Annotated in this window: 95 protein-coding genes and 3 pseudogenes (1 of these 98 cut by a window edge); 47 read left to right on the forward strand and 51 right to left on the reverse strand. The window is 66.5% G+C overall.

Annotated elements, in window-relative coordinates:
• Positions 1 to 134: 134 nt before the first annotated feature.
• Both DMX10_RS05840 and DMX10_RS05845 read right to left on the reverse strand, forming a co-directional pair.
• Positions 135 to 1,502, reverse strand: a complete 1,368-nt coding sequence (locus DMX10_RS05840) for a DUF1329 domain-containing protein (RefSeq protein WP_111260205.1) — start codon at positions 1,500 to 1,502, stop codon at positions 135 to 137.
• A gap of 12 nt (positions 1,503 to 1,514) precedes the next feature.
• Positions 1,515 to 3,368, reverse strand: coding sequence for a DUF1302 domain-containing protein (locus tag DMX10_RS05845; RefSeq protein ID WP_111260206.1), 1,854 nt, complete (start codon positions 3,366 to 3,368; stop codon positions 1,515 to 1,517).
• A gap of 308 nt (positions 3,369 to 3,676) precedes the next feature.
• Here DMX10_RS05845 and DMX10_RS05850 point away from each other — a divergent pair, with 308 nt between their 5' ends.
• Positions 3,677 to 4,639, forward strand: coding sequence for a LysR family transcriptional regulator (locus tag DMX10_RS05850; RefSeq protein ID WP_111260207.1), 963 nt, complete (start codon positions 3,677 to 3,679; stop codon positions 4,637 to 4,639).
• Here the strand turns inward: DMX10_RS05850 and DMX10_RS05855 are convergent.
• From DMX10_RS05855 to DMX10_RS05870, 4 genes are all read right to left on the reverse strand, one after another.
• A complete protein-coding gene (locus DMX10_RS05855) occupies positions 4,603 to 5,901 on the reverse strand; it encodes an MFS transporter (RefSeq protein WP_111260208.1) in 1,299 nt (432 codons plus the stop codon). The genes DMX10_RS05850 and DMX10_RS05855 overlap by 37 nt on opposite strands.
• 161 nt (positions 5,902 to 6,062) lie before the next feature.
• The gene (locus tag DMX10_RS05860) at positions 6,063 to 7,226 is read right to left on the reverse strand and encodes an acyl-CoA dehydrogenase family protein (RefSeq protein ID WP_111260209.1); all 1,164 of its coding nucleotides are present in this window, start codon (positions 7,224 to 7,226) and stop codon (positions 6,063 to 6,065) included.
• Positions 7,227 to 7,239: 13 nt separating this feature from the next.
• Positions 7,240 to 8,787 (reverse strand): AMP-binding protein, encoded by a 1,548-nt coding sequence (locus tag DMX10_RS05865; protein WP_111260210.1) that lies wholly within the window; start codon positions 8,785 to 8,787, stop codon positions 7,240 to 7,242.
• Between the two features lie 390 nt (positions 8,788 to 9,177).
• Entirely contained in the window at positions 9,178 to 9,813 is a 636-nt protein-coding gene (locus DMX10_RS05870) for a TetR family transcriptional regulator (protein ID WP_111260211.1), read from the reverse strand.
• Between the two features lie 95 nt (positions 9,814 to 9,908).
• Between DMX10_RS05870 and DMX10_RS05875 the strand changes: the two genes are divergently transcribed.
• Positions 9,909 to 10,577, forward strand: a complete 669-nt coding sequence (locus DMX10_RS05875) for an O-methyltransferase (RefSeq protein WP_111260212.1) — start codon at positions 9,909 to 9,911, stop codon at positions 10,575 to 10,577.
• Here the strand turns inward: DMX10_RS05875 and rimI are convergent.
• The 4 genes from rimI to DMX10_RS05890 form a co-directional block, all read right to left on the reverse strand.
• Complete coding sequence (gene rimI / locus DMX10_RS05880; protein ID WP_111260213.1) at positions 10,520 to 11,677, reverse strand: ribosomal protein S18-alanine N-acetyltransferase; 1,158 nt, start codon at positions 11,675 to 11,677, stop codon at positions 10,520 to 10,522. The two genes, DMX10_RS05875 and rimI, sit on opposite strands and share 58 nt — an antisense overlap.
• A gap of 23 nt (positions 11,678 to 11,700) precedes the next feature.
• Positions 11,701 to 11,847 (reverse strand): hypothetical protein, encoded by a 147-nt coding sequence (locus DMX10_RS32755; protein WP_158545579.1) that lies wholly within the window; start codon positions 11,845 to 11,847, stop codon positions 11,701 to 11,703.
• A 69-nt stretch (positions 11,848 to 11,916) separates the two neighbouring features.
• A complete protein-coding gene (locus DMX10_RS05885) occupies positions 11,917 to 12,861 on the reverse strand; it encodes a magnesium transporter CorA family protein (protein ID WP_111260214.1) in 945 nt (314 codons plus the stop codon).
• Positions 12,862 to 12,874: 13 nt separating this feature from the next.
• Positions 12,875 to 14,455, reverse strand: coding sequence for a RimK family protein (locus tag DMX10_RS05890; protein ID WP_111260215.1), 1,581 nt, complete (start codon positions 14,453 to 14,455; stop codon positions 12,875 to 12,877).
• 411 nt (positions 14,456 to 14,866) lie between these two features.
• On the opposite strand from DMX10_RS05890, the gene DMX10_RS05895 reads away from it, so the two are divergent.
• Genes DMX10_RS05895 through DMX10_RS05905 form a run of 3 tightly spaced genes read left to right on the forward strand, consistent with a single transcriptional unit; the run spans position 14,867 to position 18,733 of the window.
• On the forward strand, positions 14,867 to 16,405 hold the full coding sequence (locus tag DMX10_RS05895; RefSeq protein WP_111260216.1) for a DUF1302 domain-containing protein: 1,539 nt from the start codon (positions 14,867 to 14,869) through the stop codon (positions 16,403 to 16,405).
• Positions 16,406 to 16,439: 34 nt separating this feature from the next.
• Positions 16,440 to 17,822: a DUF1329 domain-containing protein gene (locus tag DMX10_RS05900; protein ID WP_111260217.1), complete on the forward strand. Its 1,383-nt coding sequence runs from the start codon at positions 16,440 to 16,442 to the stop codon at positions 17,820 to 17,822.
• 20 nt (positions 17,823 to 17,842) lie between these two features.
• Positions 17,843 to 18,733: a tyrosine-protein phosphatase gene (locus DMX10_RS05905; RefSeq protein ID WP_158545580.1), complete on the forward strand. Its 891-nt coding sequence runs from the start codon at positions 17,843 to 17,845 to the stop codon at positions 18,731 to 18,733.
• Between the two features lie 72 nt (positions 18,734 to 18,805).
• On the opposite strand, the gene DMX10_RS05910 is transcribed toward DMX10_RS05905, so the two are convergent.
• The gene (locus DMX10_RS05910; RefSeq protein ID WP_111260219.1) at positions 18,806 to 19,195 is read right to left on the reverse strand and encodes a hypothetical protein; all 390 of its coding nucleotides are present in this window, start codon (positions 19,193 to 19,195) and stop codon (positions 18,806 to 18,808) included.
• Positions 19,196 to 19,543: 348 nt separating this feature from the next.
• Between DMX10_RS05910 and DMX10_RS05915 the strand changes: the two genes are divergently transcribed.
• Positions 19,544 to 20,215: a DUF3313 domain-containing protein gene (locus tag DMX10_RS05915; RefSeq protein ID WP_111260220.1), complete on the forward strand. Its 672-nt coding sequence runs from the start codon at positions 19,544 to 19,546 to the stop codon at positions 20,213 to 20,215.
• A gap of 289 nt (positions 20,216 to 20,504) precedes the next feature.
• Here the strand turns inward: DMX10_RS05915 and DMX10_RS05920 are convergent, their stop codons facing one another.
• From DMX10_RS05920 to rlmE, 3 genes are all read right to left on the reverse strand, one after another.
• Positions 20,505 to 20,858, reverse strand: a complete 354-nt coding sequence (locus tag DMX10_RS05920) for a VOC family protein (RefSeq protein WP_111260221.1) — start codon at positions 20,856 to 20,858, stop codon at positions 20,505 to 20,507.
• A 65-nt stretch (positions 20,859 to 20,923) separates the two neighbouring features.
• Positions 20,924 to 21,808: an aromatic amino acid DMT transporter YddG gene (gene yddG / locus DMX10_RS05925; protein WP_111260222.1), complete on the reverse strand. Its 885-nt coding sequence runs from the start codon at positions 21,806 to 21,808 to the stop codon at positions 20,924 to 20,926.
• A 147-nt stretch (positions 21,809 to 21,955) separates the two neighbouring features.
• Positions 21,956 to 22,576, reverse strand: a complete 621-nt coding sequence (rlmE, locus tag DMX10_RS05930) for a 23S rRNA (uridine(2552)-2'-O)-methyltransferase RlmE (protein WP_111260223.1) — start codon at positions 22,574 to 22,576, stop codon at positions 21,956 to 21,958.
• A 270-nt stretch (positions 22,577 to 22,846) separates the two neighbouring features.
• Between rlmE and DMX10_RS05935 the strand changes: the two genes are divergently transcribed.
• Both DMX10_RS05935 and DMX10_RS05940 read left to right on the forward strand, forming a co-directional pair.
• Complete coding sequence (locus tag DMX10_RS05935; RefSeq protein WP_111260224.1) at positions 22,847 to 24,466, forward strand: NAD(P)/FAD-dependent oxidoreductase; 1,620 nt, start codon at positions 22,847 to 22,849, stop codon at positions 24,464 to 24,466.
• Between the two features lie 11 nt (positions 24,467 to 24,477).
• Positions 24,478 to 25,203, forward strand: a complete 726-nt coding sequence (locus tag DMX10_RS05940; RefSeq protein ID WP_111260225.1) for an RNA methyltransferase — start codon at positions 24,478 to 24,480, stop codon at positions 25,201 to 25,203.
• 49 nt (positions 25,204 to 25,252) lie between these two features.
• Here DMX10_RS05940 and DMX10_RS05945 read toward each other — a convergent pair whose 3' ends face one another.
• Together DMX10_RS05945 and DMX10_RS05950 are read right to left on the reverse strand one after the other, a co-directional pair.
• Positions 25,253 to 26,257 carry an acetoacetate decarboxylase (ADC) gene (locus DMX10_RS05945; RefSeq protein ID WP_111260226.1) on the reverse strand — a complete coding sequence of 335 codons (1,005 nt, stop codon included), beginning with the start codon at positions 26,255 to 26,257 and terminating at the stop codon, positions 25,253 to 25,255.
• A 239-nt stretch (positions 26,258 to 26,496) separates the two neighbouring features.
• Positions 26,497 to 27,000: a GNAT family N-acetyltransferase gene (locus DMX10_RS05950; protein WP_111260227.1), complete on the reverse strand. Its 504-nt coding sequence runs from the start codon at positions 26,998 to 27,000 to the stop codon at positions 26,497 to 26,499.
• A gap of 444 nt (positions 27,001 to 27,444) precedes the next feature.
• On the opposite strand from DMX10_RS05950, the gene DMX10_RS05955 reads away from it, so the two are divergent.
• The 6 genes from DMX10_RS05955 to DMX10_RS05980 all read left to right on the forward strand — a co-directional run bounded on the left by DMX10_RS05955 (position 27,445) and on the right by DMX10_RS05980 (position 33,920).
• Positions 27,445 to 28,368 (forward strand): LysR family transcriptional regulator, encoded by a 924-nt coding sequence (locus DMX10_RS05955; protein ID WP_111260228.1) that lies wholly within the window; start codon positions 27,445 to 27,447, stop codon positions 28,366 to 28,368.
• Positions 28,365 to 29,255, forward strand: a complete 891-nt coding sequence (locus DMX10_RS05960; RefSeq protein WP_111260229.1) for a LysR family transcriptional regulator — start codon at positions 28,365 to 28,367, stop codon at positions 29,253 to 29,255. Before DMX10_RS05955 ends, DMX10_RS05960 begins: the two co-directional genes overlap by 4 nt.
• Before the next feature lie 269 nt (positions 29,256 to 29,524).
• Positions 29,525 to 30,154: a glutathione S-transferase family protein gene (locus tag DMX10_RS05965; RefSeq protein WP_111260230.1), complete on the forward strand. Its 630-nt coding sequence runs from the start codon at positions 29,525 to 29,527 to the stop codon at positions 30,152 to 30,154.
• 49 nt (positions 30,155 to 30,203) lie between these two features.
• The gene (locus DMX10_RS05970) at positions 30,204 to 32,264 is read left to right on the forward strand and encodes a pyridoxamine 5'-phosphate oxidase family protein (RefSeq protein WP_111260231.1); all 2,061 of its coding nucleotides are present in this window, start codon (positions 30,204 to 30,206) and stop codon (positions 32,262 to 32,264) included.
• 14 nt (positions 32,265 to 32,278) lie between these two features.
• Positions 32,279 to 32,479 (forward strand): hypothetical protein, encoded by a 201-nt coding sequence (locus tag DMX10_RS05975; protein ID WP_111260232.1) that lies wholly within the window; start codon positions 32,279 to 32,281, stop codon positions 32,477 to 32,479.
• Between the two features lie 223 nt (positions 32,480 to 32,702).
• Complete coding sequence (locus tag DMX10_RS05980; RefSeq protein WP_111260233.1) at positions 32,703 to 33,920, forward strand: MFS transporter; 1,218 nt, start codon at positions 32,703 to 32,705, stop codon at positions 33,918 to 33,920.
• Positions 33,921 to 33,927: 7 nt separating this feature from the next.
• On the opposite strand, the gene DMX10_RS05985 is transcribed toward DMX10_RS05980, so the two are convergent.
• Complete coding sequence (locus DMX10_RS05985) at positions 33,928 to 34,389, reverse strand: isoprenylcysteine carboxylmethyltransferase family protein (protein WP_111260234.1); 462 nt, start codon at positions 34,387 to 34,389, stop codon at positions 33,928 to 33,930.
• Between the two features lie 153 nt (positions 34,390 to 34,542).
• Between DMX10_RS05985 and DMX10_RS05990 the strand changes: the two genes are divergently transcribed.
• The 6 genes from DMX10_RS05990 to DMX10_RS06015 all read left to right on the forward strand — a co-directional run bounded on the left by DMX10_RS05990 (position 34,543) and on the right by DMX10_RS06015 (position 40,321).
• Positions 34,543 to 34,746 (forward strand): hypothetical protein, encoded by a 204-nt coding sequence (locus DMX10_RS05990; protein WP_111260235.1) that lies wholly within the window; start codon positions 34,543 to 34,545, stop codon positions 34,744 to 34,746.
• Positions 34,747 to 35,345: 599 nt separating this feature from the next.
• Entirely contained in the window at positions 35,346 to 35,897 is a 552-nt protein-coding gene (gene msuE, locus DMX10_RS05995) for an FMN reductase (protein ID WP_111260236.1), read from the forward strand.
• A 25-nt stretch (positions 35,898 to 35,922) separates the two neighbouring features.
• Entirely contained in the window at positions 35,923 to 37,017 is a 1,095-nt protein-coding gene (sfnG, locus tag DMX10_RS06000; protein ID WP_111260237.1) for a dimethylsulfone monooxygenase SfnG, read from the forward strand.
• Positions 37,018 to 37,243: 226 nt separating this feature from the next.
• A complete protein-coding gene (locus DMX10_RS06005) occupies positions 37,244 to 38,389 on the forward strand; it encodes a hypothetical protein (RefSeq protein ID WP_111260238.1) in 1,146 nt (381 codons plus the stop codon).
• Between the two features lie 643 nt (positions 38,390 to 39,032).
• The gene (locus DMX10_RS06010; protein ID WP_111260239.1) at positions 39,033 to 39,662 is read left to right on the forward strand and encodes a LysE family translocator; all 630 of its coding nucleotides are present in this window, start codon (positions 39,033 to 39,035) and stop codon (positions 39,660 to 39,662) included.
• Positions 39,663 to 40,003: 341 nt separating this feature from the next.
• Positions 40,004 to 40,321 carry a hypothetical protein gene (locus DMX10_RS06015; RefSeq protein ID WP_111260240.1) on the forward strand — a complete coding sequence of 106 codons (318 nt, stop codon included), beginning with the start codon at positions 40,004 to 40,006 and terminating at the stop codon, positions 40,319 to 40,321.
• 14 nt (positions 40,322 to 40,335) lie between these two features.
• On the opposite strand, the gene DMX10_RS06020 is transcribed toward DMX10_RS06015, so the two are convergent.
• On the reverse strand, positions 40,336 to 40,782 hold the full coding sequence (locus DMX10_RS06020) for an HIT family protein (protein WP_111260241.1): 447 nt from the start codon (positions 40,780 to 40,782) through the stop codon (positions 40,336 to 40,338).
• Positions 40,783 to 41,348: 566 nt separating this feature from the next.
• Between DMX10_RS06020 and DMX10_RS06035 the strand changes: the two genes are divergently transcribed.
• From DMX10_RS06035 to DMX10_RS06050, 4 genes and pseudogenes are all read left to right on the forward strand, one after another.
• Positions 41,349 to 41,564, forward strand: a complete 216-nt coding sequence (locus tag DMX10_RS06035) for a DUF3079 domain-containing protein (RefSeq protein ID WP_111260319.1) — start codon at positions 41,349 to 41,351, stop codon at positions 41,562 to 41,564.
• 153 nt (positions 41,565 to 41,717) lie between these two features.
• Positions 41,718 to 42,570, forward strand: a pseudogene (locus DMX10_RS06040) (EamA family transporter).
• 139 nt (positions 42,571 to 42,709) lie between these two features.
• On the forward strand, positions 42,710 to 43,474 hold the full coding sequence (locus DMX10_RS06045) for a CHAD domain-containing protein (protein WP_111260243.1): 765 nt from the start codon (positions 42,710 to 42,712) through the stop codon (positions 43,472 to 43,474).
• Between the two features lie 156 nt (positions 43,475 to 43,630).
• On the forward strand, positions 43,631 to 44,992 hold the full coding sequence (locus tag DMX10_RS06050) for a CSLREA domain-containing protein (RefSeq protein WP_111260244.1): 1,362 nt from the start codon (positions 43,631 to 43,633) through the stop codon (positions 44,990 to 44,992).
• A 49-nt stretch (positions 44,993 to 45,041) separates the two neighbouring features.
• Here the strand turns inward: DMX10_RS06050 and DMX10_RS06055 are convergent, their stop codons facing one another.
• On the reverse strand, positions 45,042 to 46,214 hold the full coding sequence (locus DMX10_RS06055; RefSeq protein WP_111260245.1) for a hydroxymethylglutaryl-CoA reductase: 1,173 nt from the start codon (positions 46,212 to 46,214) through the stop codon (positions 45,042 to 45,044).
• A 369-nt stretch (positions 46,215 to 46,583) separates the two neighbouring features.
• Between DMX10_RS06055 and metE the strand changes: the two genes are divergently transcribed.
• Entirely contained in the window at positions 46,584 to 48,887 is a 2,304-nt protein-coding gene (gene metE, locus DMX10_RS06060; protein WP_111260246.1) for a 5-methyltetrahydropteroyltriglutamate--homocysteine S-methyltransferase, read from the forward strand.
• A 566-nt stretch (positions 48,888 to 49,453) separates the two neighbouring features.
• A complete protein-coding gene (locus DMX10_RS06070) occupies positions 49,454 to 51,529 on the forward strand; it encodes a phosphocholine-specific phospholipase C (protein ID WP_111260247.1) in 2,076 nt (691 codons plus the stop codon).
• A 272-nt stretch (positions 51,530 to 51,801) separates the two neighbouring features.
• Here the strand turns inward: DMX10_RS06070 and DMX10_RS06075 are convergent, their stop codons facing one another.
• The 3 genes from DMX10_RS06075 to DMX10_RS06085 form a co-directional block, all read right to left on the reverse strand.
• Positions 51,802 to 52,359, reverse strand: coding sequence for a hypothetical protein (locus DMX10_RS06075; protein WP_111260248.1), 558 nt, complete (start codon positions 52,357 to 52,359; stop codon positions 51,802 to 51,804).
• Positions 52,360 to 52,386: 27 nt separating this feature from the next.
• Positions 52,387 to 52,989 carry a hypothetical protein gene (locus tag DMX10_RS06080; protein WP_111260249.1) on the reverse strand — a complete coding sequence of 201 codons (603 nt, stop codon included), beginning with the start codon at positions 52,987 to 52,989 and terminating at the stop codon, positions 52,387 to 52,389.
• Between the two features lie 197 nt (positions 52,990 to 53,186).
• Positions 53,187 to 53,915 carry a Crp/Fnr family transcriptional regulator gene (locus DMX10_RS06085; protein WP_021220183.1) on the reverse strand — a complete coding sequence of 243 codons (729 nt, stop codon included), beginning with the start codon at positions 53,913 to 53,915 and terminating at the stop codon, positions 53,187 to 53,189.
• 170 nt (positions 53,916 to 54,085) lie between these two features.
• Between DMX10_RS06085 and DMX10_RS06090 the strand changes: the two genes are divergently transcribed.
• Positions 54,086 to 54,403, forward strand: a complete 318-nt coding sequence (locus tag DMX10_RS06090) for a DUF3509 domain-containing protein (RefSeq protein ID WP_111260250.1) — start codon at positions 54,086 to 54,088, stop codon at positions 54,401 to 54,403.
• Positions 54,404 to 54,415: 12 nt separating this feature from the next.
• On the opposite strand, the gene DMX10_RS32760 is transcribed toward DMX10_RS06090, so the two are convergent.
• Entirely contained in the window at positions 54,416 to 54,574 is a 159-nt protein-coding gene (locus tag DMX10_RS32760; protein WP_158545581.1) for a hypothetical protein, read from the reverse strand.
• A 120-nt stretch (positions 54,575 to 54,694) separates the two neighbouring features.
• Positions 54,695 to 55,027, reverse strand: coding sequence for a hypothetical protein (locus tag DMX10_RS06100; RefSeq protein WP_111260252.1), 333 nt, complete (start codon positions 55,025 to 55,027; stop codon positions 54,695 to 54,697).
• 369 nt (positions 55,028 to 55,396) lie between these two features.
• On the opposite strand from DMX10_RS06100, the gene DMX10_RS06105 reads away from it, so the two are divergent.
• Complete coding sequence (locus DMX10_RS06105) at positions 55,397 to 55,627, forward strand: hypothetical protein (RefSeq protein WP_111260253.1); 231 nt, start codon at positions 55,397 to 55,399, stop codon at positions 55,625 to 55,627.
• A 308-nt stretch (positions 55,628 to 55,935) separates the two neighbouring features.
• Here DMX10_RS06105 and DMX10_RS06110 read toward each other — a convergent pair whose 3' ends face one another.
• Positions 55,936 to 64,557, reverse strand: a complete 8,622-nt coding sequence (locus tag DMX10_RS06110; RefSeq protein ID WP_111260254.1) for a glycoside hydrolase family 94 protein — start codon at positions 64,555 to 64,557, stop codon at positions 55,936 to 55,938.
• A 351-nt stretch (positions 64,558 to 64,908) separates the two neighbouring features.
• On the opposite strand from DMX10_RS06110, the gene DMX10_RS06115 reads away from it, so the two are divergent.
• Entirely contained in the window at positions 64,909 to 65,364 is a 456-nt protein-coding gene (locus DMX10_RS06115) for a GNAT family N-acetyltransferase (protein ID WP_111260255.1), read from the forward strand.
• A gap of 54 nt (positions 65,365 to 65,418) precedes the next feature.
• Positions 65,419 to 66,117 carry a phytanoyl-CoA dioxygenase family protein gene (locus DMX10_RS06120; protein WP_111260256.1) on the forward strand — a complete coding sequence of 233 codons (699 nt, stop codon included), beginning with the start codon at positions 65,419 to 65,421 and terminating at the stop codon, positions 66,115 to 66,117.
• Here the strand turns inward: DMX10_RS06120 and arsH are convergent.
• The 7 genes from arsH to DMX10_RS06155 form a co-directional block, all read right to left on the reverse strand.
• Entirely contained in the window at positions 66,085 to 66,783 is a 699-nt protein-coding gene (arsH, locus tag DMX10_RS06125; RefSeq protein ID WP_111260257.1) for an arsenical resistance protein ArsH, read from the reverse strand. The two genes, DMX10_RS06120 and arsH, sit on opposite strands and share 33 nt — an antisense overlap.
• Before the next feature lie 13 nt (positions 66,784 to 66,796).
• Positions 66,797 to 67,264: an arsenate reductase ArsC gene (locus tag DMX10_RS06130; protein ID WP_111260258.1), complete on the reverse strand. Its 468-nt coding sequence runs from the start codon at positions 67,262 to 67,264 to the stop codon at positions 66,797 to 66,799.
• Positions 67,265 to 67,280: 16 nt separating this feature from the next.
• A complete protein-coding gene (locus DMX10_RS06135; RefSeq protein ID WP_111260259.1) occupies positions 67,281 to 68,564 on the reverse strand; it encodes an arsenic transporter in 1,284 nt (427 codons plus the stop codon).
• A 20-nt stretch (positions 68,565 to 68,584) separates the two neighbouring features.
• Positions 68,585 to 68,926 carry a metalloregulator ArsR/SmtB family transcription factor gene (locus DMX10_RS06140; RefSeq protein WP_111260260.1) on the reverse strand — a complete coding sequence of 114 codons (342 nt, stop codon included), beginning with the start codon at positions 68,924 to 68,926 and terminating at the stop codon, positions 68,585 to 68,587.
• A gap of 123 nt (positions 68,927 to 69,049) precedes the next feature.
• Entirely contained in the window at positions 69,050 to 69,979 is a 930-nt protein-coding gene (locus DMX10_RS06145; RefSeq protein ID WP_111260261.1) for a MurR/RpiR family transcriptional regulator, read from the reverse strand.
• A 70-nt stretch (positions 69,980 to 70,049) separates the two neighbouring features.
• Positions 70,050 to 71,162 carry a succinylglutamate desuccinylase/aspartoacylase family protein gene (locus DMX10_RS06150; protein WP_111260262.1) on the reverse strand — a complete coding sequence of 371 codons (1,113 nt, stop codon included), beginning with the start codon at positions 71,160 to 71,162 and terminating at the stop codon, positions 70,050 to 70,052.
• A 69-nt stretch (positions 71,163 to 71,231) separates the two neighbouring features.
• Positions 71,232 to 72,005 carry an ABC transporter substrate-binding protein gene (locus tag DMX10_RS06155; protein ID WP_111260263.1) on the reverse strand — a complete coding sequence of 258 codons (774 nt, stop codon included), beginning with the start codon at positions 72,003 to 72,005 and terminating at the stop codon, positions 71,232 to 71,234.
• Between the two features lie 433 nt (positions 72,006 to 72,438).
• On the opposite strand from DMX10_RS06155, the gene DMX10_RS06160 reads away from it, so the two are divergent.
• The 5 genes from DMX10_RS06160 to DMX10_RS06180 all read left to right on the forward strand — a co-directional run bounded on the left by DMX10_RS06160 (position 72,439) and on the right by DMX10_RS06180 (position 78,916).
• Entirely contained in the window at positions 72,439 to 74,205 is a 1,767-nt protein-coding gene (locus DMX10_RS06160; protein WP_236205543.1) for a cyanophycinase, read from the forward strand.
• A gap of 85 nt (positions 74,206 to 74,290) precedes the next feature.
• On the forward strand, positions 74,291 to 74,617 hold the full coding sequence (locus DMX10_RS06165) for a hypothetical protein (protein WP_111260265.1): 327 nt from the start codon (positions 74,291 to 74,293) through the stop codon (positions 74,615 to 74,617).
• Positions 74,618 to 74,682: 65 nt separating this feature from the next.
• Positions 74,683 to 75,978 (forward strand): OprD family porin, encoded by a 1,296-nt coding sequence (locus tag DMX10_RS06170; protein WP_111260266.1) that lies wholly within the window; start codon positions 74,683 to 74,685, stop codon positions 75,976 to 75,978.
• 305 nt (positions 75,979 to 76,283) lie between these two features.
• Positions 76,284 to 77,546, forward strand: coding sequence for a cyanophycinase (locus DMX10_RS06175; protein WP_111260267.1), 1,263 nt, complete (start codon positions 76,284 to 76,286; stop codon positions 77,544 to 77,546).
• Between the two features lie 305 nt (positions 77,547 to 77,851).
• A complete protein-coding gene (locus DMX10_RS06180) occupies positions 77,852 to 78,916 on the forward strand; it encodes a hypothetical protein (protein WP_111260268.1) in 1,065 nt (354 codons plus the stop codon).
• Here DMX10_RS06180 and DMX10_RS06185 read toward each other — a convergent pair.
• Positions 78,885 to 79,658 (reverse strand): alpha/beta hydrolase, encoded by a 774-nt coding sequence (locus DMX10_RS06185; protein ID WP_111260269.1) that lies wholly within the window; start codon positions 79,656 to 79,658, stop codon positions 78,885 to 78,887. The two genes, DMX10_RS06180 and DMX10_RS06185, sit on opposite strands and share 32 nt — an antisense overlap.
• An 86-nt stretch (positions 79,659 to 79,744) precedes the next feature.
• Here DMX10_RS06185 and DMX10_RS06190 point away from each other — a divergent pair, with 86 nt between their 5' ends.
• Positions 79,745 to 81,184 (forward strand): HD domain-containing phosphohydrolase, encoded by a 1,440-nt coding sequence (locus DMX10_RS06190; RefSeq protein ID WP_111260270.1) that lies wholly within the window; start codon positions 79,745 to 79,747, stop codon positions 81,182 to 81,184.
• A 323-nt stretch (positions 81,185 to 81,507) separates the two neighbouring features.
• Positions 81,508 to 82,296 (forward strand): EAL domain-containing protein, encoded by a 789-nt coding sequence (locus DMX10_RS06195; RefSeq protein WP_111260271.1) that lies wholly within the window; start codon positions 81,508 to 81,510, stop codon positions 82,294 to 82,296.
• A 75-nt stretch (positions 82,297 to 82,371) separates the two neighbouring features.
• Here DMX10_RS06195 and DMX10_RS06200 read toward each other — a convergent pair whose 3' ends face one another.
• Positions 82,372 to 84,819 carry a YbcC family protein gene (locus DMX10_RS06200; RefSeq protein WP_111260272.1) on the reverse strand — a complete coding sequence of 816 codons (2,448 nt, stop codon included), beginning with the start codon at positions 84,817 to 84,819 and terminating at the stop codon, positions 82,372 to 82,374.
• A complete protein-coding gene (locus tag DMX10_RS06205) occupies positions 84,816 to 86,342 on the reverse strand; it encodes an NADH-quinone oxidoreductase subunit L (protein WP_111260273.1) in 1,527 nt (508 codons plus the stop codon). Before DMX10_RS06205 ends, DMX10_RS06200 begins: the two co-directional genes overlap by 4 nt.
• Positions 86,343 to 86,444: 102 nt before the next feature.
• Here DMX10_RS06205 and DMX10_RS06210 point away from each other — a divergent pair, with 102 nt between their 5' ends.
• Complete coding sequence (locus DMX10_RS06210; protein ID WP_111260274.1) at positions 86,445 to 87,335, forward strand: LysR family transcriptional regulator; 891 nt, start codon at positions 86,445 to 86,447, stop codon at positions 87,333 to 87,335.
• Between the two features lie 89 nt (positions 87,336 to 87,424).
• Here the strand turns inward: DMX10_RS06210 and DMX10_RS33540 are convergent.
• A pseudogene (locus DMX10_RS33540) lies at positions 87,425 to 87,793 on the reverse strand (methyl-accepting chemotaxis protein); the annotation flags it as partial.
• Positions 87,794 to 87,967: 174 nt separating this feature from the next.
• Positions 87,968 to 88,807, reverse strand: a pseudogene (locus DMX10_RS33545) (PAS domain-containing protein); the annotation flags it as partial.
• 373 nt (positions 88,808 to 89,180) lie between these two features.
• On the opposite strand from DMX10_RS33545, the gene DMX10_RS06220 reads away from it, so the two are divergent.
• Positions 89,181 to 90,401, forward strand: coding sequence for an HD-GYP domain-containing protein (locus tag DMX10_RS06220; RefSeq protein ID WP_111260276.1), 1,221 nt, complete (start codon positions 89,181 to 89,183; stop codon positions 90,399 to 90,401).
• A 139-nt stretch (positions 90,402 to 90,540) separates the two neighbouring features.
• Here DMX10_RS06220 and DMX10_RS06225 read toward each other — a convergent pair whose 3' ends face one another.
• Complete coding sequence (locus tag DMX10_RS06225; RefSeq protein ID WP_236208011.1) at positions 90,541 to 91,506, reverse strand: GlxA family transcriptional regulator; 966 nt, start codon at positions 91,504 to 91,506, stop codon at positions 90,541 to 90,543.
• 90 nt (positions 91,507 to 91,596) lie between these two features.
• On the opposite strand from DMX10_RS06225, the gene DMX10_RS06230 reads away from it, so the two are divergent.
• Together DMX10_RS06230 and DMX10_RS06235 are read left to right on the forward strand one after the other, a co-directional pair.
• Complete coding sequence (locus DMX10_RS06230; protein ID WP_111260277.1) at positions 91,597 to 92,382, forward strand: MBL fold metallo-hydrolase; 786 nt, start codon at positions 91,597 to 91,599, stop codon at positions 92,380 to 92,382.
• A 208-nt stretch (positions 92,383 to 92,590) separates the two neighbouring features.
• Positions 92,591 to 93,565, forward strand: coding sequence for a LysR family transcriptional regulator (locus DMX10_RS06235; RefSeq protein WP_111260278.1), 975 nt, complete (start codon positions 92,591 to 92,593; stop codon positions 93,563 to 93,565).
• Here DMX10_RS06235 and DMX10_RS06240 read toward each other — a convergent pair.
• On the reverse strand, positions 93,562 to 94,038 hold the full coding sequence (locus DMX10_RS06240; RefSeq protein WP_111260279.1) for a Rid family hydrolase: 477 nt from the start codon (positions 94,036 to 94,038) through the stop codon (positions 93,562 to 93,564). The genes DMX10_RS06235 and DMX10_RS06240 overlap by 4 nt on opposite strands.
• Before the next feature lie 273 nt (positions 94,039 to 94,311).
• Between DMX10_RS06240 and DMX10_RS06245 the strand changes: the two genes are divergently transcribed.
• From DMX10_RS06245 to DMX10_RS32365, 3 genes are all read left to right on the forward strand, one after another.
• Entirely contained in the window at positions 94,312 to 94,998 is a 687-nt protein-coding gene (locus DMX10_RS06245) for a hydrolase (protein ID WP_111260280.1), read from the forward strand.
• Positions 94,999 to 95,108: 110 nt separating this feature from the next.
• On the forward strand, positions 95,109 to 95,627 hold the full coding sequence (locus DMX10_RS06250) for an AraC family transcriptional regulator (protein WP_111260281.1): 519 nt from the start codon (positions 95,109 to 95,111) through the stop codon (positions 95,625 to 95,627).
• Between the two features lie 267 nt (positions 95,628 to 95,894).
• Entirely contained in the window at positions 95,895 to 96,953 is a 1,059-nt protein-coding gene (locus tag DMX10_RS32365) for a hypothetical protein (RefSeq protein ID WP_146602992.1), read from the forward strand.
• A gap of 321 nt (positions 96,954 to 97,274) precedes the next feature.
• Here the strand turns inward: DMX10_RS32365 and DMX10_RS06255 are convergent, their stop codons facing one another.
• The 3 genes from DMX10_RS06255 to DMX10_RS06265 are packed head-to-tail and all read right to left on the reverse strand — an operon-like array spanning position 97,275 to position 98,353.
• Positions 97,275 to 97,778: a hypothetical protein gene (locus DMX10_RS06255; RefSeq protein ID WP_111260282.1), complete on the reverse strand. Its 504-nt coding sequence runs from the start codon at positions 97,776 to 97,778 to the stop codon at positions 97,275 to 97,277.
• Between the two features lie 40 nt (positions 97,779 to 97,818).
• Positions 97,819 to 98,088, reverse strand: coding sequence for a helix-turn-helix domain-containing protein (locus tag DMX10_RS06260; RefSeq protein ID WP_111260283.1), 270 nt, complete (start codon positions 98,086 to 98,088; stop codon positions 97,819 to 97,821).
• Between the two features lie 19 nt (positions 98,089 to 98,107).
• Positions 98,108 to 98,353, reverse strand: coding sequence for a helix-turn-helix domain-containing protein (locus tag DMX10_RS06265; RefSeq protein WP_111260284.1), 246 nt, complete (start codon positions 98,351 to 98,353; stop codon positions 98,108 to 98,110).
• Between the two features lie 80 nt (positions 98,354 to 98,433).
• Here DMX10_RS06265 and DMX10_RS06270 point away from each other — a divergent pair, with 80 nt between their 5' ends.
• Positions 98,434 to 99,252: a LuxR C-terminal-related transcriptional regulator gene (locus tag DMX10_RS06270; protein WP_111260285.1), complete on the forward strand. Its 819-nt coding sequence runs from the start codon at positions 98,434 to 98,436 to the stop codon at positions 99,250 to 99,252.
• A gap of 52 nt (positions 99,253 to 99,304) precedes the next feature.
• Here DMX10_RS06270 and DMX10_RS06275 read toward each other — a convergent pair whose 3' ends face one another.
• Complete coding sequence (locus DMX10_RS06275; protein ID WP_111260286.1) at positions 99,305 to 100,558, reverse strand: sodium:proton antiporter; 1,254 nt, start codon at positions 100,556 to 100,558, stop codon at positions 99,305 to 99,307.
• 431 nt (positions 100,559 to 100,989) lie between these two features.
• On the opposite strand from DMX10_RS06275, the gene DMX10_RS06280 reads away from it, so the two are divergent.
• A complete protein-coding gene (locus DMX10_RS06280) occupies positions 100,990 to 102,129 on the forward strand; it encodes a mechanosensitive ion channel family protein (protein WP_111260287.1) in 1,140 nt (379 codons plus the stop codon).
• 25 nt (positions 102,130 to 102,154) lie between these two features.
• On the opposite strand, the gene DMX10_RS06285 is transcribed toward DMX10_RS06280, so the two are convergent.
• Positions 102,155 to 102,562 (reverse strand): DUF1330 domain-containing protein, encoded by a 408-nt coding sequence (locus DMX10_RS06285; RefSeq protein WP_111260288.1) that lies wholly within the window; start codon positions 102,560 to 102,562, stop codon positions 102,155 to 102,157.
• A gap of 199 nt (positions 102,563 to 102,761) precedes the next feature.
• On the opposite strand from DMX10_RS06285, the gene DMX10_RS06290 reads away from it, so the two are divergent.
• Positions 102,762 to 104,735: a choline BCCT transporter BetT gene (locus DMX10_RS06290; RefSeq protein WP_111260289.1), complete on the forward strand. Its 1,974-nt coding sequence runs from the start codon at positions 102,762 to 102,764 to the stop codon at positions 104,733 to 104,735.
• A 104-nt stretch (positions 104,736 to 104,839) separates the two neighbouring features.
• Here DMX10_RS06290 and DMX10_RS06295 read toward each other — a convergent pair whose 3' ends face one another.
• The 7 genes from DMX10_RS06295 to DMX10_RS06325 all read right to left on the reverse strand — a co-directional run.
• A complete protein-coding gene (locus DMX10_RS06295) occupies positions 104,840 to 107,410 on the reverse strand; it encodes an EAL domain-containing protein (RefSeq protein WP_111260290.1) in 2,571 nt (856 codons plus the stop codon).
• A 309-nt stretch (positions 107,411 to 107,719) separates the two neighbouring features.
• Positions 107,720 to 109,102, reverse strand: a complete 1,383-nt coding sequence (gene chrA, locus DMX10_RS06300) for a chromate efflux transporter (protein ID WP_111260291.1) — start codon at positions 109,100 to 109,102, stop codon at positions 107,720 to 107,722.
• A 723-nt stretch (positions 109,103 to 109,825) separates the two neighbouring features.
• Positions 109,826 to 110,629 carry a polyphosphate kinase 2 gene (gene ppk2 / locus DMX10_RS06305; RefSeq protein WP_111260292.1) on the reverse strand — a complete coding sequence of 268 codons (804 nt, stop codon included), beginning with the start codon at positions 110,627 to 110,629 and terminating at the stop codon, positions 109,826 to 109,828.
• Positions 110,630 to 110,639: 10 nt separating this feature from the next.
• The gene (locus tag DMX10_RS06310) at positions 110,640 to 111,599 is read right to left on the reverse strand and encodes an HlyD family secretion protein (RefSeq protein WP_111260293.1); all 960 of its coding nucleotides are present in this window, start codon (positions 111,597 to 111,599) and stop codon (positions 110,640 to 110,642) included.
• 3 nt (positions 111,600 to 111,602) lie between these two features.
• Complete coding sequence (locus tag DMX10_RS06315; RefSeq protein WP_111260294.1) at positions 111,603 to 111,983, reverse strand: DUF3302 domain-containing protein; 381 nt, start codon at positions 111,981 to 111,983, stop codon at positions 111,603 to 111,605.
• Positions 111,984 to 112,753: 770 nt separating this feature from the next.
• A complete protein-coding gene (locus DMX10_RS06320; protein ID WP_111260295.1) occupies positions 112,754 to 113,116 on the reverse strand; it encodes a DUF5064 family protein in 363 nt (120 codons plus the stop codon).
• A 106-nt stretch (positions 113,117 to 113,222) separates the two neighbouring features.
• On the reverse strand, positions 113,223 to 113,239 hold the end of the coding sequence (locus DMX10_RS06325) for a membrane integrity-associated transporter subunit PqiC (RefSeq protein ID WP_111260296.1). 532 nt of this gene lie beyond the right edge of the window; the window shows 17 of its 549 coding nt (coding positions 533-549); its start codon lies off the right edge, out of view; it ends in the stop codon at positions 113,223 to 113,225.

Raw genomic sequence — 113,239 nt, forward strand, 5'->3', positions numbered from 1 at the left:
GGCCAGGGTGAAGCGGGGGTCGGGCTCGTCGCCGCCCAGCAGGGCGCGCGACAGGGGTTGGCGGGGGCGGGGTTGGTTCATGGTGGCCTGCACGGTGGAGCCGCCGCGCCCGAGGGCCGGCGGCGTGGGTGGGATCAGCGCAGGCCCTTGCTGCGCAGCGCGCCCGGCGAGTAGTCGGAGGCGCTGGCCTGGTAGCTGAAGTCGAACGGCTTGCGCTGCTCGCCGGTCAGTCCCGAGGCGAGGTAGCGGCCGTTGTTGAGGTCGTAGGTCACCTCCATCGCGGCCACCACCGATTGCCCGGTGGGGTGGTAGAAACCGTGGGCCTCGCCGACCCGCCATAGCTCGCCACGGCTGTCGTAGTGGTCGGCCTCGAGGATGGCCCAGGTGTCCTCGTCGATGAAGTAGTGGCGCTTGCTGTAGATGTGACGCTGGCCCGGCTTGAGGGTGGCGACCACCTCCCAGACGCGGTGCAGTTCGTAGCGGGTGGCGTCCGGGTTGACGTGCCCCGGCTGGATCAGCGTGTCGTAGGGCCTCTCGGGCGAGGCCAGGCGGTAGGCGTTGTAGGGCACGTAGAGGGTCTTCTTGCCCACCAGCTTCCAGTCGTAGCGGTCCGGCGCGCCGTTGAACATGTCGCGGCTGTCGGCGGTGCGCAGGCCGGCGGTGGTGGGGCCGGCGGTGTCGTAGGCGATGCTCGGCGCGCGGCGCACGCGGCGCTGGCCGGCGCTGTAGACCCAGGACAGGCGCGGCTCGGCCACCTGGTCGAGGGTCTCGTGCACCAGCACCACCTCGCCGACCATGCGCGAGGGCGCGGTGAGCTTGTGGCTGTAGTAGTAGAGGATGTTGCGCGCCTGGTCCGGCGCGAGGCCCGTGATCGCGTCACGCCGGGTGAAGTACTGCTGGGTGGTCATCACCGTGTAGGCACCGTCCTTCTGGGGCGCGGCGCTGTCGGAGACGACGCTGAAGCTGCGGTTGCGGTTGCGCGTGATGTGGTTCCACAGCACTTCCAGGCCGTCCCCGGGGATGGGGAAGGCGATCACGCCGGCGAAGCCTTCGATGCCGTTGCCATTGTTCACCAGGTGCGCGTGGGTGGCGTTGCGCGCGGCGGCGTCGCGCACCTCATCGCTCACCGGCACCGAGCGGTGGGTGGGGTAGACCGGCAGGCGGAAGCTCTCGGGGAAGTGCTTGAGCAGGGCGATCTGCCCGGGGCTGAGCTGGTCCTGGTACTGGGTGTAGTTGCCGGCATCGATGGTGAACAGCGGCTTCTCGCCGGCGTAGGGGTCGCTGGGCGTGCCGTTGCTCGCCAGCGGCGGGTTGGCGGCGGCGCCGTCCCAGGCGGGGATGCGGCCGTCGGCGCTGGCGCCGCGTTCGGCGCCGATGGGGGTGAGCTCGCCCTGCAGGCGGGCCGCGTCTGCGGCCGTGACGGCGGCGCCGGCGTGGCCGGCCAGGAGGAGGGCGCAGAGCAGGGCGCCGCCATGGGTCAGGCAGTGGTGGGTGGGTTTCATGCTGGACTCCGCTTAGAAGTTGACGCCGACGCTGATGGACAGGTAGTCGCGGTCGCCGCGTGTGCCGTAGTCGCCGTCGATGTAGTCGGTGTACGCCAGGCTGGCGTTGTAGGTGTTGTTCAGCGAGGCATCGAGGCCGACGCTGATGGCCTTGGAACCTTCGCTGAAGGCCGAGCCCTCGCCGGGGCCGTTGCCGTCCACGTCGTGCTGCCAGGACAGGTTGGGGCGCAGGTCGATGCCGGCCACCGCGTTGGGGTAGCTCAGCGCTGCGCGCATCCGGTAGCCCCACGAGAAGCGCGTGAGGTAGCCCTTGTCGTTGCAGTGCTGTGGCGTGCGCGAGGTCGACAGGCACACGGCGTTGTTGGCCAGCACGCCGCTGCCGAAGGTGCCGCTGCGGCCGTAGCGCGGGCCGTAGGTGCCTTCCAGGCCGCCGACCCAGGTGGCGCCGGCTTCGCCCACCACTACCAGTTGGTCCGCCCCCAGGATCTGGGCGAAGGAGTGGGTGGCGGTGACCTGGGCCTGGGTCACTTCCTTGCGGCGGTAGCCGTCGAACAGCGCGCCGTTCTGTGCCGCGCGGGTGCCGTCGGCGATCAGTGGCGAGCGCGAGGCGTTGTTCAGCAGCGACTGGATGATGTCGGTGCCGTTGAGCTGGATCGGCATGTTCGGCCGGTAGCTGATCTCGCCCTGCAGCGCGGTGCCGGTGGCCAGGTTGGTGGAGAACGACAGGCCGTAGAGGCGGATGTCTTCCGGGTACTGCGCGCTGTATTGCGAGGTGCCCATGCGCAGCGCGCCGGCCAGCGTCTGCCCGGTGTTGCCGGCGAGGAAGGCCGCGCAGTTGGCCAGCGGCACGCCGAGGTTGGCGCACAGCTGCGGCGCGAAGGCGGTGTTGGTGAAGTAGGGGCTGCTGAAGGTGCCCATGTAGGGCAGGCGGCTGTGGTAGTTGGCGAGGTAGGCGCCGAACTCGGTGTCCAGGGCGGCGGCGAACCAGCGCAGGGACAGGCCCCACTGGCCGCTGTTGCGGGCGTCCTGGTCCTGGGCCCGGGGGATGCGGATGCCTTCCTCGGTGAGGTTCACGCCGAAGGGCGTCAGGCCGGCCACCGCCGACGCGTTGCCGGTGAGGTTGGCGCCGACGTCGAGGCCGTTGCAGCCGTCGGCGAGGAAGTCGTTGCTGGAGAAGAAGGTGCCGCAGTTGTCCAGCTGGGTCTGTTCCCAGTCGAGCTGGTAGAAGACGTCGCCGGAGAGGGAGTCGGTGAGGTTCTGCGAGAGGTAGAACATGTTCACCGGCACCAGGCCCTCCTTCACCTCGGAACCCGGGCGGCGCAGCGCCGAGAGGTTGAAGGGGTTGATCACGTTGAGGCCGCCCTGGATGAAGGTGCTCTCGCCCCAGTTCACCACCTGCTTGCCGAGGCGCGCGGAGCCCGGCTGCTCGGCGATGGCGTAGTTGTAGTAGAGGAAGGCGTCGAGCAGCTCGGCGCCGGCGGTCTTCGCCGAGCGCTTGCGGTTGTCGTCCTCGACGTTCTTGAAGCGCTGGTTCTGGTCGCGCAGCACGGTGTCGTACCAGTAGCTGCCGCGCAGGAAGAGGCCGACGTCGCCGTGGCGCAGCTCCAGGTCGTGGCTGCCCTTGAAGATGCCGGAGAAGGCGTCGCCGGAACGGAAGTTGCGCCGGCCGTCATCGCCGGTGGCGCTCTGCAGCTGTTTCGGGTCGGGGTTGGCGGTGGAGAGGCTGGTGCCGATGGACAGCGAGGAATCGAGCTGGCCTTCGAGGTCGCCGAACTGGAAATCGACGGCCATGGCGTTGCCGATCATGCAACTCAGGAGGGTCAGCAGGTAAGGCGGTTTGATGATGCCGTGCAACGTGGATCTCATCACTCATTATCCTCTTTGTTGTCGAGTGAACAGTCGGTTTCACGCGCAGGGACAATAAGTTCCGAAGTTGTTCAGGCAATAAGGACCCCGGCCCGTTTATAACGAACCCATCCTAATTCGGCGGTGGGGTTGTTCGAACTTCAAGAGGGGTCGAAACAACGGTTCTTATTGTTATGCGCGGGCGTTCAAGTGTATTGGCTACTCCCTTCGTCCTTATGTTTCGGCGATACTAGGTGCCCTCGAAAAGGCCCACAAATAGTGTCTTCGGATAGTTGCCATAACGCTTCGGCATACCCAGTGAGAACCGCATGACCCTCAAACAGCTGCGCTACCTGATCGCCATCGCCGAAGCCGGGAGCTTCTCCGCTGCCGCACGCCGGGCCTACATCGCCCAGCCGGCGCTGAGCCGCCAGATCGGCCTGCTGGAAAGCGAGCTGGAGCTGCAGTTGCTGGAGCGCCAGCACGACGGCGTGGCGCTCACCGACGCCGGGCGCCAGCTCTACGAGGTGGCGCGCTCGGTGGTGCAGAAGCTGGATTCGGTGAAGGACGAACTGACGTCAACGCGGGGCGATCCCAAGGGCCATGTGTCCATCTCCATCCCGGCGACGGCCTCGGCGCTGCTGTTGCCGGAGATCATTTCCCGGGCGGCGGAGAAATTCCCCAGCATCGCCCTGACGGTGTGCGACGGGCTGACCCGCGAGGGCGGCCAGGCCATCGAGCTGGGCAAGGTGGATTTCGGCGTGCTGCCCAATGCCGAGGAACTGCAGCACGTGGCCGCCGAGCCGATCTTCGTCGAGGACCTCTACTGGGTGGGGCACGGCGAGGGGGCGGAGGCGCCCATCAGCCTCGCCGAGGCGGGTGCCACGCGCCTGGTGATGGCGCCCCGGGCGCTGCACCTGCGGCGGCGCATCGAGCAGGCGGCGATGGAGGCGGGGGTGGTGCTGAACGTGGCCTACGAGCAACAGTCGACGCCGGGCATCGCCAGCCTGGTGCGCAGCGGACTGGCTGCGACCATCAGCAACTGGCCGCCGCTGCTGGAGCTGTTCCAGCCGACCACGGCGCGGCTGATCGTCGAGCCGCGCATCACCCGCACCGTGTCCATCGCCTATTCGGTGCACCGGCCGCTGTCCTTCGCGGCCTCCTGCATGCGTGACCTGGTGCGTTCGCTGCTGGTGGAGGCGGTGACCAGCGGACGTTGGCGCGGCGCCCTGATCGAGCGCGGCGCCGAGGGCGATCAGGCCCGCGAGCAGGCGGCCGACGTCTCTTCCTGAGCCAGGCGCTCCCGCGAGCGCTGCGGGTTCATGGTCACCAGGCCGACCAGGCCCGCCACCACCAGCACCGCGCCACAGACCAGGAAACCCTGGGCATAGCCCTGCGGATGGGCGGCGCCGGCGCCGCTCACCAGCAGGCCGGTGACCACCGGCGCCGAGAGACCCGCCAGCGAGGCCACGGCGTTGCCGATGGCAAGGATGCCGCCGCGCTGGCTGGCCGGGGTGAACTCGGCGAGCATCGCCGGCCCCACCGAATACATCACCAGGGCCAGGCCGCCGCTGAGGGTCAGGTTGACGATGCGCACCGCGACCGGCAGCTCCAGCATCAGCGAGGCGGAGAACAGCCCGCCGGCGATCAGGCAGCCCGAGACGAAGGCGCCACGCGCCAGGCGCGAGGGCAGGCCGCGGCGCAGCAGGCGCTGGGACACCCAGGCCATGAACAGGCTGAGCGGGGTGGTGACCACCACGAAGAGCACGAACATGTGCCCGGTGCGCAGCGGGTCCATGCCCAGGCCGACCTGCAGGTAGCTGGGCACCCAGGTCAGGGTCAGGGCCAGCGACCAGTTGGCGGCGAAATGGCAGAGGTAGTTGCCCAGCACGCTGGGGTCGCCGAGCAGGCGGCGGTAGGGCAGGCGGTGGGCGTCGGGCGTCGCCAGCTGGCCACGGCGCAGGGAGTCGAGCGTGCCTTCGCGGCCCAGCAGCAGCCACAGCCCGCACCACACCAGGCCGATCACGGCGAGCACGGCGAAGTTGGTGCGCCAGCCGTAGTGCAGGCTGACCCAGGGGATCATCGCGCCGGCCACCAGCAGGCCCATGGCGCTGCCGGAGTGCAGCAGGGCCACCGGCAGGCTGCGGCGGTCATCGGGGAACCATTTGTACAGGGCGTGGGTGGCCACGGGGGACGCGGGGCCCTCGCCGATGCCGAGCAGCACGCGGCAGGCGACGATCATCCACAGCGAGCTGGCCATCAGCATGGGCAGCTGGATCAGCGCCCAGAACAGGCCCATGCCCAGGAGCAGGGTGCGGGTCGGGCGGCGGTTGGCGAGGAAGCCGCCGACCACCGCAGAGGCGGCGAAGAGCCAGTGCAGGGCGCCGCCGATCAGGCCGAACTCGGTGGGTGACAGGCCCAGTTCCTCGGTCATGGGCACGGCGACCAGGCCGATGACGACCTTGTCGAGGAAGTTGACCAGCATCATGAAGGCCAGCAGGAAGGCGATCGTCCAGGCGGGGCCGGGGCGGAAGGCAGTGTCTTCTCGGGTCATGGGGACTCTCGTTGTTCTTGTTCTGGAAGGCCCGTCCGGCTTCCCTGGCGGACGGGGCTGCGACGGCCCGGGGCCGTGCAGGGCGGAAAACGCGCAAGGGCGCAGCCCACGGGGGCGGCCGGATTCGTGGCCGACGCGCCCCCGGGAGTGCGCGTCGGGGCTCAGCCCGGCATCAGGATGCCCTTGGCGATGGTGTTGCGCTGGATCTCGCTGGTGCCGGTGAGGATGCGCATCATGCGGCTGGCGCGGAACAGCCACTCGACGGGATGCCCCTTGATCAGCCCCGCGCCGCCATGCACCTGCACGGCCTTGTCGATGATGCGGAAGGCGGTCTCCGAGGCGTACAGCTTGCACATCGGCGCCTGCACCTTGATGTCGCCGCCGGCATCGTTGCTGGCCGCCGTGGCGTACATCATGGCCCGCGCGGCATAGAGCTCGGTGGCCATGTCGGCGAGCATGTGGTTGACCGCCTGGAACATGGCGATGGGCTGGCCGAACTGTTTGCGAGTGCGGGCGTGGTCCAGCGACAGCTGCAAGGCCAGGCCGGCCATGCCGAGCATGGTGGGGCAGTGCAGCAGGCGGTTGAGGGTGATGCGACCCATGGCCAGCCTGAAGCCTTCGCCCTCGCCGCCGATGCGGTTGGCCACCGGCACGCGCACATCCTCCAGGACGATGTCGCCATGGGCGCCGCCGCCGGACATCACCGCATAGTCGCTGTCCACGCGCACGCCGGGCGCGGCGAGGTCGACGAAGAACGCCGAGATGCCCTGCGGGCCACGGCCGGGGCCGGTGACCGCGAGCAGTACGGCGAGGTCGGCATAGGAGGCACCGGAGATGTAGCGCTTGGCACCGCGCAGCACGTAGTGATCGCCCTCCAGGCGCGCCTCGGTGGTGATGGCGGTGGCGTCGGAGCCGGCCTCGGCCTCGGTGAGGGCGAAGCACACGGCCTTCTCGGCGCGGCAGACCGGGCGCAGGAAGGCCTCGACCTGGTGCTCGCTGGCCACGCGGAACAGGTGGCCGATGCGCGGCGGCCCGGAGAGCTCGCCCAGCACGTGGGGGGCCAGGGGCGAGCCGGTGAGCACCGCCGCTTCCTTGACCGCGCACAGCTCGGCGACGTTGAGCCCGGCACCGCCCAGGGCTTCGGGCAGCATCACGTTGTAGAAGCCCAGTTCGCAGGAGCGGCGCCAGATGTCGCGCAGCAGTGGCCGGGGCACCGGCTCGCCCCAGAGGATGCCTTCGCGCTCGGCGAGCGGGGCCAGCTCGTCACGGACGAAGGCCTGGACGCCGGCGATGATGCGCGCGGCCTTTTCGCTTGGTTCGATCATTGCGTGTCTCCCGTCAGATCCGTCGTTCGCTGTTCTGCCAGTACGCTTCGCGGATCAGGCGGCGCACGACCTTGCCGTTGGGGTTCTTCGGCAGTTCCGGGACGAAGTCCACCGCGCGCGGCTTCTTGAAGCCGGCCAGGGAGCGTCCGCAGTGTTCGATGACCTGTTCGGCGCTGAGGCTCTCGCCGGGCTTGAGCACGATCACCGCGCGCACCGCCTCGCCCCATTGCTCGTCGGGCACGCCGACCACCGCCGCCTCGAACACCTGGGGCAGGGTGTAGAGCGCCTGCTCCACTTCGGTGGGGTAGATGTTGAAGCCGCCGGAAATGATCATTTCCTTCTTGCGGTCGACGATGAAGACGTAGCCGCGCTCATCCACCCGGGCCAGGTCGCCGGTGAGGTAGTAGCCGTCGCGCATCACCTCGGCGGTGAGCTCCGGTGCCTGCCAGTAGCCCTGCATGATGTCCGGGCCCTTGACCACGATCTCGCCGATCTCGCCGGGGCGCACGTCCTCGAAATCCTCGTTGACCACGCGCAGGTCGGTCTCGAAGTAGCAGCGACCGCAGGAGGCCAGGCGGCTGTGGTCGTCGCCCTCGATCAGGTGGTCGCGCTCGGTCAGCACCGTGACCAGCGAGCAGGTCTCGCCGGCGCCGTAGCCCTGGGCGAGGATCGGCCCGAACAGGGCGATGGCGCGCCTGACCAGGGCCGGTGCCATGGGCGCGGCGCCGTACATCACCAGGCGCAGGCTGGAAAGGTCGAAGCGCTCGACGCCGGGGACGTTGACCAGGCGGTTGATCATCGCCGGCACCAGGAACAGGCGCGTCACCCGCTCGCGCTGGATGGTCTCCAGCAGCAACTGGTCGTCGTAGCGCTCCAGCAGCAGGTTGCAGGCGCCCACCGCCAGCAGCGGCATGATCTGCATGCCGCTGGCATGGGTGATGGGGCCGACGTGGGCCATCACGTCACCCGGCGCGGCGCGGCGGGTGGGGCTGGCGATGCTCTTGCGGATCAGCGCCTTGCGGTTGCCGAAGGAGAGCATCGCGGCCTTGAGCACGCCGGAGCTGCCGGAGGTGTAGTGCAGCACCGCCAGGGCGTCGTCGGCCGGGTCGCAATGCACCGGGGTCTCGCTGCCGCGCTCCAGCACGCTGGCGTAGTCGGCGTCGCCGGCGACATCGTCCAGCGAGACGATCAGGCGCAGGCGCGGCAGCTCGCCACGGCGGGCATGCAGCGCGGCGGCGAAGCGTCCGTCGGCGATCACCGCCTGGCTGTGGGAGTCGTCGAGCACCTGGATGATCTCGTCCAGGGAGAGGCGGGCGTTGATCGGCACCTTGACCATGCCGGCCTTGTAGAAGGCCACCTCGGCCTCCACCAGCTCGACGCGGTTGAGCGCCAGGATCGCCACGTGCGCACCCTCGGCCAGGCCGAGGGCCAGGAGGCCGGAAGCCAGGCGGTTGGTGCGGCGTTCGAGCTGGGCGAAAGTGACGCGTTGCCGGCTGTCGATCAGCGCTTCGTGGTCGGGCCAGTACAGCGCACTGCGGCTGATGATCTTTCCTAAATTCACCTTATTGTTCTCATCGGCAGGAAACGTGCGCCGATGCTATCCAAGCGAACTCTCGCGCCACCAATACAACAGTACGATGCAGGCCATATCGATATGGAATAGGCACTGTGGAAGTTGCAGTCGGGGCAATGTTCCCTGGGCAATTCGCGCAGCGGGCGTGGCAACTTCGAGTGCATGTACGGGCGCGACCGGTCGAGGGGCGGAAGTTGCCTGTCCGGTACTTGCAAGTTGGACTTCGGCCCAGCGTCCGGTGCCCATCGGCTCATCCGGAAGTGCACCGCATGCTCGTGCATGGCGTGGGCTGCGTGCCGGGGGCCGACACCGCCTGGTGGATGCGAAGAGCGGCATCCACCCGACGCAGCGCTCATGCCCGCAGCGCCGCCATTTCCCCTATCCCCGCGCAGCGGCCGCTTGCAGGTAGGCGCTGAACATGTCGGCCATGGCGTCGGCGTAGCGTTCGATCTCCTCCTGCGTGCGCGGGCGCTCGGAGAATTGCTTGCCGACGGAGCCGAGGGTGGTGGTGATCAGTTCGCTGGCCAGGGTCCGGGTGGCGTCCGGGGCGGCAGGCAGTACCTCCTCCATGAAGGTTTCGAAGATGCGCCCGGCCGCGGCCTTGGCTTCCCGGGCCTCGGGGGCGTCGCAATAGAGCGGGGCGGCGTCGTCGAGGGCGATGCGCATGTCGGCTTCCTCGCATTCGGAGCGGAGGAAGGCGTGGACCAGGGTGCGCAGGCGCGTCAGCGGCGGGGTGGCGAGGTCTTCGAGGATGCTGCGCAGCAGTTCGCTGGTCTGGCGCCACTCGTCGCTCTGCAGGCGGAACAGGATGGCCGCCTTGTTGGGGAAGTACTGGTACAGCGAGCCGACGCTGACGCCGGCGCGCTCGGCCACCCGCGCCGTGGTGAAGCGCTGCGCGCCCTCCTTGGCCAGAACCTGAATAGCGGCCTGCAGGATGGTGGCGACCAGCTCGGTGGAACGGGCCTGCTGGGGTTGCTTGCGCGAGGAGATACGCGGGTTCTGGCGTTCGGTCATGGCGGGGCCTGGCAATGCGAATAGTAAGACCTGACGGATTGATCGCATTCTATTCCGGCGCCGACGCTGCGCTCAACGAAGCCTGGAGACCTTGCATGAACACCCTGACCCAACCCGCCCTCACCGCCTTGCTGGACCGCCTGTTCGCCGAGGCCGACACGGCCTGGCAGGCACTGGGGCCGAGCCTTGCCGAGCTTGCCGAAGGCGAAGTGGCGAGGCTGATGCGGAGCAAGACCGAATACCGCGAGTTCTACGCTCGCCTCAAGGACGTGGCGCTGCCCGTCTCCCGCGAGACCGGCCGCCTGCTGTACATGCTGGCGCGCAGCAGCGGTGCGCGGACCATCGTCGAGTTCGGCACCTCCTTCGGCATCTCCACGCTGCACCTGGCCGCCGCGCTGCGCGACAACGGCGGCGGCCGGCTGATCACCAGCGAGTTCGAACCCACCAAGGTGGCGCGGGCCCGTGGCAACCTCGCCGCCGGCGGGCTGGAGGACCTGGTGGAGTTCCGCGTGGGCGATGCGCTGCGCACCCTGGCGCGGGACCTGCCCGAGGCCATCGACCTGCTGTTGCTCGACGGTGCCAAGGCGCTCTACCCGGAGATTCTCGCCCTGGTGGAAAGCCGCCTGCGCCCCGGCGCGCTGGTGATCGCCGACAACGCCGAGCACAGCCCCGAGTACCTGGCGCGGGTGCGCGAGGCGGGCAGCGGCTACCTCTCCGTGCCCTTCGCCGAGGACGTGGAACTGTCGCTGCGCCTGGGGGCGTGAGCGTCGGTGGGCGGGTAGAGGACGACGGACGCACGCAGCTTGTTGCCGCCGAACAGGCGCATGCGCTGGAAGCGCGCATGGCTCACCGGCATGTGCTGGCAGTCCAGCGCCTGGCGGTGGCGGCTGTGGTCGATGTCCGGGTCGTGGAGGTAGACGAAATCCTCGTCGCAGCCGGTGACCAGCACCCAGTGCGGGGCCTTGGTGCGGGTCAGCTGGTAGCTGCTGATCAGCACCAGCGGCAGGCCGCCTTCGGCGAGTTGCGCGGGCAGGTCCTGGCGGCTGGCGGGCACCTGCTCGACGTCGCTCGCGCGCAGCTCGTCGCAGAAGGCCTCGTGCACCAGGCGCATGACCTCGCGCTTGCCTTCGCTGCGCACGCCGCTGAGGAACAAGGGGCCTGCGACACTGACCTGCAGGCGCACGCGAAAGCCCCGGCGCCAGGCGGCCAGGGCCAGCCCCTGGGGGCTGCAGCCGCCGTGGCCGGAGGTCATGAACACCGTGGTCGCCTCACGCCAGAGCTGCACTTCCTCGCGCCGCGTGAGCGGGCGCCCCGGTTGCAGGCCGGCCATGGCCATCATCAGGCAGGCGGGGCCGCAGGTGAACTCGGTGCTCTGCTGGTAGTAGGGCACCGCCCGCGCGGCATCGAGCGGGCGCTGGACGATGCGCTTTTCGTAGCGCAGCGCCTGGGCGTGGTCCTCGTAGTAGTCGTCGATGCAGGCGAAACGGCGGTAGCCGACCCGCTCGTAGAGGGCGATGGCGGGGTGGTTGTCCGGGCGCACCTCCAGGCGCAGGTAGGCGCAGTCGTGGTCGCGGGCGCGGCGCTCCGCCTCCGCCAGCAGCGCCTTGCCCAGGCCATGGCCACGGGCGTCGGGGGCGATGGCGATGGAGTACAGGCGGGCCAGCGAGGTGCCGCGGTGGAACAGCAGCAGCGCGTAGCCCATGACCTGGCCGGCGGCCTCGGCCACCGCCAGGCTGGCGTGGGCGCGGCTGATCATCCACTGGAAGCTGCGCGGTGACAGGCGATCCTGCTCGAAGCACTGGTTCTCCAGGTGGAGCAGGGCGTCGAGGTCGTCGGGACGGGCATCGCGAAAGCTGAAGTCCATGGGGCTTCCCGGCACGCGCATGATCAGCGGCGCGGTGTGCGTCGAGGTGCCTTGTCGCGGGCCTGGCGAGCGATGTCGCCGGGCTTCATGCGGCTGTCGACGTAGTTGATGGTGATGCTCAGGGCGACGATGGCGGCGAGCACGCCGAACGCGATGTGCAGGGGTTCCATGGGGTTTCCTTCTGGTGGGTGCCGCCACAGGTGCGGGATGCCCGGTGGCGTTGGGGTCGGGAGCGTGCGTCAGCCGGGCGGCGCCGAGCCGGCGGCCACCAGCCGGCGCAGGGCCAGCAGCATCAGGCCCGCCAGCACGGTGAGGGCGAGGACGAACAGCGGGTAGGAGAGCCACCAGGGCACGGCGGCGGTCATCATGCTGAACTCGGACATGCCGCCGATGCCGGCGATCAGGTTCAGCGGCAGGAACACCACGTTGATCAGGGTGAGCTTGCGCAGCATCTCGTTCATGGTGGTGTTCAGCAGGCTGCCGCGTGCCTCCATGAGGCCGGCGAGCACCGAGGAGTAGATCTCCGCCTGCTTGATGCATTGCTCGTTCTCGATGATCAGGTCGTCGAGCAGTTCCAGACTCGCCGGGGGGAAGCCCAGGCGCTCGCCCTGGCTGCGCAGGCGTGCCAGCACCGCGCCGTTGCCGTGGATGGCGTTGAGGTAATACACCAGGCTTTCGCTGAGGCCGAGCATCTGCAGCAGGTGGCGATTGTGCTGGCTCTGGTTGAAGCGCTGCTGCAGCTCGCGGGCGACCATCTTGATCACCTTGAGGTGGCCTTCATAGTGGTGGATGTTGCCCAGCAGGATGGCCAGCAGCACATCCAGCGGCTGGTGCAGGTCATGGCGCCCGGTGAGGCCGCCCAGCAGCGAGTCGGCGTGGGAGATCAGCACCAGCTGGCGCTCCTCCAGCAGCATGCCGAAGGAGGAGACCTCGAAGGCGAAGCGCTCGCCGCCGGAGTAGTTCTCCGGGCGCTTCCAGATGAGGAACAGCGAGCCGGCGCGGAATTCGACGCGGGCCACCTCGTCCGGGTCCAGGGCCGAGGCCAGGGCGTGGGTGTCGAGGCCGAAGCGGCTGCGCAGCCACTCCAGCTCCTCGGCCTCGGGGGCGATGCACAGGTGCAGCGGCGCTTCCTCGTCCGTGCAGGGGCGCAGGGTGCCGTCGATCAGCCTGTAGCTCTGGCGCATGGGCCGCGCTCCTTCAGTTGGCGCCGCCGCGGCGCTTGAGTTCGAGGCGGCGGATGAAGTCTTCCAGCACCAGGCTGTAGAGCTCGTCGCGCAGGTGGGCGTCCTCGATGCCGGCGTCGAGGTTGGGGTTGTCGTTGACCTCGATGACCTTGACGCTGCCGTCCACCTCCTTGAGGTCGACGCCGTAGAGCCCGTCGCCGATCAGGTTGGCGGTCTTCAGCGCCAGTTCCACGACTGCCTTGGGTGCGCGCTCCACCGGCAGGGTGCGGCATTCGCCGATGACCTCGGTGCCCTGGGCCTTGTGGTTGACGATCTGCCAGTGCCCCTTGGACATGAAGTACTGGCAGGCGAAGATCGGCCGGCGGTTGAGGATGCCGATGCGCCAGTCGTACTCGGTGAAGAGGAATTCCTGGGCGAGCAGCAGCACCGAGTGCTCGAACAGCCCGGCGCTGGCCTCGCGCAGCTGCTGCAGGTTCTCCACCTTGATCACCCCGCGCGAGAAGCAGCCGTCGGGGATCTTCAGCACCAGGGGGAAGCCCAGCCGCTCGCCGATCTTCTCCAGCTCCTGGGGGTTGTCGCGGTAGAGGATCTCCGTGGCCGGCATGCTCAGGCCGTGGCTGCGCAGCAGGTCGGTGAGGAACACCTTGTTGGTGCAGCGCAGGATCGAGGCCGGGTCATCCATCACGATCAGCCCCTCGCTCTCGGCCTTCTTGGCGAAGCGGTAGGTGTGGTCATCGACGCTGGTGGTCTCGCGGATCAGCAGTGCGTCGTACTCGGCCAGGCGTGAATAGTCCTTCTTCTCGATCAGATCGACCTCGATGCCCAGGCGCTTGCCGACCCGCACGAAGTTCTCCAGGGCCAGGGCGTTGGACGGCGGCAGCGGCTCGTCCGGGTTGTGCAGGATGGCCAGGTCGTAGCGCGACACCTGGCGCGAGCGCGGCAGGCGCCAGACCTTGCGGTTGAAGCCGTCGAGGGCGCTGGCGAAGAGGTCTTCCTGGTCCTCGCGCAGCTTGTGCAGGGAGCCCGTGCGCAGGCCGGCGATGCGCCAGGTCTCGCCCTTGCGGAAGTCCACCAGCAGGATGGGGCAGGGGAAGGCCTCGAACAGCTGGCGGGCGATCTCCTGCAGCGGTTCGAAGTCGGTGCGGCCGAAGTACAGGCTCAGGGTGAAGCCTTCGGTGTTGGCGCAGGGGTGCTGGGCGAGGGCGAGCTCCAGGGATTTCTCCAGGTCGTCCAGGGCCAGGCCGTAGAGCGACTTGCGCGCCAGCTCGCTGATGGTGCGCACCGAGGGGATGACCTTGTGCCCGCGTGCCTCGGCCAGCAGCGAACAGTAGTAGCCGTGGCCCAGGTACTTGTAGTGGCGGCACAGGTTGATGACCTGGACCTTCTTGTCCAGCTCGCCGCCCCGCGACTGCTCGAGGTACTCCCGCGCGGTGAGCATTTCCTCGCTGGGGATGTAGGAGGACCAGTCCTCCTTGCGCTCGACGATGATCAGCACCTGGCCGCCGTTGCGCCGCTGCAGGAGGCCCTGCGCGAGGCCGACGGCCTGGATGGAGTCGGGGGGGATGCTGCTGAGACTGGCTTGAACCGAAGACATCTTCACGGGCCCGCTTGAGAGGTGGTGCGCCTCAATTAAGCAGTAAGCCGAGGCCCTGTCTCGCGTCGTTACGCAGGCTTTACGGGGCGTTTGCGAACCTTACGCAAACGTTGCGCGGCGGGCGTTCGACGGGCTCCGATGCGGCGCGCGCGGATGGGCGCTTCCTGCCGTGGAAATGGCCCGGGCCTCCGTACGACGGTGCCTCGCTCGCCCGGCCCGGGGACACGCGCGGATCGCCTCGCGCCGCTCTGCGCCGTGACGTTCGGCCGCGCCCGGTGCCTCGCCCACCAGGGACCGTGAAGGGCGAGCCTAGTCCCAACGGACTATGACCGGCCCCGCCTCTCGTTTCGATAGTGGCCTCCCCCATGACTGAGCCCGGCGGCATCTCGCCAACCGGGCTGGAGGCCAACAATGACAACAACAGCGTGCTTCAACCTTCCGGCCCTGGCCGGCCTGCTGCTGGCCAGCACCACTGCCGCTGCGGCGCTCTTGGAACCCGGCGACGAGGTGAGGATCCAGGCCAGCCACGTGATCTCCTACGGGCTGGCCTGGCGTACGGAGAAGCCGGCCCACGCCCTGGGCGGCAACGACAACGCCAACGGCAACGACGGCAACAACGCCTTCAAGCGCGGCAGCCTGATCAGCCACCGCCTGGGCATCGTCAGCGACGCCGACATCAGCTACCGCAAGGACTTCGGCCTGTTCATCCGTGGCAGCGCCTACTACGACGACGTCTACCACCGTGGCAACGACAACCGTACGGGCACCTCCAACTGCCTCGCCGCCGGGCAGTGCTCGCGCCCCGACCGCTTCTCCTCGCAGACCCGCGACGCCCATGGCGGTGGTTTCGAGATGCTCGACAGCTACCTCTACGGCACCTGGCACATCGACGGACGGCCGCTCAACCTGCGGCTCGGGCGGCAGGTGGTCTACTGGGGCGAAAGCGTCTACAACGGCAACGGTGTCGCCTCGGCCATGAGCCCCTTCGATGCCACCAAGTCCAACGTGCCGGGTGTCGAGGTCAAGGAGCGCACCCTGCCGGTGGGCCAGCTGTTCGCCTCCTTCGGCCTCACCGAAACGCTCGACCTGCAGGCCTACTACCAGTACGAGTGGAAGAAGACCCGACTCAGCGCGGTCGGCAACTATTTCTCCACCACCGACCTCATCGACAAGGGCGGCTTCAGCAACTCCACCGGGAAGTTGCAGCGCCTGCGTGACGACGAGCCCGGCGACAGCGGCCAGTTCGGCCTGGCCCTGCGCTACGTCGCCGAGCGCTTGAACAACACCGAGTTCGGCGTCTACCGCCTGCGCTACCACGCCAAGACGCCGGTGGTGGACAACCTGAGCAGGCGCGGCACCTACCGTGCCCGCTACTTCGACGACATCGACCTCTACGGCGCGAGCTTCGCGACCGTGGTGGTGGACACCAACGTCAATGGCGAGATCAGCGTGCAGAACCACCTGCCGCTGGCGGTGAACATCGGCGGCGCCCGACACACCGCGCGGGGCCGCACCGGCCAGGCGCTGCTGTCGGTGACCCACGGCTTCGGCCACACGCCGTTCGCCGACAACTTCACCCTCAACGGCGAGGTCGGCTACAACCGCGTGCTCGACAACGACAGCGCGCACCTGGCCGGGCGCGCCGCCAGCGACGAGCTGTGGAACGACCGCTCGGCATGGGGCTACACCCTGAGGGCCAGCGCGCGCTACATCGAGGTCCTGCCCGGCTGGGACCTGTCCATTCCGGTTTCCTTCAACCAGGGCGTGAACGGCAAGTCCTCCCTCGGCAGCTATAGCCGGGGTCGCAACCGCCTGTCCGTCGGTACCACCTGGGAGCACCTCGGCAACCTGTCGCTGGAGGCGAGCTACAACGCCTACCTCGGCAGCCCGGCCGACAACGCCCAGACCGATCGCGACCACATCGCCTTCAGCGCCAAGTACAGCTTCTGACCGCCTTCGACCCCATACGACAGGAGGACCTTCCATGTCCCGCCAATCCGATCTGCGTCACCTGCTCCTCGCCGCCGCCATCGGCCTCAGCCCCTTGACCGAGGCCGCTCTCAGCGAGGCCGAGCTGGCCCGTCTCGACCAGGACCTCACGCCCATGGGCGCGGAGCGAGCCGGCAATGCCGACGGCAGCATCCCGGCCTGGAGCGGGCGTTGGCGCGGTGCGCCGGAGCATGTCGACTTCGCCGGCAGCGGCTCGCTCCAGCCCGATCCCTATGCCTCCGAGCGCCCCCTGTTCCGCATCACGGCCGAGAACGTCGGGCAGTACCAGGAGCGCTTGAGCGATGGCCAGGTGGCGCTGTTCAAGCGTTATCCGCAGAGCTACTGGATGGACATCTACCCGAGCCATCGCGACTTCCGTGCCAGCGAGAACATCGAGCGCCACCTCCGTGAGAATGGCCGTACTGCAAAGCTGACCGAGGACGGCCATGGCGTCACCGGCGCCTTCGGCGGATCGCCTTTCCCGATACCCCGCAGCGGCAACGAGCTGATCCTCAACCACTCCCTCCAGGGGCGCGGTCCCGGCGAGGAGGGGATCTACACGCTGGTGGTGACCCTGGCCAACGGCAAGCGGGCACGCCAGGTGCAACATCACCAGACGTTCAACGTGTGGACCAACCCCGATAACCCCCGCGTGGAGGTCGAGGCTCCCATCCTCAGCCACTTCATGTACAAGACCCTGGAGCCGACCCGCGAGCTGGGCAAGATCACCTTCGGCCACGGCTTCGTCGATCCCCTCGCCAATGCGCAGCAAAGCTGGCAGTACGACCCCGGCAGCCGGCGCGTCAGGCGGGCCCCCAACGTCGGCTACGACAACCCCTCCAGCGGCGCCAGCGGCAGCCTGCGGGTCAACGACGACAGCCGCATGTTCAACGGGGCGTCGGATCGCTACGAGTGGACCCTGCTCGGCAAGAAGGAGCTGTTCATCCCCTATCACAACTACCGCATCAACGACCCGGCCTTGAGCCTGGCGGCCCTCACCGAGACCCTGGGCCATCCCAACCCTGCCGCCTTGCGCTACGAGCTGCACCGGGTGTGGGTGCTGGAGGCCCGGCTCAAGACCGGCAAGCGGCACATCTACGCCAAGCGCCGCTTCTACCTCGACGAGGACACCTGGGGCGCCGTGCTCGCCGACAGCTACGACGCGCGCGACTACCTGTGGCGCACCAACCTGCAGACCACCTTCTACGCCTACGACACCCAGAGCTACCAGGCCGGGCCGTCGGTCTACCACGACCTCATCTCCGGCGCCTACCTGGTGGATCGGCTGACCAACGAACACGCGCCGATACGCCTTTCCGAGCTCGCCCACGATGCCAGCGATTTCACCCCCGCCACCGTGCGCAAGCGCGCCAAGTGACCCGCCGAGGAGCAATGGCAATGACCCGGATCTGCCTGGTTTTCAGCTTCGCGCTGTTCTGTGGCCTGGCCCAGGCCACCACCCTGCCGCTGGCCCGTGACCTGCCCGCCGCCGAGCGGGAGGCGCAGCGGCTCTTCGCCTTGCCCAGCGCCCCGAACCTGCGGGACCTGGGCGGCTATCGCACTGCCGATGGGCGCACGGTGAAGTGGGGCCTGCTCTACCGCGCCGGCACCCTCGATGCGCTCGAGGAGGCCGACCAGCGGGAACTGCAGCGCCTGCAACTGCGTCGCCTGGTCGACCTGCGCAGCCGCCAGGAGATCGACGACGCCCCCGATCGCCTGCCGCCAGAGCTGGCTGCCCTGCGGGTGGAGATGCCGGTGCGCGCGGGCACCATCGACGTGCGTGAGCTGAGTCGGCGCATCAACGGCGGGGACGTCGGCGACCTTCGGCTGGATGACCTGCTGGTGGATGCCAACAGGAGCTTCGTCCGCGAGCACCGGCAGGTCTTCAGCGACTGGCTGCATGGCCTGCTCGACGAACAGGGCACGCCCGTCCTCTATCACTGCACGGCCGGCAAGGACCGCACGGGCTTCGCCTCCGCCATCCTGCTGCTGGCGCTCGGCGTGCCGGAAGGCACGGTGATGCAGGACTACCTGGCCTCCAACCCGTACCTGGAGGACAGGAACCGGCGCATCGGCGAGCGGGTCCGGCAGGCCTCCGCCGGGCGTACCGATCCTGCCATCCTGCAGCCTCTGCTGGAGGTCCGGCCCCGGTACCTGCAGGCGGCACTGCAGGCGATGCGCGAGGACTACGGGACGGTGGAGGGGTTCCTCAGGGACGGGCTCGGCATCGACGACGACCTGCGCGCGCGGTTGCGCGAGCGCTTCCTCGAACCGCTGGCCTCGCGCTAGGGGGCCATGGCGGCACCGGCCAGAAAAGACGAACCCCGCGCGAGGCGGGGTTCGTTCTGGCGGCGTGGCCGATCAGATCAGAATCGGTGCCGGGGCGGGGGCCGGGGTCTTGTGGTCGTCGTCGCTGTTCGACCAGCCGGCGCCGACGCCGAAGTCGAACGACTGGCTGCCCAGGTTGTAGCCGACGTCCGCACCGCTGAAGTAACCCTCGCCCTGGTAGCTGACGCCGAGATTGGGGCGCAAGGCGCCCGATTGCACCACATAGTCCAGGCCGAGGGAGCCGACCGTTTCGTTGTCCTCGTCGTTGGAGAAGGCCTTGATCCCCACGGACAGGCCGCCCTGGCTGCCGAAGACGTAGCTCAGGCCAATGCCGAAGCCGATGTCGTCGGCGCTGGCGAGGCCGGGTGCCAGGGTGGTGCCCAGCAGGGCAGCGGATGCCAGGGCGATTCTGAGTCGGTTCATCAGGTGGCTCCATGCGCGGGGAAGTGATTGGACGCTAGCTGGGGTCCACGCATTCGTCCACCACCCGCGGGCCTGTGAAGGCCTGGGCGACGCCGCGTGCCGGCGCTCCGCGGCGCCGTCGCAAGCGCGTTTCGGTCGCCCCGCCTTGGCAGTTGGTGGGAGTCTGCTAGCGTCAATCCGGCATCCACCGTTTCGTTCGTGTTCTTACTCGAGCGGGGCGGCGCGAGACGCCGGGGCCGACTCCTCACATCCGTGCGAGACCTTCGGTGGCGTGCCCGTGTGGCGATGACGTGAGGACGTCGCCGACGCTTCCAGCCTTCCCAAACTTGCTCGGACAAGGAGTCTTCCATGAAACATGCATTGGCGTTGGGCGTGGCGCTGGCGCTTTCCACCGCGCTGGTCGGCTGCTCGAGTACGGTTACCCAGCCGGATGAGTATTCCGGGTTCCTCTCCAGTTACGGCAGCCTGCAGGAGGCGACCACTCCCTCCGGCGCGCAAGTGATGCGCTGGATCGACCCCAAGGTGGACATCGGCCGCTACACCGCCGTCTACGTCGAGCCCACCCAGTTCTACCCACGCCCCCAGGCCACCGAGAAAATCCCCCAGAGCACCCTGGACGGCATCACCCGCTACTACGACATGGCGCTCAAGCGCGAAATCAGCAACAGCCTGTCGCTGGCCACCAAGCCCGGGCCTGGCGTCATCGTCGTGCGTGCGGCGATCACCGGGGTGAGCAGCAAGACCGAGGGGCTCAAGCCCTATGAGGTCATCCCGGTGGCGCTGGTGGCGGCGGCGGTGAGCACCGCCAGCGGCATCCGCGACCAGGAGACCGAGCTGGCCACCGAGGCGCAGTTCCTCGACGGCGGCAGCAACAAGGTGATCGCCCAGGTGGTGCGCAAGGGCATCGGCACGCCGCTGGAGAACAGTGCCCAGGTGCTCAAGCCGGCGGATGTCACGGGTGTGATCGATGGCTGGGCGAAGGACATGCACCAGAGCTACCTGAAGCTCAAGGCGAAGTGAGACTCCAGCGGGCCTGGCGCTCAGCCCGCCAGGCCGGGGAGCTCCAGCTCCATGGCCTGGGCCAGCAGCGCAGCCCCCTGCGCTGCTGGCCGCGAACGGCGGGGTCGACCCACATCTGGTGGAGGTCGGCCGCCTCGGGCTCGCTGGCCGGGCGGCGGCACCAGAGCAGGCCGCAGGGGCCATCGCCCGCCAGCGCCGACAGCACCCGGTCGTTGCCGGACGCGGTGGCGGTAGGTCCGCCATTCGCCGGTTCCGATCGGCCGCACGGTGATCGGCCCGGGCGCTCTGCTCACGCGGCGGACCACACCGCCAGCTCGTAGCCGTCCGGGTCGATGAAGTGGAAGCGGCGCCCGCCGGGGAAGGCGAACACTTCGCGGCTGATGCGGGCGCCGGCTGCCTCCAGCCTGGCCTGGGCCTGCGCCAGGTCGTCGGCGTAGAGGATCACCAGCGGGCCACCCGGGCGGACCGCCTCGCCCGTGGTGAAGCCGCCGGTGAGGCGACCGTCGCTGAACTCGGTGTAGGTGGGGCCGTAGTCGACGAAGGTCCAGCCGAAGGCAGCGCCGTAGAAGGCCTTGCTGCGGGCGATGTCGCTGACGTTGAACTCGATGTTGTCGATCTTGCGGTCGTTTCCCTGGGTGCTCATCGTGGCCTCCTGGCCGGTGGTGGAGCGCCATCTTAGGGCCCGGCGACCTGTTGCTGGAAGCGCGATCAGCCCGCGCCGCTGCGCGACCGCGTCGCCTGCCAGCAGAGCAGCGAGCCGGCGGTGACCAGCACCGCGCCCTGCCAGAACTGCGGCGTCAGGCTGGCGCCGAGCCAGAGCGCGGCGAAGGCGGAAGAGAGCACCGGGGCGAAATAGGAAACGGTGGCCAGGAGGGTGAGGTTGCCGCGCAGGATGCCGATGTTCCACAGGGCGTAGCCGCCGGCCATGGCGATGCCGGCGGCGAGCAGTTCGAGGGTGCCGCGCAGGATGAAGGCGGGCAGCGGCTCGCCGACGAAGGCGAACTTCACCCAGAGCACCCCCGCCGTGAGGATGAAGAAGAACGCCACGTGGTTCTCACCGCGGGCGTAGCGCCGGGTGACGTTGCAGTAGAGGGCGAAGGTGATGGCGCAGGCCGCCGCCAGGCTGTAGCTGAGGGGGTTGGAGCGCACGTTGGCGATGATGCTCGGCAACGACAGGCCGTCGGTGCTGACCACCCAGAGGATGCCGAACAGCGCGATGGCCGTGCCGGGCAGGACCAGCCAGCGGGCCGGCTGGCGGTTCATCAGGATGGCCAGCAGCACGGTGAGGCTCGGCCACAGGTAGTTGACCACGCCGAGCTGGATGGCCTGGGTGCTGCTTGTGGCGAAACCGAGGGCGAGCGACAGGCAGACTTCGTAGGCGACGAACAGCGCCGAGCCGGTGACCAGGTAGAAACGCGAACCAGCACGCAGGCGCGGGCGGCCGAGGAGGGCGCCCAGGGTGTAGATCAGCGCGGCGCCGCCGATGGGGCCGAAGAATCCGCTGACACTGCGGATCAGGCCGGAGGCGGTGCTCCACAGGAGGATCGCCGCCAGCCCGCAGGCCGTCGCACTGCGTCCGTTGGTGATGCGCATGGTCCACTCATTTTGAAAGGGGCGGCGATTCTACAGGGCCGGGATCGGCGAGGGGGAAGCGGTGCGGGATGTCGCGTCCGCCTCGTGCCACCGCTCGGCGACGCCCGGCCGGGCGCTGGCCGAACGTCGAGGGTCGAAGGAGCGGGCTCAGCCCTTGAAGCCCTTGCCCACCAGGTAGACCTCCCGCGAGCGCGGACGCGAGGCTTCCGGTTTGCGGATGAAGACCTTTTCGAACGAGGTGCGCACGTCCTTGAGGAACTCGTCGGAGCCTTCGCCCTGGAAGACCTTGACCACGTAGTTGCCGTTGGGCTTGAGCACCTGGCGGACCATGTCGAGGGTGAGCTCGACCAGGTACATCGAGGACGCCTGGTCGGCGGCGGCGACGCCGCTGATGTTGGGGGCGATGTCGGAGACGATCAGGTCGGGCCTGCGGCCGTCGAGCTTGTCGAGAAGCTGCTGGAACACGCCGTCATCGGTGAAGTCGCCCTGGATGAAGTCGACGTTGTCCAGGCCGTCCATCGGCAGGATGTCGGTGGCCAGGACGCGCCCGGTATCGCCCACCAGCTTGCCGGCCACCTGCGACCAGCCGCCCGGGGCGGAGCCCAGGTCCATGACCAGCATGCCGGGGCGGATCAGCTTGTCCTTCTCGTTCAGCTCGATCAGCTTGTAGCTGGAACGCGAGCGCAAGCCATCCTTCTGGGCCCGTTTCACATAGGGGTCGTTGACGTGTTCATCCAGCCAGCGGCGGCTGCTTTTGGATCGTTTCATGTTAGAGCCAACCACGGAAAATCAAGGTGGGGAGCGAACCCATGGGCGGTGCAGAGGAAAGGTCATGGGTGCGAAGCGGCGGCGATTATAAGCCGAGAATGACGCACAGGTTAAATTCGCCGGACGGGGAGGGTGCCGCGCCGGGCTGCGCGGTGCCCTCCGCGCGATCCTCAGGCCGCCACTGACAGGGGCGGGGGCGGCGGGTACAATTCGCGCCTTACCCTTCCCCTGTTGCTTCCTTTGCCGGGTTGACCGGCCAGGATTACCGCCATGATTCGCATCAACGAACTGTCCCTGCCCCTCGACCACTCCCCCGATGAACTGCGCAAGGCCATCGTCAAGCGCCTGGGTATCGGCGACGCCGACCTGCTGGGCTTCACCGTCTTCAAGCGCAGCTACGATGCCCGCAAGAAGAACAGCGTCATCCTGTTCATCTACATCATCGACCTGGAGGCACGCGACGAGGCGGCGATCCTGGCGCGCTTGGCCGACGACCACAACATCCGCCCTGCCCCGGACACCCGCTACTACCCGGTCGCCCAGGCACCGGCCGGGCTGGCCGAGCGCCCGCTGGTGGTGGGCTTCGGCCCCTGCGGCCTGTTCGCGGCGCTGCTGCTCGCGCAGATGGGCTTCAGGCCCATCGTGCTGGAGCGCGGCAAGGACGTGCGCAGCCGCACCAAGGACACCTGGGCGCTGTGGCGCAAGAAGGTCCTCACCCCCGAGTCCAACGTGCAGTTCGGCGAGGGCGGGGCCGGCCTGTTCTCCGACGGCAAGCTCTACAGCCAGATCAAGGACCCGAAGTTCTACGCCCGCAAGGTGATGCACGAGTTCGTCCGCGCCGGCGCGCCGGAAGAGATCATGTACGTGAGCAAGCCGCACATCGGCACCTTCCGCCTCACCGGCGTGGTCGCCACCATGCGCGAGGAGATCATCGCCCTGGGCGGCGAGGTGCGCTTCGAAAGCAAGGTGACCGACCTGCTGATCGACGACGGCCAGCTCGAAGGCGTGGTGCTGGCCAATGGCGAGACCCTGCACAGCCGCCATGTGGTCCTGGCGCTGGGCCACAGCTCCCGCGACACCTTCCGCATGCTCCACCGCCAGGGCGTGTTCCTGGAGGCCAAGCCCTTCGCCATCGGCTTCCGCATCGAGCACCCCCAGGGCCTGATCGACGAGGCGCGCCTGGGCAAGTACGCCGGCCACCCGGAGCTGGGCGCCGCCGACTACAAGGTGGTGCACCACGCCAGGAACGGCCGCGCCGTCTACAGCTTCTGCATGTGCCCGGGCGGCACCGTGGTGGCGGCCACCTCCGAGGTGGGGCGCGTGGTCACCAACGGCATGAGCCAGTACTCGCGCAACGAGCGCAACGCCAACTCGGGCATCGTCGTGGGCATCAACCCCGAGCAGGATTTCCCCGGCGGCCCGCTGGCCGGCGTGGAGTTCCAGGAGCGCCTGGAATCCCGTGCCTACGAGCTGGGCGGCAGCGACTACTGCGCCCCTGGCCAGCTGGTGGGCGACTTCATCCGTGGCGTGCCGTCCACCGAGTTCGGCGAGGTGGAGCCCTCCTACAAGCCCGGCGTGCGCCTGGGTGATCTCGCCCCCTCGCTGCCGGACTACGCCATCGAGGCCATCCGCGAGGCGCTGCCGGCGTTCGGCAAGCAGATCCGTGGCTTCGACCGTGCCGACGCGGTGCTCACCGGCATCGAGACCCGCACCTCCTCGCCGGTGCGCATCACCCGTGACAACGAGACCCTGCAGAGCCTCAACCTGAAGGGCCTGTACCCGGCCGGCGAAGGCGCCGGCTACGCGGGCGGCATCCTCTCGGCGGGGGTGGACGGCATCAAGGTGGCCGAAGCCCTGGCCAGGTCGCTGCTGTCCGCACACAGCCACTGAGCGCCGCATCGATGAAACTCGACGACATCAAGAAGCTCCACCAGAAGAAGTACCGGGCCGAGTTCGGTCACTTCCTGGTGGAGGGCGAGCACCTGCTGCTGGAATTGCAGAAGGCCGCCGAGCACAACCCGCAGCTGCTGCGCAGCCAGCTGTACGTGACCGCCGCCTACGAGCACTGGCACAGCCCGTTCGAGACCCACGTGATCAGCGACCGGCAGATGGCGCAGGTGGCCGATACCAAGACGCCCCAGGGCATCATCGCGCTGGTGCCGATGCCGGGTGCGTGCGCGCCGGCACCGGTCGCCGGCGAGCGTGCCATCTACCTGCACGAGATCCAGGACCCGGGCAACCTCGGCACCATCCTGCGCACCCTGGCGTGGTTCGGCGGTTTCCGCTGCCTGCTCAGCCCCGGCAGCGTCGACCCTTACAACCCCAAGGTCGTACGCGCCAGCATGGGCGCCATCTTCCATGCGCCCCTGGAGCTGGATGTGGCGCTGGAGTCCCTCGGCAGCCGCTTCGAGCGCATCGCCTGCCTGGACATGCACGGCGAGCCGGTGCAGTCCGCCGCCTTCAAGGCCTTCGACTGCTACCTGTTCGGCAACGAGGCACGCGGCGTGCCGCGTGAGCAACTCACCGCGCTCGACGCCCGGCCCTTCAACATCCCCGGCAGCGGTGCCATCGAGTCGCTGAACCTGGCCTCGACGGTCAACATGTGCGCCTACGAGCTGACCCGCTGACCTGCTGAAGACGCGCCCGGCCAAACCCCTGGCCGGGCGCGCCTGGCGATCACTCGGCCTGCAGCAGGGTTTCCAGGGGCGCCGGTGCATACAGCGCGCTCTGGAACTCGGGCACGTACTCGTACTTCATCATCTTCCCGAGCTGCAGTTCCTTGATGTAGCTGGACAGGCTGCCGTCGCCCAGCACCAGTTTCACCGCGTCCTCGTCGCTGCTGGATGCGTGGCGCTGCTGGCGCGACACCGCGTAGCCATAGGTCAGCTTCCCCTCGTGGTCGAGGTTGGTGAAGCTGCTGGTGGCGAGCTCGATTTCATCGGAGAGGTCGGCCAGCTTGCGGGTCTCCAGGGTCACATCCACCTGGCCCGTCTGGCTGTCGCGTATCTCGTAGATGACCGAGCCGTCGCTCTCCCGGTAGTCGATGCCGGTCAGCCACTTGGGCAGGTTGTAGCCGACTACGCCGCGCACCCGCGCCAGCTCGGTGTTGACCGGCAGCTTGAGCACGTAGCCCCAGAAGTCCTGCGACATCGACTGGCCGACCAGGGTGATGGGGCCCAGGTTGGCGTTGCCGGGCTTGTTGGTGACGATGGACAGGGCGATCTCGTTGTAGCTGTCGTTGTCGCAGTAGTGATAGGCGTAGGCGGTCAGCGCCACCAGGCCACGGCCGGGCCACACCTGCAGCGGCTGGACCTGTTCCAGCACCTTGGCCGGCATCAGCGAGCGGAGCTTTTCCAGGTCTGCGGTGAACACCGCCGTCACCCGGCTGTTGCGGTAGTAGAAGTTCGGCGAATAGGACTCGAAGCCTATATCCACCCGGGTCTTGTGCAGCGTCTTGAACCAGCTCAGGTCGATGTCCGGCGCTTCGGCGGCGATGGCCTCGAGCGGCGGGTTGGAGTGGTAGCGGTCATACAGCCCGCCCGCGACCACGGGGACGTCCTGGCCGGCGATGCGGGTGGTGGCGGTGGCTGCCGGGGCCGTGGCGGCATCGCCCGCCCAGGAGGAAAACGCGACGGCGCCGAGGAGCGCGCCCGCCATCACCGCCATGCTTGTGAGTTTCATCGTCTCTGGATCTCCACTGTCTGCGTCATGGTTGAGCCCGTGCCGTGGCGCCCGGGAAGCCAATCCACGGGCCCGTTCCGGAGGGGCGAAAAAACCTTAACGTTCAAGTGAAGTTGAAGGTCAAGCCTTCGATTTCAGGTTTTCATGGCGGGCGTTGCCGCCCCGTGAGGGAGTGGAGGAAGACGGGAATCGACAGCGCGTCCCGTTGGCGCAATACCACGGGCAGGCCTCGTGCAGGGTCACGGCGCCATGCGCAGGTCCATCACCATCTCGTGCCAGGCCATGCCGCCGTGGTCGGACGAGGAAGGCTGCACATAGCGGTAGCCCATGCGCCGGTACAACTCGACATGGCGTTCCTTGCACATCAGGTGGAGGGTCGCCTTGCCCTTCTCGCGCATGCGCTGCACGAAGGTGCGCATCAGCAGCGACGACAGGCCCTTGCCCTGGTGCGCCGGGTCGATCACCACCGACATGATCACCACGTTCGGCGCCTCGGCGTCGTGGCCCACCAGCTCCTTGAACGCCTCGTCGGACATCACCACCTCGTGGGCGCAGCCACTGTTGATGAAACCGACCACCGCGCCGTCCAGCTCGAGGATCAGGAAGCCCTCGGGGTACTGCCCGATGCGCGTCGCGATCTTCTCCCGCGTGGCGGCCTCGTCGCCTTCATAGGCGCAGATCTCGATCTGGTAGCAGCGGTCGGTGTCGGAGAGGGTGGCGTTGCGGAAGGTGGGCGTGCTCATGGGGGGCCTCGATGGCAGTTCGGCGCGGCATGGTAAAGCAGCTGCCGGCTGTGTGCACGGCCGGCGTCGGGTTGCACCCGGCCTACAAAAGGCCCGGTGCTGCAGGTTGGCGCCGAGCACAGCGAGGCCCAGCACAGCGATGCCTGGCCACGCGACGTTGGGCTTCCCCAACCTACACATCCCCTGTGGGAGCGGCTTCAGCCGCGAAAGACCCATCGCCGGCACAGGGCTGCTGCATGGGCGGGTATTCCATCGCGAATGAGTGTGCTCCCACGAGGTGGGTGGCGGTGCGGGCGGCAAGATCGCCTGGTGGATGAAAAGAGCGCCAGCCACCCTACACACCGGTCGGCGCCCTGGTGCGGGTTGCACTGTCTCTCGTCTTCGCCCCGGCCTGGGCGCTAAGCTGGCGGCCTCTCGGAAAGGGCACGACGCCAGGCGGTGAGGGTGGACAGGTTCCAGGAAATGAAGGTGCTGCTGGCGGTGACCGAGGCGCAGAGCTTCGCCGGTGGCGCGAAGCTGGTGGGCCTCTCGCCGCCCAGCGTGACCCGTGCCATCGCGGCGCTGGAGGCACGCCTCGGCACCCTGCTGCTGGCCCGCAGCACGCGCAGCCTGCGCCTCACCGAGGCCGGGCGGCGCTACGTGGAGGATTGCCGGCGCATCCTGCTGGAGCTGGAAGAGGCCGAGGAGCTGGCCGCCGGCAGCCACGTGCGCCCGCGCGGGCGCCTGACGGTCACGGCGCCGGTGATGTTCGGCGAGCTGTTCCTCATCCCGCTGATCGCCGAATACCTCGACCTGTACCCGGAGGTGGAGATCAACGCCCTGCTGGTCGACCGCGTGGTGAACATGGTCGAGGAGGGCGTGGACGTCGCCGTGCGCATCGGCTCGCTCCGCGAAGGCGAGCACCTGGCGCTGCAGGTCGGGCAGATACGCCCGGTGGTCTGCGCCGCGCCGGCGCTGCTCGACCGCATCGGCAGGCCGAGCCGTCCCGAGGACCTGGAGAGCGCCCAAGTGGTCATGTCGTCCGCCAGCGGGCTGCTCACCCACTGGCAGTTCATGGGGCCGGACGGGCCGTTCGGGTTCACGCCGACGCCACGCCTGCTGGTCAGCTCCAACCAGGCGGCGATCAAGGCCGCGCGCCTGGGCTGGGGCTTCACCCGCGTGCTGTCGTACCAGGTGGCCGAGGCCATCGCCGGGGGCGAACTGGAGACGGTGCTCGACGCCTTCGCCATGCCCGCGCTGCCGGTGTACATCATCCAGCAGGGGGGCCGGCGCGAGTCGGCCAAGGTGCGTACCTTCGTCGACCACTGCGCCACGCGCTTCCGCGCCGATGCCGCCTTGCGCGCAGCGGGGGCGCCGGTCGCGCGATGAGCCGCCACCGCGAGATGCAGGTCTTCCTGGCCGTGGCCCGGGCGGGCAGCCTGGCAGGGGGCGCGCGCCGGCTGCACCTGTCCCAGGCCACCGTGACGCGCACCCTCGCCGCCCTGGAGGCGCGACTGGGCAACGCCCTGCTGCTGCGCGGCCCGCGCGGGGCCAGCCTGAGCCCGGAGGGCGAGCGCTTCGCCGAAAGCTGCGAGCGCATCCTCGGGCGGGTGGAGGAGGCGGAGCGCTCCGTCACCGGCCTGCACGCCGAGCCGGCCGGTGCCCTGCACCTGGCGATGCCGCTGCTGATGGCGCACCAGGTGTTCACCCCCATCGCCCTCGACTACCTGGACGCCTTCCCCGGGATGACCCTGGACATCCGCGCCCGCGAGGGGTTGCCCCGGTTGCTGGAGGAGGGGGTCGACGTCGCCCTGGTGACCGGCCCGCTGCCGGATTCCTCGGGGTTCGCCGTGCCCCTGGGGCGGGTCCGCCCCCTCATCTGCGCGGCGCCTGGCTACCTGGCGCGCCATGGCCGACCGGCCAGCCCCGAGGCGCTGCCCGGGCTGCCGACCATAGCCGCCACCTCCACCGGCCATGCCGGCGAGTGGCGCTTCGTCGACGGCGCGGTGAAGATCACGCCTCGGCTGCTCTGCAGCACCCCGCAGGCCGCCATCCGCGCCGCCGTCGCCGGGCTGGGGCTGACCCGTTGCCTGAGCCACGAGGTGCACCAGGAGCTGCAGGCCGGCCAGCTGGAAACCGTGCTGGAACCCTTCGCCGCCGCGCCGCTGCCGGTGCACCTGCTCTATCGCGAAGGCCGCCGCGCCGCCGCGCGGGTGCGCAGCTTCCTCGACTTCGCCGTGCCACGGCTGCGCGCGCATCCGGCTTTCGAGGGGTGAATCGGTCGCCCCTACAGAAAGCAGGCCGAGCCAGCGCGCGGGCATGAGTCCTGTGCAGGGTGGAGGTAGCTTTCTACCTCCACCGGGCGGAGCCGCGTGTGGCACACGCCCCTGCATCAAGATCCAATCAATTTCAGAAAATGAAAGAGTGGATTGCCATTGGTGGTGATTCTGCTCATCGCTGCATGGGCTCAACATGGCTCCACCGTCGCGAACGCCCAACCGGGCGGTTCACGGTGAACACCCCGAACCGATAAGGAGCCACCGCCATGTCCCGTCCCGCCATCAAGCTGTACCGCCACCCGCTGTCCGGCCATGCCCATCGCGTCGAACTCATGCTCTCGCTGCTGCAACTGCCCACCGAGCTGGTCTTCGTCGACCTGGCCAAGGGCGCGCACAAGCAGCCCGACTTCCTGGCCCTCAACGCCTTCGGCCAGGTGCCGGTGATCGATGACGCCGGCACCGTGGTCAACGACTCCAACGCCATCCTCGTCTACCTGGCCAAGCGTTACGGCGAGGGGCGCTGGCTGGCCGAGGAAGCCGTGGCCGCCGCGCGCATCCAGCGCTGGCTGTCGGTGGCCGCCGGGCAGGTCGCCTACGGCCCTGCCGCCGCGCGCCTGATCACCGTCTTCGGCGCCTCCTTCAATGCCGAGGAAGTGATCCACCGGGCCCATGTGCTGCTCGCGGTGATGGAAGGCGAGCTGGACGCCTCCCGCTTCCTCGCCGGTGACACGCCGACCATCGCCGACGTGGCCAACTACAGTTACATCGCCCATGCGCCGGAGGGCAACGTGTCGCTGGAGGCCTATCCCAACGTGCGTGCCTGGCTGGCCCGCATCGAGGCGCTGCCGGGCTTCGTGCCCATGCAACGCACCGCCGCCGGCCTCAACGCCGCCTGAGCCACCCCGGGCTGCCGAGCCCCGGCAGCCCCACTCCGGAGGGCAGACCATGGAACAGACTCCCAGCCAGCGCCCCTCGCCCTGGCATGCCGGTGAACGGCAACTGCAGGAAACGGTCGGCGTGGCCGAGCGGATGGAGGCCCACGGGCAGAAGGTCATCCGCGACCACATGCCCGACCAGCACCGTGCCTTCTTCCATCAACTGCCCTTCCTGATCGCCGGTGCGGTGGATGGCGACGGCCGCCCCTGGGCCACCCTGATCGAGGGCCCCGAAGGCTTCGTCACCTCGCCCGACCCCAGGCACCTGGTGGTCGACCTGGCCGCCCGCCCGCTGGACCCGCTGGACCCGGCCACCCCCGGCCTGGGTGCCGGCGCCGCCCTCGGCCTGCTCGGCATCGAGCTGCACACGCGGCGTCGCAACCGCCTCAACGGTGCGATCGGCCAGGCCTCGGCACAGCAGTTCGAGGTGCGGGTCGAGCACTCCTTCGGCAACTGCCCGCAGTACATCCAGCGACGCGAATGGAGCAGCTCCCCCGAGCCGCGCGGCACGGTCCGCGAGGACGCCGCCGAGCTGGACGAACGCACCCGCGCGATGATCCGCGCCGCCGACACCTTCTTCGTCGCCAGCTACGTCGACCACGAAGACGGCGGCCGCTCCGTGGACGTCTCCCACCGTGGCGGGCGCGCAGGCTTCGTGCGGGTGGAAGGCAACCGCCTGACCATCCCCGACTACGCCGGCAACCTGCACTTCAACACCCTGGGCAACCTGTTGAGCAACCCGCGCGCCGGCCTGCTGTTCGTCGACTTCGAGCAGGGCAACGTGCTGCAGGTACAGGGCCGTGCCGAGGTGATCCTCGACAGCCCGCTGATCACCGCCTTCGAAGGTGCCGAGCGCATCTGGACCCTCGATATCGAGCAGGTGGTGTTCCGCCCCAGCGCGGTGTCGCTGCGCTGGGACTTCGACGACTACGCGCCCACCAGCCTGCTCACCGGCACCTGGGCCGAGGCGGACGAGCGCCTGCGCGAGACCGAGCGGCGTCGCCAGTGGCAGCGCTGGCGCGTCCTGAGCCAGCAGCAGGAAAGCCGCGACATCCGCTCGCTGGTGCTGGCACCGGAGGAGGGGGGCGAGGTGAGTTTCGCCCCCGGCCAGCACATTCCCCTGCGCCTGCGCACCGATGATGGCGAAGCCCTGGTGCGCACCTACAGCGTCTCCAGCGCGCCGAGCGACGGTTACCTGCGCATCAGCGTCAAGGCCCAGGGCAAGGGCTCGCGGCACCTGCATCAGCAGGTACGGGTCGGCGATGTGCTGGAAGCACGCCCGCCCCTGGGCGGCTTCACCCTGAAGACCGACAGCCAGCGCCCCGTGGTGCTGATCGGCGCGGGCGTGGGCATCACCCCGATGGTCTCCATGGCCCGCGAACTGGTGGCGCTCAACCAGCGGCAGCCGGTCGGTCGTCGCATCCATCTGTTCCAGGGCGCGAGGGGCCTGCACGACCTGCCGTTCCAGGCCGAGCTGCAGGCACTGTCGAGCCGCTCGGGTGGCCTGCTGAACCTGGTGCGCGCCCTCAGCGCTCCCGAGGCGGAGGCTCGGCCGGGGCAGGATTTCGAACTGAGCGGCCGCCTCGACCTGGCACGCATCCAGGCCAGCCTGCCGTTCGACGACTACGACTTCTACCTGTGCGGCCCGGCGGCTTTCACCCAGTCGATCTACGACGGCCTGCGCGGCTTGAATGTCGCCGATTCGCGCATCCACGCCGAGGCCTTCGGCCCCTCGACGTTGCGGCGCCAGGTCGACGGGCAGGCGCCGACTCGGGTCCAGCCACCGGCGGCCACCCGCCCGGTGCCGGTGTACTTCACCCATTCGGCCAAGGAAGCACGCTGGACACCGGAGAGCGGCAGCCTGCTGGAGCTCGCGGAAAGCCGCGGCCTGGCCCCCGAGTTCAGCTGCCGGGGCGGCTCCTGCGGCACCTGCCGCACGCGCCGCATCAGCGGCGAGGTGCATTACCCCAACCCGCCGGCGGAAATGCCCGAGGCCGACATGGTGCTGATCTGCTGCGCCGTCCCGGCGGCGGACGAAGAGGGCGCCCAACCCCTTGTGCTCGACCTGTGAGGAGGCTCGCCATCATGACCATCCAGCAAAACCCCTGGGCCGACGGCATTCCCCGCTGGAACGACGCCCCCGACCGTGATGCCCGTTCCCGCCTCGGCACGCCCGCGTGCGTGGAGACCGAGGCCGGCTTCCTGCTGTCGCAACTGCTGTTCCCCATGGACCTGCCGAGGCGGGAGGCTGGCGTGCAATGCGGGGAGGGGGACTGGCGCTGCTGAGCCGAGCGGCCGGGCGGTGGGTTTCGCTGCGCGCTAGGCCACCCAGCGAAAGTGGCTGCCGGGTGGCGGCGCAGGATGTCTCTTTTGCGATGGTGGTTGGCCGGATTGCGTGAGACAGCCAGGGCGGCGCGGCATAGGATGGCGCCCGATCCCGAAGTCCGGCAGCGTCGTGCCGCGGCCTCCCAGCCCGCGGTGTGCGCTGCTCCTGCCTGGAAGCTCCAGCATGTCCGTCAGCACCACCGCTTCTCCCCTGGCCGCGACCCCGGCGGCGAACCCGGCCAGCCCGCTGGTCATGCGCGTGATCGGCGCCTGCGCGCTGGCCCACCTGATCAACGACCTGATCCAGGCGGTGCTGCCGTCCATCTACCCGATGCTCAAGGCCAGCTACGGCCTGAGCTTCACCCAGGTCGGCCTGATCACCCTGACCTTCCAGCTCACCGCCTCGCTGCTGCAACCCTGGGTCGGCTACTACACCGACCGCCACCCCAAGCCCTGGCTGCTGCCGGCCGGCTCGCTGTGCACCCTGGTGGGCATCCTGCTGCTGGCCTTCGTCGGCTCCTTCCCGGCCATCCTCATGGCCTCGGCGCTGGTGGGCATCGGCTCCTCGACCTTCCACCCGGAAGCTTCGCGCATCGCCCGGCTGGCCTCGGGCGGGCGCTACGGCCTGGCGCAGTCCACCTTCCAGGTCGGCGGCAACGCCGGCAGCGCGTTCGGCCCGCTGCTCGCGGCAGCCATCGTCATCCCCTACGGGCAGGGCCACGTGGCCTGGTTCGGGCTGTTCGCCACCTTCGCCATCCTGGTGCTCTACGGTCTCAGTCGCTGGTACCGCAACCACCTGAACCTGTTCCGCCTCAAGCAGGGCGGCGCGGCGACCCACGGCCTGTCCAGGCGCCGGGTGACCTTCGCCCTGGTGATCCTGGCACTGCTGGTGTTCTCCAAGTACTTCTACATGGCCAGCCTGACCAGCTACTTCACCTTCTACCTGATCGAGAAGTTCGACCTGTCGGTGGCCACCTCGCAGATCTACCTCTTCCTGTTCCTCGGCTCCGTCGCCGCCGGCACCTTCTTCGGCGGCCCCATCGGCGACCGCATCGGGCGCAAGAAGGTGATCTGGTTTTCCATCCTCGGCGTCGCCCCCTTCACCCTGGCGCTGCCCCATGTGGACCTGTTCTGGACCGGCGTGCTGAGCATGGTCATCGGCTTCATCCTCGCCTCGGCCTTCTCCGCCATCGTGGTCTTCGCCCAGGAGCTGGTGCCCGGCAACGTGGGCATGATCGCCGGCGTGTTCTTCGGCCTGATGTTCGGCTTCGGCGGCATCGGCGGGGCGCTGCTGGGGCACCTGGCGGACATCCACGGCATCGAGCACGTGTTCTTCCTCTGCTCCTTCCTGCCGCTGCTGGGCATCCTCACCCTCCTCCTGCCCTCGACGAAGAAGGCCTGAGTCCCGCTCAGGCCCAGCGCCGCACCCGCTCCCGGTAGCGGGTGTAGTCGGCGCCGAACAGCCCGGCCAGCGCCCGTTCCTCGGGGATGATCTGGAAGCGGTCGAGGTACAGCACGAACCCCGCCACCGCGATCAGGGCCAGCGGCGCGCCCAGCAGCGCCGCCCAGGCGACGAGCAGGAGGGCGAAGCCCAGGTACATGGGGTTGCGCGTGTGGCGGTAGATGCCGGCCTGCACCAGCGCCGAGGCCTGCTCCGGCACCAGCGGGTTGACCGTGGTACGGGCCCGTCGGAAGGCCGCCACGCCGGCCAGGCACACGCCCGCGCCCAGCGCCGACAACGCCAGCGCGGCCCCGAGCCGCCAGGCCCAGGCCATCTCCACAGGGGGGAGCAGGTGCGCCAGCAAGGCCATGAGCAGGGCGCAGATCAGGGTCGCCAGCGCGGGGGGAATGCGTTTTTCCAGACGGTCCATCAGTGTTCCTCGGGGTGTGTTCGGTCCGAGGATGAAGGCTGTAGCGACTCCAGGGTCAAGTGCCATCACCCGGGTGTACCACCCCCGCCGACTTGCGCTGCGGGCTCCAGGGGCTAGGCTCGACCGTTCTGCTTTTCAGTAACGGAATGGACGATGGAACAGTCAGGAGCAACGGTTTTCACCAAGGGCGAGTTCAGCGTGGTGCAGTGGGTCGCGGTGCGGCAGGACGGCTCCACCGAGGTTCGCGGCTATCGATTGCGGGGCCCCGGCGCTCCGCAGATCCTGCTGCCCACGGCGGTGATCGCCAGTGCGATGGTTCAGGAGCTGTCGAAGCGCCGGCCCGGCTCGCGCTTCTGAGCAGGGCCGCCAGGTCATCGAAAAGCGCCCTTCGGGGCGCTTTTTTCATGGGCGGTGTCATCAGCCGCCGTTGCGTTTCTTCTCGTCGGCGCTCGCCGGCGGTTCGCTGCGCTTGGCCGGTTGCTGGCCGGCATCGTGGCCCCGCTGGTGGAGGTGAACGGCGACCTCCACCCTACGCCCGTGATGCGCCTGTGCGGGTGGGAACGGGTAGGGTGGACGACGCTTCACCCGTCCACCTTGCGGAGTCCGGCGTGGCCCCGTTGGTGGAGGTGAAAGGCGACCTCCACCCTACGCCCGGGATGCGCCTGTGCGGGTGGGACGGGTAGGGTGGACGACGCTTCACCCGTCCACCATTCGCAGCCCGGCATGGCACCGCTGGTGGAGGTAAAAAGCGACCTCCACCCTACGCCCCGGGATATGCCTGTATTGGGTGGGAACAGCTGTTGCTGGGGCAACAGCTGTTCAGCATTCCTGCCAGGCACCCAACAGCGCAGCTGTTGGTGGTTTTTCCTATCTGCTTGATCCCCATGGGATTTCCGTGTTGGCACGACTGCTGCTCTACCCCTCGTACACGCACGTCGCCGTGGCGAGAGGTCGGAATGAGTCGGACGATAAAGGTGGTGGTGGTTTCGGGCAGCCTGCGCAACCCCTCGCGCACCCATGGGCTGCTGGAGGCGCTGGCGGAGCGCTTGCGGGCGCGCCTGGACGTCGAACTGCACTGGGTCCGCGTGGCTGGTCTCGCCGGTTCCCTGGCCGGCTCGCTGGAGCGTGACACCGCCTCGCCGGCGTTGCTGCCGCACCTTAAGGCCATCGAGACGGCCGACCTGATCATCGCCGGCAGCCCGGTGTATCGCGCCTCCTACACCGGCCTGTTCAAGCACCTCTTCGACCTGGTGGACTACCAGGCGCTCAAGGGCGTGCCGGTGCTGCTGGCCGCCACCGGCGGCGGCGAGCGCCACGCCCTGGTGATCGACCACCAGCTGCGCCCGCTGTTCGCCTTCTTCCAGGCGCACACCTTGCCCTACGGCCTCTACGCCACGGTCGATGCCTTCACCGAACACCGCCTCACCGACCCCGCCCAGCTCGAACGCATCGAGCGCGCGCTGGACCCCGTCGTCGCCTTCTTCCGTGCCACGGCGCACGCCGCCTGAATCCCTGGACCGAGGAGTTACCGAGATGAGCCAACAACCGATCCGCTTCGCCTACTGGGTGCCCAACGTCAGTGGTGGCCTGGTGGTCAGCAACATCGAGCAGCGCACCAGCTGGGACGCCGACTACAACCGCAAGCTGGCGCAGATCGCCGAGCGCTCGGGCTTCGACTACGCCCTGTCGCAGATCCGCTTCACCGCCGGCTATGGCGCCGAGTTCCAGCACGAGTCGGTGGCCATCAGCCACGCGCTGCTGGCCGCCACCGAGCGGCTCAAGGTGATCGCCGCCATCCTGCCCGGGCCCTGGAACCCCGTGCTGGCGGCCAAGCAGCTGGCCACCATCGACCACCTCAGCAACGGCCGCATCGCCATCAACGTGGTCTCCGGCTGGTTCCGTGGCGAGTTCCACGCCATCGGCGAACCCTGGCTGGACCACGACGAGCGCTACCGCCGCTCGGAGGAATTCATCCGCGCCCTGAAGGGCATCTGGACCCAGGACGACTTCACCTTCAACGGCGACTTCTACCGCTTGCGCCACTACAGCCTCAAGCCCAAGCCGCTGCAGCAGCCGCACCCGGAAATCTTCCAGGGCGGCAGCTCGCGGGCCGCCCGCGACATGGCCTCGCGCGTGTCGGACTGGTACTTCACCAACGGCAACAGCGTCGAGGGCATCAAGGCGCAGGTCGACGACATCCGCGCCAAGGCCGCGGCCAACGGCCATTCGGTGAAGGTCGGGGTGAACGCCTTCATCATCGCCCGCGACACGGAGGAGGAAGCCCGCGCGGTGCTGCAGGACATCATCGACAAGGCCAACCCCGAGGCGGTCAACGCCTTCGGCGCCGAAGTGAAGAACGCCGGCGCCGCCAGCCCCGAGGGCGAAGGCAACTGGGCCAGGTCCAGCTTCGAGGACCTGGTGCAATACAACGACGGCTTCAAGACCAACCTCATCGGCACGCCCCGGCAGATCGCCGAACGCATCGTCGCCCTCAAGGCCGTGGGCGTTGACCTGATCCTCTCCGGCTTCCTGCACTTCCAGGAGGACGTGGAGTACTTCGGCCAGCACGTGCTGCCGCTGGTGCGCGAGCTGGAGGAGGAGCAGCGGGCCGAGAAGGCGGTGGCCTAGCCGACGCTCTGCCGCGTGGTTTCGCCAGGCACCCGCCACCCTGGGGAAGCCGGGTACATCGGTGATGCGCACATCGACGTGACGCCCGGCTCAGGGGCTGGGCGGCGTTTTTGTGCGGGTGTTGGCAATGTGCCGGGGCGGTCGAGCCGGGCGACAGGGCGAGGCGCTATCGTAGGCGCCTTCACGGGGAAACCCGACCCGCTGCTGCAAGGAGGCACTGTCGTCCATGTCCGAGACCACCATCACCCTGCGTGCGCAATTTCGCGATGAGGTCCAGGCCCAGCAGGTGCTGGATGCCTTCACCACGGCCGCCGAGGCGCACGGCCACGAGCTGACCGCCAGCCTTGCTTCATTGGCGCCCGTCGGTGCCCACGATCCGCAGCAGGGCATCGATATCGAGCGCCTTGGGCGCGAGGATTCGACGCTGCTGGTGACGGGCTATGCCGGGCGCATCGACCCGCCGCTCTGGCTGGTCCCGGGCCTGGTGCACCTGGGCGCGACCCGCACGGTGCTCAGTGAGTCGCGGGACGAAGGCGGCCAGCGGCATCATTTCATCGGCCTGAAGCGGGTGTCGCAGAAGGCCTTCGAGGCCAGTGCCGCGCTCATGCCCAAGCCGCCCCTGAAGGCGGGCGCCGAGCTGTTCCTGCCCGAAGGGCGGGTGACGGTCAAGGCCACGCTGCTCAGCCACGCGTGGAAGGAATCGCAGTTCGAACGCTTCTGCGTGATGCGCATGCAGGCCGAGGACGGGCGCCTGTTTCTCTACAAGGGCGCGTCCGGGCTGACGGCGATGACCGCCGACGATCACGAGAAGACCTGCACCTTCTCCGCCACCTTCGAACTGGGCGAGTACGAGGGCGAGACGGTGGCGTTCGCCCGCCGGCCCACCAAGCTCCAGCTCGGCAGCATCGCCCCGGCCAAGGCCCGCAAGGTCAAATTCAGTGGCCGCAACAAGGCGTTCATGGAGGGGCCGTTCGCGCCGCTCATCAGCGGCTACCTGCAGGAGCTGGAGGGCCAGCCGGATGCCTTCGTGCAACGGTTGGGCGCCACCTCGCTGCTGGATGTGGAGCTGACGGAGCTGTTCGCCCTGCTGAAGGGGATCGACGCCTATTCCTTCGACGGCTTCGGCCACTATGTCGCGCTCTCGGACGGCAGCCGCGAGGCCTTCGAGATCTACACCGTGGGCGATGCGACGGTCGATCTCGAGGCTGCGCGCCAGCACCTGAATACGCTCGATGTGGCCGCCACCTACCGGGACGACCACCCCAATGTGTACACGCTGCACTGGCTGCACGAGGGCATCCGCGTGCGCTTCAAGGTGTGGGCGAAGGGGTTCGAGTGCTACCTCGATCGGCAGGTGGAGTCCGCTTTCTAGCGGGGGGTGGCGCGGGACATTTCGGGACGCCTGGTTCCGTCGCCCCATGGGTTACACCCGACCTACAAAGGCTCGTGTGGACACGGAATTGGAGGCGACCACGGTTGCGTAGGATGGGTAGAGCCGTGCGAAACCCATGCTGTCAGGGTTTCAGGCAATGGGAAGGCGTGATGCCCTCGGCGTTCGTGGCCGGGTCGTAGGTTGGCGCCGAGCGCAGCGAGGCCCAACGGGGCGGGGGTCGATTTGGGGGGATGCCTGTAGCGCCGCCTGATGGGTTTCGCTGCGCTCTACACCATCCTGCGAATCATCCCTGTGTCGTGTGGACACGGAATGGGAGGCGACTCCGGTTGCGTAGGATGGGTAGAGCCTTGCGAAACCCATGCTGTAAGGGTTGCAGGCAATGGGAAGGCGTGGTGCCCTAGGCGTTCGTGGCCGGGTCGTAGGTTGGCGCCGAGCGCAGCGAGGCCCAACGGGGCGGGGTTCGGTTTGGGGGGATGCCTGTAGCGCCGCCTGATGGGTTTCGCTTCGCTCTACGCCGTCCTACGCAGCCTGTATGTCGAAAATCGGGGCCGTCTGTATCTATCGGCCCTTTGGGGGCCATTGGTAGGGTTCGAGAACGCCCCAGCCCTCGGAAGCCCTGACCATGACCTACGCCTATTCGCTGCTGCTGATCAGCGGCATCTACCTGGCCGTGCTCGCCAGCCCCGGGCCGAACTTCTTCATCCTCAGCCAGATGGCCCTGAGCCAGCGGCACCGGGATGCGCGCTACGTCGCCTTCGGGATCACCACCGGCTCGGTGTTCTGGGTGGTGGTGTCGATCGCCGGGTTGGCGACCCTGCTGTCGCAGCATCCCTGGCTGGAGTCCGGTGTGCGCCTGCTGGGCGCTGCCTACCTGGTCTGGTACGGCGGCCGCCTGGTGTGGTCCGCCTTCCGTCCCGTGCCACGGCGTACGGATGTGCAGCAGCCGGAGCTGAACGGTTCGCGGCTGGCGGCCTATCGCACGGGCCTGCTGACCTGCGTGACCAACCCCAAGGGCGCGGCCTTCTGGACCAGTGCCTTCGCGGCCATCTTCCCGGTCGGCGCGCCGCTGTGGTTCTACCCGGTCACCGTCGCGCTGATCGGCGCACTGTCGTTCGGCTGGCACATCGGGCTCGCCCGGGTGTTCGGTTCCGCGGCCCTGCGTGCGTCCTACCTGCGTATAGAACGGGGCATCAACGGCGGCGCCGGCGCGGCCCTGGTGGCGCTGGGGTTGCAGAGGATGCTTGCGCGCTGAGGCGTCGCAGGGCCAGGTGGTTTGCGCAGGCATCCTCGTGAGTCGGACGGGCAGGGCGGACGACGCTCCATCCCTCTGCCATTCGGCGCCCGAGGTGGCACCGCCGGTGCCTTGAGCGGTGGCTCGGATCACCTGTGCAGGGGGCTTCCGTCGCCAGGCTCCGCGCAGCGCCACCTCTTCGCGGGCGGATTCATTCGTGCTCGGCACACGGCGCCGGAACCTTCGCGGTGGAACCGCTTCCACCCAAAGTGGCTCCGTGCTTCATGGACGGTTCACGGCCCTTCGGACTGCACTGTCTCCGGCCATGACCTCTTTCCCTGGACCAAACGACGAGTGAACCCATGACGAACGACCGCTTCCTCACCGCCCGTGAGGTCTACCAGTTGCTCAAGGACATCGCCCTTGGCGTGCAGCTCCTGCGCAAGGCCGGGCAGCGGGGCTGGAGCGGGGAAGGCTCCGGCGCCGTGGCGCTGGATGTCGAGGGCTGGCGGTTGGTGCTGTACAACGAGCTCGGCCATCTCGACCACTGCAGCGAGTGCACCTCACCCGAGGGCCGGCGCGGCGATCATGAGCGCTGGGCGCGGTTCGGCACCGATCCCACGCAGTTGTTGAGCCAGTGGGAGCGGGGGCAACTGGAGAGGTTGCTGCAGGCGCTTTGAGCCGTATGGGCCACTCACACGCCCGGGGGGGATTCCTCCAGCAACCGGGCGATGCGCATGCGCAGCGCGCCGTGCACGGCTTCGTCATAGGGCGGGGCGGCTTTCCAGTCGTAGAACCATACCGGCATCCGGCGCCTGCCTTCAGGCTCCGCGTCGTAACGCGGGAAGATGTGGCAGTGCAGTTCCGGCTCTGAGTTACCGAGGATCTCGTAGTTCATGCGCAGCGCTCCGGTTGCCTGAAGCGCCGCGTCGCCGAGGCGGGCCATGTCGAGCAGGTAGGCCGTCCTGGCGTCGCCGTGCAGGTCGTTCAGGCTCGGCACCACGGGATCGGGCAGGAGCAGGCAGTAGCCCGGCAGGAACTGCACGTCCCCCATCACGGCCCAACCCGAGGCCATGCGGCAGATAACCTTGTCGTTGGCGCCGTTGCGCGCGAGTTCAACACGTTGCGAGATCAGGGACATGGCAGCTCCTTGCTGGGTCGTTGGAATGTAACGCCGGCGGTGCAGGGCCGAGCCGGCGGGTCAAGGGCGGTGCGGGGCTTTCGCCGCCGTAGCGGCAGGTGGCCAACTCGCAGTAGCTGGACTTCTTGTTGGCCAGGTTGTTGGCGTTGAACGTCACGCCCCAGTTGTCGCCGATGCCGTAGCTGGCCATGGCGTCGAGCAGGGTGTAGGGCGGCAGTGCTGCCCTTGTAGCGTGCGCCGAGCTTCTGGCGCAGCCAGGTGAACAGCCAGCCGTGATGGTCGCTGTAGGGCGCGTGGATAGCGTGCTGGAAAGGGGACTGCCGCAGACATGCCTTGTTTCCCGGTCGGGAACTCAGATTAGTGATTGAGAATTATTCGCATGGTAGCGATCTGCCTGTGGCCGCTGCAACAACCGCAGGCGATGTTTCACGGGACGGTGGTGCGCCCATGGCTCGTGGTGATGGCCAGCGCAGGAGGGCGGGTGCCTGGTGCTCTTGATCGCGATCAAGGCGCTGCGGCGCGTGCGCGGTAACGTGAGGCATTCCCAGACCAAGCCGAGCGTCCACATGGCCAAGCCCTTTCCCGTGAATCCCCGGCACCCCGAGCGCATCTGCTGGGGGTGCGACCGCTACTGCGCGGCGAGTGACCTGGCGTGCGGCAATGGTGCCGACCGCACCATGCACCCCATCGAGACCTTCGGGGAGGGTTGGCACGAGCAGGGCGACTGGGGCATCGAGCCGGTGATAGGCCCTGACGTCCAGCCGGGAGAAATGCCGCGATGAGCCGCCGGGGCATCTGCCGCCACCGGCGTTGTCTATGAACTGCCATGGGCAGAAACAGCCGAACTGATACTGGCTGGCCGCTTACCCGCCGAGGCATAGTCGAGGTCTTTTCTTCGATGGATGCGATGGCGGAGGCCGGACATGGACGTGTTCATGGGCTTGCTCGCCGCCCTGCTCTGGGGTGGTACGGATCTGATGGTGGGGCTCAATGCCCGGGCCGTCGGGGTGAAGCGGGCGGTGTTCTTCAGCCAGGCCCTGGGCCTGGTGCTGATGAGCCTGTTGCTGGCGGCCGTCCCTGCGTTCTTCGACAGGCTCGCCAGCGCAGCGCCCGGGGACTGGGGCATGGGTGTGCTGGCGGCCAGGTTCACCGTCTCTGGCGCGCTGGCGTTGTCGAAGGCCTTCTCCATCGGCAAGGCGACGATCATCGCGCCGCTGATCACCTCCTATGGCGTGGTCACCACGCTGCTGTCCTGGGCCAGCGGCGAGCGGCTCAGCCTGTTGCAACTGGCGTGCATCAGCCTGTGCGTGCTCGGGGTGATTCTCTCCAGCATCCAGAAGGGCGCGGATATCCCGCGGCATATCGAGCCCCGCCGTTCCGTCGCCTACGCTTTGCTCGGGGCGTTGCTCTACGGCACCAGCCTCTGGCTGCAGGGCCATTTCACGCTGCCCCGGCTGGGGACGGTCGGCATGCTCTGGTTGGGCTACCTGGTGGGTATAGGCGTGCTGCTGACGCTGATGCTGAGAAGCCGCGACAGCCTGAAGGTGCCCGGCCCGCCAGGCCTTCGCGCTGGCCGGTACCAGCCTGATGAACCTGGGCGGTTTCTCGGCGTTCGCGCTCGGGGCGATGGCGGGTTCGGTGGCGGTGGTCACGGTGATCAGCACCCTGTCGGGCGGTGTCGCGGCGATCCTCGGCTACCTGTTCCTCAAGGAGCGCCTGTCGCCGATCCAGGTCGTCGGGGTGGCGCTGGTGCTGCTCGGCGCCATGGTGCTGCACGTGAAGGCATGACCGTCATGCAGGGGGCGCAGCATGCCCGCGCCGGTAGGAAAAATGGCGTGACGAATCCCGTGTTCCTGGCGTTGTGCCAACGCCCTCATGCTAGGCTCGGCTCCACGCCGGCCACTGATTACTCACACTGGAGTGCCCGATGTCCTTCGTCGACTCGATCGTTGCGCAAGTGCTTCGAATAGAACTGGGGATTCACCACAGCTGCGTGCGCCTGCTCTGTCGCACGGATGACGAGGCGCTGCACGACCTGCGCATCGGCCTGCGCCGGCTGCGCAGCCTGCTGCGGCCCATCCGCAACCTGGAGTCGGTGCGCGAGCTGGACGCCGCAGCAGCCGAAGTGGGGCGGCTGACCACACCGATCCGCGATCTGGAGGTGATGATCATCGAGCTGCAGCGGCAGGGGCTGCCCGACCTGGCGCAGCCACGGCGCCAGCGCCTGGAGCAGGGCTACCGGATGGTCGAGGACAGCCCCACCGTGCGCAAGCTGATGGCCTGCCTGGACGACTGGCCGGAGCTGTTCCGCGATGCCCAGCGGGCGGGCGAGTTGCGAGCGCTGCGCGACTTCATCCGCAAGCGCCTGAAGAAGCAGCGCGACCTGCTGGTCGCCGCCCTGCAGGACCCTGCCTATGACCGCCACGCACTGCGCATCCTGGTCAAGCGCATGCGCTATGCCCACGAGGCCTACCCGAGCCTGTCGCCGATTTCGCCCAAGGCCGCGGCCTCTCTCAAGGCCGTGCAAGGCGCCCTGGGGGATTGGCACGACCACTTCCAGTGGTGCCTGAAGGTCGACGCCGAGCGCGACCTCGAGCCCTTGCGCCGCCCCTGGGAGATCGCCATGGACGCCTCGCTCAAGGCGGCGGAGGCGGAGCTGCAGAACCTGCTGGAGCGATTGCAGGCGCATTGAGCGGGGCGTTCGGCAGGCGCGGGAACAGTCTTCAGGAATCTTCCGTGGGTTCGGCGGGTCAGTTGCTAGCGGCACCCGCCGCAGTACTCCTGAATCCACAGTGATGTTGGCCTCAGCCGGGCTGTCGAGCGCTGATTCCTGAACGAGGAATTTCCCATGCCAGGCCATTGCCACCGAACCCTGCTGCTCACCTTTTCCCTGGCCTCGCCCCTGGCCGCCGATGCGCTGGACCTGCGGGTCAGTACCTTCGCCGACGAGGACGATGGCCAGTGCACGCCGGCCCACTGCTCGCTGCGCGAGGCCGTCTCGGCCGCCAACGCCGCGCCGGGGGAGAGCGTCATCCGCCTGGAGGCCGGCGACTACCTGTTGCACAAGGCCAACCCCGACCCCGGCCTGAACTGGCCGGTGGAGGAAGATGCCAACGCCATCGGCGACTTCGATGTCCATGGCCGGGTGAGCCTGATCGGCAAGGGCGTGGGCGTGACCCGCCTCGACGGCCAGGGCCTGGACCGCCTGCTTCATGTACACGCCGGCGCGCAGGTACGGCTGCGCGGGCTGACCCTCACCGGCGGCCGCCAGATCTACGACGGCGGCGCCGTGCTCAACCGTGGCCAGCTGTACCTGTACCAGGTGGAACTGGTCGGCAACCGCGTCGCCGTCTACATGCCCTATCCGGCAGCGCTGGCCGGCAACGGCGGGGCCATCGCCAACTTCGGCGTGCTCGAGGTGCAGCGCACGACCTTCCGCGACAACCGCAACGCCGGTGAGGAGGCCCAGGGCGCGGGCCTCGGCGGAGCGCTCTACAACGAGGGTGCGATCACCGTCCGCGACAGCCTGTTCAGCGCCAACTGGGCATCGGACTACAGCGAGATGGGCATGGGCGGCGCGCTCTACAACCAGGGCACGGCGGACATCGCCCGCACCACCTTCCAGGGCAACCAGGTGCTGCGCAGCGGCTTTGGTTCGGCCATCGCCAACGCCGGGTGGATGCGCCTGGCCAACAGCACCCTCTCCGGCAACCGCAGCATCGAGCGTGGCGCCTTCGAGAATGGCCACCCCTGGCTCACGGAGCTGTCCGCGCAGTCCCGCGCCGAGCTGGTCCACGTCACCATCGCCGGCAACGACGGCTGGGGGCTGACCAACCGGGGTGATCTGCTGCTGCGCAACAGCCTGATCGCCGGCAACCGCTCCAGCGAGTTCGAGGACGTACGCAACTGCCGCAACCAGCCGGGCGCGGTGGATTTGCGCGCGCGCGGCCTGCTGCTCGGCACGGACGCCGGCAACTGCATCGCGCAAACCTACATCGCCGACGAGACGACCTTCACCCGCCACCTGTTCCCGCTGCAGGACAACAACGGCGCCCTGGTGCACCCGCTCAGGCGCACCAGTGCCGCCATCGACGCCGGTGTCGGCAATTGCGCCAGCCATGACCAGCGTGGCCTCGACCGGCAGCGTGATGGCGATGGCGACGGCCTGGTCAATTGCGACCTCGGCGCGTTCGAGCGGGCCTATCCCTGAGCCCGTGGCAGAGGCGGGCAGGCCCGGCCCGCCAGCCGGGCCTGCACCCTCAGCGGTTGCGCCCCAGCGCCTCGTGGCTGCTGACCCAGTCGCCGGCCAGGATCGCCGAGGTCAGGGATACGTCCCCCGCCAGCACCACGGCCGCGATGATTTCCGCCAGCTTGTCCGCCTTGCCGGCGCCGTGGCAGCCCAGCAGCTCCAGGCATTCCCGCTGGGTCGGCAGGTTGGTGCCGCCGCCATGGGTGGCGCAGATCACTGCGGGCAGGGTCACCGACCAGTAGTAGTCGCCGTTCTCCAGCAACTGCCCGTAGGTGATGCCGCCGTGGGATTCGGCCACGTTGGCCGCGTCCTGCCCGGTGGCGATGTACATCGCCGCCAGCCCGTTGGCCGAGTGCGCGCCGCTGTAGGCCGAGCCGGCCTGGAAGGCGCCCACGGCGGCGATCTGCCGGTAGCGGTAGAGGTTGGCGGGGTCGACGCGCAGCAACTCGTGGGCCACCTCGCGCTTGAGGGTGAACTCGGCGATCACCCGCTTGCCCCGGGTCTGGATCATGTTCATGGCCGAGTGCTTCTTGTCGGTGTCGATAGCGCCGGAAAGGATGTATCGCGGCCGCAACGGGTGGTTGGCCTTGATCCATTCGCAGGCGGCGTAGGTGGCCTTGCTGGTCATGTTCTGCCCGGCGGCATCGCCGGTGGTGTAGCAGAAACGGGTGTAGAGCATGTTGGCCACCGGGTACTGCTCGATCTCGAACAGCTTGCCGTTGCGGGTGGTGGTTTCGCTCGCCGCCTTGATCGCCTCGAACTCGCGCACCAGCCAGACGCCGAACTCGCGGGCCTGCAGCGCATCCTCGAAGAAGAACACCGGTGCCCGCTGCATGGAGTGCTTGACCACCGTGGTCTTCACCCCGCCGGAAGCACTGATGGCGCGCATGCCTCGGCTGTAGCTGGCCAGCAGCGTGCCTTCGGTGGTGGCCATGGGGATGTAGAAGTCGCCGCGCGCATGCTCGCCCTCTATGCGGAGCGGGCCGGCCAGCCCCAGGGGCATCTGCACCACGCCGATGAAGTTCTCGATATTGCCCTGGGTGACGGCCGGGTCGATGGCGTACTGGCCGACCGTGTCCAGCGCGGCACCGGTCTGCTCCTTGATGAAGTCACGGCGTAGCGTGGCCTGCTCGCGGGTGTAGTCGTTCTCGGGGTTGCGGGGAATGGGGGCGCCTCTGGACATCGTGCTCTCCTGCGGGGTCGGGTGATTCAGCCTAGGTGAAGATCCATGACCCCCGAGTGTGCCCACGGGCAGCGTCGCCGACATGACCGACCACGCCAATCGGATGATCCAACGCGTCAATCTTCGAAGGCCGACCGGGGGCAGGACCTGATCTTCCAGCAGGCGATGGAGGCGCCGGATCGGCACAGAATGGCGGCCGAGGCGCGGCGGCAGGGGGTGAGCGGGGACCAGGGCTGCACCTTGGATAGGTGGTTTTCCCGCCACGAAACAACATGAGTGAAACTTGAGTTCATGAAGAATTAATTGAGTTTGTCTCATGTGTGCCATGCACCGAGAATTCCCCCATACATTTTCGATGGAGGAACACCCATGGCCTTGGCACACACGCTTGGCTTCCCACGGATCGGTCGCGACCGCGAGCTGAAGAAAGCCCAGGAAGCCTTCTGGAAGGGCGAACTGGATGAGGCCGGCCTGCGCGCCGTTGGCCGCGAACTGCGCGCGGCGCACTGGCAGCTGCAGAAGGACGCCGGCATCGCACTGCTGCCGGTGGGCGACTTCGCCTGGTACGACCAGGTACTGACCCACTCGCTGACCTTCGGCGTCATCCCCGAGCGTTTCCGTCACGGCGACGCCAAGCCCAGCCTGCACACCCTGTTCGCCATGGCGCGTGGTTCCGTGGCCGCTGGCCATGGCGAGAGCTGCTGCGGCGGCGCCCATGCGCAGGAGATGACCAAGTGGTTCGACACCAACTACCACTACCTGGTCCCCGAGTTCACCGCCGACCAACAGTTCGAGCTGAGCTGGGAGCAGCTGTTCGAGGAAGTGGACGAAGCCAGGGGGCTGGGCCACGAGGTCAAGCCCGTGGTGATCGGCCCGCTGAGCTACCTGTGGCTGGGCAAGGCCAAGGGCGGGGATTTCGACAAGCTGGAACTGGTCGAGCGCCTGTTGCCGCTTTACGGCCAGATCTTCCAGCGCCTTGCCGCCAAGGGCGTGGAGTGGGTGCAGATCGACGAGCCGATCCTGGTGCTGGACCTGCCCCAGGACTGGAAGAACGCCTTCGAGCGCGTCTACAACCTGCTGCAGCGCGAGCCGCTGAAGAAACTGGTCGCCACCTACTTCGGCGGCCTGGAAGACAACCTCGGCCTGGCCGCCGGCCTGCCGGTGGATGGCCTGCACATCGACCTGGTGCGCGCTCCCGAGCAGTACCCGACCATCCTCGACCGCCTGCCGGCGTACAAGATCCTCTCCCTGGGCGTGGTCAACGGCCGCAACGTCTGGCGCTGTGACCTGGAGAAGGCCCTGGAGGTGCTGCAGCACGCCCACGAGCGCCTGGGCGATCGCCTCTGGGTCGCGCCGTCCTGCTCGCTGCTGCACAGCCCGGTGGACCTGGAGCGTGAAGACAAGCTGGATGCCGAACTGAAGAGCTGGCTGGCCTTCGCCGTGCAGAAGTGCGGTGAGGTCGCCGTGCTGGCCCGTGCCCTGGATGAGCCGGAAGCGCCCGAGGTGCTCGCCGCCCGCGAAGCCAGCCGCCTGGTACAGGCCAGCCGCGCCGCTTCGCCGCGCATCCACAAGCCCGCCGTGCAGGCCCGCGTCGCCGCCCTGCGCCCGGACGATGCCCGGCGTGCCTCGCGCTTCGCCAAGCGCATCGCCCAGCAGCGCACGCTGCTGGATCTGCCGGCTTTCCCGACCACCACCATCGGCTCCTTCCCGCAGACCTCCGCCATCCGCCTGGCACGCCAGTCGTACAAGCAGGGCAAGCTGTCCCTGGCCGAGTACACCGAGGCCATGCACAGCGAGATCCGCCACGCGGTGGAAGTGCAGGAGAGGCTGGGGCTGGACGTGCTGGTGCACGGCGAGGCCGAGCGCAACGACATGGTCGAGTACTTCGCCGAACAGCTGGACGGCTACGCCTTCACCCGCTTCGGCTGGGTGCAGAGCTACGGCTCCCGCTGCGTGAAGCCGGCGGTGATAGTCGGCGACCTCAGCCGTCCGAAGCCGATGACCGTGGAGTGGATCCGCTACGCCCAGGGCCTGACGCAGAAGGTGATGAAGGGCATGCTGACCGGCCCGGTGACCATGCTGATGTGGTCCTTCCCCCGCGAGGACGTGAGCCGCGAGGTACAGGCCCGCCAGCTGGCCCTGGCGATCCGCGACGAGGTGGTCGACCTGGAGGCCGCCGGCATCAAGGTGGTGCAGATCGACGAAGCTGCTTTCCGCGAGGGCCTGCCGCTGCGCAAGTCGCAGTGGCAGCACTACCTGGACTGGGCGACCGAGGCCTTCCGTCTCACCGCCAGCGGCGTGCGCGACGAGACGCAGATCCACACCCACATGTGCTACAGCGAGTTCAACGACGTGATCGAATCCATCGCCGCCATGGACGCGGACGTGATCACCATCGAGACCTCGCGCTCGGACATGGAATTGCTGGATGCCTTCGAGGCATTCGCCTACCCGAACGAGATCGGCCCGGGCGTCTACGACATCCACTCGCCGCGCGTGCCCACCACGGACGAGATCATCAAGTTGCTGCGCAAGGCCGCCCGGCGCGTGCCGGTCGAGCGGCTCTGGGTCAACCCGGACTGCGGCCTCAAGACCCGCGCCTGGCCGGAGACCGAAGCGGCCCTGGTCAACATGGTCGCTGCGGCACGGCAACTGCGCCGCGAACTGGCCTGAGCCCAGGCGAGCAGCCAACCAACGGGACGCCATGCGTCCCGTTTTGCATTACACGGTGCACCCGGGGCATGGCGATGAGCCCCAGGTTGGTTCCGAGCGCAGCCAGGCCCTACGGCGCGATGCCGGGCCGGCGCAGGATGCGTTGCTCCGCGTAGGGTGGAGGTCGCTTTTTTCCTCCACCGATCGGTGCCCGGCCGGGCACCGATGGTGGATGGGGGCGGCGGCGTCCCCCTGCGACCGCCGCCACACCGAGCGGTGGCCACGCGCTTATCCGAGGGTTGGTCTGTACCACTCGGAATCGACGGCGCGTACTGGCACGGCGATGTCAGCAACCGCTCTATCCTGGGCCTTACCAATCGGCCGGGTCTGTCAAGCGAAAGCTGGCCTAGACCAAAAACATGGCCTGGAAGCGTGATCGGGTTGGCATGAATTGTTGTTGCAAGGCGTGTTGAAACCAAAGCGTCTTTTTCCATTACTAGCGTCGCCTGTGTTCGAACATCTCGCTGCCAGCGTCATGGAAGCGCTCAGCAGCCTTTTGCCACTCATACGACCTGGTGAGTTCCCCGATGATTTCGAAAAGCAGAAGAAGCTTCATCCAGCTGGCGGCCGGCACGGTCGGTGCCACCGTCGCCAGCAGCCTGCTGCCGGCCAGCATCCAGGCGGCGCTGGCGATCCCCGCGCACCGCCGCCACGGCAACCTCAAGGACATCGAGCACGTGGTGATCCTGATGCAGGAGAACCGTTCGTTCGACCATTACTTCGGCACCCTCAAGGGCGTGCGCGGCTTCGGCGACCGCATGGCCATTCCGCTGCCCGACGGCCAGCGCGTGTGGCACCAGAAGGGCAGCAAGGGCGAGGTCCTGCCGTACCACTTCGACACCCTCACCACCAGCGCCCAGCGCGTGGACGGCACCCCGCACACCTGGCCCGACGCCCAGCAGGCCTGGAACGAAGGGCGCATGGACAAGTGGCTGCCGGCCAAGACCGAGCGCTCCCTGGGCTACTACAAGGAACAGGACATCGCCTTCCAGTTCGCCCTGGCCAATGCCTTCACCGTCTGCGATGCCTACCACTGCTCGTTCCAGGGCGGCACCAACCCCAACCGCCTGTTCCTCTGGACCGGCACCAACGACCCGCTCGGCCAGCACGGCGGCCCGGTGACCACCAACGACCACGACAGCGAAGGCCCGGTGGAGCAGGGCTACACCTGGACCACCTACCCGGAACGCCTGCAGGCCGCCGGCATCAGCTGGCGCGTGTACCAGGACATGGCGGACAACTTCTCCGACAACCCGCTGATCGGCTTCCGCCAGTACCGCGCGGCCGCGCCGGATTCGCCCCTGATCGTCAACGGCCTGAGCACCTGGAAGCTCGATGCGCTGAAGCGCGACGTGCTCGCCAACACCCTGCCGCAGGTGTCGTGGATCGTGGCGCCGGCCAAGTACTCCGAGCACCCCGGCCCGTCGAGCCCGATCTGGGGCGCCGAGTACACCGCCTGGGTGCTGGATGCGCTCACCGCCAACCCCGAGGTGTGGAGCAAGACCGCACTGCTGGTGATGTTCGACGAGAACGACGGCTTCTTCGACCACATGGCACCCCCTGCCGCGCCGAGCCTGAATGCCGACGGCACGCTGCACGGCAAGACCACCGCCGACGCCACCCTCGAATGGCACACCCAGGGCGACACCCGCTACCGCAACCAGCCCTACGGCCTCGGCCCGCGCGTGCCCATGTACGTGATCTCGCCCTGGAGCAAGGGTGGCTGGGTCAACTCCCAGGTGTTCGACCACACCTCGGTGATCCGCCTGCTCGAACAGCGCTTCGGCGTCATGGAGCCCAACATCAGCCCCTGGCGCCGCGCCGTGTGCGGCGACCTGACCTCGGCGTTCGATTTCGCCAACCCCAACGGATCGTTCCCGGGGCTGCCGGACACCAGCCAGGCCGACGCCATCGTCGCCAGCCAGATCAAGCTGCCGAAACCCAAGCCGCCGGCCGTGGCCGCCATGCCCGTGCAGGAAATGGGCATCCGCCGCGCCCGGGCGTTGCCTTATGAACTGGGCGTGCACGCGCGCTACCGCGCAGGCGAGGAAGCCCTCAGCCTCACCTTCGCCAACACCGGCAAGGCGGGTGCGGTGTTCCAGGTGTTCAACCTGCTGGACAGCGTCAGCGCGCCCAAGCGCTACACCGTCGGCGCGCACCGCCGCCTGCACGACAGCTTCCCGGGCAACGCCAGCGGCGACTACCACCTGGAAGTGCACGGCCCGAACGGCTTCCTGCGCGTGTTCCGCGGCAACCTGCGCCGCGACGCGGCGGACCGCAAGGCACCGCTGCCGGAAGTGCGCGTCGACTACCAGCCGCTGCTCGGCAGGCTGCAAGTGCAACTGATCAACCGTGGCCGCCAGCCGCTGAAGCTGACGATCAAGGACAACCTCTACTTCCGTGGCGAAAGCCAGACCCTCACCGTCCCGCCGGGCCAGCGCAGGGAAGTGCGCTACTCGCTGCGCAGCAGCGGCAACTGGTACGACTTCAGCGTCCGCGCGCAAGGCGTGGAAGGCTTCCTGCGCCGCTTCAGCGGGCGCATGGAAGACGGCCGCCCAGGCTTCAGCGACCCAGGCATGGGGCTCGGGTCGTTGACCTTCTGAGGGGGAGGCCTGGCCCGCTTTGGCGGGCCAGGTCGGGGAGGGCGGGACTTTGAAATTCGCCCCGGCCTGGTTCCCGGACTGATCGGCCATCCCGCTGAAAGACTCGGGTGACGATAGCGAGATGGTGTCCGCAGCTCAGCGGCGTGTGGGCGATTTCTGCCGTGCTATCTTTCTGCGCCTCCATCGACAGGCGTTTCAGTGGTCGTCCTGTACTCGAGGGTTCGTGCCGTAGGGTGTGCCGTGCGCACCTCCGCTCGGTGCTTCCGTAGGGTCTATTCGGAACGGCCCTCTCCAGGCTCTGCATCGTCCACGAATGTCCACATGCTCCCATCGAATTTCAGCGTGCCGCGAACGATCCCGCTTGGGCAGCACAGCGCATCGTCGCTGCTGGGTTTCCGGCCTTCATAGCGCAATGCGCCGTTCTCCACATAGATTCGATCGACGATTTTTGGGGGCCTATTTGCGATTCGGGAGAGCTCGGGGCTGATAAAGAGCCTGTCATAGCCCCCATAAGTCACCACCGCTATCTGCGTTGCTTGCATCTGTGAGCCGCCGCTGCACCCTGCGTCCAACGCATACAGCGCCACGTGGACATGCCGGTCGAGGGTGTAAGGCACGACGTTCTTGGGGTCCATCGCATAGCTGCAACCGAGGGTGCTAGCGTATCGCTCCACCAGTGACGGGATATTCTCGATCTCCTTGGCGATGTGCTGTTCCTGAAGGCGAATGTAGTCCGCTATACCTTCTTCGGTATCCCCAAGCGCCACCGACGAAAGCAGGCTCAGCAGCACAACACAGGCCGCCTGGCGTATCCGTTCAAACCGTCTCATTCGCAATTCCTTTGCCCTATTGGTGGATCAATCCCCTCGAACCCGCTTCAGCCAGTTCCAGAAGGGGTCGCTCGATTCATCGTCGTCCATGCTCGCGGTGCTGTGCACGATCTCCTTCGCGCGCACGGGGATGCTCAGTCCCAGCGTGCGCTCGACGTGCTCGCGGAACAGGCGTGGGGGCGGCGGGTAGTCGGCGTCTTCGTAGTCGGCGTCCTTGATCTGCTGGGGCGTCACACCGAACTGCTCCGGCCAGCAGAGTTCGTCGTAGCCGATGGCGAGCAGGCGCAGCAGGTCTTCGATGGTCTGTGTCAGCACGCAGAGCATCACCGAGCCGGAGCCCGAGCCCAGGTGGACGATGCGCTGCTCGCCGGCATCGTCCAGCCAGAGGCCTGCCCAGGAGCCGTCTCCGCCCGTCCTGAGGAAGATCACCAGCCGCTCGTTCACCGCCGGGGCGTCGCTGTTGGTCCAGGCGCGGGTGTCGGTCGGGTCCGGTACGTGGATGGAGGTGGTGGAGATGTCGCTGAATTCGGGCTCCGGGTGCAGGGTCATGTAGCGGGTACCGCTGCGGAGCGTACGGACGCAGCCGTGCGCTTCCATCCGTTCGATGGCCTGGCGCAACAGGCTGGGCATCGGATTGGCGGCCGGAAAGGCGGCCGCAACCTCATCGGAGAATCTCATTTCGTCCCTGGTCTGCCCTGTGGTGGATGGCGGGGTGGATATCGGCGCAGATTACCCTGCGCGCTCCTCGGCTGGCGTTACGGGGCTCACGTTGCTAATCGAGTCGGGATTCTGGTGGCGGTGGGGGGGCGAGGCTTGATCACTACCGTTCAGGCAGTGTCCTGGGAAGGCAGGTAGGGCAGGAGACGCTCGGTCTCTTTGCGCACCACCGCGTAGCACTCGCAGCTCAACGCTTCGAGCCTGGCCCTGTCCAGCACCCTGATGTGGCCACGGCTGTATTCGATCACGCCCTGGCGTTGCAGATTTCCAGCAGCCTCGGTAACGCCTTCGCGACGCACCCCGAGCATATTGGCGATCAGTTCCTGGGTCATGTTCAGCGAGTTTCCGGACAGCCGGTCCAGCGACAGCAGCAGCCAGCGGCACAGCTGCTGGTCGATGGAATGATGGCGGTTGCAGACGGCGGTCTGGGCCATCTGGGTGATCAGCGCCTGGGTGTAGCGCAGCATCAGTTGCAGCATCTCGCCATGGCGGTTGCATTCGTCCTTCAGACGTTGCCCCGGCAACCGGTAGGCGTAGCCGGCGCTCTGCACGATGGCGCGGCTGGGCGTGCTTTCGCCGCCCATGAACACTGCGATACCGATCATCCCTTCGTTGCCTGCCACCGAGATCTCTGCCGATGCGCCGTTCTCCATGACGTAGAGCAGGGAAACGATGGCGTCGATGGGGAAGAACACATGGCGCATGGCGTCGCCTGATTCGTAGAGCACCTTGCCAAGCGGGAACTCGACGAGCTCAAGGTGGGGCTGCAGACGCTTGCGCGCGTCGTCCGGCAATGCGGACAGCAGGTGGTTCTGCTGGGGCTTGGGTATGCGGGTCATAGTGGTCGCCTAGGGGGAAGTGGAGGCCCCAGGTGGCCCACACTACTCCACTTACGCGTCCACGTACGGTGCCTTCCTGGTCTCCATGGGTGCGCTGGCGTACAGACGCCAGGGGATGGCTCGTGCAACCTACGGGGCTGCGGACAGATCCGTCGCTCCCAGGGGGGCCCATGAAACCTATTACCACCTATCTCGCCAACTCCTTTCCCGAACACAGTGTGACGATGAGCGCGCGACCGGGCGGTAGCCTGGTGGTGTGCCTCGAGCGGGCGGGCAATCGCTACCTGAGAGTAGTTGCCGCCGGTGCATTGGCCGATGCTGACCAGCTTGACGCCCTGGTCAAGCAGATTCAGCTGGATCTCAAGTTGAGGAAAGGGGGGGAGCTCTGGCTGGCTACGGATGGCCACCGGGCCGGCATTGAGTTGCCCACCTACAGCGGCATGCCGCTGCGCCTTGGCAAGAAACCGTTCATGGCAAGGCCTCAGTGAGGGGGCGACAGGCTAGCGCCTGTCAGGCTTGCCGGGAGTATCCAGGGGCAAGGACAGCTGCCTGTCGTACAGGGCGATTTCGGCGCGCAGTGCTTCAAGGAACTGGCGTTTGTCCTGTGTCGATTTGCGCCGTTCCGGCGGATCGACGGGGTTCGATTCGAGCGCGTCCATGCGGTCTTCCTCTGGCGTGTGCATGAATCCCTCCGTCCGCCGTGGTGGCGGAGCGTTCATTTGAACGTGGGAAACGATCCGGATGGGGCGAGACAGGTCGGTACCGTGGGCGTGGGGACTCTACTCGTAGCGTCGCTCCGGCCTGCAGGCCTTCAGGAGCTCCGCACCGGTCGTCTGACAGGCTCTCGGCTGCAGGGTGCGGATGGCGCGGCGGGCGAGTGATGCCTGCAACGCATCCATGGCGTTGCGTGCCGCTTCGTAACGGGCCTGCAGTTCACTCGCAGCGCTGCTGCGTTCTTCCGGGGAAAGCTCGCAGCGTTTTCTGATGATGGCGTCGATGGCGATCAGGAACTGCTGCAGTTCTTGGGTCCGTCGTGCACGTATCGCCCGTTCCTGAGCGGTTTCGGGTATGTGGCCCGGTGGGGGCGTGGCACTTGCAATCGAAACGGTCATGGTGCTTCCCGGGTCTGGGTTGAGGGTAGTCCGTACAATTGCAGACTTCGCCCATGGGTGTCGGTGCGTTGGAGCACTTATATCGGCCCTAAGCGCCCTAACGCACCGAGGCCGACGGGAGCATCTGCGATGCTCGCCAGGAGCGAGCGCACCTGCGAAGCCTTGTGAGGTAGAGATGAAAAGACATTCCGATCCCAATCTGGTCCGTCGGCCCGGCAAGCCTGTGGCAAGGCGCTTCCCGCTTCAGGTCACCGCAGGACAGTTGCTGCTCAGGCGTTGTCTGGAAACCGACGAGAGGGATATCCATGGGCCTGCGGGCGAGCCGTTACACCAGGGGCCGCAGCCATGAGCGGCCGTGGGCTACAGGGCATGCGGCTTCCTTTCTACTTCGTCATCGACCGGGAAAGCGGCAATGTGATCCGGTTGATACGGCGCGAGAGCGTCCCGGACGACACCCCGACCATCATCCACCTGTTGGCCCCCTGCTCGCGGCAGCGGCGCCATGCGTCGTTGTACGCCTCCGGCAGGGACCTGATCCACGCGTCCCATGTGCTGGATGATTTCGACAGCGCCTGCCTGCGACGCCGGGTTGCCCGTTAAGCGCGCCAACGCACCGAAGTCGCATGCGAGCCTGGCTAAGCTCAAGGCCCCGGAACAAGATCCTGCAGAGCCGGGTTGCCTTCGAGGGCCCCATGAAGATTCCATGCCACAACGATCCCCTGCTCGATATCCTCTTTTCCCATCCTGAGATCGCGGCAGAGCGGGCTCCGCAACGGCCTATCTATTCACGCGCCGAGCGCTATTCCTTCCCGGACCCATCCGATCCCCCCGCAGTCGCCCGGAAGCACCCTCCCGAGCCCTGCATCGTGCCTTTCGTGGGGCCGCCGGCCCCCTGAGCTCCGCCCCGGTCAGGCCTGCTCAAGGCTTGCCGAGGCTGCTCGGTACAGCGCCACGACCTGGTGCTCGCCGCCGTCGTCCCGTAGCACCAGGGTCGCATCGGCCTGCACCTGCCCATCCAGGCTCAGTGAACCGCTGCCGCTGCCGGCCGGACGGACCTCGATCCGATAACGCGTTGCTCCGAATCGGTAGTGCAGGGTATAGCCCGGCCAATGCGCGGGCAGCAGCGGCTGGATGCGCAGTGTGGTGCCGTTGCGCTGCAGGCCCAGCAGGGACTCGACGATCAAGCGGTACATCCACCCGGCCGAACCCGTGTACCAGCTCCAGCCACCACGGCCTGCATGGGGCGCAGCGCCGTAGACGTCCGCCGCCATTACGTAGGGCTCCACCTTGTAGGTTTCGATCCGCGCGGTGCCGTGCTGGCCGGCCGGGTTGATCATGTGCAGCAGCTCCCAGGCCCGCTTGCTGTCGCCGAGCCGGGCGAAGGCCATGCTTGCCCAGACGGCGGCATGCGAGTACTGGCCGCCGTTTTCCCTGACGCCTGGCACATAGCCCTTGATGTAGCCGGGGTCCAGCGAGCTGTGATCGAACGGTGGGTCCAGCAGTAGCACGATGCCGATATCTCGGCGAACCAGATGCTCGTCCAGTGCGGCCATGGCGCGGCGGGCACGGTCGTCCGGCGCGACGCCGGAAAGCACCGCCCAGCTCTGGGCGATGGAGTCGATCCGGCACTCCTCGTTGCGGAACGATCCCAGCGCTTGTCCGTTGTCGAAATAGGCACGTCGATACCAGCCTCCGTCCCAGCCATGTTCTTCCAGGCTGGCACTCAGCAGTTGCGCCTGTTCGGTACAGCGTTGGGCGAACGAGGTGTCATCTTGCAGGTGGGCCATCTCGGCAAATCGCAGCAGGACTTCATGGCCGAAGAAGCCCAGCCAAACGCTTTCCCCCTGTCCCTGCTCGCCCACCCGGTTCATGCCGTCGTTCCAGTCACCGCAACCCATCAGGGGCAGTCCGCGTTCACCGCGCGGCAGGCTGTTCTCTATGGCTCGCACGCAGTGCTGGTACAGGCTTTCCTCCAGAGGCGAGTGGCCCGGCAGATCGTAGTAGGACTCTTCGCCCGCGTTCAGCCGACGACCTTCGATATAGCCGACCTTTTCGTGCAGCACAGTGACGTCCCCGGTGACCTGGACATAGCGGCTTGTGGCCAGCGGCAGCCAGAGGAAATCGTCCGAGCAGCCCGTGCGCACGCCCCTGTTCTGCGGTGGATGCCACCAGTGCTGCACGTCGCCTTCGGGAAACTGGTGCGCGGCGCAGAGCAGCAGGTGACGGCGCGCGGAGCCCGGGTCGGCATGGACCATCGCCATGCAGTCCTGCAGCTGGTCGCGGAAGCCGATGGCACCGCCAGACTGGTAGTAGCCGCTGCGTGCCATGAAGCGGCTGGCGATGACCTGGTACATCAGCCAGCCGTTGGCCATGAAGTCGATGGATGGATCGGGCGTCTCGATACGGACGGCGCCCAGGGTGTCCCGCCAGTACCTGCGCACCTTGTCCAGTTCACTGATGGCGGCCAGGGTGCCCCGATGCTTGAGCAGCAGAAGGTTGGCCGCCTTGGCATCGTTCTCGAAGCCCAGCCGAAAGACGATCTCGCGGCTTTCACCCTCGTCCAGTACCAAGGGCACCTGGAATGCGCCACAAGGGTCCATGCCTGCGCCGGTGCGGCCGGACAGGCGTCCACGTTCCAACGCGGCCGGCGATGCCAGGTTGCCGTTGCGTCCGATGAACTCGGTGCGGTCGCCGGTGAATCCCGGGTTCTCGGCATCGGTGTCGAGGAAGGCCACTCGGCTGGAGAAGTCGATGGAGTAGGCGTTGCGCGCTAGCAGCGCACCGCTGAAGGGGTCAGCTTCGGTGACCAGGTGCATGGCCGATCTGCTGCGCAGGTCGCCGAGCACCCATTCCACGTAGCTGGTCACCGTAAGCCGGCGGGGCCGGCCGGAGCTGTTGCGTACCTTGAGCCGGGAGAACTTGATCGGTGCCTCCAGGGCGACGTAGACCCACAGCTCGGTGTTGATGCCGTTCTCCTCGTGCTCGAAGACGCTGTAGCCGAAGCCGTGGCGAATTCGATATGCGCCGCGGCCCGGGCAGGGCAGGGGGGTTGGCGACCAGTAGTGACCGCTGTCTTCGTCGCGCAGGTAGAGGGCTTCGCCGCTGGGGTCGCTGACCGGGTCGTTGTGCCAGGGCGTGAGCCGGTATTCGTGGGCGTTCTCACCCCAGGTGTATGCGCTGCCGCTTTCGGAGACGACGCTACCGAGCTTCGGGTTCGCCAGTACGTTGACCCAGGGCGCCGGGGTGGGGCGGTCGCGTTGCACGTCGATGATGTATTCGCATCCGTCGGCACTGAAGCCGCCGTAAGCGTTGGTCAGCACCCGTTGCGGTGGGCGCGGCAGGTCTTGCGGCAGTGCACGTGGTTGCGGGGCTGCGGCGGATGGCTCGAAGCGGCCCAGCGATGGTTCGGCCCGGCGCCTTTGGACCTGCTCGGCGAGGCTGCCCTTGCTGTCGTTGATCACCAGGCGTGCCACGGCGAGGATCAGGGTTCGGTCCTCGCCTGAGAGCTGTTGTGCAGGGCGCACGAAGATACCGCCGGGGCGGTCCACCAGGTTGGCCTCGCTGCCGGAGGTGACCAGCCCCATGATCAGGTCCTGAAGGTGCTGGCGGTAGCCGGCCTGGTCCTCGTTCCAGATCACGAGATCCACCGCCAGGCCTTTCTGCCGCCAGTAGGTGTGGGCCTGCACCATCTGCCTGGCCAGTTCGATGCTGGCAGGAGCGGCGATCTGCAGCAGAACGATAGGTAGGTCGCCGGATATGCCTTGACCCCATAGCCCTGACTGGTTGCGCCGGTTGGCAACCAGCGTCGCCTGGTCGGTGCGCAGTGCGGCATTCGCATAGAGGATGCCAGCCGCCATCTGCTCGAACAGGCGGGCATCCGCCATTGTCGCGTTGAGCTGGCGCAACAGCACCTGGCTGTGGGTCCAGGCGAGGTCGAAGACGCGATCGGCCAGATGGCGGTCGCGGTATTTCTCGATCAGGTGCAGGCAGTCTTCGCGACTGTCCGCGATGCCGGTCACCAGGTCGATGGTGGCTGTCTGGTTGGGGTCCAGGGTGATGCGGCAGCGGATGGCCACGATGGGGTCCAGTACCGGGCCGGCGGTGCCGGAGAGCTGTTCCGTGCCTTCGGCCAGGGCCGCCGGAGCTACCACCGTGCGTCCCCTGCCGATGAAACGGGCGCGGTCCGTCTCGTAGGAAATGCTGTCGATGTCCACGCCGTGCGCTGCCAGGAGGTGGCACATCCAGGGCACCGCCTCGTCGCTGGCGCGGGGGCGGCGGGTGCAGACGATGGCCTGTAGCGGACGCAGCAGCTCGGTCTGCACGAAGAGGTTGCTGAAGGCCGGGTGCATCGCGTCACTGAGTGCAGGTGCCAGCACCACCTCGCTATAGCTGGTCAGCTCCAGGCTCCGTCTCGTGCGGCTGCGGTTGGTGAGGTGCAGGCGCCTGAGCTCGATGTCGTCCTCCGGGGATACGACGATCTCCATGTGGCTGTCGAAGTCGCATTCGCGAACACGGAATTCAGCTCGTGCGTCGGTGAAGATGGCTTCATGGAATTCCGGGTGGCGCAGGGTCGGCTGGTGCGCAGCCGACCAGTAGGCGCCGCTGGCGACATCCCGCAGGTAGCAGAACATGCCGTAGCCATCCCGGGTGAAGTCTTCCTGCCAGCGGGTGATCGCCAGGTCGCGCCGTTTGCTGTAACCGCCACCGGCGTTGCTCAGCATCACGTGGTAGCGACCGTTGGAGAGCAGCTGCACGGCGGGGCGTTTGCGGCCTGGATCAGCGTAGACGCGCAGCTTGGTTTCGTTTTGGCGCGTGGCTTCGTCAGCCGGCGCGTTGGTGGCGTGGATGTACTGGACCGCGCTCTTGGGGACACGCTCCTGCAGCAGAAGCAGGGTGGCCTGGAACTGCGGCACGGACTCGAAGCGGCGCTGCATCGGGCGGTCGAGTAGCAGGCAGGTGAGTGCCAGCAGGCTCATGCCCTGGTGGTGGGCCATGAAGGAGCGGACGATGGCCGAGGACTGCCCACGGGGCAGGCGCGCCTCTGTGAAGTCCACCGCCTCATAGAGTCCGAAGCGGCCCGCGAGGCCCAGCGATGCCAGGCGCTGGAGGTTACGGCAGGCGGCTTCGGGCGCCACCATCAGGGCCAGGACACTGGCGTAGGGGGCTACCACCCTGTCTTCGCCGAGGCCGCGCTTGAGGCCCAGCCCCGGTACCCCGAAGGCGCGGTACTGGTAGTTGAACTGTGCGTCGAGGGTGTTGTAGCCCGATTCGGAAACCCCCCAGGGAATGCCGTTCTGATTGCCATGTTCGATCTGCCTGGCCACCGCCGCGCGGCAGCTCTGGTCGAGCAGCGTGCCTTCGTAGCCGGGCATCACCAGCAGGGGCATCAGGTACTCGAACATCGAGCCGGACCAGGACAGAAGCACCGGTACTCCACCATTGCTGGTGAGCAGCCGGCCAAGGGTGAACCAACCCTCTTGCGGCAACTGGCCCTGGGCGATGACGACGAAGTTGGTCAGGCGCATCTCGGAAGCGAGCAGGTCATAGAAGGCGGTGTCGAGCCGACGTTCATCGACGTTGTAGCCGATCACGAAAAGGTCTCGGCGTGTGTCGTAGAGGAAGGTGAAATCCATGTCCGCCAGTGCGGCCGCCATTTCCGCAAGCCGCTCCAGGGCCTGCACACGCCCGGCGGCGAGCGTGCGCACCGCCTGCACCCTGTCCTGGTGTTCGGGGCTCCAGAGGCGGGCGTCCAGTTGGGCCATCCGGCGCCAGGTGCTGTGTTCCGCATCGCTCGCCTGGAGGGGCTCCGGCAGCTGGAAACGCTGCAGCTCCTGCTGCTGGTCCATGCACTGCCCATGCAACTGGTCGATCCAGAATGCTGCGTCCGTCGTGTCCCCTGGTGACAGGAGGCGGGTGGTATCTGCCGTTCTCTGCAGCAGCCCGATCATCCGGGGAATGTCCGCGAGTCCGCTCTGCACGCTCATCGCCTCGGCCTCGCCGCGCAGATCGATCAGCGCACGGGTATCAAGGTCGGTTGCGAGGAGCGCGTCGAGAACGGTGTCGATGCCGTCCATCAGGCCACCGGCCACGCGCCGATCCAGCAGTCGTTCATCAGCCAGTGCCATGAGACCGGGACGCAGGGTCAGCAGCAGTCCGGCAAGGTTGCCGCTGTCGACGGTGGAAACGTAGCGCGGCGGCAAGGGCTGGAGGGTGCGGGTGTCGTACCAGTTGTAGAAGTGGCCGCGATGGCGCTCCAGCCCGGCCATGCTGGCCAGCATCCGCTCCAGGCGATCCAGGAGGCAGCCACCGCTCAGGTAGCCGAAGTCATGGGCGGCCAGATGGGATAGCAGCGCCATGCCCATGTTGGTGGGTGAGGTCCGATGAGCGATGGCGGCACGTGGCTGCTCCTGGATATTGTCCGGTGGCAACCAGTTGTCCTCCGGGCCGACATATTGCTCGAAGAAGGCCCAGGTCTTGCGCGCCAGCACATGCAGGAAACGCAGGTCGTCGGTGGAGCAGGAGAAATGTGCGATCGCCGCGGGGCGACTGAGCCACCAGGCCAGGGCCGGGCTGACCAGCCAGATGGTCAGGAAGGGGCTGGCCAGTACCAGCACGTCGGGGTTGGGCAGCAGCAGAGCCAGCAACGACAGCGCCAGCAGTGGGGCGATCCACAGGCTGCGATAAAGGCCGAGGAACGCGTTGCCGGTGCTTCGCTCCACCTCCCGGGAGGCGTTCCACTCCAGCAGGTGCCTCCTGCTGACCACCATGCGCCACAGGGTCCGGATGATCGCATCGAGGCTATAGAGCGCTTCGTGAGGCAGCCATGCTAGGTTCAGCAGTGCACGGGTGAAGTGCATGCCGGAGGTTCGAAAGGCCGCCGACAGGTGTTCGCGAAGCGGAATCTCGGGGGTTTTGCGCAGTAGCTCCAGCAATGTGTTCAGCAGCGGTTGGGCGAGCACCAGCAGTACCAGTGCAGAGGTCCAGATGTAGGGCTGGGAGGACACCAGCCAGCCCCAGGCGAGCATGCCCAGGAGCGCCACCTGCTCCAGGCTGCGCCGCAGGTTGTCGAGGATCTTCCAGCGTGCGAGGACGCTCAGGCGGTTGCGTTCGGTGCCGCCTTCGGGGCAGGGCGTCCAGGGCAGCGCCCAGGGCAGCAGTTGCCAGTCACCGCGAATCCAGCGGTGACGGCGCTTGACGTCGGCGCTGTAGCGGGCGGGGTGCTCTTCGTAGAGTTGCACGTCACTGAGCAGGCCTGAGCGCGCGTAGCATCCTTCGATCAGGTCGTGGCTGAGGATGCAGTTTTCCGGGAAGCAACCTTCAAGGGCTTGCTCGAACGCATCGATGCAATAGATGCCTTTGCCAATGAAGGAGCCGTGCTGGAACAGGTCCTGGTAGACATCCGACACGACACGCGTGTAAGGGTCCACACCGGCATCGCTGCCGAAAAGGCGGGCATAGGCCGACCTTGCCGTGCTCGGCAGGCTGATGCCGATGCGTGGCTGGAGAATGGCGTAGCCGCTGCTGATATGTCCCAGGCGCGGGTCGAAGGTCGCACGGTTGAGCGGGTGCTCCATGGCGCCGACGAGCTGGCGGGCGACATCGCGTGGCAGCTGGGTGTCGGTATCCAGGGTGATTACGTAGCGGACCGCCGGCAGCGCGTCGATGTCACCGACTATCAGCGCGAAGCGCTCCCGACCTCGTCCTCGGAGCAGCGCATTGAGTTCCGCGAGCTTACCGCGCTTTCGCTCATACCCCATCCAGGTCCGATCGGACGGGTTCCATTGCCGTGGCCGGTGGAGCAGGAAGAAACGATCTCCCTCGCTGTTCGGGTACTTCGCGTTGAGCGCTTTGATCTGCAGCTGCGCCATGCCCAGCAGGCCAGCGTCCGCGTCGATCACCTCGGTGGGGGCGTCCAGGAAATCAGTGAGCAGCGCGAAGTACAGGTTGCCGTCCCGGTTCGCGAGATAGCGGACTTCCAGGCCTTCGGCCAGTTCCTCGACGTCTCCGGCATGGGCGATCAAGGTGGGTATCACGACCAGGGTGCAGGCATCCCTCGGGATGCCCTTGCTGTAGTCCAGGCGTGGCAAGGGGTTGGGTACGACGGTCAGGGTCACCAGCCAGTTCACCAGGCCGATGGCCAGTCGGCTGGTCATCAGCAGCGCGCCGATGGCGAGCGGTACCAGCAGGTAGGTCGGGACGCCATCGCGCCGCGAGGCGTCGATGAATGGCCAGGCAAACGCCAGCGTGAGGAGCAGGGCGGGCGTCAGGAAGAACGCCAGGGGTGCGCTTCGCAGCAGGCGCTGCCAGCGCTGGGCCATTGGGATGCGCGCCGCGATGCTCCGTTCCAGTTCGGCGAGGCCATGGTCGATCAGGTAGTAACCCACGTGCCCGGTCGGGGCCGTCTCCGGGTTGGCGACGCTGAGCAGGACAGCGGCTTCGGCGACGTCCTCTTCGCTGCGGGCACAGGTCCTGGCCAGGCGTTCGACCTCGTGTCGATAGCGGTCGCGGCTGGCGAAGTCCATGAGCGGGTAGATGCCCGCCGGATCTGTGCGTAGCACCTGTTCGACCTGGCTCAGGTTTTCGACGAATTCACGCCAGTCGGTAGCCGAGAGCAGGCGCAGGCTGCCGATGCTGTTGCCGATCGAGACCTGCTCGGCAGCCTGCTGCTGGGCGTCCAGGCGCACCAGGCGCTCGATGCTGAGGCCTCCTTCGGCAAGTGCCTGCTCGATCCACGTCATGGGCAGGACCAGTGCGGCGCTCTGCCCCTGCAGGCGTCTTGTCAGCTCAGCGACGAAGGACGCGGTGAGCGGAGGGGCGGAGCGCGCCATGTCCGCCACTGTCAGCACCACGCTCTTGGCGTCCCGTTCGGCGGTTTCGATAAGGCGGTCGGCCCAGTCGTTGGCCAGGATGTGCTCGTCCCAGTTGACCATCACCCGCGAGGCGACGCGCCGCAGGTTCTCGATCAGCGCCAGGCGCAGCATTATGGGGATCGCCCATAGCTCGCCCAGGGTCAGGGGCGTGACGCTCTGATAGGCCGCGACGAAGCGGCTCAGGCTCTCGCCGTCGACCCGGCCATCCCCATGGGAGATGGTTTCCAGCGCGATGTCGTAGACCCTGGGCAGGCCCGCCGACGGGCCGCTTGCCAGGCGTGGCAGCTCACGACTGTAGCCTCTTGGCAGATGGCTCTTGGCGGTGCGGATGTGCTCTTCGACCAGGTAGAAGTTGTCCAGCAGCCATTCCGCTGCCGGTGTGACGTTCTGGTTCGGCCCGGGAGCGCTGTTGAGGGCCAGGCAACTGCTGGTCAGGGTGATCTCGTTCTGCGCCAGGCGTGCCAGCAACGTATCGCGGACCGGATGCCGGCCTACATGGTGGTGCTGGGCCAGCCAGGCGCCGTATGCGGCCATCTGCTCGCTGCTGAACAGTTCCGCGCGGAGGATGGGCTCATACTCGAATTTGCGTCGTGAGGTACGCCACTGTGCGTAGCGAAAATGCAGGCGCGCCAGCCAGGCGCGGGTACGAATGCTATCCATATGGGTCCCTTGCACGACGCGCCTGCCTATCGAGCGCAGCAGGCGTGGTGGCGGTGAGCCGGGGTAGATGGCTCGATGAAGCGGCGTGTTGCCCGAGGGCAATTTTGAAGGTTGACGAGCCTATCGGGCGGCGTCCGTGTCGTCTGTTCGTTAGCGAACATAGCCGTGTGCGGCGTTGTGGGCAGAGAGGCTGGCTGCGCGCCGGTCTCCTGTGCGGTGCGGCATCGTCCGAAGAAGGTGGCGCCGAAGTGATGACGGCTGGCACAGCTGGCGAAACGAATTCAACTGCTGCGAACAGAGTGAGCCGGCGCTTACACTGGCGGCTCCGCAACCACGGCTTCCGCTCGACACATGGCCAACCGACCGCACATACGACCCGCCCTGGATGGGGACATCGCCGCCCTCTGCGCGCTGGACCCCATCGCCTGCCCGGAACAGGGCCGTAGGCACTTCATCGCCACCGCCGTGGCCGCCGGCCAGTGCTGGGTCGCCACCGAGGCGGACGCTGCATCGGCGCTGCTCGGCTACGGGGTGATCAACGACGCCTTCTTCGAGCAGGACTTCATCCCGCGGCTGGTGGTGAGGGAGTCGGCGCGGCGTCGCGGCATCGCCTCCGCCCTGATCGGCGCGCTGGAGGGGCAGGGCACCGGCGCCAAGATGTTCACCTCCACCAACGCCTCCAACGCGCCGATGCGCGGCCTGCTCGCCAAGCTGGGCTTCGTTCCCAGCGGCCATATCGACAACCTGGACGAGGGCGACCCCGAGCTGGTCTTCGTCAAGTTCCGCCCGCGCGCCCAGGGCGCCTGATCGCAGGGTCAGCGGCTTGCGGGACATACCCACGATAAGGACATCGACAGCACCATGAGCAATCCGGAACAACTCCATCGCGACGGCTATGCACTGCTGCGCCAGGCGGTCCCCGCCGAGTGGCTGGATGCGCTGCGCGCCACCTTCGATGCCGGCGTGAAGCCCTCGGACCAATGGCCCGTACCGCGCGGCAGGGACTGGCGCCACTCGCTGCTGGACCATGATCCGAGGGTGCGGGCGGTGTGCCGCCTGCCGTCGCTGCTGGCGGTGGTGGGCGAGTTGATCGGCGAGCGCTTCTTCCTCGCCCAGGCGGAAGGCCGCGAGCCGCTGGCGGGCGGCGGCCACCAGCCGTTGCACCGTGACCTCTCCACGTACCGCCCGGGCGACATCGCCAACGCCCTGGTCTTCCTCGACGACTACGGCCCCGGCAACGGCGCCACCCGCATCGTGCCCGCCAGCCACCGACCGGCGCCGGGCGAGATGCCGTTCGACTTCAGCGACGAGTCCCGCTCCGTGCCGCTTTCCGGCACAGCGGGGGACATCCTCGTGTTCGACGTCGACCTGGTGCATGCGGGCAGCCTGAACCTGCTCGGCACGCGCCGCCGCTCCGTCCTCATCGCCTACTACGCCGGGGCGCTGCATGCGTCGCACCTGCAGACGGCGGGCCTGCGGGGTGTCCGGATGGAGGCGGTGGAGTGGTTCGAGCCGCCGGCGGCAGGATCAGATCGAACCCAGGTCGACCCGTTCGGATAGCGCTTGCGCGGCCTCCTTGCGCTCCGAATAGCGATCCACCAGCTCGGGATGATCCCTCAGTAGCCGCGTGAACCGCACCAGCTCCTCCATCACATCGACGACGCGATCGTAGTAGGCGGACGGCTTCATGCGGCCGGCGTCGTCGAACTCCATGTAGGCCTTCGGCACCGAGGACTGGTTGGGGATGGTGAACATGCGCATCCAGCGACCCAGGATGCGCAGCTGGTTGACGGCATTGAACGACTGCGAGCCGCCGCAGACCTGCATCACTGCCAGCGTCTTGCCCTGTGTGGGCCGAATGGCACCCAGGGCCAGGGGAACCCAGTCGATCTGGGCCTTGAACACGGCCGATACCGCACCGTGACGCTCGGGCGAACACCACACCTGGCCCTCCGACCAGAGGATCAGGTCACGCAGCTCCTGGACCTTGGGATGCTCCACCGGCGCATCGTCCGGTAGCGGCAGGCCGGAGGGATTGAACAGGCGTGTTTCCGCGCCGAAGTGCTCCAGCAGTCGCGCCGCTTCTTCGGTCAGCAGGCGGCTGAAGGAACGCTCCCTCGTCGAGCCGTAGAGCAGCAGGATGCGCGGCTTGTGCAGGCTGGCCTCATGGGCCGGTGGTGGTGCGTCGAACAGGGTCGGATCGAGATTCGGTAGGGGGTCTTTCATCGCTCGCGCTCGCTCAAAGGGTGCCGATCCTGTCCAGCTCACGCTTGAGCGCCTCGCGCCCCAGTTGCCCGAAGGGCAAGGCGAAGAAGGCGCGGCAGCGCGCGTCGATGCGTGCCAGCGTGGCCCGGAAGGCCGCCACCTGCTCTTCGTCACCGTGCACCTCGGAGGGGTCTTCCAGGCCCCAATGGGTTTTCAGCGCCGGGCCGAAGTACACCGGGCAGGCTTCACCCGCCGCCTTGTCGCAGACGGTGATGACGATGTCCGGCGGATCGTTCTCGAAGGCATCGTTGCCCTTGCTGCTCAGCCCGTCGATGGCGATGCCGGCCTGCTGGAGGGTCGTGAGGCTGCGTGGCAGCACCTGGCCCTTGGGGAAGCTCCCGGCGCTGACGGCCTCGAAACCCTCGGGCGCCAGGTGGTTGAACAGGGCTTCGGAAAGGATGCTGCGGCAGCTGTTGGCCGTGCACATGAAGAGGACTCGCATGCGGTGCTCCATTCGTTCAGATGGCCAGGCGCAGGGCCAGGGCCGAGAGAGTGATCAACAGGACCGGCAAGGTCAGCAGGATGCCGACCCTGAAGTAGTACCCCCAGGTGATGCGGATGCCCTTGCGCTCCAGTACGTGCAGCCAGAGCAGGGTGGCCAGGCTGCCGATGGGGGTGATCTTCGGGCCCAGGTCGCAGCCGATGACGTTCGCGTAGATCATCGCCTCGCGCACGATGCCGCTGGCTTCGCTGGCCTGGATGGAGAGGGCGCCGATCAGCACGCTGGGCATGTTGTTCATGACCGATGACAGGGCCGCCGACAGCAGCCCGGTGCCCAGGGCCGCGGCCCATGGGCCCTGCTCGGCGAGGCGGTTCAGAACCTGGGTGAGGGCGTCGGTCAGGCCGGCGTTCTTCAGGCCGTAGACCACCAGGTACATGCCCAGCGAGAAGACCACGACCTGCCAGGGGGCTTCCCGCAGCACCCGGCGCGTGGAAATGACGTGTCCCCTGGCCGCCACGGCGAAGAGGATGGCCGCGCAGATGGCCGCTACCACGCTGATGGGGATGCCCAGCGGCTCGAGGGCGAACAGGCCCACCAGCAGCAACAGCAGCACCCACCAGCCGACGACGAAGGTCGGACGGTCGCGGATCGCCTCGACGGGTGCCTTCAGGCCCTCGGGGGCGAAGCGTCCCGGGATGTCTCGGCGGTAGAACAGGTAGAGGACCAGCAGTGTCGCCGCGACGCTGACCAGGTTGACCGGCACCATCACCGAGGCGTACTCGGCGAAGCCCAGGCCGAAGTAGTCCGCCGAGACGATGTTCACCAGGTTCGACACCACCAGGGGGAGGCTGGCGGTATCGGCGATGAACCCGGCCGCCATGACGAAGGCCAGCGTCGTCGCGGCGCTGAAGCGCAGCGCCAGCAGCATCGAGATGACGATGGGGGTGAGGATCAGCGCAGCCCCGTCGTTGGCGAACAGTGCGGATACGGCGGCGCCCAGCAATACGCAGAAAGCGAACAGGCGATGGCCGCTGCCACCCGCCCAGCGGGCCACGTGCAGCGCGGCCCACTCGAAGAAGCCGGCCTCGTCGAGCAACAGGCTGATGATGATGACCGCGATGAAGGTCGCGGTGGCGTTCCACACGATGGCCCAGACGGTGGGGATGTCCTGCAGCGATACCGCCCCGGCGACGAGGGCGAGGAGGGCGCCCAGCGCAGCACTCCAGCCAACGCCAAGCCCCCTGGGTTGCCAGATGACCAGGACCAGGGTGAGCAGGAAAACGGCAGCGGCAATCAGCATGGGGGCTCTTCCAGGCGGGGTCAGCAGCAGGTGCGGACAGGGCGTCCATCCATGTCGCAAAGGCGGGCGGTGTTGCTCGCCAGCCAGTCGGCATTGGCTTGCAGGGTGGCCTCGAGTACCTCAGCGGCCCAGGCCGGCAGCGCCGGGTTGAGCCGGTAATAGACCCATTGCCCCTGGCGGCGGTCGAGCAACAGGCCGCTGCTACGCAGCAGGGCCAGGTGACGGGATACCTTGGGCTGGCTTTCGTCCAGCGCGCACATCAGCTCGCAGACGCACAGCTCTCCGTGGGCGGTGATCAGCAATGTGGCGCGTGCGCGGGTCTCGTCGGCCAGGCACTTGAACAGCTCGGGCGGGGTCAGCACGGCAGCTTCCTATTGCATATGGATTTTCGAATATACGGAAATCCATATGTGCTGGAAACCCCAGGTTTCATGGGCATCGCCCGCCCGGCCGTGCGAGGGGCGACCGGTCGCGGCGCGCCGCGATCACTCCTTGCGCTTGCGGATCGCTCGGCGCGGGCGGGGTTGTTCGGCCTGCACGTGCAGGTAGGACAGCACGCTCTCGGTGAGCTCGGCGGCGAGTTTCACCGCTTCCTTGTTGCGGGTCATGACGGCGGCGACGAGGCTTTCGATCAGGGCCAGCACCACGGTGTTGGAGCTGATCAATACCGGGTGGTCGGCGGGCGCGAAGAGCACCTGCTCGGCCAGCCGTACCAGGGGGGATGCCGGCGAGTCGGTGATGGCCAGTACCCGCGCCCCTCGCTCGTTGGCGAAACGCGCGAGGTGGATGGTGTCCAGCGAATAGCGTGGCAGCGAGATGGCCAGCAGCACGTCGTGCTCGGTGATCGCCGCGAGGCGGTAGGCCGCATTCTCGTTGCCGCCTTCCATGCTGATGGCCACCGCGTCGGCGCAATAGGGCATCAGGTTCGCCGCGGCCAGGCCGGCCATGTAGGCGCTGTTGCCGAACCCGAGGATGTAGATGCGGCGGGCCTGGGTCAGGCAGTCGACGAAGGCCTCGAAGGTGCTGGGGCTGTTGCTGCTCGCCGCCGACCCCAGGTTGCCACTGGCGACCTGGATCTGTTCATGCAGGCCGAAGGCGCCGTCCGGGCGCTGTGCCAGCTCGTTGCGCAACTTGTCCACGGGGGAGACCAGGTCCTGCAGCGTGCTCACCAGGGCGGCCTTCAGGGCGGTGAAGCCGGGCAGCTTGAGTGCGCGGGCCAGGCGATTGACTGCCGCCGCCGAGGTCGAGGTTTCCTGCGCCAGCTCCTCGATGGTCAGCGTCGCCGCCTTGAGCGGGTGGCGAAGGATGAAGTCCGCCACCTTGCGCAGCGACGGTTGCAGGTCCGGCGAGGCCGATGCCAGCTTTCGCATCATCGGCGAGGTGTAGACAGTCAGATCGTTCGGAGCTGGAGTCATGGCGGTCGCTGAGTTCGGTCTGGAGGGCGGGTGGGCGAGTGTATCCGATGGCGGCGGATCCCAGGCAGCCCTAGTCGCTCAGCAGGCGGCCGCTGCGGATGGGGGAGGCGCCGGCCACCTTGGCCAGCCAGAGCCCGGGCTGGGCGAAGCGCAGGCGTTCCCGCGCATAGAGGATGCCGGTGGTGCTCGCCCGTACCACGCTTCGCTGGCCGGAAAGGGGGTCGATGACTTCGAACAGCGGGTCACCCGGGCAAACCCGTGCTCCCAGCGGCTGCAGGTAGCTGACGACGCCGGTGTGCGGGGCATAGGCATATTCGGCGCCGGCGAAGGGCAGGGCGAGGCAGTCCTGCTCGGGCTCCTCGGGCCATTCGCCGTCGATGAAGCCCTCCCGGGCCAGGAAGGCCAGGATGGCCTCGGCGCTGTGCCTGGCGCGATCAGGCTCGGTATCGGCCATGCCGCCCAGCTCCAGTGTCGCGGCCACGCACGCCTGGGGAATCGGGTGTCCGGGAAAGGCGGCCGCCAGTTTCAGCCAGGGGCCGGCGCAGGCTTCGTCGAACGAGAAGCCGCCGGAGTCTTCTGCCAGCAGGGCGACCCGGGCGCGCAGGTGCGCCGCCAGGCCGCGCAGCGCAGGCCACACCTGAGGCAGGGCGTACAGCAACAGCACCGACTCGAAGTCGCAGTGCAGGTCGAGCACCAGGTCGGCCGTGCAGGCGTGGCGCAGCAGCAGGCGTTGCAAGCCCTCCAGGGGGGACGCGGGCGGCGGGAGCTGCCCGAGCGCATCGGCCATGGCTTCACGCAGCAGCCGGGCGTTGTGGTCGGCGTCCTGGCCGAGGTGCCGCTCGAGGGTGGGGATGACGAGCGAAGCCAGGTCGGGGAAGTCGCGGTTGAAGTTGCGCCCGCTGGCGAAGTCGAAGCGCCCCTGGTGGGTGCCCTGTATGACCTGGGCCAGCCCGATGGGGTTGGCCACGGGGACCAGTTCCACGCGGCCCAGCAGTCGCCCGGCCTCCTCGAGCTCGGCAAGGCGCCCGCGCAGCTCCGCCGCGACCCGCATGCCGGGCAGTTCGTCGGCGTGCAGCGCCGCCTGGATGTAAGCCTTGCGCGGGCCCTGGCCGAACGCGAAGAGGGTCAGGCGGCGCTCCGTTCCGGGTGTGCTCCAGGGAAGTGAATGCTCGATCCGATGCATGGGAAACCTGATGTCTGGGCAGAAAAAAGGGGCACCCGGTCGTGCCGGACACCCCTGCGGAGCAGGCTCTTACTGGCCGTAGATGTCGTAGGCGAAGTACTTGTCCTGAACCTCCTTGTACTTGCCGTTCTCGCGGAGGGCGGCGATGGCGTTGCTGAACTTCTCGGCCGTGGCCTTATCGCCCTTGCGCACGGCGATGCCGGCTCCGTTGCCGAAGTACTTGGGGTCGTTGAAGTCGGGGCCGACCAGGGCGAAATCCTTGCCTTCCGGCGTCTTGAGGAAGCCCTCGCCGATGTTCACCACGTCGGCCAGGGAGGCATCGATGCGGCCGGAGGCCAGGTCGAGGAAGGCTTCGTTCTGCGAGCCGTAGCGCACCACTTCGATGCCCGCGTCCGCGAATTTGTCGCTCGCGTAGCGATCGTAGGTCGACGCGCGCTGCACGCCGACCCGCTTGCCCTTGAGGTCCACCAGCGGGTCCTTGACCTCGGTGCCGGCCTTCATCACCAGCTTGCCGGGGGTGTGGTAGTACTTCTTGGTGAAGTCCACGGCCTTCAGGCGATCCGGGGTGATCGACATGGAGGACAGCACGGCGTCGACCTTGCGCACCTTGAGCGAAGGGATGAGGCCGTCGAAGGCCTGCTCGACCCACTCGCACTTGACCTGCATTTCGGCACACAGGGCATTGCCGATGTCGTAGTCGAATCCGCTGATCTGGCCGTCCGGTGTCTTGAAGGCGAAGGGCGGGTAGGCAGCCTCGATACCGATGCGCAGGGTGTCCTGGGCGTGTGCCAGGGATGCGCAGGCGGAGAGCGCCAGGGCGCCGAGCAGAGCGATCTTGTTCATCTTATGACTCCAGTTGCGGATGGTTGGGTCCCGCCGGTGCGGCGGGATTGAGGCTTCGCGGTGCGACGAACGCCGGAGCCCGGCCCTGGCTGGGGCGGGCCCCGGCGCCCCTCGGCGAGGTGGCCTGGCTCGTTGCGTGGTGCTTGCGATGAGTGACGCGTTTTGTGTCAGCAAAGCTAATTAGAAGAATTATTCGTGTCAATGCGTGTTTTTGCTGAAAAAATAATTTCATCCCGCGCATCTTCCCTGGAAGGCGCTTTCCAATGGGATTTCTGTTTTAAAAGCTGGCCGTCTGGACGGATTCGAGGGCGATGAGAGGGGTTGTGGTTGACTTTTTGTTGATATAAAAAATTTCACAAATTGCTTTCGGTGAATTTCTTTGATTCATTCGAAAGGTCCGCACCTATCCTCAGAAGAGCAACAAGAAATGAGAATGCTGACCAAGCCGGGCGTGCTGCTTGCCGCCCTGATCCTCGCCGGCCATTGCGCGCCGAGCCGAGCCGAAGGCCACCTGCTGGCGGTAGGCGGCATGTTGCGTGCCAGCAACACCGCGGTTTACCAGAAGCTCATCGAGCTGGCCGGCGGTGTCGAGCGGGCACGCATAGCGATCATGCCCACGGCCAGCGGCAGCCTGGGCTCCAGCAAACGCTTCCAGGCCGAGCTGCAGGCGCTCGGGGTACCGGCCGAACGCATCACCATCGTGGGTATCGACAAGCAGAACTACCAGAGGACCATGAACGACCCGGCGGTGCTCGAGCCCCTGGGCGAAGCCAGCGCCGTCTGGTTCGTCGGTGGTGATCAGGCGCGTATCGCCCGTGCGCTGTACAACGCCGATGGCAGCGAGTCGCTGACGCTCAAGGCGGTGCGTGGCGTGTTCGACAAGGGCGGCGTGGTGGCCGGCACCAGTGCCGGGGCGAGCATTCTCGGCAGCACCATGCCGACCGCCTACGGCGTGGTCATGGACACGCTGGATTTCGGCGTGGCAGCCAGGGCCGACCAGCGCGGCACCGCGCTGCTCAAGGGGGCAGGGCTGTTCAAGGCCGGCATCATCGACCAGCACTTCGACCGCATCGAAGAGACCAGCACCGGGCGCGCCGCGCGCATGGCCAGCTACCTGGTCGGCCAGCAGCCGGCCAGGGGATTCGGCCTGGATACCAATACCGCCATCTGGGTGCAGCCCGGCGGCGAGTTGCAGGTGCTGGGCGAGGGCTACCTCACGGTGATGGACGCCAGCCAGGCGCGCAAGGAGTTCGGCCTGTACGGCACGCGCTTGCAGAACGTACGGCTGGCCATGCTCGGCAACGGCGACCGCTACGACCTGGCGACCGGCAAGGTGCAACCGGCCGAGGGCCAGGAAGCCATAGTGGCGGGCAACGAATACCTGGTGGGCAACCAACTGATCACGGACCTTTCCGCGGTTTCCGCCATGTCGCGAGCGGTGCTCTACGGCCTGGCCGACAACACCGCCACCCGCCAGGTGGGGTTGATGACCCGCTACAACCCGGCCAACGGCTACCACTACGGCTATCGCTTCGAGTTCAGCGAGGCTCCGGGCTTCCTGGCCCACAGCGGCTTCCAGGATTCGCTGACCCGCTACACGGTGCAGAACGTGCGCCTGGACATCGCCCCGGTGGATGCCTTCCTCGGCGACCCGGCGCGCAGCGGCCCGCAGGACGCCGTCAGCAGCCGTTGGCCGGATGCGGTTCGCGCGGTGAGCTTCCGTGGCCTGATGACCAGCGATGCGACGAACCACTTCGAACCCAAGCGTGCACTGACCCGCTTCGAGCTGGCCAACGCCTTGCAGATGACGCTGGCCGCCGAACCCGTCCCGGACCGGTTGCCGACGCTCAGTGACGTCAAGCGCAACCATCCGCTTCGCGAGCAGATCGAGGTCGTGGTGTCCAACGGCTGGTTGCCGGCCGGGGAACGCTTCGATGGCGAACGCGAGGTGACCCGCGCGGAATGGGCCCTGGCCTGCAAGGCGCTGGTCGAGGGCTTCGCCGGGACGCGCCTGCAAAGCCGCTCGCCGCTGACGGACCTGGGCGGAGTCGATCCTGCCGTCGCCGAGGCTGCCGAACTGCTGGTGGGCGAGGGCTGGATGGCTGCCGAGTCCGGTCGGTTCCGCCCGCAGGCGACGGTCAGCCGCGAAGAGGCTGCCCGCACCCTGGCCCGCCTGATAGGGCTCGCCAAACCTTCCTGACCCCCTGTTCCCAAACCTGCTTCGCCCCGTCGTGACGGGGCGGACGGACAGCCTTTGCCCGTGAAATCCCAAACGAGAGGCACCGATGCAATTGAACAACCTGGAGCTGTTCGCCCTGGACAAGCTGCTGCACGACCACGAGATCGCCGGCCAGGTCCTCCACGACGCCGGGGCCCGCGTGCTGGAGCGTGTCGAGACCCGTGACGGTTTCTTCGCGGTGATCGAGCTGCAGCAACGCCTGCGGGATGTCGGCGAGCTCTCCGAACGCGAGTGGAAATTCAGGCTGAAGAGCCCGAGGAAGGCCGCGGGTTACTTCGTCTGCTGGCCCGATGGCGAGTCGACCCTGTGCCTGGAGGCGGTGATCAGCCAGGGCCGGCGCCCGGACGTGCTGACGGCGGAGCTCTTCGCCTGACCGGGCAAAACCAGAAAGGGCCCGAGGGCCCAGCCACCACAACAACACCAAGAACGGAGTAAGGCATGAACCTCGTGAAACTGAGTTGTCTCGCACTGGCGGTCGCTGCGGCCGGGAGTCAGCTGGCCGTTGCCGGCCAGGCCGAGTCCAAGGGCTTCGTCGACGACAGCGCGCTGAAGCTGCTCAATCGCAACTACTACTTCAACCGCGATTTCAAGAACCAGCCCGGTAGCCAGAGCTACCGCGAGGAGTGGGCCCATGGCGTGATGGCCGAGTTCGCCTCGGGCTTCACCCAGGGGCCCGTCGGCTTCGGGGTCGATGCCTATGGCTACCTGGGGATCAAGCTCGACAGCGGCCGTGGTCGGGCCGGCACGGGCCTGCTGCCGATCAGCGACGAGGGGCGCGCGCAGGATGAGTACGGCGAGGCCGGCGGGGCGGCGAAGCTGCGGATCTCGAAGACGACCCTCAAGTACGGCGAGATGCGCACCGAGGCGCCGGTGTTCGCCACGGCGCACAGCCGCCTGCTGCCGGAAACCGCGACGGGTTTCCATATCGCCAGCGGCGAGATCGAGGGCCTGGCCCTGGAGGCCGGTCACTTCACCGCCTACAACAACCGCAACTCGACCAACAGCGACGAAGAGCTGTACCTCAACTACGGCAGTGGTGAGGTCGGCAAGACCATCGACTTCGCCGGCGGCTCCTACGCCGTCAGCGATGACCTGTCCGTGGCGTTGTATGCCTCGCGCTTCGAAGACACCTGGAACCAGTACTACGGCAACCTCAACTACACCCTGGGCATCAGCGAAGGGCAGAGCCTGAACGTCGATTTCAACCTGTACCGCACCGGCGATACGGGCGATGCCCTGCAGGGCGACATCAGCAACACCACGTACAGCCTGGCGGCCACCTACGCGCTGGGTTCGCACTCCATCCTGCTGGCCTACCAGCGCGTCGACGGCGACACCCCGTTCGACTATGTGGGAGGCGATTCGATCTTCCTCTCCAACTCCATGCAGTTCTCCGATTTCAACGCGCCCAACGAGCGGTCCTGGCGCATCGGCTACGGCTACGACTGGGCCGGCCTCGGCGTGCCGGGCCTGACCACCAAGGTCACCTACGTCAAGGGCACCGACATCGACGGCACCGATGCGGATGCGAACGGCGGCTACGCCGGCTTCTACGGCGAGGACGGCGAACACAGCGAGACCGACATCGACATCAAGTACGTCGTCCAGGACGGGCCGGCCAAGGATCTCTCGGTGCGCCTGCGCCAGGCCTTCCACTACGCCAACGAGGACCAGGGCGAGGGGGATCTGCATGAGTTCCGCGTGATCGTCGACTACCCGCTGAGCATCCTCTGACGCTGTGGCCCGCGCGCTCGCGGGCCGTTTCCAGGGCGCCGGCCGCCGTCCCTCGGGCACGGATGCCGGCCGCTTCGATTGCAAGGTCCGCTCGATTGCTCCTTTGGCCTTGGGGCGCCTGCCCGGCGCCTTTTTTTCCACGGGCGTCGCTCATGGGAATGCCCTGCCTGCGGTCGGGCCCGCATGCGGCTCCGGGCACCCGCGCTTCCCAGGCTTCTGCGCCCATCGATCCGCCGTTTTCGCAGTACCCGTTGCACAACATCCACAACGACGCTGCAGCTGACTGCAGCCACGGAGAACTGAAGATGAGACTGAGTAAATTGTGTCGCCACGTCGTCCTGCTGGTCGCGCTGGTTCCAGGGCTGGGTCATGCGGCCGGCGCGCTGCTGCTGGTCGGCGGGGGCCTCAAGGACGACAACAGCGCCATCTACCAACGCTTCATCCAGCTGGCCGGCGGCAGCGGCCAGGCCAGGATCGGCGTCATCACCGCCGCCTCCATCCCGGAAAGCCAGGACCCGGATGCCGGGACGGCGAATGCCGCCAACGCCAAGGCGAACGGCCTCTACTACGCCAATCTGCTGAAGAGCTATGGCGCCGTGAAGGCGGAGTGGATACCCATCGACCTGGACACTATCGCCAACAATGCCAACCCGACCGTGATCAGCCAGATCAACGGCATGACCGGCTTCTTCTTCGGCGGTGGCGACCAGTCGCGCCTGGTCCAGACCCTGCAGACGGCCAGTCGCGGCGATTCGCCGGCGCTGGCGGCCATCCGCAGCCGGTATGCCGCCGGTGCCGTGCTGGCCGGCACCAGTGCCGGCACGGCGATCATGGTCGACGGCCCGATGGTCACGGGCGGGGAGAGCTATGAAGCGCTGCGCTACGGCCCCTACACGACCCCGTCCGGCGATGACCTCTCCTATGACCCGGACGGCGGCTTCGGCTTCTTCGACTACGGCCTGCTCGATACCCACTTCAGCGAGCGCGGCCGCCAGGGCCGCATCGTGCGCCTGGCCGACTACACCGGCGTCCCCTTCGCCTTCGGCGTCGACGAGAACACCGGCCTGCTGGTGCAGAACAACGCCAGCCTCGGCCAGGTGGAGATGGAGGTCATCGGCACCGGGGGCGTATTCGTCTTCGACCTGCGCAATGCCGAACTCGGCGGTGGCAGCAGCTGGGCCCTGTACGATGTGCTGGCCAGCTACCTGACCAGCGGCGACAAGTACCGCCCGCAGACCGGCCAGTACGTGATCGCCAGCGGCAAGACCAGCCTGCGCGGCCGCGAGCAGTACAGCAGCGCGATGACGGCCACCGGCGACATCTTCAGCAGCCCCAACAACAGTGGCGCCAACGGCCGGCGCAAGCCGCGCGAGTTCGTCACCGTCAGTGCCGATCTCTTCAACAGCCGTTCGACCAGCACGCTGGGGCGCACCTATGAAACCAACCCACGCTACCGCGTCAACCTGGTCAAGAGCACCCAGTTCGACAGCCAGGGCTACAAGGGCACCCTGGGTGGCCAGACCATGACGTCCTACCTGCGCCTCCTGGTGGACATGCTTCCCAACTGATCCTCCGGCACGAGAGCCGCCCAGGGGCTCTCGTGCAATGCCTGTTCGGCTGCTCGATTACGACAGCGCGAAGAGGTTCCACTGCCTCGGGAACGCCGTTCAGGGATGCGTTGCAGAAAGAGCCGAGGACGCTTCGAGTGTTGTGAAGGGCATGGGTTTGGCAAGGAGGTGCCCCTGAAAAGCTTCGCAGCGACTGCCCTTCGGAAATTCCATTTCGCGTAGACGCTGGCGCCGGTTGCTTTGCATCAAGCGCCCCACCACACTACGTCGCGCCGCTCATCCCACCGAATCCCGAAGGACCCTTCATGGACGATCTGAAACGCCAACAACTCGAAGAGCGCAAGGCCGCCTGGGCCGACATAAAATTTCGCCTGCAGTACGCCCAGTGCCGAGTTCCTCTGAAAACCTTCGAAGCCTATTTCATGAAGGGCAAAGAGCCGGTCATGCGCCCCTATGAAGAGGATCCGATGCCCCTGGTCTACCGTCTTTGGCTGGCTCAGGATCAAAGCCTTGAAGGATGGTTGAGGATTACCGAGCGCTTTCTCGCGGGCCCCAGAGCCTGGAGAACCGACGTGAGCATCGAGCCGACCGGTGATGGCGAGTCCTGGGCTGAAGCCAGCAGGGGCAATCTGGGCGGGCATGTCATCGCGAGGAGTCTTGCCGACTCGTATCAGATCCTGGTCCAGAAGGCCGGGGCCAGCCACTTCGACGGTAGCGAGCCCTTTGCCGGTTCCGATGTCGTTCCGCCGCTGGGGTTCATGGGCGGCCTTGAGAAGAAGCTCTATCACTTCCTCAGTGGGCAAACACCCGGCACTGAACACCTGCAATACGATGGCAAGAAACTATTCGATCCTCGCTTCCACTTCGGCCATATCTATTACTACGACCGTTGCAAATGGCTGGATGGCACCCTGCCTAGCAACACCTACAGCCTTTACAACTACATGGGTTCGCGCTGGTTCATGAGCATGGACGAAGCCCATATGGGCGAAATCCGGGAGCAGGAGTCGATTCAGTTCTACTTGAACTGCTTCCTGGTTCTGGTGGCGCGGTACCCGGAGTCAGGCGTCGACGCCGAGCGTGCTGCCTACTGTGCCGAGATTCGGCAGCTGCTGGACGCCGGGCCATTGCTCGAGCCGCTCGGCACGATGTGGCGCCAAGCCAGGAATGAGCGGGGGCGCATCGACCTGAACGTACATGGGGGAGGCGCCGTTCTACATCGCCGAATTCTAGTGGGTGGCCCCGTGTCCAGGCATACGGGTCGGGCAACCGGGCTGCGTTCCCGCAGCCCGATAGCCCCCTTCGCCCGTATGGGCGCCCAGGTTCTAGCTGCGCCGATCACTGGCCGGCGACGCTGTCCACCGCCTTGAGAATGACCGCGGCGACATCGGCCGGTTGCGACTGTTGCGGCACATGGCTGCTGTGCAGCTCGGTCAGCCGGGCGCCGATGCGCTTGGCGGACGAGCGCTGTACATCGGGGTGGATCATGCGGTCTTCGCTGGCCAGTACGTACCAGGAGGGCTTGGTCTTCCAGGCCGCGACCGTGGTCTTTTCCTCGAATGCGGAAGCGCGAATCGGCCCTTGTGTCGCGGTCATCACGGCCGTCTGCTCAGCCGGCAGGTCCTGGGCGAAGTCCTTGGCCATGCCCTCCGGCGTCAGGTAGAGAAAGCCGTTGGCATCGGGCTTGATCTGGCTGATGCCGGGCGGTGTCGGCGCGCCCTTGCCCTGTTCACCGCTGATCTGCCCGGCCTCGGGTGCGAACGCGGCCACGTATACCAGTGCGCCGACATTGTTCTGGTCACCCGCTTCGCTGATCACGGTACCGCCCCACGAGTGGCCGACCAGCACCACCTTGCCCGGCTGGTTGCGCAGTGCGCGTCGAGTGGCGGCGACGTCATCGGCCAGGGAGGTGAGGGGGTTCTGCACGACGGTCACCGCGATGCCCTTGGCCTGTAGCAGCGGAACCACCTTGGCCCAGTCCGAACCGTCGGCGAAGGCGCCGTGTACGATCACCACCGAAGGCGGGGTACTCTCGGCGTGGCTGATGCTCGCACCCAGGGTGGTGGCCAGGGCGAGGGCGAGGGTGGCGATGCGAGTGTTGATTGTTTTCATTGGGGTGGCTCCTGTGTAGGGAGCTTCAGTTTGCTGATGGGCCTGCAAGGCCGATATCGGTCATTTATCCGAGCCGGGGAGTTTTCATGGATAGCGCGCCGCGATACGAGGTTTCCCTGAACGCAGCACTGGCGGCCATCGCCCAGGTCGGTGACCTCAGCATGGGCCAGCCGCTGGGGCACTCCCTGCGCGTGGCGCGACTGGCCGGGCAGCTGGCGCAGGCGAGGCGGGCCGACCCCGGGCAGGTGAAGGTGGTCGAGCAGGTGGCCTTGCTGCGCTGGTCGGGCTGCACGGCCAACGCCGACGGGTTTGCCCACCTTCTGGGTGACGATGTGGACGGCCGCCGCGCGATGCTGGACGGCACGCTCAACGCCGACGACATGAACGCCGTGCACAAGGCGGCACCGCTCGCCGTGGTGCATTGCGAAGTGGCCAGCGAAATCGCCAGAACGCTGGAGCTGGGCGCCGCCGTGCAGACCGCGCTGAGCCGGGTCTTCGAAACCTTCGATGGCAGCGGCAGGCCGATGGGGCTGACCCATGAACACATCCCGGAGGCGGCCTACCTGGTGGTGCTTGCCGGGGACCTGGATATTCTCAGCCGCGCCCACGGCGTGGAGGCGGCGCTGACGTGGATCGGCGAGCAGGCGGACCGACGTTACCCGGCCGACCTCGCAAGCCTGCTGGTGAAAGATGCCGGGCAGTGGTTGGCCGGGCTGGACGGCGCGACCGATGAGCCGGGTGATGCCGACAGCGAACGCCCCGTGTGCCTGAGCCTGGTGGGCGACGTGATCGATCTCAAGCTGCCGTGGCTGGCAGGGCATTCGCGGCAGGTGGCGCATGTCGCCACGGAGGCCGCCCGCTTGTGGGGGGTGGCCGAGCCCGCGCGGGCGGAAATCGGCAGGGCCGCGCTTATCCATGGCCTGGGCCGGGCGGCCGTTTCCAACCACATCTGGAATACCACCGGGCCGTTGCCTTACGGCGCTGCCGAGCGTGTGCACCTGGTGCCGTACTGGACGCAAAAGGCGACCCGGTCCATCCGCGAACTGAACACGCCGGGCGAGATCGCTGCCCATGCCTACGAACGTCTCGACGGCAGCGGCTACTACCGGGGGGCACGGGCGGAAGCGCTGTGCGTCGAGAACCGCCTGCTGGCCACTGCCGTCGCGTGGGTGGCATTGCGCGGTACCAGGCCCTGGCGCGCCGCGCACGGCGAGGCCGATGCCGCCAGGCTGCTCAAGCAGGATGCCCGCCGTGGCCTGTTCGATGAGGAAGTCTGCGATGCCGTGATCGCCGCCGCCCGTGGCGAACGCACCTTCACCCAGCCTAGAGGCGCACTGCTGACTCCGCGTGAATGCCGGATTCTTCTCGAGATCAGCCAGGGCGCCAGCAACAAGGAGGTGGCGCGCAACCTGGCGATCAGCCCGAGTACCGTGCGCACGCACATGGAAAGCATCTTCCGCAAGCTGGGATGCTCCACCCGGGCGGCGGCGACGCTGAAAGGGCTGACGCTGGGGTTGATCGCCTGAAGGCCGCCGTGAGCCGGACGCCCGCGCGGGCAGGGCGATGAAGGCACTAGGCGCGCCTGCGGCCTGCGCCGGTTGGCCGGGGCGGGAATGGCTCAGCGCAAGCTCGTGCAATCCCAGATGCGGGCGCCTGGAGAGGGTGAAATAATGGGCCCTCGTTCCTGAGTGCCGATATACCGAAGCGGGCTGCGATCCGTGCCCCGAGGCAGGACGCTGTCGAGTTTTCACAATACGTAGCGGGCGTGCTGCTAACGTCTATGCGGCCTTGTCAATCTGCCCAGGCATCACGTTTGCACCTGGCGCTCGCTAAGAATGGAGGTTCCACCATGCCGCAGGATTTCGCGCGATTCGAATCGGTCGGCTGTGCGGAGTGCCGCAACCTGGAAGGGCTGGGGTTCGATTTCACGATGGCCTTCCAGCCGATAGTCAACGTCAGAACCCGCAAGGCCTTCGCTTATGAAGCCCTGGTTCGCGGCGTGAACGGCGAGTCCGCGGCAAGCATCCTGAGTCGCGTCGATGATGCCAACCGCTACCGCTTCGACCAGGCCTGCCGGGTCAAGGCCATCGAGAAGGCCACGGCGCTGGGGCTGCTGGGCATTGCGGACTGCAAGCTCAGCATCAATTTCCTGCCAAATGCCGTGTACAGGGCCGAGACCTGCATCCGAGCCACCCTGGAGGCCGCCAGGCTGTTCGAGTTCCCGCCAGAGAGGCTGATGTTCGAAGTGACCGAGGGTGAGCGTGTCGACGACCCCCTGCATCTGAAGGCGATTTTCGAGGAATACGAGCGCCGCGGCTTCACCACATCCATCGACGATTTCGGCTCGGGTTACTCGGGGTTGAACCTGCTGGCGATGTTCCAGCCGCAGGTGCTGAAGATCGATATGGCGCTCACCCGGAATATCGATCGGGACCCGGTGAGGGCCGCGATAGTCGAAGGCATCGTGCTGGTCGCCAAACGCCTGGACATAGTGGTCGTGGCCGAGGGCATCGAAACGCGCGAGGAGAGCGATGCGCTGCTCGCTCTGGGCATAGAGCTCATGCAGGGCTACCTCTTCGCCCGGCCCGAAATCGCACGACTGCCCGAGGCTGTCCTTCCGCTGCAGGCCGGGAACTAGATCGATCGCCACAGCAGCCGCCTGACGATGCGGGCGGCTCCTGCGTCGGGCGCTGCGCCGGGGTTGGCGGGTCGCTCAGGCCGTCGGTAGCGCCTGCCAGCCTTCGGACGTGCGCCGCTCCAGGCACGCGGGCTCGCCGTCGATGCGCAGCAGGTGCAGCCAGCCGTGCTGCACCAGGTCGCGCACCACCGCCTGCGTGGCGATGACCCGGTCGATCATGCCCTGCGGCGCCTCGATCACCACGTGCAGGCGCAGCGGACGATGCATCCATTGCCGGCCGTCGTGCAGCGACTGCCGGGCCAGGCCGATGCGCAGGTCGCCGCCGTTGCCCTCGAACACGCCGATATGCCCGCCGACCACGTTGTGCAGCAGCTTGTTGCCGCTGCCGAAGCGCAGGTTGTCGGTGGTCGAGGTGAAGTACTGCAGGTTGATCCAGTGCGCCACCACCATGGGCGCGGTCATGATCAGCTCCAGCATCCTGCCGTCCCCGTCCTGCCGCCAGTCATAGTCATGGAGGAAGGCGCGGCCCTGCAGGTCCACGCCACGGGTGCGCGAACGGGGCGCGGCGATGAACGCGGCATTGCCGGCCAGGCCCCACTCGGGGCGGGTCTGCGCCCAGTCGCGGGCGCGCCGGCGCAGCCGTCCGAGCAGCTTGCCAGGCTGCTCGCGCAACGGGGCCAGCCCCAGTTTCATGGCCCGTTGCCGGCGTACTTCCGTGGTGGCGCTGTCCAGCGCCGCGCGCAGGCGCAGCCAGCTGGGCTGCAGCGCCGGCGCAAGCGTCTCGAGGCCGAAGACCTGCACCTCATCGGTCGTGGTGTTGTGCAGGCCGGCCAGGACATGGCAGTGCGCCGGCAGGTCGAGCCCGCGCTCGCGCAGGCCCGTCCGGACCTCGGTGTCGTTGAGCAGCGTGGCCAGCAGGCGCGCGTTGATCTCGCCGCTCTGGCCACAGCATGCGCCGCAGTCGAGCCCGGCGGCCTGGGGGTTGTTGGCACTCTGGCTGCCGTGGCCGAGCAGCACCAGTAGCGGCGGCACCGGCCCCGCGAGGCCCAGGGCCTTGAGGATGCGCTCGGCCAGCTCCACCTTCTGTTGCAGCGTCACGTCCAGCAGGCGGGGCTCCAGGCATTGCCATTCGACGCGGCGCCAGGCGCTGAGCTCCGGCTGGGCTGCGCCGCCGGCCAGGCCGTAGGTCCGCCCCAGCAGCGCTCCGGCGTAGCCCAGGCCCAGGCTCTCGACCAGGGTGAAGGTAGACGCCGGCAGCCGCTCGAACAGGCGCCAGCTCCCCTGGCGCGCCAGGCGGCCCCGGCGCTCCTGCGCCAGTTGCCGATCGCGGATGGCGTCGCCACTGCCGTCGCTGGCCTGCAGTTGTGGGGCGAGCAGGCCCGGCAGCTGCGGGCGCGTGGCATGGGTGCCCAGCGGGGTGTAGGCGATCGGCAGGCCGAAGAAACCGGCGAAGCCGCCGGTTTCCAGCTCCGGACAGGCGTGTTCGAGCGCGCGCCGCAGCGGTTCGGAGCGCACGTCGATGCAGAAGAACAGCTTGGCCACCGGCAGCTGCGGCCGTTCGGCGGGCGTGTCCCGGCACAGCGCCTGCTGCAGTCGCTCCTGCCACGCCAGTTCGTCGGCCCGCTGCCATACCTGCAGGGCCTGCCAGGTGGCCGAAGGCGGCTGCAGCAGGTGCTCCTGCCAGGCCGAACGCCAGCGCTGCCAGCGACTGTCGCCGTCACGCCGACGGTCATCCACCAGCGACTCCCAGGCCGCCCGGATGGCGAGCAGCTCGAGCATCGTCTGGTCGTCTTCGCCTTGCAGATGGGCCTGCCAGCGCCGGTAGGCGCACCAGGACGCCCATCCCAGGGAGCGCAGCAGCAGGCAGTCGAACCAGGGTGCCCAGTCGCCCGGCGTCAAGCCGAGCCGCCGCACTGCCGTCTCCAGGGCCGCCCGGGGGTGTTCCGGCAGCTCGACGATGCGCTGGTGCAGGTCGCGGCACGCGCTGAGCACGCTCAAGCCCCTGTCTGCCAGCATGCTGGTGCGCCAGGCCTGGTAGAGCCCGGTTCCCTCGCCCGGGCGCCAGTCCGCCTGCTCGTGGTCGAACCAGGCGGCGCAGCATTGACCGATCTGCTGGGTGATCAGCACAGGCCAGCCCGGCAGGGGGATGCCCGGCTCGGTCAGGTCTTCCAGAAGCGGCAATCCCCGATCGGTCTCCTCGGCGGCGTCCAGTGCCTGCAGCAGCTGTGCGGCCGTTCCCGCCGCACCGTGCTCGGCCAGTGCCAGGTGCAGATGGCGCGTGGCGATACCACCGTCCCGCCACGCCTGGCGATAGTCGGCAGCGCTGAGGGTCAAGCGGATGCCGGCGCGCTGCCAGAGCTGCCTGGCGACGGTCGGCCAGTCCTGGTCCCGACGCTCCCACAGCGGGCTGACCGCGATCATCCGATCCAGCGGCCAGGTGGGTGCGATCCGGGCGCAGGCCTGGCGAGCGACCTCGTGCAGGGCGTCCGGTTCGAGGCCGGCGATGGGTTCGAGCGCGGTCATGGGCGTTCTCCATAAGGTGAGGGAAGGTGCTGCGGCGGGCGTACGGGCCACAGGCGGAAGGTCAGGCGGGTGAAATGCTCGTCCAGGTAGAAGCCGGCGAAGGCCAGGGGGTAGAGGCGTTGCGCCACGGCGCCCTGGGGGTGGGCGAGAATCACGGCCTGCAGCAGATAGAGGCCGAGGAACAGCAGCACGGCCAGCCAGCTCAGCGGCAGCGGCGCTTCGGCGAGGGGCTGCTGGAGGATCCATCCAGCTGCCTGGTGCCACAGCAGGTAGGCGCCCAGCAGCAGGGTGAACATGGCCAGTCCATAGGGCAGCTGGCCTCGGCGCAGGCACCAGGGCGCCAGGCCGATTGCCAGGAGCGCGAGGGCCACCAGCGGCAGCGCGTGGCCAGGCAGCGCCCACGTCCAGAGCACGTGCAGCAGGGCCAGCGCCGCGCCCGCCAGCAACAGGGCGAGCACCAGCCGGGCCAACCCGGGCGCGGGCGTCTGCGGATGCAGGGCATGGTGGCGGGCCTGGGCGACGGTCTCGCCGGCCGCCAGGAAGGCGTGGGCCTTGTACAGCGAGTGGGCCAGCAGGTGCACCAGGGCCAGCTCGTACAGCCCAAGGCCGCACTCCAGGAGCATCAGCCCCATCTGCGCACAGGTCGACCAGGCCAGGCGGACCTTGATGCTGATGCGGGTCATCATCACCAGGGCGGCGATCACCGCGGTGAGGCCGCCGACCAGCACCAGGAGGCTTTGCGCCGGAGTGGCTGCGGACAGCAGCGGGGCGAAGCGCAGCAACAGGAACCCGCCCAGGTTGACCAGCCCGGCATGCAGCAGCGCCGAGACCGGTGTCGGCGCCTCCATCACCTGGATCAGCCAGCCGTGGACCGGCAACTGGGCGGACTTGAGGATCACCGCCAGGGCCAGCAGCAGGGCTGCAAGTTGCAGATCCCAGCCGAGCTGGCCGCTGGCCTGCAGGCGTGCGTCGACCATCTGCAGGATGGCGGCGATCTGGCTGTCACCACTGGCGCGCACCAGCAGCACCGTGGCCAGCAGCATGCAGGCATCGGCCAGTCGGCTGGCCAGGAACTTCTTGTGAGCCACCACGACGGCCTGCGGGCGGTCGCGGTAGAAGGTGAGCAGCTGGTGCAGGCACAGGCTGGACAGGATCCAGGCCCCGACCAGCAGGAACAGGTCGGTGCTGGTCACCACCGTCGCCACGGCGGCCAGGGTGCCGAGCAGGGCCAGCACATAACGGCGTTGCCCCGGCTCGCCGTCCAGGTAGCGGTGCGAATAGTCGGTGATCACCATGGCCAGCAGGCCGACCAGGCCGGCCATCGCAAGACCCAGCCTGTCGTTGTCTCGCCCGTCCAGGGCGGCCTGCAGCCAGGCGCCAGCGACCAGGGTGAGCCCCAGGTAGCCCGCCGCGCGGGCCGGCCACCAGACCCTGCGTGGCGAGCCGATGCAGGCGGCCGGCAGCAGGGCCAGGGCGTAGACCCAGGGCAACAGCTGGGCCAGGGAAAGAGACAGGATGGGCATGGTGCACGCTCCGCAAACACTGGATGGCGCCAGTGTCGGAGAGTGCTTGAACTATTAAAAATAGATTGATAAGAACTGATCGTTCACTTTGGAAGAACGAAAATGCGCCGACTGAATTTCCATCACCTGCATTACTTCTGGGCCGTGGCCAAGGAAGGCAACCTGACCCGGGCCGCCGACGCGCTGCACGTATCGCAATCGGCCCTCTCCACGCAGATCCGTGTGCTGGAGGACCAGCTCGGCCATGTGCTGTTCATCCGTTCCGGCCGCAGCCTGAGGCTTACCGAGGCGGGCCAGTTGGTGCTGGATTACGCCGATACCATCTTCGCCCTCGGCAGCGAGCTGCAGACCACCCTGCAGAACACCCGGCAGGCCAGCCAGACGTTGCGCATCGGTGCTGTCGCCACCTTGTCGCGGAACTTCCAGGAAAACCTGCTGCGCCCCTTCCTCGGCCGCGAAGGCCTGCGCATCACGCTGGAGTCGGGCAGCGTGGACGAGCTGCTGGAGCGCCTGGCCCTGCACAAGCTGGATGTGGTGCTGACCAACAAGGCGGTCAGTGCCGATAGCCAGCGCACCTGGCAGTGCCGCCTGCTCGATCGCCAGGCCGTGTGCCTGATCGGCCCGCCGCGCGGGGATGTCCACCCCTTCGACCTGCGCCGCGACCTGCAGCAGGCCCGCCTGATCGTGCCCGGCCGCAGCAGCGATGTGCGCAGCCAGTTCGAGGTCTACTGCAACAGCCACGGCGTGCAGCCGGACATCTGCGCGGAGGTCGACGACATGGCCATGCTGCGCCTGCTGGCGCGGGATTCCGGCGACATTGCGTTGCTGCCCGCCGTGGTGGTGCAGGACGAGCTGCGCAGCGGCGCACTGGAGCTGTACGCCGAAGTCCCCGACATCGCCGAACGCTTCTACGCCGTCACCCTGCAGCGCCAGTTCAACCTCAATATCCTCGACGAGATGTTCGGCGAGCCGAGGGCACGCGACGTGAAATGAGGGCGCGGGCGGCGTGCACGGGCAGGGGCGGTGTGGGGCGCATCTGGCCGGAGGCGGGCCGTTGCCGCGCGGGGGCCAGGGTCCCAGGCCTAGTTCTGAACCGTCTCCCGTAGCTGGCCGACCGCGCTCACCACCCGCTGCGCCTCTGCGCGGATCTCCAGCATGACCTCTCCGGCCTCTCCTGCCAGGGCGACACCCTTCCTCACTTTTTCCTGGCTGCCCTGCATGCTCGTCACGACGCTCTGGGTCAGGTTCTGGTTCAGCTGCACCACCTCGTTGATTTCCAGGGTCGCCTGGCTGGTCCGCGATGCCAGGTTGCGAACCTCATCCGCCACCACCGCGAAACCTCGGCCGAGTTCACCGGCTCTCGCCGCCTCGATCGCGGCATTGAGGGCGAGCAGGTTGGTCTGGTCGGCGATGCCCCTGATGACCTGGACGATGCTGCCGATGCGTTCCGACTGGGTGCTGAGTGCGCTGATCTGCTCGGAGACCTGGTCCAGTTCCTCGGATATCCCGCGAACCACCTGCATGGTCTCATCCACCGTCGCAGCCCCCCTTACCGAGCCCTCGTCCGTTTCCTGGGCGATCTCATAGGCCAGTTGCGCTGCGGCCGACTCGGCGTTCCGGCGCTCGACCTGCGCGGTGATGTCGCTGGCGAACTTGACGATTCCATAGAGTTTGCCGGCCGCATCATAAAGCGGGTTATAGGTGGCTCTGAGCCATACGACGCGGCCATTTTTGGCCACGCGCTTGAAGACTTCGTGGATGTATTCGCCCTGATTCAAGCGTTGCCAGAAACGGCGATAGCCGTCGCTGTTGACCTCGGCAGGCTCGCAAAACATGCGGTGGTGCTTGCCACGGATTTCTTCTGCCCGATAACCCATGGTGGCCAGGAAGTTTTCGTTTGCTTCCAGCACTTCCCCGTTCAGGTTGAACTCGATCACGGCCATCGAGCGGTCGAGGGCGGTGAGCATGCTGATCTGCTTGTTCTCCGCCTGGATCTGCCGGGTGATGTCGGCTGCGACCTTGATGACGCTCACCACCTGGCCCTCGCCGTTGTGGACGGGCATGTAGGTGGCTTCGAGCCAGATCTCGCGGCCGTCCTTGGTCAGCCGCATGAAACGGTCGCTGAAGCTCTCGCCCTTCGCGAGTCGGCTCCAGAACTGGCGGTACTCCGGGCTGTTCACCAGGCTCGCAGGGCAAAACAGCCGGTGGTGCTGGCCTACCACTTCTTCGAGGCGATAGCCCACGACGTTCAGGAACGCCTGGTTCGCGTCCAGGATCTCGCCGGCCGGTGTGAAGTCGATCATCGCCATGCTGCTGCGTATCGCCGCCAGTTTCTGGTCGATGTTCTGGAAGCGATTCTTGTAGGCCTGCAATTCAGCGCGAAGGTGTGAACCGAACATGGTGACCTCGATGCAACGGTTGAGGGGCGAAGGACTATTCTTCGCAGGATATCGTCCGAGGGCCATCAAGGGTGAGGCCCGTGATGAAAATCGCGCCGTGGAGGCAGCCCGGGCAGTCGGGGGCCGATGAGTGCCGGGGGAACCTGTGAGTGGCTGCAGGGGGCCCAGAAGCGACCCGTCGTTTCACCTCGTCCAGGTTGGCCATGGTCCGCTGCTGGTTCGCGTCCGGTGTTGGATGGCCCGCCCTGGCTGGCCGCCTGCGTCCACTCTTTGCGGTGCCTCTGCGCGGATCTCGGGCTTTTTTTGGGCTCGATGAAGTCCCGTGCCCCTCGCTGACACTTATCTGGTGAAGTCGCGCCATAGCCAAAAATCATTGGCTCTGAGCGGCTTGTTTGATGGCTAATTGATATTGCTCATTGCAGTCTTTGGAGTGCCCCTCATGGCTGATAGCGCGACGAACGACCGCATAAAAGTCGAAGCCGCACAGCTGACTATCGGCATGTATGTGGCGGAGCTGGATCGCCCCTGGACGGATACCAATTTTCTATTTCAAGGGTTTCGAATCCGTCAGCAACAGGAAATCCGCTTGTTGCAGGAGGTTTGCGATTACGTCTGGGTCGACGCCCGGCGTTCGCTGGGTGTGCATGGGCAGCTCGCGGAGAACCTTGCAGCTCCCCTCTCGCCCACCATCGGCAAGGTCGACTTTTCCCAGGAACTGGAGCGCGCCTCGCCCGTTTGGGATGCGGCGCGCGAGGAGTCGTTACGTATCCTCAATGCAGTGAAGCTGGGGGCGGAGCTGGATGTCGTCGCAGTCAAGGCTGTGATCAAGGAATGCGTAGAAAGTATTCTGCGAAATCCTGCAGCGATGCTGTGGCTGGCGCGTATCAAGAACAGCGACGATTACACGGCCGAGCATTCGCTGAGAGTTTCCATCCTGTCGATCGCATTGGGGCGTGAACTTGGTATGCCGGCCTACCAGCTCGAGCAGATCGGTGTTTGCGGCATGCTCCATGACGTGGGCAAGTTGAAGGTGCCGAACGAAATACTCAACAAGCCCGGGGCGCTGACCGCCGAAGAGCTGCGGATCATGCAGAGCCATGCGTCCGAAGGACGGAAGCTCCTGATGAGCAATCAGCAGATCACCCCCGCGACCGTCGATGTCGCCTACTCGCACCATGAGCGGATGGACGGAAAAGGCTACCCGCGTGGACTGGATGCCGCCAGGATTCCCTACTTCGCCAAGATCGTCGCGGTGGCCGACAGCTACGACGCCATCAACAGTGATCGTGTCTACAGCAAGGGCAAATCCAGCCTGGAAACACTGCGCATCCTGCTCGAGGCGGCCAACAGCCACTTCGATGAGGCGATTGTCGGGTGTTTCATACGCATGGTCGGCATCTACCCCCCGGGCGAGATCGCCGAGCTAAGCACCGGGGAGGTTGGCATCATCATCGGCTGCGCCGCAGGCAACAAGCTCAAGCCAAGGGTTCTGATCGTCCGCAACGCTGAGAAAGAGCCCTGCAAGGAAAGAATACTGGACCTCGCCGATGTCGCGGTCGGCAGGGCCTGTCGAGTGCGGGAAGTGCATAGCAGCGGGGCCTTCGGCATCGATATCGGGGCGTATCGACGCAAGGGGCTACTGGTTCCGGGGAATCTCTGAGGCCTTGAGCTGCCACAGGGGCGGGTCATGGAGCGTGCCCGAGGTCTTGGGCCGCAGCCATTGAGTCACCCATGCGGAGCACCAGCAACCCTCACGAGCACCCCGAGGACAGGGGGGCGCCTCCTGGGCGCCGGCTGCGCTAGACGCGGCCGAATCGTTGCCGGTATTGCGCCGGGGTCAAGCCAGTCAGCTCCTTGAACATTCGTCGAAGATTCGAATCGCTGCTGAAGCCGAGTTCGCCACTGATGGTCTTGAGTGGGGCAGAGGTCAGTGTCAGGCGCTCGCTTACCTGGCTCAACTTGATGCGGCGGGCGTAGCTGGCCACTGCGCTGCCTGTTTCATCCCTGACCTTGCGCGCCAGGGTCCGCTCGCTCATTCCCAACTCATGCGCCAGGGCCTGGACGGTGATCCGTTCGGCAGGCATCTCCTGCACCAGGGCATGCAGCCTGCGCAGCAGCTGGCTGGGTTGTTCGATGAGGCTCAAGGCCTTGAAGGCATCGTGAGATCGGGTTGGACGCGGCAGCACCATCAGCCGATTGAGGTCCTCGAAGGCCGTTGCATTGACATGTCGCTCGATCAGCGCCTGGGCCAAGGGCAAGTAGCCGTTGACGCCACTGGCGGTACCCGTGCGTTCGGTGAAGACGCAGTTCTGCTCGTACTGCCACCGCACCCTGGGGTAGCGCTGCAGCAACGCATCCGCCAGCCACCAAGTCGCCGTGGCGGGTTGCCCGTCCAGGCGTCCACTGGCGGCCGCCAGGCAGACTCCGGTGCAGTAGCTCCATACACGGCACCGCTTGCCAAGTCTCGCCAGGCCAGCCAGCAGCGAGGCGTTGCCCTCCAGGCTGGATTCGACCTGCTGTGGCGACTCCGCCCAGAAACCCGGAATCAGGACCGCGTCCAGTGCCAGTTCTGCCACGCCGTAGCTGGCCGTCAACTGCAGGCCGTGGGCGCAATCGATCGGTCCGCTTTGCTCGGCAACCAAGTGCGTTTCGAACAGCGCGTGTCCGGTCCTCCGGTTGGCGGCGTGCAGCATGTCGGAGAAGGCCAGAAGCCCAGCGGGCATACAGCCGGGGAAGAGCAGGAGGCCGATTCGCAACGTGGTCATGGCGGATAATGAATCCTTTATGTCAGGTTCCGCCATTATGGGCGATGCACGAGCCCGGCACCATGAGCCCACACCTGAGGAGGGCTCGTGATGAACATCAGACAGATCCGCAACGCTACGATCATTCTCGAACTGGGCGACCACCGTGTCCTGGTCGATCCCATGCTGGCACCTAAGGGCGCGCTGCCTTCCCTGCGCGTGTTCGCGGGGCGGCAGAGGAACCCGATTGTCGATTTGCCAGAGGGGACTTCGGAGGTTCTGGAATCGGTGACTCATTGCCTGATCACCCATTGCCAGAAAGGCCATTTCGATCACCTGGACAGGGCCGGCTCGCGTTGGTTGAGAGAGCGACAGATCCCGGTCATATGCACACCGCATGATGCGGCCTACCTGGCGAGGCTGGGCTTGAACGTGCAGCCCCTGCCGGATGGCCATGAGGAGCCGAAGCCCTTCCTGGGTGGCGTGATCCGCACGGTGCGCTGCACCCATGGCGAGGGCCTGGTTGGACGGTTGATGGAGCACGGAGTCGGCTATCTGATTGAGCTGCCCGGCGAGCCCAGCCTGTACCTGGCAGGCGATACGATTCTGACCCCTGGCGTGCGTGACTTCGTGCAGCGGCATCAGCCGCAGGTGAGCGTGGTGCCTGCCGGCGGGGCGCGCTTCGACGTGGGGGGCGACATCATCATGGGGCTGGACGATGTACTCGACTTCACGCGGCTAGGCAGGGGGACTGTCATCGCGAACCATTTGGAAGCGATCAACCATTGCCCTGTTACGCGCCGGGAGCTGACGCGTGCGGCGATCGATGCCGGTGTCGCCCATCGGCTGTTGATACCTGTGGATGGTCAGGTCCTGCATCCCGGAGCACCTGGTTAAGTGTCCGGCTCTGGTCGAGGCTCTGGAAGCGGTTCTTGCAGGCCTGCAATTCAGCGCGAAGGTGTGAACCGAACAGGGCGACCTCGATGCAACGGTCCAGGGGCGGAGGAGGGTGCTTAGACCGCCAACGGCACCGCCGCAGCCTCGCCATGGTTCTCCCAAAGGCCTTTTCGTATGATGCGCGCACACGAGATCTGGAAGGTTTGGCGTGAAATCACCTAGAGGCGTTTCATCGGGGCAGGGTACGCAGGGCAGTGCCAAATGGGACCTGAGCGAAGCTGTGAACCAGCTTTCGTGGGACGATCTTCGGATCATCAAGACGCTCAGCGAATGCGGCAATCGTGCCCTCACCGCCAAGAAGCTCGGGATCAACGTATCCACCGTCTCACGCCGAGTGGCCCAGCTCGAGAAAGCACTGGGGATCGCTCTGTTCGATCACCGCCGCTCGGGTTACATGCTCACCACCGAAGGTGCCGAGTTGCGAGCCCTGGCCGAACGCGTCGAGCTCGATATCGTCAGCGTCGCCCGGCGCATATCACGTGCGGAGCACGGACTGCTGGGCAAGCTGCGGATCACCACCAGCGACTCGTTGCTCCTGTACTTCCTCACCCCGATCATCGCGGACTTCAGGGCGGTCAACGAAGGGATAACGATCGAGGTCCTGGTGGGTAACCAAGCGCTGAGCCTTGCCCGGGACGAGTCGGATATCGCGGTTAGAGCGACCAAGAAACCCTCGGAAAGCCTGGTGGGGCGCAAACTCGCGACGATCGCCTGGGCACCGTACGGCAACCTGAGAAGCGCGCCTGCTCCTGCGCTTTTCACTGAAGGCCAGTCGTGGGTGTCGTATTCCGGTGGCCTTAGCGGCCTGAAAGCCACCAGCTACGTCGATAACCGAGTGGATGCGCACTGCATCTCCTACCGCACCGACTCTGTCGCTGCAGCGAGCGCAGCCATCGCGGCGGGGCTCGGCTTGGGGTTCTTGCCCTGCATGCTGGGCGATATCACCCCGGGGTTGAGGCGCGTCGGCCCCGTGGTGTCCGAGCTCAATGATGAACTCTGGCTGCTCACTCACCAGGACATCCGGAAGTCCTGGCGAGTCAAGGCGTTCATGACGTTCTGCGCCGCGGCAGTGGCGAACCAGAAGCCCCTCATCGAGGGGCAACTCGCCCACCCGGCCGATTAGTTCCGGGCCGCTTGCTCGGCTCGCGCACCGATGACGGCCTTGCAAGCGATTTCGACCAGTTGCGGACGCTGCGCCAACCGGGACACGCCAATGATATTGCTCGCGCACTGCGGGCGTTCGGTGCCATAGGCAGCCTTGCGAACACTGCCCACCACCGCGAATGCCGCGTCCATGTCCAGTACGTACAGCGTCTCTTCGACTACGTCCTCAAGCGTGGCGCCATAGAGGGCGAGCAGCTTGGCGATGTTGGCATAGGCGGTGCGCATCTGTTCTCCCATCGCGGAGAAATCACGGGGCTTGCCCTTGCCATCCAGCGGTGCGGGGGCAACCAGGTTGCCGTCTTCATCGTGGTTGAACTGGCCGGATACATAGATCTCGTTCCCCACCTGTCGCGCTTGTGGGTAGCCATATCCCTCTTCCCAGGGAACACCCCAGTACGCGGTTTTCTGGCCATCGGGACGTGAAGCTGCCATTGCATTCTCCTTGCTCGGATCGGACGCCTGGATCGCGTCGGTTCGGTGGGTGGAGGGCAGATGCTAGCAGCGCCGATGCGCGCTCGACGGCGCATTTTTGCGCCATCGTAAGCGCAAAAATGCACAAACGAAGTGCCGGTCGATCGGATAACTTGGATTCGTGTTCAGGCCGCAGACGCTCCGAAAGACACCTGGATTGCCAGGTGATCACGACGCGAATGCAGCCGCCGAAAACCTCACCAAGACCCTCTACACCATCGACAGGTAACGACAATGAACAATCCGAAAACCGAAGTCCTGACGCCCCAGAACAGCCAACTGATCTTCATCGACCACCAGCCCCAGATGGCCTTCGGTGTCCAGAGCATCGACCGGCAAACCCTGAAGAACAACACGGTTGCCCTGGCCAAGGCCGCGAAGATCTTCGACGTGCCCACCACCATCACCACGGTGGAGACCGAAAGCTTCTCCGGCCATACCTACCCCGAGCTGCTCGCGGTGTTTCCCGATGCGCCGCTGCTCGAGCGCACCTCGATGAATTCCTGGGACGACCAGAAGGTCCGTGATGCCTTGAAGAAGAACGGGCGCAAGAAAATCATCGTCGCCGGCCTCTGGACCGAGGTGTGCAACACCACCTTCGCACTCTCGGCCATGCACGATGCCGACTACGAGATCTACATGGTCGCCGACGCTTCCGGCGGCACTACCAAGGAAGCGCACGACTACGCCATGCAGCGCATGATCCAGGCTGGCGTGGTGCCCATGACCTGGCAGCAAGTGCTGCTGGAATGGCAGCGCGACTGGAAGAATCGCGACACCTACGACGCCGTCATGAACCTGGTCAAGGAACACTCCGGCGCATACGGCATGGGCGTCGACTACGCCTACACCATGGTCCACAAGGCGCCTGAGCGCGTTGCGCACGGTCCGACCCTGGCCCCGGTCGCCGCACCCCTCTAAGCCTGGGCGCCCCCGGTTCTCGGGGGCGGCCCTTCCAACCGAAAGATTCAGACGCAAGCCGATACCCTCTCGGTGGTGGGCACGGCTGCGCGCGTTACCAGGAGATAGCGATGAACATGGCCGTGCTCGATCAGGAAACCTACCAACTCGCCATGGCGTTCCAGGCAGCACTGCAAGACAGTGCGCGTCCTGAACCCCAGTCCCTGCACCAACTGGGCATGCGTCTTTGCCAGCACCTGGTCGTCCGCTACGAGGATCACGTGGCGGACATTCGGGACAGGCTCGCGTTGGCGCCCTGGCAGGAGCGCAAGGCCAAACGGATCCTGGCGTCCACATGCCAGGACAAGCTCTCCATCGCCGAGGTCGCCTCGCAATGCTCCATGTCCAGGAGCCATTTCTCCCGCGCCTTCAAGAAAACCACCGGCATGTCGCCGCAGGAATGGACGCTCAAGTCACGTATCGAGCGGGCCCAGCTCCTGATCGCCGAAGGTTCGATGTCCATGTGCGAAGTCGCCTTCGAGTGCGGGTTCTCCGACCAGTCCCATTTCACCCGGACATTTCGCAAGCTGACCGGCATCTCCCCCAAGCGCTGGCAGCGTGGCCAGCAGTCATCGCTTCAGGTTGCATGACGTTCGATTTCGAGCGAGCAATAGATCGCTCCTGGCCGGTATCAAAGGGCAGCATGCGGCCAATAGTAGCCGTTGGCAAAGGGACGGCTCAGGAGCGAATGAGCACGCGACGAGGCGGCTGCGGGGAATACCCGAGCGTCCGGAAGACTGAGTTAGGACATTGCTGATCGCGCAGCTTTGCATGGTGGCTTTTTGCCTTCTATGCTCACCACGAAGGGACTCGGCCGTTCCCTGGAACAGTCCAAATCAACTTAAGGAAGAGCCCGCATGAACACGCCTACGCGTATTTCCCTCGTTGTTCTACTCGCTGTAACAGCTGCCGGCTGTGCAACTCACAAGAACGCAAGAGCGCTTGAGGCAGAGGAGCGCCTATTGATCTACTCGGAGAGGCCACTCAACAACGCTGATAATGCTAGAAAGATAAAGGTTATGTGTGCGGAGCCAAGTCCGGATGCCTTAAAGACCTTGGCAGCATCTATGAATGTGGAGAAGCAAGAGGTAGCTACTATCGCTGCGGCGTATTCAGAAGCCGGCGCAAATATAGGGCTTCGCACTCACACAATTCAGTTATTGCGAGACCAATTGTTTGCGATATGCCAGGGGTTCGCGAACGAGGGAATATCCGCGCCAGCATATCAGATGATGCTTACTCGGAATCAGCGGAACACCGTGGCGCTGATGGCAATTGAGCAGCTAACCGGGGTGCTGAAGACACCATCCGTTAAGCTTTCAGGAAGTGCATCCATCGGGCCAAATAAGGAGCTTATTGATCTCAATAAAAAACTTAAGGATGCAGCCGAAGCAAAGCTAAAAGCTGTCCCAGCTGCTGACAAGGATAAACCAGAAACGATTGCTCTTAAGAAAGAGATTGAAAACTATGACGCTGCAATAGCTAAGGCAGAAAAGGCTATTGTCGCTGCTGCAACAGCGACGGATGCGCAAACTATCCAGGGCGGAGGGGCTGATCAAAATACCGTGTCAGCAGTGACGGCCACTGTGAAGAGTATTACGGATCAGATACTGGGTCAGAATGATAATTTCTACGTGTGTTTGGATGCATATCAGACAGCAAAACAGTACGGTGTGGCCGTGCCGACGGAAATCGATACTCGATGCAAGAAAATTTTTGCTGATGAGTCTGCCTCCGCGAAATTTTATGCTCTGAAAAGTGATCGTCTTTTAGACCATACTTTAGTCAATGACTTGATTAAAGAGGCTGTTGGCGAAGAGCAAGCGAAGCCGCTGACAGCACCTGAATCCGAAGCTAAGCCATCTCCGATAACGCCAACTCCACCAAACAAACAAAAGCCAGCTTCTGGTTCATAGAGGCTAGTTCATATCACCAGTAGAACTAAAGCCCCCACTTAGAGGGGCTTGTCGTTATGCAGCCATCGGTATCGTGAAGCGCCTACCAGCTGATGGCCAGGGCCATCGCCACTGAATGCCAGTCTGCTCAAGACTCGACTCGCTCATGGCTAGTCTGGAGGTGCTGCCAAACCAGTCGGCCCCCTGGCCGGTTGTTAGTGTCGAGAAGATTGAACTGCACAGTGAACCAGCGTATTCAGCCGTCTCTCCGCACAAGCTCTACGTCATTAAGGCTGCTTCTGGCCGAAAGCAGCCACACCCACGGGCAGATCCACACTCCCATTACTTCGCACCCTGCCCAGGCAATCTTTCGAGAACACCTTTGCCCAGGATGAGGCTGGCGTCACCCTCTGGCACGGCCGCTTCCAACTCGTTCTCTGCCTGCCATTCGAGGCGGTCGCCTTGCAGGGTGGCCCTGCCTCTTGTGACCGCTCCGTTCCGGCCGCTGGTGACATGAAGAATGGCTTCCGATCCCGCAGCCACTCCTTTGACTTCCCCGCCTTCGTTGACCCGACCGCAGTCGGCCGTGGCGAAGTAGTGGGTGCCGGTTATGCCGTTGCCCTGCTGGACCAGGTCGAAGCCTGTGCCGCCGCATTCGGCCTTCGCCTCTCGCTGTTGCGGTGTGCGCAGGTCCAGGTACCAGTGCCCGGAGAAGGAGGGCTCTGGGCCGCACAGGGCGGGGAGGACAGTGAGCAACAGCAATGCTGCGGTTGGGATCGTCAGGCGATGGGCACGTCGATGCGTGAGCGGACGGCGTGGCGGGGTGGGGTCGGGGCTGTGGTGCATAACGATCCTTATCGCTGCAAGGCTCACCAAGGGCGGGCTTTCATCCTTCCTCAAGCTCCCTGCGCACTCGCTCAAGCAGTTCTTCAGTGCTCAGCTCGGGATATGCCAGCAGATAGCTCTTGGCCAGGATCGTTAGCGGATGCACGCCCATGTTCTTGGCAAACTCAACCAGCTTGATCACCGAGGGGCTCTTGATACCGCGCTCCAGATCGCTGATGTAGGCCTGGCTAGCGCCTATCGTTTCCTGTGAGAGCTTCTTGCTGATCCTCAGATCCTTGATGGCTTGCCCGAGTGCGAGCTTGAGTTCCATGCCTGCTGTATGGCCTTGCTCAGAGACCCGCCTCGATAAGCAGGTCGGAAGGATTGCACGCCATTGCACCGGCGATTCGGACGATGTTGAGGAATGTAACGTTTCGTTCGCCGCGTTCGATCTTGCCCATGTGCGAGCGGTCGATTCCGGCGGCATCGGCGAGCGCTTCTTGTGAGAGATTGAGGGTCTTCCTGCGAGTGCGCACGGCTTCGCCCAGTCGTAGGAGACTGCCTTCTTTATCGTGATCTGCGGAGATTCTTGCCATGGCGAGAATCTGCTGGCTAGGATGTCTATAGGGCCACGGTATTTATGACCCATTACGTCTTGAAGAAAGGACTGCCGGGAATGCACAGCGACCTGAAAACATGGACCCAAGACATCACCACCGTCCTCACCCAGCCCCCGGGCCAACCCCAGCTGCAGGCGCTGACCGACTGGCTGCAGCGCTTCGCCCCGGTCGATCACGTCTCGCTCTTTCTCTTCGAAGGCAGCGATGCGCCCTTGCCGCTGTTCCACACCTTGCCCGCCGAGCTGCAGGCCACCTTCATCGACGACTACCGGGGCGGCGCGTACCTGTTCGATCCGTTCTTCCTCGGCTGCACCTTCGAGCGGCCGGATGGCCTCTACAGCATGCGCACGCTGGCGCCGGGGAGCTTTCGGGACAACCACTACTTCCAGCTCTACTACCACCGCCTTGAGCTGAGCGAGGAGCTGGGCTTCTTCACCACGCCGGCGCCGGGGTGCCGCGCGGTGTTGTCGTTGATGCGCGGGCAGGGCGGGGCGGCGTTCGGCGAGGAGGAGCTGGAGCTGCTGGGCATCGCGACGCCGGTGGTACAGGAGGTGGTGCGCCTGGCCTGTGAGGCGCGCGGCCAGCCGCCGGCGGACGCGTTGCAGCCCAGCGACCATGTGCGCGAGGTGTTCAGCCTGTTTGCGCAGGAGCTGCTGACGCCGCGCGAGTGCAAGGTGGTGCAGCTGCTGTTGCAGGGCTATTCCAGCAGCGAGATCGCCCAGCAGTTGCGCATCACCCGGGGCACGGTGAAGGTCCACCGGCGCAACCTCTACGACAAGCTGGAGATCGGCACCCAGGCGGAGCTGTTCGGGTTGTTCGTGCGTGAGCTGATGGGCGCGCGGATGTTCAGCCGGCCGAGGCGTGCACGCCGTTGATTGCCGGGGTGTAAATCAGGCCGCCGGCATGCATCAGGGACGTCTCGCCAGGCTATGTCGATGCGCTGGGGGCGCTGCACGGGATCACCCGCTTGATCAGCTTGCCGATGGTCAGTCCCTGGACGAGGATCGAGAAGATCACCACCAGGTAGGTAAGGCTGACAATCACATCCCGACTTTCCCCGGCCGGTAGCGACAGCGCCAGTGCTACGGATATGCCGCCCCTCAAGCCCCCCCATGTCAGCACGCTCCAGGAACCCTGCGGTAAGCGGAAGCGATTGCCCAGCACGGCGATTGGCAGCCCGACGGTCAGCAGCCGCGCAGCCAGGGTGAGAACGACGGCCGCCAGGCCGGTGATGAAGAGCGATTGGGAAAACTGGATCAGGATCACTTCCAGCCCGATCAGGACGAACAGCACCGCATTGAGGATTTCATCGATGAGCTCCCAGAACATGTCGACGTTCTTCTGGGTCTGCTCGGACATGGCGTAGGTGCGCCCATGGTTGCCGATGATCAAGCCCATCACCACCATCGCCAGTGGCCCGGATACATGCAGGTGGGTGGCCAGGGCGTAGCCTCCGAGCACCGCTGCCAGGGTGATGAGGACTTCTTCCTGGTAGCTGTCGATGCTCTTGAGCATGCGATAGATGACGTAGCCGACCACTGCCCCCAATAGCGCTCCACCGCCGGCCTCCAGCGCCAGCAGATGGGCTGCGCCAGTGACCGTGGGCGCCTGCCCGCTGAGCACCATGGCCAGGATCAGCGAGAACAGCACGACGCTCACGCCATCGTTGAACAGGGATTCCCCCGATATCACCAACTCCACGCTCTTGGGCGCTCCCGCTGATTTCAGGATGCCCATCACGGCGATCGGGTCGGTGGGCGAGATCAAGGCTCCGAAGACGAGGCAGTAGGACAGTGGCAGTTGCAGGTCGATCAGTGACAGCAGGCCCCAGAGCGTGAAACCGATGAACAGCGTGGACAGCGTCGTGCCGACGACGGCCAGCGAAGCGACTTGCCATCTGTACGAGCGCAGCTCGGACAGGTCGACATGCAGGGCGCCGGCAAATAGCAGCAGCGAGAGCATGCCCTGCATGAGCAGCTCGGAGAAATCGATCGACTCCACGAATGACTGTTCCAGTGCATGAAACGCGTGAAAGCCGAGTGCATCGGCGGCCATGTTCAACAATGACAGGCCCAGCGCGATCCCCATGACTCCGATAGCGGGAGGGAGCCCCACATAGCGGCGATTGAGATAGGCGAGCAAAGCGGTGATGCAAAGAAATACAGCGGATATGTCAAGCATGGGGGGCGTATATCTCCACGACGATTACGTGACTTGTCGACCGACACGTGTTATTGGCGCCGCCCGCTTCATTGTTGGTCACACTCAAGGCGCCGGGGAGCGTACAGCATCGGCCGAGATTTTCAATGCGGCGAGTTCGTGCATGTGAAGCGGTTCGTTCAATGAATCCGGTGAGCCGTCGAGTCAGCCCGATGACCGGTGGCTGGACGTTATCGAACGATTGGATATCCACTGATCAAGTGTCTTTTGGCCGCCAATGTCGATATCCGTGCCTGTCGGCAAAGTTGCCATAACCTATTGAATGGTAAGAATTTATCAAGTCCAAGTTGAACGATTCGGCTGGAAGGTTAGAGCCATTGGTTTTGCATTTTTATCCGACATGGCGTTACGGTGTGCCCGGTTTAAGCACCTACCCGAACTGGGAGAACCGGATGCAGCAAGAGTTATTGGACTTCATTGCCGAGTATCAGTTTCTCGGCATTTCGCTGACAAATTGGATAGTGGCTGCGTGTGCTTCGATTGTCAGTTTCGTGCTGTTGAGAAGTGTCATCGCCTATGCGCTCAAGAGTATTCGCAGATCTGACGAAACACCCCATGCGCCGTTCAGCAATATCGCCGTTCTAGTACTCTCCGGCACCAGTAATACCTTGCTGTTGCTCGCGTCATTATTGATCGGTGTCGGGTTTCTCGACTTGCCGGAGCGCTGGCTGAGCCGGGTCGGCAACCTCTGGTTCGCGGTGGCTGCGTTGCAGATTGGCTTATGGGCCAATCGCGCCATTGCCCTGGCAGTCCGACGCTATTTCAAACGCACGACCTCCAGTGATCTGTTTCAGGGCAGCGCACTGGCAACGCTCAGCCTGTGGGGCGCCAAGGTCCTGCTCTGGGTCGTCGTCATCCTGGCGATGCTGTCGAATATCGGCGTCAACATCACCGCTTTCGTCGCCAGCCTGGGTGTGGGTGGTATCGCGATTGCGCTGGCGGTCCAGAACATCCTGGCGGATGTGTTCGCCTCGCTGTCCATTGCAGTGGACAAGCCCTTCGAAGTCGGTGACTTCATCGTGGTCGGCTCGCTCTCGGGGACGGTCGAGCATGTGGGCCTCAAGACCACTCGCATCCGTAGCCTGGGCGGTGAGCAGATCGTGATGGCGAACGCCGAGATGATCGGCAGCACCATCCAGAACTACAAGCGGCTGCAGGAGCGGAGGATCGTCTTCTCCATCGGGCTCACCTACGACTGCTCCACCGCGCAGGCGAGGGAAGTGCCCAGGAGAATGGAAAAGGTCATCCGCGCCCAGGCCAATACCCGGTTCGATCGGGCGCACTTCAAAGGCTTCGGCGACAGTGCGCTGGAGTTCGAGGCGGTCTACATCGTGCAGGACCCCGGCTACAACACCTACATGGACGTTCAGCAGGCCATCAACCTGGGGTTGATGGAAGAGTTCGCCGAACTGGGCGTCAGCTTCGCTTTCCCATCCCAGACGCTCTATGTGGCTTCGTTGCCGGAGGACATGTCGCTCCACCTGCGCCCCCCGAGGAGCACTTCACACGCAGCGGAGGCGCCACCGGTTTGAGTGGCTCCACTGGCGCCTTCACCGTTCAGGGGAGGCGCTCGACGCTTGCGATGAGTCGTGAATCAACCAGGGCAGCAGTGCGATGCACGGTTGCGGCCCGGTATTCGGGGTCGGCGAGCATGCCCAAGAATGCCTCTTTCGAGGGGTACCGCACGAGAATGATCTCATCCCACTGCTCTTCTTCCGGAGCGATGAGCGCCGCGTGGACGGCCGCGAGAACCTGGACCGCGCCGCCGGCCGCGGCGACTTTTTTCAAAGCGATGCGAGAGTACCGGGCATAGGCTTCACGGCCACTGCAGGCGGGATGGTCGTTCGCCGGGTAGTCGGCCTGCACCCTGAAACGCAGGAGGTTGAGCATCAGTACAGGTGTGCCCGAGGGCACCGCCTCATCGAAGTGCTCGAGTTGGGCTTTGCTTGGATTCAGGCTGGGCATGACATCTCTCCTGTGGGCGAGCGGGGACGATGGCGCTCCCGTCTGCTGCAGGTCAAGGCTCATGCAACGGGTGAATGTCGGCAGTGCGCCTTCTGAATTCTGGAAGCTAAAGCAAAACATCGACGAGAGCGGTCTACCTTGATGCCGCAACGATCCACCCGAGTCCAAAACCCATGTTGCCCACAAGGATGCACGTGCAATGAGTGATCCCACGAAGCCCAAGATCACCCTCAACCCCCCGGTGTTCTACAGCAGCGCCGTCCTCGTTTCACTGCTGGTGATCTATGCCGCTCTGTTCCAGGAGCATGCACAAGCCGTGTTCGACGACGTGCAGTGCTGGATCATCGTCAACGCCAGTTGGTTCTACATACTCGCGGTGGCGCTGGTGCTCATCAGCGTCGTGTTCATTGCCATCAGCCGCTACGGCGATATCAAGCTGGGGCCCGATCACAGTGAGCCGGAGTACAGAAGCAGCAGTTGGTTCGCCATGCTGTTTTCCGCCGGCATGGGCATCGGCCTGATGTTCTTCGGCGTGGCCGAGCCGGTCATGCACTTCATCACCCCGCCCGTAGGGGAGTCCGGAACGGTCGCCGCCGCGCGGGAGGCGATGAAGATCACCTTCTTCCACTGGGGGCTCCATGCGTGGGCGATCTACGCCATGGTCGCCTTGATCCTGGCTTACTTCAGCTTCCGCCACGGGCTGCCGTTGACCCTGCGTTCAGCGCTCTACCCGCTGATCGGCGAACGCATCCATGGCCCAATCGGTCATGCGGTGGATGTCTTCGCCATTCTGGGTACGGTGTTCGGCGTGGCGACATCCCTGGGTTATGGGGTGCTGCAGATCAATAGCGGCTTCCATCACCTTTTCGGCCTGCCGATCAACCCGACCATCCAGGTGATGCTGATCGCGGCCACCTGTTCCCTGGCCACCCTCTCGGTCGCCAGCGGCCTGAACAAGGGCATCCGCATTCTGTCCGAGCTCAACCTGAGCCTCGCTGTGATCCTGATGGTGTTCGTCCTGCTGCTCGGGCCGACGGTCTTCCTGCTGCAGGCCTATGTGCAGAACACCGGCTCCTACCTCTCCGACATCGTCAACAAGACCTTCAACCTCTACGCCTACGAGCCCACCGACTGGATCGGCGGCTGGACACTGCTCTACTGGGGATGGTGGCTGTCCTGGTCGCCGTTCGTAGGCCTGTTCATCGCGCGTATCTCACGCGGCAGGACGATCCGTGAGTTCGTCTGTGGCGTGCTCTTCGTGCCCGCCGCTTTCACGCTGCTGTGGATGACCATCTTCGGCGATACGGCCATACACATGATCCTCAACGAGGGGTTCGGTGAGCTGGCCAGGGTGGTCGACAAGGACAGCTCGCTGGCGCTGTTCGCCTTCCTCGAGCACTTCCCGTTCTCGGGGGTGATCTCCATGGTGGCGGTGCTGATGGTGATCGTGTTCTTCGTGACCTCTGCCGACTCCGGGGCGCTGGTCGTGGACATGCTCGCCTCCTCGGGGCACTCGCATTCCCCGCTCTGGCAACGCATCTTCTGGTCGGTCAGCATCGGCGTGGTCGCCATCACCCTGTTGCTGGCCAATGGGCTCAAGGCCTTGCAGACGGCGACCATCGCCAGTGCCTTGCCCTTCGCGGTGATCCTCCTGCTGTCCATCTGGGGGCTGTTCAAGGCGCTGCATCTGGACGCCACCCGCCGAGGGCTGCGCAACCAGGCCCTGCCCGCCGCGCGTCATGCGCGTCACCCTCACGGCGGCTGGCAGCGACGCCTGCGCAACATCGCCCTGATGCCGCGTCGTGCCCATGTGTCCCGCTTCATCGCCGAGGTGGTCAAGCCCGCCTGTGAGGAGGTCGCGGCGGAGTTGCGCAAGCAAGGCTACGAGGTCGCCGTGAATGAACGCGATGACGGCCGTGTCTCACTCGAGCTGTCCCTTGCCGGCGAGGGTCGCTTTCTCTACGAGGTCCGGCCGCGTGCGTTCACCACGCCGAGTTTCGTCATGCGCGATACCGAAGATGGCACCGAGGCGCGCAAGTATTTCCGTGCCGAGGTGCACCTTCGCCAGGGCGGCCAGGACTATGACGTGATGGGCTGGAGCCGGGACGATGTGATCGGGGACATCCTCGACCAGTACGAAAGGCATCTGCACTACCTGCACGTGGTGAGTTGAGGACGCTGCGGCAAGAGAGCGAAGGCGAGGAAGCCTGCAGGCGGCTGGTGCAATGGCCGCCCGCGCGACAGCCTCGCATTCGCTCGGCGCGGTGAGTTGAGCGCTCACCCTCGCGACGGCTTCTCCCCCAGCAACGCATTGAAGCCATCGATATCCATGGGCTTGCCGAGGAAATAGCCCTGGCCTTCCTCGCATGACATCGCCTTGAGCATGTCGAGATGCTCGGCGGTCTCGATCCCCTCTGCGGTCACGGTCAGCGACAAGGCGTGCCCCAGCTCCACGATCGCCCGGATGATCGCCTTGTCCTCCTCGCTGACGTGGGTGCGGTTGAGGAAGCTCCGGTCGATCTTCAGGCCGTCGAAGGGGAAGCTGCGCAGGTAGCTCAAGGACGAATACCCCGTTCCGAAGTCGTCCATCGCCAGGCGTACCCCCAGTGCCTTGAGCCTGTGCATCATCTCCAGCGCTCCTCCGGCATCGTCGAGCATGACGCTTTCGGTGATTTCCAGTTCGAGCCGGGAGGGGCTGATGGCTGAGTCGGCGAGCGCCTTGCCGATCCGCTCGGCCAGGCTGTCGCCCTTGAATTCGAGGGGTGAAAGATTCAATGACAGGAACAGCTGGGCCGGCCATCGCGCGGCCTGGTGGCAGGCGGTGGCGATCACCCAGTCACTCAGCGCGATGATCAGCCCGGTCTGCTCCGCAATGGGGATGAAGGTGCTCGGCGGCACCAGCCCGAGCTGGGGGTGCTGCCAGCGGACCAGGGCCTCGGCCCCCGTCATCTGCCCGTCGGCGAGGCGGTAGCGCGGCTGGACGTGCAGCCTCAGCTCCCCCTGCGTGATGGCGTTGCGCAGGTCGGTTTCCAGGCGCCGGCGCTCGATGATCCTGGCGTTCATCTCGCCCGAGTAGAACCGCCAGGTGCCACGGCCCGCCGCCTTGGCTTCGTACAGGGCGATGTCTGCATAGCGCAGCAGCTCGCTGGCTTCCGCCGCATCATTGGGCGCCATGGCGATGCCGATGCTGGCACTTACGTAGGTGGGCTGCTCGTTGATGCTGATGGGCCGCTTGATGGAGTCGAGCACGCGCTGGCACAGGGCTTCGACGTTGGCCTGCGAACCGATATGCGAGAGCAGCAGGACGAACTCGTCGCCCCCGATCCTGGCGACCAGGTCCTTGTGCCGGACGCAATCGGCCAGGCGATCCGAAATCTCGTTGAGCACCTGGTCCCCCGCCGCGTGGCCGAGCAGGTCGTTGACCGACTTGAAACGGTCCAGCCCGACGAAAAGCATCACCAGCGGCTGCTCGCGCGTCGGCCTGGCTTTCAGCTTGCCGTCGAGGAACTCCCTGAGCCGCGCACGGTTGGCGAGCCCCGTGAGGGCGTCATGGCGCGACAGGAACTCGATTCTCCGCCGCGCTTCGAGCTCTCCGGTCACATCGGTTGCGGTGCCTCGAAAGCCCCGGTCGTCGATGGCGCGCGCCGAAATACGGGTGACCCGCTCCTGGCCGCCGCAGCCGAGGAAGCGGCAGAGGATGCTGTTGTCGGCAGGGAGGCTGGTGCGGCTCAGCCACTGGGACAGGGTGCCGTTCTCGGGCGACAGCAGCGCGTCGATCGGTTGACCGATCCAGGCATCCCGGTCCAGCCCGGTGACCGCCTCGAAGCGCTCGGAAAGGAAGGTGAAGCGCCCCTGGCTGTCGATTTCCCATATCCAGTCGGAGCTGGTTTCCACGATGTCGCGAAAACGCGCCTCGCTGATCGCCAGGGCGTCCTGGCTGCGCTGCAGGGAGGCATAGCTCGCATCCAGCGCCATGGCGCCGACCGTGGTTCGGCGCAACAACGCCCAGGCCATCAGGCACACCAGCAACGCGATGACGCCCAGCAGCGGCAAGCCCAGCGCCAGCAGGCGCCGGCCGGGTCTTTCCGCGTTCCAATGGAGGCTGCCGGCGGCCCCGCGCTCGCCCAGGGCGAGAATCGTCTTGTCGTTCAGGTCGGCCGGGTTTGCAGTGCGCAGCCCCTCGACGCCGTACTCCTTGCCCAGTTGCTCCAGGGAGGCCGGGTCCAGGATGCGGACGAAGATCAATACCGAAGACGGCCCGGTATCCGGCCGTATGGACGGGTCCGCTCCCGGCGTGATGGCCGCTGCCGCGACCACGGCGGGCTGCCCGTCGATATCCACGAATGCCGTCACGGGGGTTTCCGACTCCGCTCCAAGGCGGGCCTGTTCGAGGAGTGGTCCCAGGGAGCGCTTGAACCAAAGCGAGGCGTCCGTGCGTTGCTGTCGGCCATTGATCACGGCGTACAGGGTGTGACCGGCGCCATCCACGACGAACACCCCTTGCAGCCCGAAGTCGTCGTACAGGGTCGGCCCCAGGTTCTGCCGGGCATAAGCCCATTCGGTGTTCACCTGCTGGTGCAGGTTGCGATAGGCATCCCCCCAGAACGCGTAGTCCCGGAGTGTCGAACGCAGCGACTTCTCCAGCGATTGAAGGGCCTTCTCGGTGTAGAACGCGCTCTCTATCTCCTCGGTCTTGTCCAGGTCATGCCCCAGGTAGATGAGCAGATAGGCGGCGAGCAGGAAGGCGCTGGTGAGCAGACCGAAGAACTTCAGAAGGGAAGCCCGCGTCAACGCCACGCTGGAGCGGTTGGGTAATGGCCTGTCCGTGCTCGGGGTTACGTCTGTCATCAAGTCCTCACGGGTGGAGAGCCGCGCGGCACGGCGCGGCCCAGGCCATTTCAGTTTATGTGAGCGCGGGGAAAATGCCGGGGAGTGTGCGCACGGCCGCCCGGGGTGCCATGCGGCAGCGGCCTGGAACAACGGACCTGCGCAGGGCGGAAAGTTGCAGGGGTTTGCGCGGCGAGGCCGTACCGGTGCGACCCCGGGCGGCATGAGGTGCACTGCGGCACGCCTTCCTGCACGGCACAGGGCGAGGTTCGGGTCTGGCTCGGAAGAGAGGCGATGCGCGTGTTCACGCCTCGCCTCCGCCGGGGCCGGTCAGGCGGCTGGTGCTGGCGATCCTTGCAGCAGGTACACCGTCAATCCGGCCAGCGCACAGGCCAGCAGCACCTGGATGACGCCGCGCTTGAAATGGAAGAGGGCGAGGGCGGCGGCCAGCGCGATCAGCGCCGAGGGCCAGTCGAAAGGCCCCGCGAACCCCTGCGGCCACAGCACGTGATAACCGAAGAACAGCGCCAGGTTGAGGATCACCCCGACCACCGCGGCCGTGATGGCCGTGAGGGGCGCCGTGAACTTCAGCTCGTTGTGAGTCGATTCCACCAGGGGCCCACCCGCGAGAATGAACAGGAAGGAGGGCAGGAAGGTGAACCAGGTGACCAGGCTGGCGGCGACCGCGCCGGCGAGGAAGGCATGCTCGGCGCCGAACACCTGCTGCACGTAGCCCCCCACGAAGCCGACGAACGCCACGACCATTATCAGGGGGCCCGGCGTCGTTTCACCCAGGGCCAGGCCATCGATCATCTGCGTGGGGGTGAGCCAGCCGTAATGGCCGACCGCGCCCTGGTAGACATAGGGCAGCACGGCATAGGCGCCGCCAAAGGTCAGCAGCGCCGCCTTGGTGAAGAACCAGCCCATTTGCGTCAGCGTGCCGTCCCAGCCGAACAGCGCAGTCAGCAGCCCCATGGGCACCACCCAGAGGGCCGCGCCTATCGCCGCCAGCGAGGCCAGGCGTGGCCAGCGGAAACGCGCATGGTCCGGCGTGGGGGTGTCGTCATCGATCAGCGCCGGGCCGTAGGACTGTCGGGCCGCGCCATGGCCACCGCCGACGCTGAAGACCTCCGGGGCGAGGCGCCCGCCGAAGTAACCGATGACGGCGGCTCCGAGCACGATCAGCGGGAACGGCAGGTTGAGGGCGAATATGGCCACGAACGAGGCGGCGGCTATCGCCCACAGCCAGTTGTTCTTCAAGGCGCGGGAGCCGATGCGGTGGGCGGCCTGGACCACGATCGCAGTGACGGCCGGCTTGATCCCGTAGAACAACCCGGCCACCACCGGAACGTCGCCGAAGGCGATGTAGACCCACGAGAGCGCGATCAGGATGAACAGCGAGGGCAGCACGAAGAGCGCCCCCGCGATCACACCGCCCCAGGTGCGGTGCATCAGCCAGCCGATGTAGGTCGCCAACTGCTGGGCCTCCGGGCCGGGCAGCAACATGCAGTAGTTCAAGGCATGCAGGAAGCGGCGCTCGGAGATCCACCGCCGGCGCTCCACCAGCTCCTGGTGCATGATCGAAATCTGCCCGGCCGGGCCGCCGAAGCTGATGAAACCGAGCTTGAGCCAGAACAGAAAGGCCTGGAACAGGCTGACGGGCTCGGTGCGGGCTGGATGCTGTTCAGCAGGCGGCAGGGTCGTCTCATCCATTGGGGGGCTCGTCTTTTGCGAATGCCGCCAGTAGCCGGTCGAAGAGGCAGGCAGCTGTCAGCAGGGGGTCGTCATTGGGAAGGGTTCGTGCCGCCCGGGCAACGCATGCGCGCTGCCCGGGCTTCGGTTGCGTGGCGTTGGCTTCAGGCAAGGCGATGAGCACGGATAGCCAGTTGTCCATACGGAGCTGAATGCGCAGTGGGTGATGAACTCTACGCTAATACTGTTTCAGGAAATCGTGGGAAACGGACAATCCCTCGATCGTTGCCCACCTCAACCTGGTTGCGTCGGGATCGACGGTGCCCCGGCGAGAACCCGTGTCCCTCCGCTACGGCAGGGCGGCCGAGGTTCCACGTGAGGCATGTGGCGACCCGTCCATGCCACCGCTGGGCATGACCGCTGCGTAGGGTGGAGGTCGCTTCTCACCTCCACCAGCGGTGCCACGGCGTGCTGCGAAGGGTGGACGGGGGAGGGCCGTCCACCTGTGTACCGGGCATTTCGCGAGTGAATTCGCTCCCACGCAAAGCGCCGTGCCACCGCTGGGCATGACCGCTGCGTAGAGTGGAGGTCGCTTTTCACCTCCACCAGCGGTGCCACGGCGTGCTGCGAAGGGTGGGGCGGGTGGAGCGCCGTCCGCCTGCGTGCCGGCATTTCGCAAGTGAATTCTTCCACGGAACGGCGCCGCGCTTTTCGTGGCGATGGTACGGCTCACCCCGGAGCCGGTCAGAAGCGCTCGTCCACCATGCGGAAGGGGTAGGGCACGGATTTGTAGCGGCCGATCTTGCCGCGCTTGGGCAGCTCGACCTTCTGCTCCCTGGTGATGTCCTGGTAGGGCACTTGCGCCAGCAGGTGGCTGATGATGTTCAGGCGCACGCGCCGCTTGTCTTCGGAGCGCGCCATGTACCAGGGCGCCCAGGAGGAGTCGGTGGCGGCGAACATCTCGTCGCGGGCGCGGGTGTAGTCGTCCCAGCGGCGGAAGGACTTGATGTCCATGGGCGAGAGCTTCCACACCTTGCGGCCGTCGTGGATGCGCGCTTCCAGGCGCCTTTGCTGTTCCTCGGCGCTGACTTCGAGCCAGTACTTGATGAGGAGGATGCCGGACTCGACGATCATCCTCTCGAACAGCGGCACCACGGACAGGAACTTGGTGGCCTGCTCCTCGGTGCAGAAGCCCATGACCCGCTCGACGCCGGCGCGGTTGTACCAGCTGCGGTCGAAGATCACCACCTCACCGGCCGCAGGCATGTGGTGCAGGTAGCGCTGGCCGTACATCTGGGTCTTCTCCCGCTCGGTGGGGGCCGGCAGCGCCACCACCCGGAACACCCGAGGGCTGACCCGCTCGGTGATCGCCTTGATGGTGCCGCCCTTGCCGGCACCGTCGCGGCCTTCGAAGATCACGCAGACCTTCAGCCCCTTGGCCACCACCCACTGCTGCAGCTTGACCAGTTCGATGTGCAGGCGTTTCAGCTCCTTCTCGTAGACCTTGCGCTCCAGCCTCTCGGCGACCTGTCGGTTCTTCTTGGCCATGTCCGTGCTCTCAGTGGAAGGGGAAGATGTAGTTCATCCACGCGGCCATGCGCAGGAGGATCTTGCGCATGATGGCGACGTGGTGGAAATGCTCGGAGTACAGCGCCGCCTGCCCGTAGGCGCCCCCCGGCATCAGGCTGCGGTACTGCTCGAAGTCGGGGTCGGTCACCTCCAGCACCACCGGCACGCGGCCCGGTGGGGGTGAGCCGGTGAAGCCGATCAGGTTGCCGCTGGGCTGCACCTGGCCTTCGGCGATCACCGGCATGACCATCTTCACGCGTGCCGCGAAGACCTCGCCGGGGATGCCGTCGAAGGCGATTTCCGCCTCGTCGCCCAGGGACAGGCGCAGCTGGCTGTTCTGCCGCATCCAGGCCACGTAGGAGTGGTCTTCCAGGGGCACGAAGACCATGGCCGGGCGCAGCGGCATCTTCACCGCGTAGATGCCCGGGCGCAGCGACACCTGGGTGACGTAGCCCTTGCTCGGCGCGCGGACGGTGGTGTTGTCCAGTTCGAACTGGGCGATGTTGAGCTGGGCCTGGAGGTCGTCCATGCGCGCCCGGGTGGTGTCGACGTCACGCAGGTTGCCGACGTTGCGCCGCGCCAGTTCGCTGGCGCGGAACTGGTCGGCCTTGGCCGAGACGAGCTGGGCCTTGAGCGACTTGACCCGGTTCTCGAAGGGCGTCGGGTCGATGCGGAACAGCACGTCGCCCTTCTCCAGGATGCGGTTGCCCTGCACCGGCACCTCGATCACCTGGCCGCTCACGGCGGGCACGATCGGCGTGCTGACGAAGTAGCTGCGCGAGACCTCGGAGTAGGGGTGGTTGTAGTTCATCAGGAAGATCAGCGTGCCGATCAGGACGATGCCGCCCAGCACCGCCGTCGGCACGGTCCACTTGTTCAGCGGGATGCGGAACAGCTTGAAGATCGCCACGCAGATCGCGGTGTAGGTGAGGATGAGCAACAGGTCCATGGCTCAACCCTCCTGCCTTGGCAGTTCCACGGGCGCTTCGGCTGGTACGGCGGGGGGAGCCTCCAGGGCGGCCAGGCGCAGCTTCAGCTCGCCCAGCTCACGTTCCAGCTCCTGCAGGCGGGCGTCGTCCACGGGCGTCGGCTTCGGCGTGGCGGAGAAGCCCCAGCCGCGATCCTCGCGGTAGAGCGTTGCCCAGATCCACAGGAACGGCCAGATGGCGTGGAGGGTGAACAGGCTGATCCAGCCTGCGACGTGAATGGCATCCTGTTGCGGATGCTTGCGGTGCACGGCGATTTCATAGGGGATGTCGTGAATCGCGATGACACCGTAGAACAGCACGATACCCACGAAAATGAGTATTCCCAGCGCGACGTAGTCGAGCATTCCGGCCTCCTTGGCACCTGTGTGCAACTAAGGACGCTAGCAGGCAAAACGGAGCGGCGCTTCGCCCGTATGTCGCCTCGGGCGGCGGTGTTCGTGGCGGTGGATCGCGGCCTTGCGGCGCGGCGATTTCCACCCCCTTTGCGCGCGCAATTACGCAGCCCGGACTGAAGTCCGGGCTACGGGCTTCGTAGGATGGCGTAGAGCGAAGCGAAACCCATGCCGTGGGCGTTTCAGCCGTCCCCTGCCTTGCCTGGAGCACCGAGCACGGGTGCGCGCGGCACACCCTGCACGAGCCCAGCCCCTGGCACCGTAGCCCGGGCTACCGACGGGCTTCGTAGGATGGCGTAGAGCGAAGCGAAACCCATGCCGTGGGCGTTTCAGCCGTCCCCTGCCTTGCCTGAAGCACCGAGCAGCGGTGCGCGCGGCACACCCTGCACGAGCCCAGCCCCTGGCACCGTAGCCCGGGCTACCGACGGGCTTCGTAGGATGGCGTAGAGCGAAGCGAAACCCATGCCGTGGGCGTTTCAGCCGTCCCCGGCCTTGCCGGAAACACCGAGCAGCGGTGCGCGCGGCAACCCTGCACGAGCCCAGCCCCTGGCACCGTAGCCCGGGCTACCGACGGGCTTCGTAGGATGGCGTAGAGCGAAGCGAAACCCATGCCGTGGGCGTTTCAGCCTTCCCCTGCCTTGCCTGGAGCACCGAGCACGGGTGCGCGCGGCACACCCTGCACGAGCCCAGCCCCTGGCACCGTAGCCCGGGCTACCGACGGGTCATTCCAGATGCTCGGGGTTCACCGGGTCGCCGGATTTCATGTTCAGTTGCGCGCGCACGTCCTCGAACATGGCGTCGTAGTGCTTGTGCATCGAGCCGATGCCGCTCAGGGCCTTGGGTATGCCGTACTTCTCCGCGATCTTGGTCACGTTGCTGGCGAAGTTGTAGGCCAGGTCCTTGGGCAGGAAGAAGGTCTCCTTGAGCTCCTTGCCCATGATGCTGCCGTGCAGGGTGAAGAGCATGCCCTTGCCTTCCTTCGGGTCCTGGGAGACTTCGTAGTCGATGCACAGGTTGTAGCTGACGTCGTGCTCGTTCAGCGCGTGACGCTCGATGTGCAGGTGGCCGGGTTCGAATGTCGCCATGACGTTTCTCCTTCCTCAATCGCGTGGAATCGCTGAGCCAGCGCCAAGAATAGAACAGACTCGCCAGGGCCTGGAACCGGCTTCTGCCTGCCCTGGCCAGGGCCTTCTACGGGCATTGCCCCT

Source organism: Pseudomonas sp. 57B-090624 (genome assembly GCF_003234055.1).
In the GTDB taxonomy this organism is placed as follows: Bacteria; Pseudomonadota; Gammaproteobacteria; order Pseudomonadales; family Pseudomonadaceae; genus Metapseudomonas; species Metapseudomonas tohonis.

Excerpts from the sequence above, each read along its gene's own strand:
- DMX10_RS05990 (WP_111260235.1), top strand. The coding sequence starts at position 34,543 with ATGGAACAGTCAGGAGCAACGGTTTTCACCAAGGGCGAGTTCAGCGTG.
- arsH (WP_111260257.1), bottom strand. The coding sequence starts at position 66,783 with ATGAAAGACCCCCTACCGAATCTCGATCCGACCCTGTTCGACGCACCA.
- DMX10_RS05975 (WP_111260232.1), top strand. The coding sequence starts at position 32,279 with ATGACCATCCAGCAAAACCCCTGGGCCGACGGCATTCCCCGCTGGAAC.
- DMX10_RS06255 (WP_111260282.1), bottom strand. The coding sequence starts at position 97,778 with ATGCACCACAGCCCCGACCCCACCCCGCCACGCCGTCCGCTCACGCAT.
- DMX10_RS06075 (WP_111260248.1), bottom strand. The coding sequence starts at position 52,359 with ATGAGACGGTTTGAACGGATACGCCAGGCGGCCTGTGTTGTGCTGCTG.
- DMX10_RS06270 (WP_111260285.1), top strand. The coding sequence starts at position 98,434 with ATGCACAGCGACCTGAAAACATGGACCCAAGACATCACCACCGTCCTC.
- DMX10_RS06195 (WP_111260271.1), top strand. The coding sequence starts at position 81,508 with ATGCCGCAGGATTTCGCGCGATTCGAATCGGTCGGCTGTGCGGAGTGC.
- DMX10_RS32365 (WP_146602992.1), top strand. The coding sequence starts at position 95,895 with ATGAACACGCCTACGCGTATTTCCCTCGTTGTTCTACTCGCTGTAACA.
- DMX10_RS06320 (WP_111260295.1), bottom strand. The coding sequence starts at position 113,116 with ATGGCGACATTCGAACCCGGCCACCTGCACATCGAGCGTCACGCGCTG.
- DMX10_RS06135 (WP_111260259.1), bottom strand. The coding sequence starts at position 68,564 with ATGCTGATTGCCGCTGCCGTTTTCCTGCTCACCCTGGTCCTGGTCATC.
- DMX10_RS06185 (WP_111260269.1), bottom strand. The coding sequence starts at position 79,658 with ATGAAAACAATCAACACTCGCATCGCCACCCTCGCCCTCGCCCTGGCC.
- DMX10_RS05910 (WP_111260219.1), bottom strand. The coding sequence starts at position 19,195 with ATGAACCGACTCAGAATCGCCCTGGCATCCGCTGCCCTGCTGGGCACC.
- DMX10_RS06180 (WP_111260268.1), top strand. The coding sequence starts at position 77,852 with ATGGACGATCTGAAACGCCAACAACTCGAAGAGCGCAAGGCCGCCTGG.
- DMX10_RS06190 (WP_111260270.1), top strand. The coding sequence starts at position 79,745 with ATGGATAGCGCGCCGCGATACGAGGTTTCCCTGAACGCAGCACTGGCG.
- DMX10_RS06175 (WP_111260267.1), top strand. The coding sequence starts at position 76,284 with ATGAGACTGAGTAAATTGTGTCGCCACGTCGTCCTGCTGGTCGCGCTG.
- msuE (WP_111260236.1), top strand. The coding sequence starts at position 35,346 with ATGAGTCGGACGATAAAGGTGGTGGTGGTTTCGGGCAGCCTGCGCAAC.
- DMX10_RS06055 (WP_111260245.1), bottom strand. The coding sequence starts at position 46,214 with ATGTCCAGAGGCGCCCCCATTCCCCGCAACCCCGAGAACGACTACACC.
- DMX10_RS06150 (WP_111260262.1), bottom strand. The coding sequence starts at position 71,162 with ATGCATCGGATCGAGCATTCACTTCCCTGGAGCACACCCGGAACGGAG.
- DMX10_RS05965 (WP_111260230.1), top strand. The coding sequence starts at position 29,525 with ATGTCCCGTCCCGCCATCAAGCTGTACCGCCACCCGCTGTCCGGCCAT.
- DMX10_RS06020 (WP_111260241.1), bottom strand. The coding sequence starts at position 40,782 with ATGTCCCTGATCTCGCAACGTGTTGAACTCGCGCGCAACGGCGCCAAC.
- DMX10_RS06155 (WP_111260263.1), bottom strand. The coding sequence starts at position 72,005 with ATGAACAAGATCGCTCTGCTCGGCGCCCTGGCGCTCTCCGCCTGCGCA.
- DMX10_RS05875 (WP_111260212.1), top strand. The coding sequence starts at position 9,909 with ATGAACACCCTGACCCAACCCGCCCTCACCGCCTTGCTGGACCGCCTG.
- DMX10_RS06110 (WP_111260254.1), bottom strand. The coding sequence starts at position 64,557 with ATGGATAGCATTCGTACCCGCGCCTGGCTGGCGCGCCTGCATTTTCGC.
- DMX10_RS06085 (WP_021220183.1), bottom strand. The coding sequence starts at position 53,915 with ATGACCCGCATACCCAAGCCCCAGCAGAACCACCTGCTGTCCGCATTG.
- DMX10_RS06200 (WP_111260272.1), bottom strand. The coding sequence starts at position 84,819 with ATGACCGCGCTCGAACCCATCGCCGGCCTCGAACCGGACGCCCTGCAC.
- DMX10_RS06105 (WP_111260253.1), top strand. The coding sequence starts at position 55,397 with ATGCGGCTTCCTTTCTACTTCGTCATCGACCGGGAAAGCGGCAATGTG.
- DMX10_RS06050 (WP_111260244.1), top strand. The coding sequence starts at position 43,631 with ATGCCAGGCCATTGCCACCGAACCCTGCTGCTCACCTTTTCCCTGGCC.
- yddG (WP_111260222.1), bottom strand. The coding sequence starts at position 21,808 with ATGCGCATCACCAACGGACGCAGTGCGACGGCCTGCGGGCTGGCGGCG.
- DMX10_RS06210 (WP_111260274.1), top strand. The coding sequence starts at position 86,445 with ATGCGCCGACTGAATTTCCATCACCTGCATTACTTCTGGGCCGTGGCC.
- DMX10_RS06240 (WP_111260279.1), bottom strand. The coding sequence starts at position 94,038 with ATGGCAGCTTCACGTCCCGATGGCCAGAAAACCGCGTACTGGGGTGTT.
- rlmE (WP_111260223.1), bottom strand. The coding sequence starts at position 22,576 with ATGAAACGATCCAAAAGCAGCCGCCGCTGGCTGGATGAACACGTCAAC.
- DMX10_RS06145 (WP_111260261.1), bottom strand. The coding sequence starts at position 69,979 with ATGACTCCAGCTCCGAACGATCTGACTGTCTACACCTCGCCGATGATG.
- sfnG (WP_111260237.1), top strand. The coding sequence starts at position 35,923 with ATGAGCCAACAACCGATCCGCTTCGCCTACTGGGTGCCCAACGTCAGT.
- chrA (WP_111260291.1), bottom strand. The coding sequence starts at position 109,102 with ATGGATGAGACGACCCTGCCGCCTGCTGAACAGCATCCAGCCCGCACC.
- DMX10_RS06170 (WP_111260266.1), top strand. The coding sequence starts at position 74,683 with ATGAACCTCGTGAAACTGAGTTGTCTCGCACTGGCGGTCGCTGCGGCC.
- DMX10_RS06290 (WP_111260289.1), top strand. The coding sequence starts at position 102,762 with ATGAGTGATCCCACGAAGCCCAAGATCACCCTCAACCCCCCGGTGTTC.
- DMX10_RS06015 (WP_111260240.1), top strand. The coding sequence starts at position 40,004 with ATGACGAACGACCGCTTCCTCACCGCCCGTGAGGTCTACCAGTTGCTC.
- DMX10_RS05940 (WP_111260225.1), top strand. The coding sequence starts at position 24,478 with ATGAAACTCGACGACATCAAGAAGCTCCACCAGAAGAAGTACCGGGCC.
- ppk2 (WP_111260292.1), bottom strand. The coding sequence starts at position 110,629 with ATGGCCAAGAAGAACCGACAGGTCGCCGAGAGGCTGGAGCGCAAGGTC.
- DMX10_RS05890 (WP_111260215.1), bottom strand. The coding sequence starts at position 14,455 with ATGTCTTCGGTTCAAGCCAGTCTCAGCAGCATCCCCCCCGACTCCATC.
- DMX10_RS05850 (WP_111260207.1), top strand. The coding sequence starts at position 3,677 with ATGACCCTCAAACAGCTGCGCTACCTGATCGCCATCGCCGAAGCCGGG.
- DMX10_RS06080 (WP_111260249.1), bottom strand. The coding sequence starts at position 52,989 with ATGCCCAGCCTGTTGCGCCAGGCCATCGAACGGATGGAAGCGCACGGC.
- DMX10_RS06045 (WP_111260243.1), top strand. The coding sequence starts at position 42,710 with ATGTCCTTCGTCGACTCGATCGTTGCGCAAGTGCTTCGAATAGAACTG.
- DMX10_RS06310 (WP_111260293.1), bottom strand. The coding sequence starts at position 111,599 with ATGGACCTGTTGCTCATCCTCACCTACACCGCGATCTGCGTGGCGATC.
- DMX10_RS05960 (WP_111260229.1), top strand. The coding sequence starts at position 28,365 with ATGAGCCGCCACCGCGAGATGCAGGTCTTCCTGGCCGTGGCCCGGGCG.
- DMX10_RS06160 (WP_236205543.1), top strand. The coding sequence starts at position 72,439 with ATGCTGACCAAGCCGGGCGTGCTGCTTGCCGCCCTGATCCTCGCCGGC.
- DMX10_RS06250 (WP_111260281.1), top strand. The coding sequence starts at position 95,109 with ATGAACATGGCCGTGCTCGATCAGGAAACCTACCAACTCGCCATGGCG.
- DMX10_RS05970 (WP_111260231.1), top strand. The coding sequence starts at position 30,204 with ATGGAACAGACTCCCAGCCAGCGCCCCTCGCCCTGGCATGCCGGTGAA.
- DMX10_RS05885 (WP_111260214.1), bottom strand. The coding sequence starts at position 12,861 with ATGCGCCAGAGCTACAGGCTGATCGACGGCACCCTGCGCCCCTGCACG.
- DMX10_RS05950 (WP_111260227.1), bottom strand. The coding sequence starts at position 27,000 with ATGAGCACGCCCACCTTCCGCAACGCCACCCTCTCCGACACCGACCGC.
- DMX10_RS06265 (WP_111260284.1), bottom strand. The coding sequence starts at position 98,353 with ATGGCAAGAATCTCCGCAGATCACGATAAAGAAGGCAGTCTCCTACGA.
- DMX10_RS06120 (WP_111260256.1), top strand. The coding sequence starts at position 65,419 with ATGAGCAATCCGGAACAACTCCATCGCGACGGCTATGCACTGCTGCGC.
- DMX10_RS05980 (WP_111260233.1), top strand. The coding sequence starts at position 32,703 with ATGTCCGTCAGCACCACCGCTTCTCCCCTGGCCGCGACCCCGGCGGCG.
- DMX10_RS05845 (WP_111260206.1), bottom strand. The coding sequence starts at position 3,368 with ATGAGATCCACGTTGCACGGCATCATCAAACCGCCTTACCTGCTGACC.
- DMX10_RS05945 (WP_111260226.1), bottom strand. The coding sequence starts at position 26,257 with ATGAAACTCACAAGCATGGCGGTGATGGCGGGCGCGCTCCTCGGCGCC.
- DMX10_RS32755 (WP_158545579.1), bottom strand. The coding sequence starts at position 11,847 with ATGGAACCCCTGCACATCGCGTTCGGCGTGCTCGCCGCCATCGTCGCC.
- DMX10_RS06005 (WP_111260238.1), top strand. The coding sequence starts at position 37,244 with ATGTCCGAGACCACCATCACCCTGCGTGCGCAATTTCGCGATGAGGTC.
- rimI (WP_111260213.1), bottom strand. The coding sequence starts at position 11,677 with ATGGACTTCAGCTTTCGCGATGCCCGTCCCGACGACCTCGACGCCCTG.
- DMX10_RS05895 (WP_111260216.1), top strand. The coding sequence starts at position 14,867 with ATGACAACAACAGCGTGCTTCAACCTTCCGGCCCTGGCCGGCCTGCTG.
- DMX10_RS05840 (WP_111260205.1), bottom strand. The coding sequence starts at position 1,502 with ATGAAACCCACCCACCACTGCCTGACCCATGGCGGCGCCCTGCTCTGC.
- DMX10_RS05900 (WP_111260217.1), top strand. The coding sequence starts at position 16,440 with ATGTCCCGCCAATCCGATCTGCGTCACCTGCTCCTCGCCGCCGCCATC.
- DMX10_RS06070 (WP_111260247.1), top strand. The coding sequence starts at position 49,454 with ATGATTTCGAAAAGCAGAAGAAGCTTCATCCAGCTGGCGGCCGGCACG.
- DMX10_RS06130 (WP_111260258.1), bottom strand. The coding sequence starts at position 67,264 with ATGCGAGTCCTCTTCATGTGCACGGCCAACAGCTGCCGCAGCATCCTT.
- DMX10_RS05915 (WP_111260220.1), top strand. The coding sequence starts at position 19,544 with ATGAAACATGCATTGGCGTTGGGCGTGGCGCTGGCGCTTTCCACCGCG.
- metE (WP_111260246.1), top strand. The coding sequence starts at position 46,584 with ATGGCCTTGGCACACACGCTTGGCTTCCCACGGATCGGTCGCGACCGC.
- DMX10_RS05920 (WP_111260221.1), bottom strand. The coding sequence starts at position 20,858 with ATGAGCACCCAGGGAAACGACCGCAAGATCGACAACATCGAGTTCAAC.
- DMX10_RS05935 (WP_111260224.1), top strand. The coding sequence starts at position 22,847 with ATGATTCGCATCAACGAACTGTCCCTGCCCCTCGACCACTCCCCCGAT.
- DMX10_RS05855 (WP_111260208.1), bottom strand. The coding sequence starts at position 5,901 with ATGACCCGAGAAGACACTGCCTTCCGCCCCGGCCCCGCCTGGACGATC.
- DMX10_RS06280 (WP_111260287.1), top strand. The coding sequence starts at position 100,990 with ATGCAGCAAGAGTTATTGGACTTCATTGCCGAGTATCAGTTTCTCGGC.
- DMX10_RS06275 (WP_111260286.1), bottom strand. The coding sequence starts at position 100,558 with ATGCTTGACATATCCGCTGTATTTCTTTGCATCACCGCTTTGCTCGCC.
- DMX10_RS06285 (WP_111260288.1), bottom strand. The coding sequence starts at position 102,562 with ATGCCCAGCCTGAATCCAAGCAAAGCCCAACTCGAGCACTTCGATGAG.
- DMX10_RS32760 (WP_158545581.1), bottom strand. The coding sequence starts at position 54,574 with ATGGACGCGCTCGAATCGAACCCCGTCGATCCGCCGGAACGGCGCAAA.
- DMX10_RS06260 (WP_111260283.1), bottom strand. The coding sequence starts at position 98,088 with ATGGAACTCAAGCTCGCACTCGGGCAAGCCATCAAGGATCTGAGGATC.
- DMX10_RS06205 (WP_111260273.1), bottom strand. The coding sequence starts at position 86,342 with ATGCCCATCCTGTCTCTTTCCCTGGCCCAGCTGTTGCCCTGGGTCTAC.
- DMX10_RS06100 (WP_111260252.1), bottom strand. The coding sequence starts at position 55,027 with ATGACCGTTTCGATTGCAAGTGCCACGCCCCCACCGGGCCACATACCC.
- DMX10_RS05985 (WP_111260234.1), bottom strand. The coding sequence starts at position 34,389 with ATGGACCGTCTGGAAAAACGCATTCCCCCCGCGCTGGCGACCCTGATC.
- DMX10_RS06315 (WP_111260294.1), bottom strand. The coding sequence starts at position 111,983 with ATGCTCGACTACGTCGCGCTGGGAATACTCATTTTCGTGGGTATCGTG.
- DMX10_RS06220 (WP_111260276.1), top strand. The coding sequence starts at position 89,181 with ATGGCTGATAGCGCGACGAACGACCGCATAAAAGTCGAAGCCGCACAG.
- DMX10_RS06295 (WP_111260290.1), bottom strand. The coding sequence starts at position 107,410 with ATGACAGACGTAACCCCGAGCACGGACAGGCCATTACCCAACCGCTCC.
- DMX10_RS06165 (WP_111260265.1), top strand. The coding sequence starts at position 74,291 with ATGCAATTGAACAACCTGGAGCTGTTCGCCCTGGACAAGCTGCTGCAC.
- DMX10_RS06225 (WP_236208011.1), bottom strand. The coding sequence starts at position 91,506 with ATGACCACGTTGCGAATCGGCCTCCTGCTCTTCCCCGGCTGTATGCCC.
- DMX10_RS06245 (WP_111260280.1), top strand. The coding sequence starts at position 94,312 with ATGAACAATCCGAAAACCGAAGTCCTGACGCCCCAGAACAGCCAACTG.
- DMX10_RS06230 (WP_111260277.1), top strand. The coding sequence starts at position 91,597 with ATGAACATCAGACAGATCCGCAACGCTACGATCATTCTCGAACTGGGC.
- DMX10_RS05860 (WP_111260209.1), bottom strand. The coding sequence starts at position 7,226 with ATGATCGAACCAAGCGAAAAGGCCGCGCGCATCATCGCCGGCGTCCAG.
- DMX10_RS06115 (WP_111260255.1), top strand. The coding sequence starts at position 64,909 with ATGGCCAACCGACCGCACATACGACCCGCCCTGGATGGGGACATCGCC.
- DMX10_RS05870 (WP_111260211.1), bottom strand. The coding sequence starts at position 9,813 with ATGACCGAACGCCAGAACCCGCGTATCTCCTCGCGCAAGCAACCCCAG.
- DMX10_RS05905 (WP_158545580.1), top strand. The coding sequence starts at position 17,843 with ATGACCCGGATCTGCCTGGTTTTCAGCTTCGCGCTGTTCTGTGGCCTG.
- DMX10_RS06010 (WP_111260239.1), top strand. The coding sequence starts at position 39,033 with ATGACCTACGCCTATTCGCTGCTGCTGATCAGCGGCATCTACCTGGCC.
- DMX10_RS06035 (WP_111260319.1), top strand. The coding sequence starts at position 41,349 with ATGGCCAAGCCCTTTCCCGTGAATCCCCGGCACCCCGAGCGCATCTGC.
- DMX10_RS06090 (WP_111260250.1), top strand. The coding sequence starts at position 54,086 with ATGAAACCTATTACCACCTATCTCGCCAACTCCTTTCCCGAACACAGT.